General features: G+C 72.9%; 104 protein-coding genes (1 of these 104 cut by a window edge). 65 read left to right on the top strand and 39 right to left on the bottom strand.

Going from position 1 to position 113544, the window contains the following annotated elements; genetic code table 11:
* The first annotated feature begins 162 nt into the window (after positions 1-162).
* The 3 genes from thiE to ACIRQF_RS24485 all read left to right on the top strand — a co-directional run bounded on the left by thiE (position 163) and on the right by ACIRQF_RS24485 (position 2983).
* Complete coding sequence (thiE, locus tag ACIRQF_RS24475) at positions 163-813, top strand: thiamine phosphate synthase (RefSeq protein WP_404095015.1); 651 nt, start codon at positions 163-165, stop codon at positions 811-813.
* Positions 814-1222: 409 nt separating this feature from the next.
* Positions 1223-2140 carry a methylenetetrahydrofolate reductase [NAD(P)H] gene (gene metF / locus ACIRQF_RS24480; RefSeq protein WP_382484308.1) on the top strand — a complete coding sequence of 306 codons (918 nt, stop codon included), beginning with the start codon at positions 1223-1225 and terminating at the stop codon, positions 2138-2140.
* Positions 2141-2191: 51 nt separating this feature from the next.
* Positions 2192-2983 carry a hypothetical protein gene (locus ACIRQF_RS24485; RefSeq protein ID WP_404095018.1) on the top strand — a complete coding sequence of 264 codons (792 nt, stop codon included), beginning with the start codon at positions 2192-2194 and terminating at the stop codon, positions 2981-2983.
* A 42-nt stretch (positions 2984-3025) separates the two neighbouring features.
* On the opposite strand, the gene ACIRQF_RS24490 is transcribed toward ACIRQF_RS24485, so the two are convergent.
* The 5 genes from ACIRQF_RS24490 to ACIRQF_RS24510 all read right to left on the bottom strand — a co-directional run bounded on the left by ACIRQF_RS24490 (position 3026) and on the right by ACIRQF_RS24510 (position 9133).
* The gene (locus ACIRQF_RS24490) at positions 3026-4456 is read right to left on the bottom strand and encodes a phytoene desaturase family protein (RefSeq protein WP_404095020.1); all 1431 of its coding nucleotides are present in this window, start codon (positions 4454-4456) and stop codon (positions 3026-3028) included.
* 22 nt (positions 4457-4478) lie between these two features.
* Entirely contained in the window at positions 4479-5117 is a 639-nt protein-coding gene (locus ACIRQF_RS24495; RefSeq protein ID WP_404095022.1) for a DUF4126 domain-containing protein, read from the bottom strand.
* A 308-nt stretch (positions 5118-5425) separates the two neighbouring features.
* Positions 5426-6034, bottom strand: a complete 609-nt coding sequence (locus ACIRQF_RS24500; protein WP_376629346.1) for a TetR/AcrR family transcriptional regulator — start codon at positions 6032-6034, stop codon at positions 5426-5428.
* Positions 6035-6045: 11 nt separating this feature from the next.
* Positions 6046-8133 carry a YhgE/Pip family protein gene (locus ACIRQF_RS24505; protein WP_389751018.1) on the bottom strand — a complete coding sequence of 696 codons (2088 nt, stop codon included), beginning with the start codon at positions 8131-8133 and terminating at the stop codon, positions 6046-6048.
* Positions 8105-9133, bottom strand: coding sequence for an ATP-binding cassette domain-containing protein (locus ACIRQF_RS24510; RefSeq protein ID WP_404095025.1), 1029 nt, complete (start codon positions 9131-9133; stop codon positions 8105-8107). The genes ACIRQF_RS24505 and ACIRQF_RS24510 overlap by 29 nt, the downstream gene beginning before the upstream one ends.
* Positions 9134-9300: 167 nt before the next feature.
* Between ACIRQF_RS24510 and ACIRQF_RS24515 the strand changes: the two genes are divergently transcribed.
* From ACIRQF_RS24515 to ACIRQF_RS24525, 3 genes are all read left to right on the top strand, one after another.
* Positions 9301-9831, top strand: a complete 531-nt coding sequence (locus ACIRQF_RS24515) for an SAV_6107 family HEPN domain-containing protein (RefSeq protein ID WP_376629351.1) — start codon at positions 9301-9303, stop codon at positions 9829-9831.
* Between the two features lie 71 nt (positions 9832-9902).
* Positions 9903-10691 carry a methyltransferase gene (locus ACIRQF_RS24520; protein ID WP_376629353.1) on the top strand — a complete coding sequence of 263 codons (789 nt, stop codon included), beginning with the start codon at positions 9903-9905 and terminating at the stop codon, positions 10689-10691.
* Between the two features lie 320 nt (positions 10692-11011).
* Positions 11012-11410 (top strand): DUF3040 domain-containing protein, encoded by a 399-nt coding sequence (locus ACIRQF_RS24525; RefSeq protein WP_376629355.1) that lies wholly within the window; start codon positions 11012-11014, stop codon positions 11408-11410.
* 459 nt (positions 11411-11869) lie between these two features.
* Here the strand turns inward: ACIRQF_RS24525 and ACIRQF_RS24530 are convergent, their stop codons facing one another.
* From ACIRQF_RS24530 to ACIRQF_RS24545, 4 genes are all read right to left on the bottom strand, one after another.
* On the bottom strand, positions 11870-14272 hold the full coding sequence (locus ACIRQF_RS24530; RefSeq protein WP_404095029.1) for a DUF3488 and DUF4129 domain-containing transglutaminase family protein: 2403 nt from the start codon (positions 14270-14272) through the stop codon (positions 11870-11872).
* A complete protein-coding gene (locus tag ACIRQF_RS24535) occupies positions 14269-15630 on the bottom strand; it encodes a DUF58 domain-containing protein (RefSeq protein WP_404095032.1) in 1362 nt (453 codons plus the stop codon). Before ACIRQF_RS24535 ends, ACIRQF_RS24530 begins: the two co-directional genes overlap by 4 nt.
* Positions 15630-16658, bottom strand: a complete 1029-nt coding sequence (locus ACIRQF_RS24540; protein WP_376629361.1) for an AAA family ATPase — start codon at positions 16656-16658, stop codon at positions 15630-15632. The genes ACIRQF_RS24535 and ACIRQF_RS24540 overlap by 1 nt, the downstream gene beginning before the upstream one ends.
* A gap of 212 nt (positions 16659-16870) precedes the next feature.
* Positions 16871-17422 (bottom strand): beta-class carbonic anhydrase, encoded by a 552-nt coding sequence (locus tag ACIRQF_RS24545; protein ID WP_376629363.1) that lies wholly within the window; start codon positions 17420-17422, stop codon positions 16871-16873.
* Positions 17423-17749: 327 nt separating this feature from the next.
* Here ACIRQF_RS24545 and rsmH point away from each other — a divergent pair, with 327 nt between their 5' ends.
* The 16 genes from rsmH (at position 17750) to ACIRQF_RS24625 (ending at position 35471) form a co-directional block, all read left to right on the top strand.
* Positions 17750-18709, top strand: coding sequence for a 16S rRNA (cytosine(1402)-N(4))-methyltransferase RsmH (rsmH, locus tag ACIRQF_RS24550; protein ID WP_376629364.1), 960 nt, complete (start codon positions 17750-17752; stop codon positions 18707-18709).
* 88 nt (positions 18710-18797) lie between these two features.
* Entirely contained in the window at positions 18798-19328 is a 531-nt protein-coding gene (locus ACIRQF_RS24555; protein WP_404095036.1) for a septum formation initiator family protein, read from the top strand.
* Positions 19329-19331: 3 nt separating this feature from the next.
* Positions 19332-21284 (top strand): peptidoglycan D,D-transpeptidase FtsI family protein, encoded by a 1953-nt coding sequence (locus tag ACIRQF_RS24560; RefSeq protein WP_404095039.1) that lies wholly within the window; start codon positions 19332-19334, stop codon positions 21282-21284.
* 51 nt (positions 21285-21335) lie between these two features.
* Entirely contained in the window at positions 21336-23018 is a 1683-nt protein-coding gene (locus tag ACIRQF_RS24565; RefSeq protein ID WP_389751012.1) for a UDP-N-acetylmuramoyl-L-alanyl-D-glutamate--2,6-diaminopimelate ligase, read from the top strand.
* Positions 23019-23022: 4 nt separating this feature from the next.
* A complete protein-coding gene (gene murF / locus ACIRQF_RS24570; protein ID WP_376629371.1) occupies positions 23023-24450 on the top strand; it encodes a UDP-N-acetylmuramoyl-tripeptide--D-alanyl-D-alanine ligase in 1428 nt (475 codons plus the stop codon).
* Positions 24447-25517, top strand: a complete 1071-nt coding sequence (mraY, locus tag ACIRQF_RS24575; protein ID WP_376629373.1) for a phospho-N-acetylmuramoyl-pentapeptide-transferase — start codon at positions 24447-24449, stop codon at positions 25515-25517. Before murF ends, mraY begins: the two co-directional genes overlap by 4 nt.
* A complete protein-coding gene (murD, locus tag ACIRQF_RS24580; RefSeq protein WP_403523459.1) occupies positions 25499-26935 on the top strand; it encodes a UDP-N-acetylmuramoyl-L-alanine--D-glutamate ligase in 1437 nt (478 codons plus the stop codon). The genes mraY and murD overlap by 19 nt, the downstream gene beginning before the upstream one ends.
* A 55-nt stretch (positions 26936-26990) precedes the next feature.
* Positions 26991-28328: a putative lipid II flippase FtsW gene (ftsW, locus tag ACIRQF_RS24585; protein ID WP_382485632.1), complete on the top strand. Its 1338-nt coding sequence runs from the start codon at positions 26991-26993 to the stop codon at positions 28326-28328.
* A 6-nt stretch (positions 28329-28334) separates the two neighbouring features.
* Entirely contained in the window at positions 28335-29429 is a 1095-nt protein-coding gene (murG, locus tag ACIRQF_RS24590) for an undecaprenyldiphospho-muramoylpentapeptide beta-N-acetylglucosaminyltransferase (RefSeq protein ID WP_376629379.1), read from the top strand.
* 27 nt (positions 29430-29456) lie between these two features.
* Positions 29457-30254, top strand: a complete 798-nt coding sequence (locus ACIRQF_RS24595) for a cell division protein FtsQ/DivIB (protein WP_376629381.1) — start codon at positions 29457-29459, stop codon at positions 30252-30254.
* 279 nt (positions 30255-30533) lie between these two features.
* Positions 30534-31748: a cell division protein FtsZ gene (gene ftsZ, locus ACIRQF_RS24600; RefSeq protein WP_376629383.1), complete on the top strand. Its 1215-nt coding sequence runs from the start codon at positions 30534-30536 to the stop codon at positions 31746-31748.
* Positions 31745-32473 carry a peptidoglycan editing factor PgeF gene (gene pgeF / locus ACIRQF_RS24605; RefSeq protein ID WP_404095046.1) on the top strand — a complete coding sequence of 243 codons (729 nt, stop codon included), beginning with the start codon at positions 31745-31747 and terminating at the stop codon, positions 32471-32473. Before ftsZ ends, pgeF begins: the two co-directional genes overlap by 4 nt.
* An 8-nt stretch (positions 32474-32481) precedes the next feature.
* Positions 32482-33201, top strand: a complete 720-nt coding sequence (locus ACIRQF_RS24610; protein ID WP_404095049.1) for a YggS family pyridoxal phosphate-dependent enzyme — start codon at positions 32482-32484, stop codon at positions 33199-33201.
* 137 nt (positions 33202-33338) lie between these two features.
* Positions 33339-33962, top strand: a complete 624-nt coding sequence (locus ACIRQF_RS24615) for a cell division protein SepF (RefSeq protein WP_376629389.1) — start codon at positions 33339-33341, stop codon at positions 33960-33962.
* 83 nt (positions 33963-34045) lie between these two features.
* Complete coding sequence (locus ACIRQF_RS24620) at positions 34046-34336, top strand: YggT family protein (protein WP_376629391.1); 291 nt, start codon at positions 34046-34048, stop codon at positions 34334-34336.
* A 67-nt stretch (positions 34337-34403) separates the two neighbouring features.
* A complete protein-coding gene (locus tag ACIRQF_RS24625) occupies positions 34404-35471 on the top strand; it encodes a DivIVA domain-containing protein (RefSeq protein ID WP_376629393.1) in 1068 nt (355 codons plus the stop codon).
* A gap of 880 nt (positions 35472-36351) precedes the next feature.
* On the opposite strand, the gene ileS is transcribed toward ACIRQF_RS24625, so the two are convergent.
* Both ileS and ACIRQF_RS24635 read right to left on the bottom strand, forming a co-directional pair.
* Entirely contained in the window at positions 36352-39492 is a 3141-nt protein-coding gene (ileS, locus tag ACIRQF_RS24630) for an isoleucine--tRNA ligase (RefSeq protein ID WP_404095052.1), read from the bottom strand.
* 560 nt (positions 39493-40052) lie between these two features.
* Positions 40053-40484 carry a hypothetical protein gene (locus tag ACIRQF_RS24635; RefSeq protein WP_404095054.1) on the bottom strand — a complete coding sequence of 144 codons (432 nt, stop codon included), beginning with the start codon at positions 40482-40484 and terminating at the stop codon, positions 40053-40055.
* Between ACIRQF_RS24635 and ACIRQF_RS24640 the strand changes: the two genes are divergently transcribed.
* From ACIRQF_RS24640 to ACIRQF_RS24665, 6 genes are all read left to right on the top strand, one after another.
* A complete protein-coding gene (locus tag ACIRQF_RS24640) occupies positions 40453-40920 on the top strand; it encodes a TraR/DksA family transcriptional regulator (protein WP_376629399.1) in 468 nt (155 codons plus the stop codon). The genes ACIRQF_RS24635 and ACIRQF_RS24640 overlap by 32 nt on opposite strands.
* 222 nt (positions 40921-41142) lie before the next feature.
* Complete coding sequence (lspA, locus tag ACIRQF_RS24645; protein ID WP_376629400.1) at positions 41143-41724, top strand: signal peptidase II; 582 nt, start codon at positions 41143-41145, stop codon at positions 41722-41724.
* A gap of 73 nt (positions 41725-41797) precedes the next feature.
* Positions 41798-42739 carry an RluA family pseudouridine synthase gene (locus tag ACIRQF_RS24650; protein ID WP_376629402.1) on the top strand — a complete coding sequence of 314 codons (942 nt, stop codon included), beginning with the start codon at positions 41798-41800 and terminating at the stop codon, positions 42737-42739.
* Entirely contained in the window at positions 42736-43203 is a 468-nt protein-coding gene (locus ACIRQF_RS24655) for a GNAT family N-acetyltransferase (protein ID WP_404095058.1), read from the top strand. The genes ACIRQF_RS24650 and ACIRQF_RS24655 overlap by 4 nt, the downstream gene beginning before the upstream one ends.
* 88 nt (positions 43204-43291) lie before the next feature.
* Positions 43292-44878 (top strand): Na+/H+ antiporter, encoded by a 1587-nt coding sequence (locus ACIRQF_RS24660; RefSeq protein ID WP_404095060.1) that lies wholly within the window; start codon positions 43292-43294, stop codon positions 44876-44878.
* 37 nt (positions 44879-44915) lie between these two features.
* On the top strand, positions 44916-45485 hold the full coding sequence (locus tag ACIRQF_RS24665) for a dienelactone hydrolase family protein (protein ID WP_404095062.1): 570 nt from the start codon (positions 44916-44918) through the stop codon (positions 45483-45485).
* 72 nt (positions 45486-45557) lie between these two features.
* On the opposite strand, the gene ACIRQF_RS24670 is transcribed toward ACIRQF_RS24665, so the two are convergent.
* The 5 genes from ACIRQF_RS24670 to ACIRQF_RS24690 form a co-directional block, all read right to left on the bottom strand.
* A complete protein-coding gene (locus tag ACIRQF_RS24670) occupies positions 45558-46526 on the bottom strand; it encodes a zinc metalloprotease (protein WP_404095065.1) in 969 nt (322 codons plus the stop codon).
* Positions 46527-46863: 337 nt separating this feature from the next.
* Positions 46864-48513, bottom strand: a complete 1650-nt coding sequence (locus ACIRQF_RS24675) for an alkaline phosphatase D family protein (RefSeq protein WP_404095067.1) — start codon at positions 48511-48513, stop codon at positions 46864-46866.
* A 137-nt stretch (positions 48514-48650) separates the two neighbouring features.
* Positions 48651-49466 carry a DsbA family protein gene (locus ACIRQF_RS24680; protein WP_382485662.1) on the bottom strand — a complete coding sequence of 272 codons (816 nt, stop codon included), beginning with the start codon at positions 49464-49466 and terminating at the stop codon, positions 48651-48653.
* A 46-nt stretch (positions 49467-49512) separates the two neighbouring features.
* Positions 49513-50241: a hypothetical protein gene (locus ACIRQF_RS24685; RefSeq protein ID WP_404095070.1), complete on the bottom strand. Its 729-nt coding sequence runs from the start codon at positions 50239-50241 to the stop codon at positions 49513-49515.
* A 73-nt stretch (positions 50242-50314) separates the two neighbouring features.
* A complete protein-coding gene (locus ACIRQF_RS24690) occupies positions 50315-51640 on the bottom strand; it encodes a DUF2252 domain-containing protein (RefSeq protein WP_376629418.1) in 1326 nt (441 codons plus the stop codon).
* A gap of 275 nt (positions 51641-51915) precedes the next feature.
* Between ACIRQF_RS24690 and dnaE the strand changes: the two genes are divergently transcribed.
* Positions 51916-55455, top strand: a complete 3540-nt coding sequence (gene dnaE / locus ACIRQF_RS24695; protein WP_376629420.1) for a DNA polymerase III subunit alpha — start codon at positions 51916-51918, stop codon at positions 55453-55455.
* A gap of 66 nt (positions 55456-55521) precedes the next feature.
* Here the strand turns inward: dnaE and ACIRQF_RS24700 are convergent, their stop codons facing one another.
* Positions 55522-55698, bottom strand: a complete 177-nt coding sequence (locus tag ACIRQF_RS24700; protein WP_376629422.1) for a hypothetical protein — start codon at positions 55696-55698, stop codon at positions 55522-55524.
* Between the two features lie 229 nt (positions 55699-55927).
* Here ACIRQF_RS24700 and ACIRQF_RS24705 point away from each other — a divergent pair, with 229 nt between their 5' ends.
* The 4 genes from ACIRQF_RS24705 (at position 55928) to ACIRQF_RS24720 (ending at position 59822) form a co-directional block, all read left to right on the top strand.
* On the top strand, positions 55928-57235 hold the full coding sequence (locus tag ACIRQF_RS24705) for an NYN domain-containing protein (protein WP_376629423.1): 1308 nt from the start codon (positions 55928-55930) through the stop codon (positions 57233-57235).
* Positions 57236-57255: 20 nt separating this feature from the next.
* A complete protein-coding gene (locus ACIRQF_RS24710; RefSeq protein ID WP_404095477.1) occupies positions 57256-58227 on the top strand; it encodes an ABC transporter ATP-binding protein in 972 nt (323 codons plus the stop codon).
* 55 nt (positions 58228-58282) lie between these two features.
* A complete protein-coding gene (locus tag ACIRQF_RS24715) occupies positions 58283-59116 on the top strand; it encodes an ABC transporter permease (RefSeq protein WP_389750993.1) in 834 nt (277 codons plus the stop codon).
* Between the two features lie 73 nt (positions 59117-59189).
* On the top strand, positions 59190-59822 hold the full coding sequence (locus ACIRQF_RS24720) for a DUF2567 domain-containing protein (protein ID WP_404095074.1): 633 nt from the start codon (positions 59190-59192) through the stop codon (positions 59820-59822).
* Between the two features lie 140 nt (positions 59823-59962).
* On the opposite strand, the gene ybaK is transcribed toward ACIRQF_RS24720, so the two are convergent.
* The 4 genes from ybaK to ACIRQF_RS24740 form a co-directional block, all read right to left on the bottom strand.
* Complete coding sequence (gene ybaK, locus ACIRQF_RS24725) at positions 59963-60466, bottom strand: Cys-tRNA(Pro) deacylase (RefSeq protein WP_376629429.1); 504 nt, start codon at positions 60464-60466, stop codon at positions 59963-59965.
* A gap of 28 nt (positions 60467-60494) precedes the next feature.
* Entirely contained in the window at positions 60495-61232 is a 738-nt protein-coding gene (locus ACIRQF_RS24730; protein WP_389750992.1) for an LON peptidase substrate-binding domain-containing protein, read from the bottom strand.
* Between the two features lie 5 nt (positions 61233-61237).
* Positions 61238-62326 carry a hypothetical protein gene (locus ACIRQF_RS24735; RefSeq protein ID WP_389750991.1) on the bottom strand — a complete coding sequence of 363 codons (1089 nt, stop codon included), beginning with the start codon at positions 62324-62326 and terminating at the stop codon, positions 61238-61240.
* Positions 62327-62779: 453 nt separating this feature from the next.
* Positions 62780-64384 carry an oxidoreductase gene (locus tag ACIRQF_RS24740; protein ID WP_404095078.1) on the bottom strand — a complete coding sequence of 535 codons (1605 nt, stop codon included), beginning with the start codon at positions 64382-64384 and terminating at the stop codon, positions 62780-62782.
* 171 nt (positions 64385-64555) lie between these two features.
* On the opposite strand from ACIRQF_RS24740, the gene hisD reads away from it, so the two are divergent.
* From hisD to ACIRQF_RS24790, 10 genes are all read left to right on the top strand, one after another.
* Entirely contained in the window at positions 64556-65899 is a 1344-nt protein-coding gene (gene hisD, locus ACIRQF_RS24745; RefSeq protein ID WP_404095080.1) for a histidinol dehydrogenase, read from the top strand.
* Positions 65896-67029: a histidinol-phosphate transaminase gene (locus ACIRQF_RS24750; protein ID WP_382486832.1), complete on the top strand. Its 1134-nt coding sequence runs from the start codon at positions 65896-65898 to the stop codon at positions 67027-67029. Before hisD ends, ACIRQF_RS24750 begins: the two co-directional genes overlap by 4 nt.
* Positions 67026-67619 carry an imidazoleglycerol-phosphate dehydratase HisB gene (gene hisB / locus ACIRQF_RS24755; protein WP_362174402.1) on the top strand — a complete coding sequence of 198 codons (594 nt, stop codon included), beginning with the start codon at positions 67026-67028 and terminating at the stop codon, positions 67617-67619. The genes ACIRQF_RS24750 and hisB overlap by 4 nt, the downstream gene beginning before the upstream one ends.
* Positions 67620-67621: 2 nt before the next feature.
* Positions 67622-67786: a hypothetical protein gene (locus ACIRQF_RS24760; RefSeq protein ID WP_376629441.1), complete on the top strand. Its 165-nt coding sequence runs from the start codon at positions 67622-67624 to the stop codon at positions 67784-67786.
* Positions 67783-68430: an imidazole glycerol phosphate synthase subunit HisH gene (hisH, locus tag ACIRQF_RS24765; protein WP_389750988.1), complete on the top strand. Its 648-nt coding sequence runs from the start codon at positions 67783-67785 to the stop codon at positions 68428-68430. Before ACIRQF_RS24760 ends, hisH begins: the two co-directional genes overlap by 4 nt.
* Positions 68427-69161, top strand: coding sequence for a bifunctional 1-(5-phosphoribosyl)-5-((5-phosphoribosylamino)methylideneamino)imidazole-4-carboxamide isomerase/phosphoribosylanthranilate isomerase PriA (gene priA / locus ACIRQF_RS24770; RefSeq protein WP_376629445.1), 735 nt, complete (start codon positions 68427-68429; stop codon positions 69159-69161). The genes hisH and priA overlap by 4 nt, the downstream gene beginning before the upstream one ends.
* Positions 69158-69580, top strand: coding sequence for a RidA family protein (locus ACIRQF_RS24775; RefSeq protein ID WP_376629447.1), 423 nt, complete (start codon positions 69158-69160; stop codon positions 69578-69580). Before priA ends, ACIRQF_RS24775 begins: the two co-directional genes overlap by 4 nt.
* Positions 69580-70335, top strand: coding sequence for an imidazole glycerol phosphate synthase subunit HisF (gene hisF, locus ACIRQF_RS24780; protein ID WP_389750986.1), 756 nt, complete (start codon positions 69580-69582; stop codon positions 70333-70335). The genes ACIRQF_RS24775 and hisF overlap by 1 nt, the downstream gene beginning before the upstream one ends.
* A 129-nt stretch (positions 70336-70464) precedes the next feature.
* Complete coding sequence (locus tag ACIRQF_RS24785; protein WP_404095086.1) at positions 70465-71052, top strand: ArsR/SmtB family transcription factor; 588 nt, start codon at positions 70465-70467, stop codon at positions 71050-71052.
* Between the two features lie 4 nt (positions 71053-71056).
* Positions 71057-72307 carry an MFS transporter gene (locus ACIRQF_RS24790; RefSeq protein WP_404095088.1) on the top strand — a complete coding sequence of 417 codons (1251 nt, stop codon included), beginning with the start codon at positions 71057-71059 and terminating at the stop codon, positions 72305-72307.
* A 149-nt stretch (positions 72308-72456) separates the two neighbouring features.
* Here the strand turns inward: ACIRQF_RS24790 and ACIRQF_RS24795 are convergent, their stop codons facing one another.
* Positions 72457-73098: a TIGR03085 family metal-binding protein gene (locus tag ACIRQF_RS24795; protein WP_389750985.1), complete on the bottom strand. Its 642-nt coding sequence runs from the start codon at positions 73096-73098 to the stop codon at positions 72457-72459.
* Between the two features lie 132 nt (positions 73099-73230).
* Here ACIRQF_RS24795 and hisI point away from each other — a divergent pair, with 132 nt between their 5' ends.
* From hisI to lgt, 11 genes are all read left to right on the top strand, one after another.
* On the top strand, positions 73231-73599 hold the full coding sequence (gene hisI, locus ACIRQF_RS24800; RefSeq protein WP_376629456.1) for a phosphoribosyl-AMP cyclohydrolase: 369 nt from the start codon (positions 73231-73233) through the stop codon (positions 73597-73599).
* 11 nt (positions 73600-73610) lie between these two features.
* The gene (locus ACIRQF_RS24805; RefSeq protein ID WP_382486839.1) at positions 73611-75110 is read left to right on the top strand and encodes an anthranilate synthase component I; all 1500 of its coding nucleotides are present in this window, start codon (positions 73611-73613) and stop codon (positions 75108-75110) included.
* A gap of 64 nt (positions 75111-75174) precedes the next feature.
* Positions 75175-75831, top strand: a complete 657-nt coding sequence (locus ACIRQF_RS24810; RefSeq protein WP_404095093.1) for a TIGR02234 family membrane protein — start codon at positions 75175-75177, stop codon at positions 75829-75831.
* A gap of 115 nt (positions 75832-75946) precedes the next feature.
* The gene (locus ACIRQF_RS24815) at positions 75947-76207 is read left to right on the top strand and encodes an HGxxPAAW family protein (RefSeq protein WP_376629462.1); all 261 of its coding nucleotides are present in this window, start codon (positions 75947-75949) and stop codon (positions 76205-76207) included.
* Positions 76208-76530: 323 nt separating this feature from the next.
* Entirely contained in the window at positions 76531-77052 is a 522-nt protein-coding gene (locus tag ACIRQF_RS24820; RefSeq protein WP_404095480.1) for a DUF2752 domain-containing protein, read from the top strand.
* Between the two features lie 111 nt (positions 77053-77163).
* Positions 77164-77973: an indole-3-glycerol phosphate synthase TrpC gene (gene trpC, locus ACIRQF_RS24825; RefSeq protein ID WP_376629464.1), complete on the top strand. Its 810-nt coding sequence runs from the start codon at positions 77164-77166 to the stop codon at positions 77971-77973.
* 91 nt (positions 77974-78064) lie between these two features.
* Positions 78065-78271, top strand: coding sequence for a tryptophan biosynthesis modulator TrpM (gene trpM, locus ACIRQF_RS24830; protein WP_376629959.1), 207 nt, complete (start codon positions 78065-78067; stop codon positions 78269-78271).
* A gap of 339 nt (positions 78272-78610) precedes the next feature.
* The gene (trpB, locus tag ACIRQF_RS24835) at positions 78611-79894 is read left to right on the top strand and encodes a tryptophan synthase subunit beta (RefSeq protein WP_404095096.1); all 1284 of its coding nucleotides are present in this window, start codon (positions 78611-78613) and stop codon (positions 79892-79894) included.
* Complete coding sequence (gene trpA / locus ACIRQF_RS24840) at positions 79891-80709, top strand: tryptophan synthase subunit alpha (RefSeq protein ID WP_382486841.1); 819 nt, start codon at positions 79891-79893, stop codon at positions 80707-80709. Before trpB ends, trpA begins: the two co-directional genes overlap by 4 nt.
* Positions 80710-80773: 64 nt before the next feature.
* Entirely contained in the window at positions 80774-81610 is an 837-nt protein-coding gene (locus ACIRQF_RS24845; protein WP_376629470.1) for a DsbA family protein, read from the top strand.
* Positions 81611-81686: 76 nt separating this feature from the next.
* Positions 81687-82715, top strand: coding sequence for a prolipoprotein diacylglyceryl transferase (gene lgt, locus ACIRQF_RS24850; RefSeq protein WP_404095099.1), 1029 nt, complete (start codon positions 81687-81689; stop codon positions 82713-82715).
* A gap of 69 nt (positions 82716-82784) precedes the next feature.
* Here lgt and ACIRQF_RS24855 read toward each other — a convergent pair whose 3' ends face one another.
* From ACIRQF_RS24855 to ACIRQF_RS24885, 7 genes are read right to left on the bottom strand one after another with little or no spacing between them, the layout of a single operon-like run.
* Entirely contained in the window at positions 82785-83591 is an 807-nt protein-coding gene (locus tag ACIRQF_RS24855) for an HpcH/HpaI aldolase/citrate lyase family protein (RefSeq protein ID WP_376629474.1), read from the bottom strand.
* Positions 83588-84805: a CaiB/BaiF CoA transferase family protein gene (locus ACIRQF_RS24860; protein WP_404095102.1), complete on the bottom strand. Its 1218-nt coding sequence runs from the start codon at positions 84803-84805 to the stop codon at positions 83588-83590. Before ACIRQF_RS24860 ends, ACIRQF_RS24855 begins: the two co-directional genes overlap by 4 nt.
* A complete protein-coding gene (gene rbsK, locus ACIRQF_RS24865; protein ID WP_404095104.1) occupies positions 84802-85704 on the bottom strand; it encodes a ribokinase in 903 nt (300 codons plus the stop codon). Before rbsK ends, ACIRQF_RS24860 begins: the two co-directional genes overlap by 4 nt.
* On the bottom strand, positions 85701-87104 hold the full coding sequence (locus ACIRQF_RS24870) for an ADP-ribosylglycohydrolase family protein (protein WP_404095106.1): 1404 nt from the start codon (positions 87102-87104) through the stop codon (positions 85701-85703). The genes rbsK and ACIRQF_RS24870 overlap by 4 nt, the downstream gene beginning before the upstream one ends.
* Entirely contained in the window at positions 87101-88252 is a 1152-nt protein-coding gene (locus ACIRQF_RS24875; RefSeq protein ID WP_404095109.1) for an ADP-ribosylglycohydrolase family protein, read from the bottom strand. The genes ACIRQF_RS24870 and ACIRQF_RS24875 overlap by 4 nt, the downstream gene beginning before the upstream one ends.
* Positions 88233-89603: an ADP-ribosylglycohydrolase family protein gene (locus ACIRQF_RS24880; RefSeq protein WP_404095111.1), complete on the bottom strand. Its 1371-nt coding sequence runs from the start codon at positions 89601-89603 to the stop codon at positions 88233-88235. Before ACIRQF_RS24880 ends, ACIRQF_RS24875 begins: the two co-directional genes overlap by 20 nt.
* Positions 89600-90670, bottom strand: coding sequence for an ADP-ribosylglycohydrolase family protein (locus ACIRQF_RS24885; protein WP_376629486.1), 1071 nt, complete (start codon positions 90668-90670; stop codon positions 89600-89602). The genes ACIRQF_RS24880 and ACIRQF_RS24885 overlap by 4 nt, the downstream gene beginning before the upstream one ends.
* Before the next feature lie 229 nt (positions 90671-90899).
* On the opposite strand from ACIRQF_RS24885, the gene ACIRQF_RS24890 reads away from it, so the two are divergent.
* The 3 genes from ACIRQF_RS24890 (at position 90900) to ACIRQF_RS24900 (ending at position 98179) form a co-directional block, all read left to right on the top strand.
* On the top strand, positions 90900-91628 hold the full coding sequence (locus ACIRQF_RS24890) for a VIT1/CCC1 transporter family protein (protein ID WP_376629488.1): 729 nt from the start codon (positions 90900-90902) through the stop codon (positions 91626-91628).
* A gap of 526 nt (positions 91629-92154) precedes the next feature.
* The gene (gene gltB / locus ACIRQF_RS24895) at positions 92155-96726 is read left to right on the top strand and encodes a glutamate synthase large subunit (protein WP_404095115.1); all 4572 of its coding nucleotides are present in this window, start codon (positions 92155-92157) and stop codon (positions 96724-96726) included.
* Positions 96719-98179: a glutamate synthase subunit beta gene (locus ACIRQF_RS24900; protein WP_376629492.1), complete on the top strand. Its 1461-nt coding sequence runs from the start codon at positions 96719-96721 to the stop codon at positions 98177-98179. The genes gltB and ACIRQF_RS24900 overlap by 8 nt, the downstream gene beginning before the upstream one ends.
* Positions 98180-98400: 221 nt before the next feature.
* Here the strand turns inward: ACIRQF_RS24900 and ACIRQF_RS24905 are convergent, their stop codons facing one another.
* Genes ACIRQF_RS24905 through ACIRQF_RS24915 form a run of 3 tightly spaced genes read right to left on the bottom strand, consistent with a single transcriptional unit; the run spans position 98401 to position 101122 of the window.
* Positions 98401-99276 carry an alpha/beta hydrolase gene (locus ACIRQF_RS24905; RefSeq protein ID WP_404095118.1) on the bottom strand — a complete coding sequence of 292 codons (876 nt, stop codon included), beginning with the start codon at positions 99274-99276 and terminating at the stop codon, positions 98401-98403.
* Positions 99273-99998 (bottom strand): glucose 1-dehydrogenase, encoded by a 726-nt coding sequence (locus ACIRQF_RS24910; RefSeq protein ID WP_404095120.1) that lies wholly within the window; start codon positions 99996-99998, stop codon positions 99273-99275. The genes ACIRQF_RS24905 and ACIRQF_RS24910 overlap by 4 nt, the downstream gene beginning before the upstream one ends.
* A complete protein-coding gene (locus tag ACIRQF_RS24915; RefSeq protein ID WP_404095123.1) occupies positions 99995-101122 on the bottom strand; it encodes an LLM class flavin-dependent oxidoreductase in 1128 nt (375 codons plus the stop codon). The genes ACIRQF_RS24910 and ACIRQF_RS24915 overlap by 4 nt, the downstream gene beginning before the upstream one ends.
* A gap of 122 nt (positions 101123-101244) precedes the next feature.
* Between ACIRQF_RS24915 and ACIRQF_RS24920 the strand changes: the two genes are divergently transcribed.
* The 4 genes from ACIRQF_RS24920 to ACIRQF_RS24935 all read left to right on the top strand — a co-directional run bounded on the left by ACIRQF_RS24920 (position 101245) and on the right by ACIRQF_RS24935 (position 103893).
* Positions 101245-101871: a PadR family transcriptional regulator gene (locus tag ACIRQF_RS24920; protein WP_376629500.1), complete on the top strand. Its 627-nt coding sequence runs from the start codon at positions 101245-101247 to the stop codon at positions 101869-101871.
* A 266-nt stretch (positions 101872-102137) separates the two neighbouring features.
* Positions 102138-102875: a VWA domain-containing protein gene (locus tag ACIRQF_RS24925; protein WP_404095126.1), complete on the top strand. Its 738-nt coding sequence runs from the start codon at positions 102138-102140 to the stop codon at positions 102873-102875.
* An 86-nt stretch (positions 102876-102961) separates the two neighbouring features.
* Entirely contained in the window at positions 102962-103336 is a 375-nt protein-coding gene (locus ACIRQF_RS24930) for a VOC family protein (RefSeq protein ID WP_376629504.1), read from the top strand.
* 41 nt (positions 103337-103377) lie between these two features.
* A complete protein-coding gene (locus tag ACIRQF_RS24935) occupies positions 103378-103893 on the top strand; it encodes a pyridoxamine 5'-phosphate oxidase family protein (RefSeq protein WP_404095128.1) in 516 nt (171 codons plus the stop codon).
* On the opposite strand, the gene ACIRQF_RS24940 is transcribed toward ACIRQF_RS24935, so the two are convergent.
* The 3 genes from ACIRQF_RS24940 to ACIRQF_RS24950 are packed head-to-tail and all read right to left on the bottom strand — an operon-like array spanning position 103890 to position 106594.
* Positions 103890-104393, bottom strand: coding sequence for a lytic transglycosylase domain-containing protein (locus tag ACIRQF_RS24940; protein WP_404095131.1), 504 nt, complete (start codon positions 104391-104393; stop codon positions 103890-103892). The genes ACIRQF_RS24935 and ACIRQF_RS24940 overlap by 4 nt on opposite strands.
* A gap of 24 nt (positions 104394-104417) precedes the next feature.
* Complete coding sequence (locus ACIRQF_RS24945) at positions 104418-105437, bottom strand: acyl-CoA dehydrogenase family protein (RefSeq protein ID WP_404095134.1); 1020 nt, start codon at positions 105435-105437, stop codon at positions 104418-104420.
* On the bottom strand, positions 105437-106594 hold the full coding sequence (locus tag ACIRQF_RS24950; RefSeq protein WP_404095137.1) for an acyl-CoA dehydrogenase family protein: 1158 nt from the start codon (positions 106592-106594) through the stop codon (positions 105437-105439). Before ACIRQF_RS24950 ends, ACIRQF_RS24945 begins: the two co-directional genes overlap by 1 nt.
* A 141-nt stretch (positions 106595-106735) precedes the next feature.
* Here ACIRQF_RS24950 and ACIRQF_RS24955 point away from each other — a divergent pair, with 141 nt between their 5' ends.
* Genes ACIRQF_RS24955 through ACIRQF_RS24970 form a run of 4 tightly spaced genes read left to right on the top strand, consistent with a single transcriptional unit; the run spans position 106736 to position 110502 of the window.
* Positions 106736-107881, top strand: coding sequence for an acyl-CoA dehydrogenase family protein (locus tag ACIRQF_RS24955; RefSeq protein WP_404095140.1), 1146 nt, complete (start codon positions 106736-106738; stop codon positions 107879-107881).
* Positions 107878-108669 carry an SDR family oxidoreductase gene (locus ACIRQF_RS24960; RefSeq protein WP_404095143.1) on the top strand — a complete coding sequence of 264 codons (792 nt, stop codon included), beginning with the start codon at positions 107878-107880 and terminating at the stop codon, positions 108667-108669. The genes ACIRQF_RS24955 and ACIRQF_RS24960 overlap by 4 nt, the downstream gene beginning before the upstream one ends.
* Before the next feature lie 15 nt (positions 108670-108684).
* Positions 108685-109302, top strand: a complete 618-nt coding sequence (locus tag ACIRQF_RS24965) for a TetR/AcrR family transcriptional regulator (RefSeq protein ID WP_404095146.1) — start codon at positions 108685-108687, stop codon at positions 109300-109302.
* A 42-nt stretch (positions 109303-109344) separates the two neighbouring features.
* Positions 109345-110502: an acetyl-CoA C-acetyltransferase gene (locus ACIRQF_RS24970; RefSeq protein WP_376629520.1), complete on the top strand. Its 1158-nt coding sequence runs from the start codon at positions 109345-109347 to the stop codon at positions 110500-110502.
* Between the two features lie 149 nt (positions 110503-110651).
* On the opposite strand, the gene ACIRQF_RS24975 is transcribed toward ACIRQF_RS24970, so the two are convergent.
* The 4 genes in view from ACIRQF_RS24975 to ACIRQF_RS24990 are tightly spaced (at most 29 nt apart) and all read right to left on the bottom strand, a layout consistent with a single transcriptional unit that may run on beyond the window.
* Positions 110652-111548: a tyrosine-protein phosphatase gene (locus tag ACIRQF_RS24975; protein WP_376629522.1), complete on the bottom strand. Its 897-nt coding sequence runs from the start codon at positions 111546-111548 to the stop codon at positions 110652-110654.
* Between the two features lie 10 nt (positions 111549-111558).
* Entirely contained in the window at positions 111559-112605 is a 1047-nt protein-coding gene (locus tag ACIRQF_RS24980; RefSeq protein WP_376629961.1) for an NAD(P)H-dependent flavin oxidoreductase, read from the bottom strand.
* Positions 112606-112634: 29 nt separating this feature from the next.
* Positions 112635-113345: a CoA-transferase subunit beta gene (locus ACIRQF_RS24985; protein ID WP_376629963.1), complete on the bottom strand. Its 711-nt coding sequence runs from the start codon at positions 113343-113345 to the stop codon at positions 112635-112637.
* A gap of 8 nt (positions 113346-113353) precedes the next feature.
* Positions 113354-113544, bottom strand: the 3' end of a protein-coding gene (locus ACIRQF_RS24990; RefSeq protein WP_404095151.1) for a CoA transferase subunit A. It continues 667 nt past the right edge of the window; 191 of the gene's 858 nt are visible here — the last part of the coding sequence; its start codon lies beyond the right edge, outside the window — the gene reads right to left on this strand; its stop codon occupies positions 113354-113356.

Raw genomic sequence — 113544 nt, forward strand, 5'->3', positions numbered from 1 at the left:
TGGTCATAACTTCGCCCGGCGCTCGGTGGGGTACGGGCGGCGCCGGGGGCCCCCACATGGGCGCCCCGCCCCCCCCCCCCCCCCCCGCGGGGGGGGGGGGGGCCCCCCCCGGCCGGGGGCGGGCCCCCGCGACACCGGCGCACGAACGGGGGGAACCCACCCATGTCCACGCCTCGTGAGCGGCTCGCCGACGCCCGCCTCTACCTGTGCACCGACGCCCGGAAGCGCCAGGGCGACCTGCCGGCCTTCCTCGACGCCGTGCTCTCCTCCGGCGTGGACGTCGTGCAGCTCCGCGACAAGGGCATGGAGGCCGGCGAGGAGCTGGAGCACCTCGCCGTCTTCGCCGAGGCCGCCCGCCGGCACGGCAGGCTCCTCGCGGTGAACGACCGGGCCGACGTCGCCCACGCGATCGGCTCCGACGTGCTCCACCTCGGCCAGGGCGACCTGCCCGTGCCCGCGGCCCGCGCGATCCTCGGCGACGAGGTGCTGATCGGCCGTTCCTGCCACGCCGAGGAGGAGGCGGCCGCGGCCGCCGCCGAGCCGGGCGTGGACTACTTCTGCACCGGCCCCTGCTGGCCCACCCCCACCAAGCCGGGGCGGTACGCGCCGGGCCTCGACCTCGTCCGGTACGCGGCGGGCCTGGCCCAGGACCGTCCCTGGTTCGCCATCGGCGGCATCGACGAGACCAATCTGGACGAGGTCCTGGACGCCGGCGCGCGCCGGATCGTCGTGGTCCGCGCCATCACCGAGGCCGACGATCCGGCCGCCGCCACGGCCTCCCTCGCCAAGCGGGTGCGCGAGCGCCTCGCCTGAGAAGCGCCGCCGACCCACGCGCGCGGATCCTCCCGCCCGGTCGGAGGCCCTCGCGCCCGGTCCGGTCGGATGACCGGCTCGGGCCGGCACGAATGGTCGATCCGGCCGACACGGACGACCGTCCCCGGCCGACACGGACGACCGTCCCCGGCCGGCACGGATGGTCGACCCGCCCGGCACGGACGCCCCCCGGCCGGTACGGATGGTCGACCCGCCCGGCACGGACGACCGTCCCCGGCCGACACGGATGGTCGACCCGGCCGGATCGGAAGATCGTCCCGTGCCGGTCGGAAGATCGTCCTGGCCAGGGCGGAAGATCGTCCGGGGCCGGCCGTCCCGGTGTCCGGAAAGGTGTCCATTTCGCGGACACGGCTTCACCCTGCCCTTGGACCCCGTCTAACCTGCCCGTATGGCCCTTGGTACCGCTTCCGTCCGCTCGGACCGTGCTCGCACGGTCCGCGACATCCTCGCTGCCGGCCGGACCTCGTACTCCTTCGAGTTCTTCGCCCCCCGGACCGAGAAGAGCGAGCAGAGCCTCTGGAACGCCATGCGCCGCATCGAGGCGGTCGCGCCCAGCTTCGTCTCGGTGACCTACGGCGCAGGCGGCTCCACCCGGGGCGGCACCGTCAAGGCCACCCAGAAGATCGCCTCGGACACCACCCTCACGCCGGTCGCGCACCTCACCGCCGTCGACCACTCGATCGCCGAGCTCCGCAACATCCTGGGCCAGTACGCGGACGCCGGCATCAGGAACATGCTCGCCGTCCGCGGCGACCCGCCGGGCGACCCGCTCGGCGAGTGGGTCGCCCACCCCGAGGGAGTGCGCTACGCCGCCGACCTCGTCCGGCTGATCAAGGAGTCGGGCGACTTCTGCGTGGGCGTGGCGGCCTTCCCGGAGATGCACCCGCGGTCCACGGACTGGGACGCGGACGTCCGCCACTTCGTGGACAAGTGCCGGGCCGGCGCCGACTACGCGATCACCCAGATGTTCTTCGACCCGGAGGCGTATCTGCGTCTGCGCGACAGCGTCCAGGCGGCCGGCTGCGAGACCCCGATCATCCCCGAGGTCATGCCGGTGGTGAGCGCGCGGACCCTGGAGCGACTGCCCCAGCTGAGCAACGCGGCCTTCCCGGAGAATGTGAAAGAGCGCATCCTCGCCGTCAAGGACGATCCGGCCGCTGTACGCTCCATCGGTATCGACTTCGCGACGGAGTTCTGCGCGCGGCTGCTCTCCGAGGGTGTCCCCGGACTGCACTTCATCACGCTGAACAACTCCAAGGCGACGCTCGAGATCTACGAGAATCTCGGACTGCACCAGCAGTCGTAACCGGTCACACCCGCCCCGACCCGCGGCGGTGGCCGCAGGAGAGGGGCGGGCATGGGGTGGACGGTCCTCTACATCGCGTTCGGCGTCGTGGCGCTGTGGCTGCTGGGTGAGGTGCTGCTGCAGTACAAGGCGCGACTCCGCTGGCGGCTCCTCGCCTTCAGCGGCTTCCTCGGCGTGGTCGTCGGCGTGCTGCTGCCGTCGGTCCTCGTCATCGTGGTCGGCGCCGTGGCCTTCGCGGTCGGCCAGACCTATGTGACCCTCTCCTTCCGGCGCGGCTTCTCCACCGGCTGGGCCCTGGGCGGCAGCCCGGGCGCCAGCCGGCGCCGCAGGTCCGGCAACGCCGAGGCCAGGGCCGCCGGCCCCACCCTGGAGGTCAGCGACCTCTCGTACGAGCCGGTGGAGCACGCCGAGGAGGACGTCGACCCGATGGCCGCCGCCGACGCCACGGCGGTGTACGAGCCCCAGCCGCTGCCCGAGGACACCGGCCAGTACGCCGTCTACGGCACCTCGTACGAGCAGCAGCAGTACGCCGACCCCTACGCGACCGGCTACGAGCAGCAGCCCGCGTACGACTACGGCGCCGACGCGCAGCAGCAGTACGCGGCCTACTCGGACCCGTACATCGGGCAGCAGTACGCCGACCCGGGCCAGCAGTACACCGACGCCGGCCAGCAGTACGGCGTCTACCAGCAGCAGCCGTACGCCGACCCGTACGCGTCCTCGTACGCCTACGACACCCCGCCCGGCGGCGTTTGGGTGCCGCAGCAGCGGGACACCGACGAGCAGCACCAGCACCAGCACCAGCAGTACGGGTACGGCGAGGACCAGCAGTACCGCTACTGAGCCCGGCGCGGTGGCCGGGGTCCGGACGGGCCCCGGCCCCGCCTACTGCGAGCCGCGGAAGTCCGCGCCCTCCACGATCAGCCCGGCGACCAGCGCCCCCGACATCCCGGCGTGCGCGAGCCCGCCGCCGGGATGGGCCCAGCCGCCGGCGAAGTACAGGCCGGGCAGCAACGAGACGTTGCCCTCCGGGAGGTTGCTCCCCGCTCCCGCCAGGGCGGGCCCGGGTACCTCGGCGACGCCGGTCTCGTGGAGCGTGTGCTCCGGGGTCCGGACCTCCTGCCAGAGCAGCCGCCCCCGGAGCTCCGGCACGGCCGCCTCCGCCTGCCGCAGCATCGGCCCGGCGAGCGCGTTCCAGTCCTGGCCGGCCCCGGTCGGGACGGTCGCGGTGACGGTCGCCGACTCGTGGGCGCCGTCCGGGCGGAGGGCCGGGTCGTCCGGGCGCAGCACGGTCACCGTCGGCAGGTCGCCGGAGGCGTGCACGACCGTCCGGTGCACGGCGTCCGACTCCCGGGCCCCGCGCAGCGCCAGACAGACCGTCACCCGGCCGGTCCCGTGCGCGCCGGCCGGACGGACCGCCGTGCCTTCGGGCGCGATCAGCCGGTGCGCGGCGTGGTGCGTGGGCACCGGTGCGCCCGACACGACGTGGTCGGCCGCGACGCGCTCCCCGCCGGTCAGCTGGATCCCGCACGCCCGGCCGTCCTCCTCCAGGACGCGCTCGACCGACGCGTCGAAGACGAACTCCACCCGCCGCTCCAGGCAGCGCCCGTACACCGCGTCCGCGAGCGCGCGGATCCCGCCGGCCACGTACCAGCTGCCGAAGGTCTGCTCCAGATAGGGCAGGACGGCCGCGGCGGCGGGGGCGGCGGCCGGGTCGAAGCCGTAAGCCCACGCGTACGAGTCGAGCAGCGCGACCAGCCGCGGATCGCGCAGCTCGCGGGCGCCGACCTGGGCGAGCCGGGTCGTCGGGCGGCGCAACAGGCCCGCCTTGAGGGCCGGGTAGGGCTCACGGCCGAGCGGGGCCGGGTCCGCGGGCTGCGGCTCCTCCAGCAGCGGCCGGCGCGTACGGTCCCAGGCCTCACGGGCCCGCACCATGAAGTCGCCCCAGCGCTCGCCGGCGCCCGCGCCGAGCGCCGCGTCCAGGGCGGCGCCCGTGCCCGCGCGCGAGGCGTTCGGCAGGTCGACGCGGGTGCCGTCGGCGAAGACATGACGGCTCGCCGGGTCGACCTGGGTGAGCGTCACGCACTCCTCGAGCGGCTGCCTGCCGGTCTTCACGAACAGATCGCGGTACACGGCGGGCAGGTGCAGCAGTCCGGGGCCGGTGTCGAAGCCGAAGCCGTCCCGCTCGAAGCGGCGGACCGCACCTCCGTACGTCCCGCTCCGCTCGTACACCGTCACCCGGTGCCCCGCCACGGCCAGCCGGGCGGCTGCCGCCATGGCGCCGAGCCCCGCGCCGATCACCACAATCCGTGCCATGTGAGCGACCCTATCCGGCCGCTCAGAAATGCTCCGAACCGTCCGTCGGCACCGGATGCCGCACCCCGGGGCCGGTCGGCCGCCGCTCCGCGCGGCGCTGGGCCCGGCGGCGCCAGAAGCGCCGGATGCGCTGGGCGAGGAAGACCACGGCCGCCAGGCCGAGGGCGAGCAGCGTCCCCGCGATCACGGCGGCGGCGACCGGATGGAACAGGGCGAAGATGATGATCGCGGCGACGCCGAGGTCCTCCGCCGTGGACACGGCGATGTTGGAGAACGGCTCGGGCGAGGTGTTCACCGCCATCCGCGTCCCGGCCTTGACGAAGTGACTCATGAGGGCCGTGGTGCCGCCGACGGCGCCCGCCGCCAGCTCGGGCAGCGAACCGGACTGCCCGGCGAGCAGTGCGGCCACCACCGCCCCGGCGATCGGCCGGATCACCGTGTGGACCGAGTCCCAGACGGAGTCGACGTACGGGATCTTGTCCGCCACCGCCTCGCAGAGGAACAGCACCGCGGCGGCGATCAGGACGTCGGGGCGTTGCAGCACCTCGGGCACGTCGTCGGAGAGACCCGTCGCGCCGAAGACGCCGAGGAGCAGGACCACCGCGTACGCGTTGATCCCGCTCGCCCAGCCGCTCGTGAAGACCAAGGGGAGTACGGACACGTCCGCGATCGTAGCCAGCTCTGAGTACTCGTACCTAGAGGACGAGATGAGTAGGTACGCGGATGGGCTGTGACCTGCGCGGAAGAGAGAGTGGAGGCACGGAAGGGGCGCGGCTCCGGGACCGCCGGCACGGGGCGGCGGAACGGGGTCGCGCACCTGCCGGTACGGGGGAACGGGGGTGCCCCGGGGGCGCACCGAAAGGTGCGGGGCACGGAAACAAGCGCCGGTCCGGCGAGGCTCGGGGGGATCGAGCCTTGCCGGACCGGCGCGTTTCGTCGTGCGTACCGCCCGATCCCGTACGTCCCGCCTCAGCAGCCGCTCACGCGTCCGTGCAGCAGCCGGGAGAGCGCCGCGTGCACGTCCTCCAGGGAGCGCTCGCTCTGGAAGGCCTGCCAGTCGAGCGCGGCCACCAGCACCATGCCGACGAGGGCGGACGCCGTCAGCGGCACGTCGATCTCGTCGGTGAACTCACCGGCCGCCACGCCGTCGCGCAGCACGTTCTCGACCACCGCGACCGCCTCCTGACGCACCACCAGGAGCGTGGAGTTCCAGGCCCGTCCGGTGCGCCAGAGCTCGGCCACGTACAGCTGGGTGAAGGCCGGGTAGCGCTGGATGAAGACCAGGCCCGCCTTGATCATCGCGTCCAGCGCCTCGATCCGGGTCCCGCCGCGCTCGGCGGTCTCCTCGGCCGCCGCCCTCAGGGAGGCGGCGAGCAGCGAGACACCGTGCCGCAGCAGCTCCTCGAAGAGCTCGGTCTTGCTCTTGAAGTTGTAGTAGACCGTGCCCTTGGCCACCCCCGCCCGCTCCGCGATCTCGTCGACCGTCGTCGCCGAGAAGCCCTGCTCCGCGATGAGGGTGACGGCCGCTTCGTAGAGCTTGGCGCGGGTGGCCTGCCGTCTGGTGCTGCTGCTGTCCATGGGCTCGATTCTCACAGAGACAGTTCGGGGTGGAGCCGGTCCAGCGTCCACACCTGCTTCTTGCGGGCGGAGAGGGCGGTCAGGACCAGCGCGCCCACGGTGAAGGCGGTCAGGACGCCGACGGCCTGCCAGACCGGTCCGGTGCCGCCGCCGGTGATGAGCCGGCGCAGCGCCTCGACGACGTACGTCATCGGCAGGTACGGGTGGATGGCGTTGAAGAAGCCCGGGCTGGTCTCCACGGGGTACGTGCCGCCCGCCGAGGTCAGCTGGAGCATCAGGACCGCGAGCACCAGGATGCGGCCGGCCGCGCCGAACTTGGCGTTGAGCCACTGGATGATGGCGGCGAAGCAGCAGGTCACCAGGGCGAGGAAGCCGATCGTGCCGGCGGCCCGGGTCATCTGGAGGCCGAGGCCCCAGTGGAGCACGGACATCAGCGCGCCGACCTGGAGGACCCCGATCGCGGCGACCGGCAGCCAGCCCGCGAGCGCGATCCGCCAGGCGGAGGCGCCGGCGGCGAGGGCGCGCCGGTTGAGCGGCTGGATGATCATGTACGCGACCATCGCGCCGACCCAGAGGGAGAGCGGGATGAAGTACGGCGCGAAGCCGGTGCCGTAGTTGGGCGCCTTGTGCATCGACTGGGCGGCGAGCTTGACCGGGTCGGCCATCACCTCGGTGCGGCGGTCGCGGTCCTGCTTGTCGTAGTCGGGGATCTTCTTGACGCCGTCGTGGAGACCGGTGGCCAGCTCACCCGAGCCGTCGGCGAGCTTGAACATGCCGCCGTCGAGCTCGCCCGCGCCCTTCTTCAGCTTGCCGACGCCGGTGTCGAGGCTGCCGGCGCCGGTGCGGGCGCTGGTGAGACCCGTGTGCAGCCGGTCCGCGCCGTCGGCGACCTGGTGGGCGCCCTTGTTGAGCTCGTTGATCTTCTTGATCGCGCCCTCGATGTCCTCGTCGAGGTGCGGGGAGCGCCGGGCCAGCTCGTCGGCGTCCTTCTTGAGCTTGGCGAGCCGGGCGTCCAGGGTCTTCAGGTCGCCCTTGCTGTCCTTGGTCAGCTCGTTCAGGTCGTCGGCGATCTTCGCCACGTCGTGGGCCGAGACCGAGGCCTTCTTGAGGATCTCGCAGCCCTTGGTGTCGGGGAGCAGGTTGGTCACGCACTGCTTGCGGTAGTACGCGGACAGCTCCTCGTCGGCCACGTGTGCCGCGCTGCGGGCGATCGGGGCGCGGCGCACCAGGTCGTCCAGGTTGTGCCGGACGGCGGTGACCGAGTCCGAGACGAGCCGGGCGGAGTCGCGGATCGACTTGCCGTTGTTCGCCAGGTACGGACGGACCTTGTCCGCGGTGCCGTTCACCTTGTCGGCCAGCTGCTGGGTGCCGTTGGCGACCTTGCGGGAACCGACCTCCAGGTCCTTGGAGCCCGTGTCGAGCTTCTTGATGCCGGAGGACAGCTTGCCGCTGCCCTTCTTGGCGTCCTTCAGGCCGTCGGCCAGGCTCTTGGAGCCCGCCTTCGCCCTGTCGACGCCGTCCTTGAGGTCACCGGCGCCCTTCGCCGCCTCGGCGGTGGCGTCGTGCAGGTCGGAGAAGGAGATGAAGATCTTGTCGAGGAAGGTGCGCGAGGACTTCGTCGAGGCGGCGGTGCGCACCTCGGAGAAGACCGAGCGGGAGATCTGCCCGACGATGTAGTTGTTGGCGTCGTTCGTGCGCACCTTCAGGGCGCCGGTCTCGGGGGAGGCGCCGGAGCTGGAGGCGATCCGCTCGCTGAAGTCGGACGGCATGGTCAGGGACAGGTAGTACGTCCCCTCCTCGACGCCCTTGCGCGCCTCCTCGTCGCTCACCTCGTGCCACTCGAAGACGGCGCTCTCGCGCAGCTTCTCGGTGATGTCGGCACCCGCGGTGATCTTCTGGCCACCGGTGGTGGCGCCCCTGTCCTCGTTGACGAGGGCGACGGGGATCTTGTCGAGCCTGCCGTACGGGTCCCAGAAGGAGCACAGGTACAGCGCGCCGTACAGCAGCGGCAGCAGCAGGATCGCGACCATGGCGGCCGCCGGGAGCTTCCCCCTGCCGAACCGCTTCAGCTCAAGCGCGGCCAGCTTCGGCGAGCGCATCGGCCTCCCCCTTCTCGGTGTGCGCGGTCTTCTCGGTCTTGTCGGTGTGCGCGGTGTGCGCGGTCTTCTCGGTGGTCGCCGTCGTGGCGGTGTCGTCTCCGGCGGCGGGCTCGGGCTCGGTGGCCTCGGGCTCCGTGGCCTCGGCCCCGGTGGCCGCGGTGGCCGCGGTGGCCGCGGTGGCTTCGGGGGCCTCGGCCGCCTCGGCGGGACCCTTCCGGGCGGGGCTCTTCTCCGCCGGTGCGCCGTCCGCGGCCCGGGCCGCGGACGTGGCGGCCGTGCGGGCCACGGGTGTGCGGGTGGCGGTGGAGACGCGCAGGGCGTCCTCCGGGGCCTCGCTGCAGACGGCGAGGACGGTGATGCCGGAGGCGGCGACGGAGCGCAGCAGGGCCCAGGCCTCGGCGCGGTCGGCGTCCGACAGCTTGAGGTCGGTGTCGTCCAGGGCGAGAAGCCGGGGCCGGCCGATGAGGGCCAGCGCGATCGACAGGCGCAGCGCCTCCAGGCGCTCCAGGTCCCGTACGGAGGTCCGGTCGCCCTTCGGCAGCGTGGCCAGGTCGAGCCCGGCAGCCGCCAGGGCCTCGTCGATCCGGGCCCGTGCGTCGGCCGAGCGCTCGGCCGGGCGGCGCAGCAGGGCCTTGAGCGAACCGTCGAAACGGCGCTGCAGCAGGGCCCGCTCGCGCAGGTGCTCGGCGACGGTGAACGCCGGGTCGAGGTCGCTGACGCCCGGCACCGGGCCGAGCGCGCTGATCCGGCGGACGGCCGCCATCCTGCGGGGCAGCGGGAGCCCGGCCACCTCGGCGTGACCCTCCTGGGTCTTCATGCGGCCGGTGAGCGCGAGCAGCAGGCAGGTCCGGCCGGTGCCGGAGGGGCCCTCGATCGCGACGAGGCTGCCGGGCTCGGCCTCGAATCCGATGCCGCGGAACGCCCAGCCACGCGGGCCCTTCAGGCCGAATCCGTCCGCGACGACGGCGGCGCCGTGCGGCTCGTCCGGGTTCGTTTCCACGATCCCCCCTGGGAACTCTCGAACTTTTTGAACTGACCGGTCAGTTCAAAAAGTTACCCCTCAGTTGCCTTTCGCGCAAAACCCCAGGTCAGCTGGATTGTCAGTGGGGGCGTGCACGATGAACACATACGGCCACAGCGCCGTCACTCGACGACAGGAGGCTCGTCATGGCCGGCCACTCCGCCGCAGCCACGCCCCGGCGCCGCACCGGCGCGCGCCCCGCCCCCGCCCAGCTCGGACCCGCGTCCGACGTCCACCCGGTCCTGCGCCGCACCTCGGCACCGCCCGCCGCCCTCGACCTGCTCGCCAAGGCCAGGGCCGGACTCGACGAGGCCGCCGCGCACGACGTGCCCAACGAGGCCTACGCCACCGCCCACCTCGCCGCCCTCCGCACCGCGGCCGCCGTGCTCGCCGCGCGTGGCCGGCCCGAGCGGGACCCGCGCAAGCGGGCCCGCATCCGCAGCACCTGGGAGGTGCTGCCAGAGATAGCGCCCGAGCTCGCCGAATGGAGCGCCCTGTTCGCCTCCGGAGCCGAGCGCCGGGCCCGCGCCGAGGCCGGCATCACCGGCGCCGCCAGCCGCCGGGACGCCGACGACCTCCAGCGCGCCGCCGCGGTGTTCCTGCGCCTGGTCGAGCGGCTGCTCGTCCTCCAGCCGGTGCTGCCACGCCAGCCGGGCGTGGGGGAGGCCACGGGATGACCAGGGGATTCCGCACGAGGCCATAGGGTGGGGGCCGGACGTTCGTACCCGTCACCGAGGAGTCAGCAGCCGTGTCGGACCCTTCTCCCGTCTCCGGTCGAGAGGCGACCTCGCGCCCGTCGCGCGCCTCCCTGCGCACCGCCGTCGTCTGGGACGTCCTCCAAGACGCCCTCGACCGCCGGGTCGAGGCCACGGGGAAGAAGAGCCTCGACGTCCTCGACACGGGCGGCGGCGCCGGGAACTTCGCGGTGCCGGTGGCCCGGCTCGGCCACCGGGTCACCGTCGTCGACCCCAGCCCCAACGCGCTCTTCGCCCTGGAGCGGCGCGCCGCCGAGGCCGGCGTCGCCGACCTGGTCCAGGGCGTCCAGGGCGACATCCACGGCCTGTTCGACGTCGTCGACCGCGAGGGCTTCGACGCCGTGCTGTGCCACGGCGTCCTGGAGTACGTGGACGACCCGGCCGAGGGCGTGCGCAACGCGGCCGCCGCGCTGCGCGCCGGCGGCAGCCTCAGCGTGCTCGCCGCCGGGCTCGGCGGTGCCGTACTGGCCCGCGCCCTGGCCGGACACTTCACCGAGGCGCGGCACGCGCTGGGCGACCCGGCCGGCCGCTGGGGCGAGGGCGACCCCGTGCCGCGCCGCTTCACCGCCGAGCAGCTCACCGAGCTCGCCGCGGCCGCCGGACTCGACGTCGGCGCCGTCCACGGCGTCCGGGTCTTCGCCGACCTGGTGCCCGGCGTCCTCGTCGACACCGAGCCCGGAGCCGCCGAGGCCCTGCTGCGCCTGGAGGCCGCGGCGGCCGAGCTGGCGTCCTTCCACGCGATCGCGACCCAGCTGCACGTCCTGGGCGAGAAGCGGGCCTGAGGCCCCCGGTCCGGCCGTTCGCACGGCGGTGCCCCGGGGCCTCTCGCCCCGGGGCACGGTCCTGCGCGCTGAGCAGCGGCGCAGCCGCAGATGGAGTACGCCACAGACCGCCCGGACGGGGACTTGTCCCCGTATGATCGGGAGACACGATCCGGCATGACGGGCAGGGGGCTGGGGAATCAACGCCTCAGCATCCGAACCGCATGGCGGCCCGGATTGGCGATTTGGCATTGAGGGCGGGTTTCACGGGGGCGATTCCCTGCCTATCCTGAAAGGGCCGCAAACCGGTCGCCCCCGCGACCGACGACTAGGAGGACTCCGTGCCGCTCTCGGAGCACGAGCAGCGAATGCTCGAGCAGATGGAGCGAGCGCTGTACGCCGAAGATCCCAAGTTCGCGACAGCGCTCGAGGGAAGCGGACTGCGTACGTACACCCGGCGACGGGTCTACCAGGCAGTCGCCGGCTTCCTGGTGGGTATCGCGCTCCTCATGGCCGGAATGGTCGCTCAGCAGATCTGGATCAGCGTGGTGGGGTTCCTCGTCATGCTGGGCTGCGCGGTCCTGGCGGTCACCGGCTGGCGCAAGGCGCCCAAGCCGGGCGAGCACGTGCGGGGGGCGGCCGGAGGCGGCCGTCAGACCCGACAGCGACGCTCGATGATGAACCGCATCGAGGAGCGGTGGCAGCGCCGCCGCGACGAACAGCAGGGCGGCCCCCACTGACGGCCCCGCTCGGACGATGACCTGACATTCGTGGGCCCGCGCCTTGTGGCGCGGGCCCACGAGTCGCTTTCCGTACGAAGACGTCCCCGGGACGGGTCCTGCCCGGATCCCCGGTCCCGGGTCCGATCCGGCGCCCGCGTCCCTCGGGGAGCGGGTCCTGTCCCGCCCGCGTCCCCTTTCCCCGGGACCGGTCCGTTCTGGCGGAGCCCTGCCCCTCGGAGCGGGTCACAGGTCCGATCCGGCGCCCGTCCGTCGGGGAGCGGGTCCTTCCCGCCCGCGTCCCCTTCCCTGCGAGATCGGTCCGTTCTGCCGGGGTCTCGCCCCTCGGAGCGGGTCCCGTCCCGCCCGGCCCGGGCCGCCCCTCGGAGTGGATCCCGTCCTGCCGGCCCGGGCCGCCCCTTGGCAGGGGTCCCGTCCCGCCCGGGTCCCACCCTCCGGGGCGGGACCCAGGGCCGGGCGTCAGCTCGCGTCGCGGGCCGGGCGGCGGCGCCGGATCGCCTCGAACAGTGCGCCGGTCCTCGCGGACCAGGCGTCCCCGAAGGCGCTCGTGCGTTCCCGCGTCGCCCGGATCACCCGCGCGGCCGAGCGTGGTGCGAGCAGTGCGCGCAGCCGGGTGCCGCGGGACGACACCGTGCGGAATCCGCGGCGGATGACGGCCGCGTGCTCCGTCAGGCCCGTTGCCGGACGGGGGTTCGGGGCGTAGAGGGCCTCCTCGACGGCCCGGGCCACCCGGTGCACCGCGTCCGCGGCGTCCTGCGGCAGCTCGGCCTCGCGGACCAGACGCGCCGCCGTCCTGCGGGGCGTCCGTGACTCGTCCGGGGCCACACCGTGGTCCCAGGCCAGGTCGTTGATCTCCTGCCACACCGCCAGGACCCGCGTGACCGGGTCCGCCGCCGGGCCCAGGCGCCTGGCCCGCACCCGGGTGCGCCACAGCAGTGGCAGCAGCGGGAGGCCGAGGAGCAGCAGGATGCCGACGCAGATCAGGGCGATCTGGTACGGCGGCAGGCCGCCGTCGTCCGAGCCCGCGCCGCCCGCCGCCAGGTCCGGCCCGCACTCGCCCAGCCGCTTCAGCTGCGGCGGGCAGCTCTCCGAGCTGCTGGGCGTCGCCGACGGCTGGGCCGAGGCGCTGGTGGAGGGCTGCGCCGACGGGGTCGTCGCGCTGCCCGAGGACTGCTCGCGGGCGTAGTCGGGGACCGTGCCGCGCGAGGGCGTGGGCTCGAAACGGGTCCAGCCGGCGCCCTCGAAGTACAGCTCTGGCCACGCGTGCGCGTCCCGGATGCCGACCGAGACGGAGCCGTCGGACTGCGGGGTGCCCGGCATGAAGCCGACCGCGACCCGGGCCGGGATGCCCAGGGAGCGGGCCATCGCCGCCATCGAGAAGGAGAAGTGGACGCAGAAGCCCTCCTTGTCCTTCAGGAAGCGGGAGATCGCCTGGACCCCGGTGCCGGACTTGACCTCCACGTCGTAGCGGAAGCCGCCGTCCTCGGCGAACCAGTCCTGGAGCTTCACCGCCCGCTCGTAGTCGTTGCGCGCGCCCCGGGTGACCTCCAGGGCCGTCGACCGCACGTCGGCCGGGAGGGAGGCCGGGACCCGGGTGTACTCCCGGCGCAGTGCGTCCGGCGCGGCGGGGGCCGCCGACAGCTGCTCCGGGCTCGGCCGCACGTCCAGGCTGGTCACCGTGTAGCGGGCGCCCGCGGTGTTCTGCCCGCTGTCGCCGACGAGCATCCGGCCGGCCGGCTCGTAGCGCCAGCTGCCCTCGATGGACACCTTCGCCGCCGGGTACGGCATGGGCAGCCACTTCTGCTCGTACGCCGTGGAGGCGACGAGGTTGGTGGTGATCTGCGTGGTGCGGACGTCCTGCGAGAGGCCGTCCGGCCAGGGAAGTTCCTCCGGAAGCTCCTCGATGGGGCGGACCGAGGACTTCCACGCGGTGCCGTCGAACTGGTCGAGCGCGACCAGCCGCAGATACAGGTTCCGCGTGTCGGTGGCGTTGGTGCGGTAGCGCAGGACCTCGCGGTCCTCGGGCTGGCGCAGGTCGTTCTGCAGCGAGACCAGCGGATTGACCGCCGAGATCGTGCCGCCCTTGCCGCCGCTGCCCTCGCCCTTGCCCCCGCCGCCGAGGAAGCCGCCGCTGAGCCCGGGCAGCGCGAACGGCACCACGAGCGCGATGCCCATGGCGACCGCGCCGATCCGGCGCCCGGTGCGGGCCGGCGCGAACGCCGGGCCGCCCTCGACCGGCGCGGAGCCGGGTCGGCCCGGGCGCTGGGCGCCGCCGAAGACCCGGCCCCACTGGGAGAGCCGGTCCCGGCCCTCCGCCAGGAGGAGCAGCAGATAGCCGGCGGCGGCGAAGAGGAAGTACAGCCAGCCCGCGCCCCCACCGGACAGTCCCGCAGCCACCGAGTAGAGGGCGAGCAGCGGCAGACCCGCCGGGGCCGCGCTGCGGAAGGTCACCGCGAGCGTGTCCACGAGGAGCCCGATGACGGCCACGCCCGTGACCAGGAGCAGCCGGATGCCGGGCGTGTTCGGCGCCGGGATCGCGTACGTGCCGACGTCGTTCACGCCGGCCTCGAAGAGGGTCCCGAAGGCGGCGAAGACGTCCGGGCCCGGCAGCACGAGCAGGATCGCCTGCTCGCGGGCGAAGACCAGGGTCAGCACGAGCAGCGTGACGAGGGCCTGGGCGGCGATCGTCAGCGGCCGGGCGAGCGGCACCCGCCGGGTCACCGTGCCCACCGCGCTCTGCAGACCCAGCAGGAGCGCCGCGGTGAAGATCCAGGTCGCCGGCTTCACCAGCGGAACCAGGGCCGTCGAGGCCGCCAGCGTCGCGCCGAAGGCCGCGAGCGTCAGCCGCGCGCGCCCGCTCATGACCAACCTCCGTACGTGTCGGCCGCGGGGGCCTGGACGGCCGCCCCGCCGGCCTGCTGCCACAGATCGGCCAGCCGGACGCCGGGGGTCACCGGGAAGGCCTGCCACCCGGCCTCCCGCAGCTGCCGCAGCCGGTCCTCGACCGGTCCGGCGACGGCGCCGCCGGTCAGCCAGGTCCCGGAGTCGAGCACGAAGGCGACGGCCGCGCCGCCGCGCCGCGGCATCCGGGCCGTGAGCGCCGCCTGGTCCTCGTCGAGGTCGCCGAGGAAGGCGACGAGCAGCCCCTCGTGTCCTCCGCGCACCGCTTCGTACGCGCGGGAGAGCCCGGCCCCGTCGGAGTGGTCGACGACCGCGAGCGTGTCCATCATCAGACCGGCGGCGTCCGCCGAGTCGTGGCCGGAGCCGACGAAGCCCTCGGCCCCCTCGCCGGGCACGCTGCTGCCGGTGTCGGTGAGCAGCCGCACCGCGTAGCCGCGCTCCAGCATGTGCGTGAGCACGGAGGCCGCGCCGGAGACCGCCCACTCGAAGGCGGAGTCGGGCCCGGCGCCCTCGTAGGCGATGTCCCGGGTGTCCAGGAGCACCGTGCAGCGGGCGCGCTGCGGCTGCTCCTCACGGCGCACCATCAGCTCGCCGTAGCGCGCGGTGGAGCGCCAGTGGACCCGTCGCAGGTCGTCGCCGTGCCGGTAGGCGCGCGGAATGATGTCGTCGTCCCCGGCCAGCGCCAGGGACCGCTGCTGCCCGTCCCCGTACCCGGCGGACTCGCCCGCCAGCTTCACGTAGGGCAGCGGTTCGGTGCGCGGGATCACGGTCAGCGTGTCGTACGCGCGGAAGGAGCGGGTCAGCTCGCACATCCCGAAGGGGTCGTTGAGCCGCAGCTGGAGCGGGCCGAGCGGAAAGCGTCCGCGCAGGTCGGAGCGGACCCGGTAGGACACCTCGCGGCGCCCGCCCGCCTCGACGCGGTCGAGCACGAACCGCGGGCGCGCCCCGAGCATGTACGGCACGTGGTCCTGGAGCATCAGCAGGCCGGTGGGCATCCGCGACACGTTGTCCACGCGCAGGTGCACCCGGGCCTCCGCGCCGGTGGCGACCCGCTGCGGGGCGAGCCGGCGGCTGCCCGCGACCCGGTAGCGGGTGCGGTGCAGCGCGACGACGCAGATCAGCGGCAGCACGGCGAGCAGCAGCCCGACGCGCAGCAGATCGGCCTGGCCGAGCACGTAGGCGCAGACGGCGGCCGCGACCCCGGCGGCGAGGAAGGACCGGCCGCGGGTGGTGAGCCCGCCCAGGGCGGTCCGCAGGCTGCCCCGGTCGCCGTCGTCCGGACCCCCCTCGGCCCCGGGCGGAGCGTCGGCGGTGCCCATCACAGCCGCCGGGCGCCGGGCTGCTGCTGGCCGTAGAGCGGTCCGGGCTGCTGCACCGGGGGAGCGGCGGCCGGCACGGGGGTGCGCTGCAGGATGTCGTGGACGACCTGCTCGGCCGTGCGGCGGCTCAGCTGGGCCGTCGCGGTCGGCAGCAGCCGGTGGGCGAGCACCGGGGCGGCGAGCGCCTGGACGTCGTCCGGCAGCACGTACTCCCGGCCGCTCAGGGCGGCGGAGGCCTTCGCGGCCCGCAGCAGGTGCAGCGTGGCGCGCGGCGAGGCGCCGAGCCGCAGGTCGGGGTGGGTGCGGGTGGCGGCGACGAGGTCCACCGCGTAGCGCTTGACGGCGTCGGCGACGTGGACCGCGCGGACCGCCTCGATCAGCTTGAGGACGTCGTGGGCGTGGGCCACCGGCTGGAGGTCGTCCAGCGGGGAGGCGGAGCCGTGCACGTCGAGCATCTTGAGCTCGGCCTCGGCGTTCGGGTAGCCGATGGAGACCCGGGCCATGAAGCGGTCGCGCTGCGCCTCCGGCAGCGGATAGGTGCCCTCCATCTCCACCGGGTTCTGGGTGGCGACCACCATGAAGGGGCTGGGCAGCTCGTAGGTCTGGCCGTCGACCGTGACCTGACGCTCCTCCATGGACTCCAGGAGAGCGGACTGGGTCTTCGGCGAGGCCCGGTTGATCTCGTCGCCGATGACGATCTGCGCGAAGATCGCGCCCGGCTTGAACTCGAACTCGCGCCGCTGCTGGTCGAAGATCGACACACCCGTGACGTCCGACGGCAGCAGGTCGGGCGTGAACTGGATACGGCGCACCGAGCAGTCGATGGACCGCGCCAGCGTCTTGGCCAACATCGTCTTGCCCACGCCCGGGACGTCCTCGATGAGGAGATGTCCCTCGGCGAGCAGCACGGTCAGCGCAAGCCGTACGACCTCGGGCTTGCCCTCGATCACACCCTCCACCGACCTGCGGACCCGCTCCGCTGTGGTGGTCAGATCTGTGAGGCTCGCTCGATCGTCATAGGTCGTCACCCGGCCCTCCTCGGCCCTTTCCGCAGCTCCGACACCTGCCCCCGGCGGATGGGCCGGGGGGTGTCACCCGTGCATTCTTGTTGGCGTGACCGGGTCGTGTCACTTGCCTGCGGGAGGCCTGTGGATAACTCGGGGCGAATTGCCGGGGTTTGTGGCCTTGTGCCGGACCGATCCGATCCGAACGGGCGGCCCGGAGCAGGAGGGACGGCGGGTTATCCGGCCGCGGCGGCCGGGTCGATCTCGCGCAGCAGACCCGTCGTCACATCGAAGACGAAGCCCCGCACGTCGTCGGTGTGCAGCAGGAACGGGGAGGTGCGCACCCGCTGCATCGACTGGCGGACGTCCTGGTCGACGTCGCGGAAGGCCTCCACGGCCCAGGCCGGACGCTGGCCGACCTCGTCCTCCAGCTCGTGCCGGAAGTCCTCGGTGAGCGACTCCAGGCCGCAGCCGGTGTGGTGCACCAGCATCACGCTGCGGGTGCCGAGCGCCCGCTGGCTGATCGTGAGCGACCGGATCACGTCGTCCGTGACCACACCGCCGGCGTTGCGGATCGTGTGGCAGTCGCCGAGTTCGAGGCCGAGCGCCGCGTGCAGGTCGAGACGGGCGTCCATGCAGGCGACGACGGCGACCTGCAACACGGGCCGCGCGTCCATTCCCGGGTCGGCGAAGTCGTCGGCGTAACGGCGATTGGCCTGGACGAGACGGTCGGTGACCGCGCTCTCGGTGCGTATGGCGGCGGCTGAGGTGTGCGCAGGGGTCGACATGTCTCCGACGGTAATGGTCACGGGCTGTCCGAGCCTGCTGTGAGAGCGGACAAACAGCGTCATCGAACCTTGTTGTGAGCGACCCCACAGGCCGTCGAGAACGGGGCCGACCGGGTGAACGGCACGAATCGTCCGGCCCCTCCCGGCGGGGCGCGCGACGCGCCAGCCGGTTGGTTGACCGGCCGGTCCGGTGGACTAAAGTGGCGCGAAGTTCACGGAGACATCGCGCGATTTCCGCCGTTTCTCCCCGTTAAGTGCGGCGGTACCCACGGCTCGGCCCTCCCGCTCGCCGGTGGTGCCTTTCCCCGCCGGATCTGAGAGGGCGCATTGAGCAACGACCGACACGTCCCGGTGATGCTCCAGCGGTGCCTGGACATGCTGGCGCCCGCCCTGGAGCGGCCCGGCGCGGTCGTCGTCGACTGCACCCTGGGCCTCGGCGGACACAGCGAGGCGCTCCTGAGCCGATTCCCCGAGGTACGACTGGTCGCCCTCGACCGGGACAAGGAGGCCCTGCGCCTCTCCGGCGAGCGGCTCGCCCCGTACGGGGAGCGCGCCACCCTCGTGCACGCGGTCTACGACGAGCTGCCCGAGGTCCTGGACCGGCTCGGCATCCCGCGCGTCGACGGCGTCCTCTTCGACCTGGGCGTCTCCTCCATGCAGCTGGACGAGGCCGACCGCGGCTTCGCCTACGCGCAGGACGCCCCGCTCGACATGCGCATGGACCAGACGACCGGCATCAGCGCCGCCGAGGTGCTCAACACCTACCCGGCCGGCGAGCTCGTCCGCATCCTGCGCGCCTACGGCGAGGAGAAGCAGGCCAAGCGGATCGTCTCCGCGATCGTGCGCGAGCGCGAGAAGGAGCCCTTCACCAACAGCGCCCGCCTGGTCGAGCTGATCCGCGACTCCCTGCCCCAGGCCGCCAAGCGCACCGGCGGCAACCCGGCCAAGCGCACCTTCCAGGCGCTGCGCATCGAGGTCAACGGCGAGCTCTCGGTGCTGGAGGACGCGATCCCGGCGGCCGTGAAGGCCCTGGCCGTCGGCGGCCGCATCGCCGTCCTGTCGTACCACTCCCTGGAGGACCGGCTGGTGAAGCAGGTGTTCGCGGCCGGTGCCGCCAACACCGCCCCGCCCGGGCTCCCGGTCGTACCCGAGCAGTACCAGCCCCGCCTGAAGCTCCTCACTCGTGGCGCCGAACTCCCCACCGAGGAGGAGATCGCGGAGAACCGCCGGGCGGCCCCGGCGCGTCTGAGGGGTGCGGAGCGGATCAGGGAGGACGTACTCCCGTGAGCCGCGCACGCGAGGCCGCCGGGCCGCAGACGACCGACATGCCCGCACCGGTGCGCCTCGCGGGCGGAGAAGCGGACGAGGACGGGCGATGACGAAACAGGGGCCTCTCAAAGGGCGGGCCGCGCGGCTCGGGCGGCTCATGCCGTCCGGCCCCAGCACCGCGGCCCGCACCCCCTTCGTCCTGCTCGTCGTGCTCCTGCTCGGCGGCGGCCTGATCAGCCTGCTGCTGCTCAACTCCGCCCTCAACCAGGGCTCCTTCAAGCTCAGCGAGCTGAAGAAGAAGACCACCGAGCTCACCGACGAGGAGCAGGCCCTGCAGCGGGACGTGGACGACAGCGCCGCGCCCGACGCCCTGGAGCGCCGGGCCCGCGAGCTCGGCATGGTGCCCGGTGGCAGCCCCGCCTTCCTCGACCCCGACGGCAAGGTCCGCGGCGTCCCTTCCGAGGCGGTCTCCCCGACGCCCTCGCCGCGGCCCACCCCGGGCGCCGACCGCACGCCCTCGGCCCCCGGTGGCTCGGTGAAGCCCCCGGAGACGCCGGGGACCCCCGTGTCGAAGCCGCCGGCCACCCCCGACACGCCGAAGACCACCGCGACCGCCCCGACGACCTCCGGCAGGTGACCCGTGCCCTCCAAGGAGCCCCCGCCCCGCCGCGTCCCCGGCCCCGCGCGGCCCGCACGCCCCCGCCCCGCCGCCGGCCGGCCCGCCCCGCGGCCCGCCCAGGCCCGGCGCCCCGCCCCCCGTCCGCCCGCCAGGGCCCGCACGATCCGGCTCGGCAGGCCCAAGCCTCGGCTGCGCCTGGTCTCCCTCGGGCTGACCCTCGTCATGCTCGTCTTCGTCGTCCGGCTGCTCCAGGTCCAGGCCGTGGACGCCGCCGCCTACGCCGCCAAGGCCGAGAAGCACCGCTACCAGGAGTACACGCTCTCCGCCGACCGCGGTGAGATCACCGACCGCTCCGGGGTCGCCCTGGCCGCCAGCGTCGACGCGTACGACGTCACCGCCGACCCCAAGCTCTTCACGCCGGAGGAGTCCAAGCTCCGGGACGCCCCGGAGCAGGCGGCCGCGCTGCTCGCCCCGATCCTCGGCAAGCAGCCCGCCGAGCTCGCCAGGAAGCTGCGCACCCCCAAGTCCCGCTACACCCTGCTCGCCCGCAAGCAGACCCCCCAGGTCTGGAACCAGATCAAGGACCTGAAGAAGGTCTACGAGCAGAAGGCCAAGCCCGCCAACGGCGTCAATCTGCTCGGCGGCGTCCTCAGCGAGCCCAGCAAGAAGCGCGTGTACCCCAACCGGGAGCTCGCCGCCGGGATACTGGGCTACGTCAACGCCGAGGGCCGCGGCGCCGGCGGCGTGGAGTCGATGCTCGACACGGAACTCGCGGGCAAGGACGGGAAGATCCGCTTCGCCCAGTCCGGCGGCCGGCGGGTACCGACCGCCGGCTCCCAGGGCACCCCGGCGGTGCCCGGCTCCGACATCGAGCTGACCATCGACCGGGACATCCAGTGGGCCGCCCAGCAGGCCATCACCGAGCAGGTCCGCAAGTCCAAGGCCGACCGCGGCTACGTCGTCGTCCAGGACACCAGGACCGGCGAGGTGCTCGCCATGGCCAATGCCCCCGGCTTCGACCCCAACGACCTCTCCCAGGCCAACGCCACCGCCATGGGCAACGCGGCCCTCCAGGACGCCTACGAGCCCGGCTCGACCGCCAAGGTCATGTCCATGGCCGCCGTCCTGGAGGAGGGCGTGGCCACCCCCGACACCCGGGTCGTCGTCCCCAACCGGCTGCACCGCGGCGACCGGCTCTTCAAGGACGACATCGACCACCGGACCTGGTACCTGACGCTCAACGGCGTCCTCGCCAAGTCCAGCAACATCGGCACCATCCTCGCCACCGGCCAGCTCGGCAAGAACCAGGCCGAGTCCAATCGGGTGCTCCACGACTACCTGCGCAGGTTCGGCGTCGGCAGCCTCACCGGACTCGGCTACCCCGGCGAGACCCCCGGCATCCTCGCCCGACCGCAGGACTGGTCGACCTCGCAGCAGTACACGATCCCCTTCGGCCAGGGCCTCTCCCTCAACGCCATGCAGGCCGCCTCGGTCTACTCGACGATCGCCAACGGCGGCGTCCGGATCGAGCCGACCCTGGTGCGCGGCACCAGGGGCCCGGACGGGCGCTTCACCGCGGCGCCCGCGCCCAAGGAGTCCCGGGTGGTCAGCGAGAAGACCGCCAGGACCCTGGCACAGATGCTGGAGTCCGTCGTCGACGACGAGGAGGGCACCGGAAACAAGGCCGCCATCCCCGGCTACCGCGTCGCCGGCAAGACCGGCACCGCCAACCGGGTCGATCCCGAACTCGGCCGCTACAAGGGCTACACCGCGTCCTTCGCCGGCTTCGCCCCCGCCGACCAGCCCCGCGTGACCGTCTACTGCGCCATCCAGAACCCCACCAAGGGCCTCTACTTCGGAGGCCAGATCTGCGGACCCATCTACAAGAAGGTCATGGAGTTCGCCCTCAAGACCCTGCACGTCCCGCCGACCGGCAGCGGCCCCGCCCGACTCCCGGTGTCCTTCAAGCCGTGATCCCCCTGAAAGCCGTACGACCGTGACACCCGTGACACTCCGGGAGCTCCAGTGACAACGATCACCCCTCGTTCCGGGAACCGGAAATCGAACTCCGACGCCGACGCGGCCCGATTTAGCCCCCCGGCGGGTGAGCCCGGTACGCTCACCGCCGTGCCACACGCTGATCAGTACCGAACCACCCCGCCCCGACCGGAGCGGCTCCGCCCGACACCCCTGGGCGAGCTCGCCGCACGGCTGGGTGTCGGGACCGCCGGCGCCGGAACCGACGCCGAGGTCTCCGGCATCACGCACGACTCGCGGGCGGTCCGCCCCGGCGACGTGTACGCGGCGCTTCCCGGCGCCCGCGCGCACGGCGCCGACTTCGTCGCCCAGGCCGCCGGCCTCGGCGCCGCTGCCGTCCTGACCGACCCGGCCGGAGCCGAGCGCGCCGCCGCGACCGGTCTGCCGGTCCTCGTCGTCGAGGACCCGCGCGGACGGATGGGCGAGCTCGCCGCCGAGATCTACGGGCGGCCCGGCGAGGACCTCCTCCAGATCGGCATCACCGGCACCTCGGGCAAGACCACCACCGCCTACCTCGTCGAGGGCGGACTGCGCGGCGCGGAGAAGGCCACCGGCCTGGTCGGCACCGTCGAGATGCGCATCGGCGACGAGCGCATCAAGTCCGAGCGGACCACCCCCGAAGCCACCGACCTCCAGGCCCTGTTCGCGGTGATGCGCGAACGCGGCGTCGAGGCCGTCGCCATGGAGGTCTCCAGCCACGCCCTCGTGCTCGGCCGGGTCGACGGCTGCGTCTTCGACGTCGCCGTCTTCAACAACCTGAGCCCGGAGCACATGGAGTTCCACTCCGACATGGAGGACTACTTCCAGGCCAAGGCGCGGCTGTTCACCCCCCGGCGCAGCCGGCGCGGCGTGGTGAACCTCGACGACGAGTACGGCCGCCGGCTCGCGAAGGAGGCGTCCGTCCCGGTCGTCACCTTCTCCGCGGCGGGCGACCCGAACGCGGACTGGCGCGCCGAGGACGTCGTCAGCGGAGCCGCCGACTCCACCTTCACGGTCGTCGGTCCCGACGGCGCGCGGATCTCCGCCACCGCCCCGCTGCCCGGCCCGTTCAACGTCGCCAACACCCTCGCCGCGATCGTCACCCTCGCCGCCGCGGGCATCGACCCGCAGACCGCCGCCGACGGCATCGCCGCCGTCCCCGGCGTCCCCGGCCGCCTGGAGCGCGTCGACGCCGGCCAGCCGTACCTCGCGGTCGTCGACTACGCGCACAAGACCGACGCCGTCGAATCGGTCCTGCGCTCGCTGCGCGAGGTGACCCGCGGAAAGCTGCACGTCGTCATCGGCTGCGGCGGCGACCGCGACACCACCAAACGCGGCCCGATGGGCGCCGCCGCGGCCCGGCTCGCCGACACCGCCGTCCTCACGTCGGACAACCCGCGCTCCGAGGACCCGCTCGCGATCCTCACCGCGATGCTGGCCGGCGCCTCCGAGGTGCCGGCGTACCAGCGCGGCGAGGTCCTGGTCGACGCCGACCGGGCGGCCGCCATCGCCGCGGCCGTGGCCCGCGCGGAGCCGGGCGACACCGTCCTGGTCGCCGGCAAGGGCCACGAGCAGGGCCAGGAGACCGCCGGCGTGGTCCGCCCCTTCGACGACCGCCAGGTCCTGCGCGAGGCGATCCGCAGTCAGCAGAGCCAGCAGGACGCACACCGTCACCAGAACAGTCAGGGATGAAGCAGTGATCGCCCTCTCCCTCGCCGAGATCGCCGAAATCGTCGGCGGGCAGCCGCACGACATACCGGATCCGGCCGTCCAGGTCACCGGGCCCGTCGTGATCGACTCCCGCGAGGTGCGGCCCGGCAGCCTCTTCGCCGCCTTCGCGGGTGAGCGTGTCGACGGCCACGACTACGCCGAGCGGGCCGTCGCGGCGGGCGCCGTCGCCGTGCTCGCGGCCCGCCCCGTCGGCGTGCCCGCGCTCGTCGTGCCGGACGTCCAGGCAGCGCTCGGGGCCCTCGCCCGGGCGGTGGTCGAACGCCTCGGCACCGATGTCGTCGCCCTCACCGGCTCGGCCGGCAAGACCTCCACCAAGGACCTGATCGCCCAGGTCCTGGACCGCCACGCGCCCACCGTGTGGACGCCCGGCTCCCTCAACAACGAGATCGGCCTGCCGCTGACCGCGCTCAGGGCCGACGTCGGCACCCGGCACCTCGTCCTGGAGATGGGAGCGCGCGGAATCGGCCATATCCGCTACCTCACCGGCCTCACCCCGCCGCGCATCGGGCTCGTCCTCAACGTGGGCTCCGCGCACATCGGCGAGTTCGGCGGACGCGAGCAGATCGCCGAGGCCAAGGGCGAGCTGGTCGAGTCCCTGCCGACCGCCGAGGACGGCGGCATCGCCGTACTGAACGCCGACGACCCCCTCGTACGCGCCATGGCCAAGCGGACCGCGGCGCGCGTCGTCCTGTTCGGAGAGGCGGACGAAGCGGCCGTACGTGCCGAGAATGTCCGGCTCACAGAGAACGGACAGCCCTCTTTCAGGCTTCACACACCCACCGGGTGCAGCGACGTGACCTTGCGCCTGTACGGTGAGCACCACGTGTCGAACGCGCTCGCCGCGGCCGCCGTCGCCCATGAGCTGGGCATGCCCGTGGAGGAGATCGCCACCGCGCTCTCCGAGGCGGGCACCCTGTCGCGCTGGCGCATGGAGGTCACCGAGCGTCCGGACGGCGTGACGATCGTCAACGACGCCTACAACGCGAACCCCGAGTCCATGCGAGCCGCCCTGCGCGCGCTCGCGGCCATGGGCAGGCCCGCACAGGCCAGGGGGTGTCGTACGTGGGCGGTGCTCGGCAAGATGGCCGAGCTCGGAGACGAGTCGCTCGCCGAGCACGACGCGGTCGGACGGCTCGCCGTCCGGCTCAACGTCAGCAAGCTCGTCGCGGTCGGGGACAGGGAAGCGTCCTGGCTGCAACTGGGCGCCTATAACGAGGGTTCGTGGGGTGAGGAGTCGGTGCACGTGTCCGACGCGCAGGCGGCGGTCGACCTGTTGCGCAGTGAGCTGCGACCGGGGGACATCGTCCTGGTGAAGGCTTCCAGGTCGGTCGGTCTGGAGCGGGTCGCCCTGGCACTGCTCGAGGGCTCCGAGGGTGAGGTCGCCGGCCGATGAGGCAGATCCTCTTCGCGGGGGCCATCGGGCTCTTCCTGACCCTGATCGGCACCCCGCTGCTCATCAAGCTGCTCGCCCGCAAGGGATACGGACAGTTCATCCGCGACGACGGCCCGCGCGGCCACGCCGGGAAGAAGGGCACGCCCACCATGGGCGGTATCTCCTTCATCCTGGCCACCCTCATCGCGTACGCCCTGGCCAAGGTCATCACCGGCGAGGACCCGACGTACTCGGGCGTGCTGGTGCTGTTCCTCATGGCCGGCATGGGCCTGGTGGGCTTCCTCGACGACTACATCAAGATCGTCAAGCAGCGTTCGCTCGGTCTGCGGGCCAAGGCGAAGATGGCCGGTCAGCTGATCGTCGGCATCGCCTTCGCCGTGCTCTCGCTGCAGTTCGCCGACCTGCGCGGCAACACCCCGGCCTCCACGAAGCTCTCCTTCATCGCCGACTTCGGCTGGGCCATCGGCCCGGTGCTGTTCGTGGTCTGGGCGCTCTTCATGATCCTGGCCATGTCCAACGGCGTGAACCTGACGGACGGTCTGGACGGTCTGGCCACCGGCGCGTCGGTGATGGTCTTCGGCGCCTACACCTTCATCGGGCTCTGGCAGTTCCAGGAGTCGTGCGCCAACGCCATGACCCTGACCAACCCCAACGCCTGCTTCGAGGTACGCGATCCGCTCGACCTCGCGGTCGTCGCCTCCGCGCTGATGGGCGCCTGCTTCGGCTTCCTGTGGTGGAACACCTCGCCCGCCAAGATCTTCATGGGTGACACCGGCTCGCTGGCCCTCGGCGGCGCGCTGGCCGGTCTCGCCATCTGCTCCCGCACGGAGCTGCTGCTCGCCCTCCTCGGCGGCCTCTTCGTGATGATCACGATGTCCGTGGTCATCCAGGTCGGCTCGTTCAAGATGACGGGCAAGCGCGTCTTCCGGATGGCGCCCCTCCAGCACCACTTCGAACTCAAGGGGTGGTCCGAGGTCCTGGTCGTCGTCCGCTTCTGGATCATCCAGGGCATCTACGTGATCGTGGGCCTGGGCATCTTCTACGCGGGATGGGCGTCCGAAAAGTGAGCGAGCTGGACTGGCAGGGCAAGCACGTCACCGTCGCCGGGCTCGGCGTGAGCGGCATCCCCGCCGCGCGCGTCCTGCACGGCCTCGGAGCGGTCGTCACGGTCGTCAACGACGGCGACGACGAGCGCTCCCGGGCCCAGGCGGCCGAGCTGGAGGCGGAGGGCATCACCGTCCGCCTCGGCGACGGGGCCACCCTGCCGCCCGGCACCGAACTGATCGTCACCGCGCCGGGCTGGCAGCCCGACAAGCCCCTCTTCCAGGCCGCCCGGGCGGCCGGTGTGGAGATCTGGGGCGACGTCGAGCTGGCCTGGCGGCTGCGCGGCCCGGACGCGGCCCCGTGGCTCGCGGTCACCGGCACCAACGGCAAGACCACGACGGTGCGGATGCTCGCCTCCATCCTGGAGGCGGCCGGTCTGCGCACCGCCGCCGTCGGCAACATCGGTGTCTCGCTGCTCGACGCCGTCCTCGGCGAGGAGCGCTACGACGTGCTCGCCGTGGAGCTCTCCAGCTACCAGCTGCACTGGGCGCCCTCGCTGCGCGCCCACTCGGCCGCCGTGCTCAACCTGGCGCCCGACCACCTCGACTGGCACGGCTCCATGGAGGCGTACGCCGCCGACAAGGGCCGTGTCTACGAGGGCAATCGGATCGCCTGCGTCTACAACGTGGCCGACAAGGTCACCGAGGACCTGGTCCGGGAGGCCGACGTCGAGGAGGGCTGCCGGGCCATCGGCTTCACCCTCGGCACCCCCGGCCCCTCGCAGCTCGGAGTCGTCGAGGGCATCCTCGTCGACCGGGCCTTCGTCGAGAACCGGCAGAAGAACGCCCAGGAGCTGGCCGAGGTCTCCGACGTCCAGCCGCCGGCCCCGCACAACATCGCCAACGCGCTCGCCGCGGCCGCCCTCGCCCGCGCCTACGGTGTCGAGCCGAAGGCCGTACGGGACGGGCTGCGGGCCTTCCGGCCCGATCCGCACCGCATCGAACTGGTCGAGGAGATCCAGGGAGTCGTCTACGTCGACGACTCCAAGGCCACCAACACCCACGCCGCGGAAGCCTCGTTGGCGGCCTACGACCCGATCGTCTGGATCGCCGGCGGCCTCGCCAAGGGCGCGACCTTCGACGAGCTCGTGACGAACTCCGCGAAGCGGCTGCGCGGGGTCGTCCTGATCGGCCAGGACCGGGAGCTGATCCGCGAAGCCCTGGCGCGACACGCCCCGGAGGTCCCGGTGGTGGACCTCGACCGGACCGACACTGGGGCGATGTCCGCGGCGGTCCAGGAGGCGGCCGCGCTCGCCCGGCCGGGGGACACGGTCCTGCTGGCCCCCGCCTGTGCGTCGATGGACATGTTCGCCAATTACAACAAGCGGGGCGAGGCCTTCGCGGACGCCGTCCGCGCCCTCGCCGCCACCGGGCGCGCCTGACCTGACCAGCCAACAGGTCCGGCGCAGCCGGGCACGACTGGAGGGGACAGCGACCATGCCGAGCAGAACCGCCGGGCCGCGGAAGGCCGCCGCCGTTCGCGGCGGCCGCGCCCCCGCGGCGCCGAGGACCCGGCGCGCGGGGGGAGTGCGCGGGCTCTACGAGCGGGCCCGCCGGGCCTGGGACCGGCCGCTCACGGCGTACTACGTGATCGTCGGCGCGGGGCTGCTCATCACCGCGCTCGGCCTGGTGATGGTCTACTCCGCCTCGATGATCACGGCGCTCCGCTACGACCTGGTGCCCTCGTACTTCTTCCGCAAGCAGTTCTTCGCGGCGCTGCTGGGTGCCGGGCTGCTCTTCGTGGCATCCCGGATGCCGGTGCGGCTGCACCGGGCGCTGGCCTACCCGATCCTGGTCGGGGCGATCTTCCTGATGATCCTCGTGCAGGTGCCCGGGATAGGAGTCTCGGTCGGCGGCAACCAGAACTGGATCTCACTGGGCGGACCGTTCATGCTCCAGCCCAGCGAGTTCGGCAAGCTGGCGCTGATCCTGTGGGGGGCCGATCTGCTGGCCCGCAAACAGGACATGAGGCTGCTGACCCAGTGGAAGCACATGCTGGTGCCGCTGGTGCCCGGAACGTTTCTGCTGCTCGGTCTCATCATGCTGGGCGGTGACATGGGCACGGCGATCATTCTCACGGCGATCCTGTTCGGCCTGCTGTGGACCGCCGGCGCCCCCACCCGGCTCTTTGTGGGCGTGCTCGGCGTCGCCGGCGCGATCGGCATGCTGCTGATCAAGACCAGCCCGCACCGGATGGAGCGGCTGGGCTGCATCGGCGCGAGCGACCCCGGCGGCGCGGGCGACCCCTGCTGGCAGGCCGCGCACGGAATCTACGCGCTGGCCTCCGGCGGATGGTTCGGTTCCGGACTCGGGGCAAGTGTGGAAAAATGGGGCCAACTCCCCGAAGCCCACACCGACTTCATCTTCGCCGTCACCGGGGAGGAACTGGGTCTGGCGGGGACGCTGTCGGTGCTGGCCCTGTTCGCGGCTCTAGGCTATGCGGGTATCCGCGTGGCCGGAGGCACGGAGGACCCCTTCGTCAGGTTTGCCGCGGGAGGCGTGACCACCTGGATCACGGCGCAGGCCGTGATCAACATCGGTGCGGTGCTCGGTCTGCTGCCGATCGCCGGAGTCCCGCTCCCGTTGTTCTCCTACGGGGGGTCGGCCCTGCTGCCGACCATGTTCGCCGTCGGGCTCCTGATCGCCTTCGCGCGACAGGAACCCGCCGCGAAAGCGGCCCTGGCCATGCGCCGCCCCGGGTGGGGCAAGCGGGCCGGGGGGAGATGGAAGTCGATGCGACGGCGCGTCAAGAAGCGTCCGTCCGGAGAGCGGTGAATTTCGGTGCATGTCGTACTCGCCGGCGGAGGTACCGCCGGTCACATCGAGCCCGCGCTCGCCCTCGCGGACGCCCTGCGCAGGCAGGACCCCTCCGTGGGGATCACGGCGCTGGGCACGGAGAAGGGCCTGGAGACCCGGCTGGTCCCCGAGCGGGGCTACGAGCTGGCGCTCATCCCCGCCGTGCCGCTGCCCCGCAAGCCCACGCCCGAGCTGATCACCGTCCCCGGACGGCTGCGCGGCACCATCAAGGCCGCCGAGCAGGTCCTGGAACGCACCAAGGCGGACTGCGTGGTGGGCTTCGGCGGTTACGTGGCGCTGCCCGGCTACCTCGCCGCCAAGCGGCTCGGTGTGCCGATCGTGGTCCACGAGGCCAACGCCCGGCCCGGTCTCGCCAACAAGATCGGCTCGCGCTACGCGGCCGGGGTCGCCGTCGCCACCCCGGACTCCAAGCTGCGCAACGCCCGTTACATCGGCATCCCGCTGCGGCACACCATCGCCACCCTGGACCGCGCCCGCATGCGCCCCGAGGCGCGCGCCGCGTTCGGCCTCGACCCGAACCTGCCGACCCTGCTGGTCTCCGGCGGCTCCCAGGGCGCGCGCCGGCTCAACGAGGTCGTGCAGCAGATCGCCCCGGTGCTCCAGCGCTCCGGCATCCAGATCCTGCACGCGGTCGGCCCGAAGAACGAAATGCCGCGTGTCGACAACATGCCCGGAATGCCGCCGTACGTGCCGGTACCGTACGTGGACCGGATGGATCTCGCGTACGCCGCCGCCGACATGATGCTCTGCCGCGCGGGCGCGATGACCGTCGCCGAACTCTCCGCCGTCGGACTCCCGGCCGCCTACGTCCCGCTGCCCATCGGCAACGGCGAACAGCGGCTCAACGCCCAGCCGGTGGTGAAGGCCGGCGGTGGACTCCTCGTCGACGACGCGGAACTGTCGCCGCAGTGGGTGCAGGCCAACGTCCTGCCCGTACTGGCCGATCCGCACCGCCTGTACGAGATGTCCCGCGCCGCCTCCGAGTTCGGCCGCCGGGACGCCGACGACCTGCTCGTCGGCATGGTGTACGAGGCGATCGCCGCCCGCCGTCAGGCGTAGCGGCGCCGACGGGCAGGAGACGCCACTGTGGCAGCCGGACCGGCGACCCAGCAGAAGAGCGGAGCGAGCAGGTCCGAGGGCTCCCCGCAGCGGCCGTCCCGACCGGGCACCCGGAACCTCCGGGTGCCCGGCCCGCGTGCGCTCCTGATCGCCCTCGCCGCTTTTGTTCTCGTGGCCGGCGGCGTCTGGGCGCTCTACGGCTCCGGCTGGTTCCGGGTGGAGCAGGTCACCACCTCCGGCACCCGGGTGCTCACCCCGGCCGAGGTCGAGCGGGTGGCCGCCGTGCCCGTCGGCGCGCCGCTCGTGTCCGTCGACACCGACGCCATCGAGGCCCGGCTGCGGGAGCGGCTGCCGCGGATCGCGGACGTGGACGTCGTCCGCTCCTGGCCGCACGGAATCGGGCTGAAAGTGACGGAACGTCGGCCCGTCCTGCTCATCGAAAAGGGCGGAAAGTTCGACGAAGTGGACTCCGGCGCCGTCCGGTTCGCCACCGTGCCGACCCCGCCCGCCGGGGTGCCCCGGCTCGTCCTCGACGTCGCCGCCTCACCGAGCCTGCGCCGCTTCGACGGGGAGCGGCTGCTGCGGGCGGCGGTAGGCGTGACGGGCGAACTCCCGGAGAAAATCGCCCAGGACGTCCGTGTCGTCCGGATCATGTCCTTCGACTCCATCACTCTGGAGCTCGACGAGGGCCGCACCGTCTTCTGGGGCAGCGGCGAGGACGGGCCCGTGAAGGCCCGGGTTCTCACCGCGCTCATGAAGGCGACTCCCAAAGCGGGGCACTTCGATGTAAGTGCCCCCACCGCGCCCGCTTCGTCGGGAAGTTGACGCTCATCGGCCCTGGCCAGGACCCTGGTTGGCCAGCGCTACGGGTGATCACATAGGGTGAAAAGAAAAACGGGAGGTTCGGCGTGTTCGTTGAACGTGCGCCACTTGTCGACTTAGTGTCCTGTTCGGAAGAGTCCAGCGAACAGAGACACTGGTAACCCTAAACTTCAACGTTAGGGTTTGGGTCGGCGTTCGGACCGTCCCAATCGGCATCCGTCGTCGCGGCGCGCTTACCACCGCGAAGCGGCGACACGTAACTCGAGGCGAGAGGCCTTCGACGTGGCAGCACCGCAGAACTACCTCGCAGTCATCAAGGTCATCGGTGTCGGCGGCGGTGGTGTCAATGCCATCAACCGAATGATCGAGGTCGGTCTCAAGGGCGTCGAGTTCATCGCCATCAACACCGACGCGCAGGCGTTGTTGATGAGCGACGCCGACGTCAAGCTCGACGTCGGTCGTGAACTCACCCGTGGCCTCGGGGCCGGGGCGAACCCGGCCGTCGGTCGCAAGGCGGCAGAGGACCACCGTGAGGAGATCGAGGAGGTCCTCAAGGGGGCCGACATGGTCTTCGTCACCGCAGGCGAAGGCGGCGGCACCGGCACCGGCGGCGCACCCGTCGTCGCCAACATCGCGCGCTCGCTCGGCGCCCTCACGATCGGTGTGGTCACCCGGCCGTTCACCTTCGAGGGCCGTCGTCGCGCGAACCAGGCGGAGGACGGCATCGCCGAGCTCCGCGAAGAGGTCGACACCCTCATCGTCATCCCCAACGACCGGCTGCTGTCGATCTCGGACCGCCAGGTCTCCGTGCTCGACGCCTTCAAGTCGGCCGACCAGGTGCTCCTCAGCGGTGTCCAGGGCATCACCGACCTCATCACCACCCCGGGTCTGATCAACCTCGACTTCGCCGACGTGAAGTCGGTCATGTCCGAGGCCGGTTCGGCCCTCATGGGCATCGGCTCCGCCCGCGGCGACGACCGCGCGGTGGCCGCCGCCGAGATGGCGATCTCCTCGCCGCTCCTCGAGGCGTCCATCGACGGCGCCCGCGGCGTGCTGCTGTCCATCTCCGGCGGGAGCGACCTCGGTCTCTTCGAGATCAACGAGGCCGCCCAGCTGGTGAGCGAGGCGGCGCACCCCGAGGCGAACATCATCTTCGGCGCGGTCATCGACGACGCCCTCGGCGACGAGGTCCGGGTCACCGTCATCGCGGCCGGATTCGACGGCGGCCAGCCGCCCGCCCGGCGCGACAACATCATCGGCTCGGCCTCCGCCAAGCGCGAGGAGCCCGCCCCGGCGCCCCGCGCCACCGAGGCCTCCCGCCCGCTCGGCGGACTCGGCACGGTGACCCCGCGCGAGGAGCCGGCGCCGGCCGAGCCCGCGCCGGCGGCCGTCAGCGAGAGCGCGCTGCCGCCCGTCGCCCCGCCGGTGGTCCCGCCGGCCCGCCCGTACCCGGACACCCAGGCCGAAGAGCTGGATGTCCCGGACTTCTTGAAGTGATAGGGCAGCGTTACGACACGAGCGGCGCCCACTTCGCCTTCACCGACCGGTGGGGCGGAGTGAGCGCCGTTCCGTACGAGGAGCTCAACCTCGGCGGTGCCGTCGGCGACGACCCCGAGGCCGTGCGGAGCAACCGGGGGCGCGCCGCCGAGGCGCTCGGGCTCGACCCGGCGCGGGTGGTCTGGATGAACCAGGTGCACGGCGCCGACGTCGCCGAGGTCGAAGGGCCCTGGGGGGCCGGGGCGGTCCCGTCCGTCGACGCGATCGTCACCGCCCGCCGGGGGCTCGCCCTCGCGGTGCTCACCGCGGACTGCGTCCCGGTCCTGCTCGCCGACCCCGTCGCCGGGGTCGTCGGCGCCGCCCACGCCGGGCGGCCCGGGATGGTCGCCGGGGTCGTCCCGGCGGCCGTGGCGCGGATGACCGAACTCGGCGCCCGCCCCGAGCGGATCGTCGCCCGCACCGGCCCCGCCGTCTGCGGGCGCTGCTACGAGGTCCCGGAGGCGATGCGCGCCGAGGTGGCGGCGGTCGAACCGGCCGCGTACGCCGAGACCTCGTGGGGCACGCCCGCCGTGGACGTCACCGCGGGCGTGCTGGCCCAGCTCGCGCGGCTCGGCGTCACCGACGTCGAGGCGAGCGGGGCCTGCACCCTGGAGTCCGCCGACCACTACTCGTACCGCCGCGATCGCACCACCGGGCGACTCGCGGGATATGTCTGGTTGATCTGAGAAGAGATATGACGGACCGCAAGTCGGAACTCGCCGCGAACCTCGCCCAGGTGGAGGAGCGCATCGCCGCCGCGTGCGCCGCCGCCGGGCGGAAGCGGGAGGACGTGACCCTCGTCGTGGTCACCAAGACCTACCCCGCGAGCGACGTACGACTCCTTCACGAACTCGGCGTGCGTCACGTGGCGGAGAACCGGGACCAGGATGCGGCGCCCAAGGCCGAGGCCTGCGCGGATCTCGACCTGAGCTGGCACTTCGTGGGCCAGTTGCAGACGAACAAGGTCCGATCCGTGGTGGGTTATGCCGATGTGGTGCAGTCCGTCGACCGTTTGAAGCTCGTTTCCTCTCTTTCCACGGCCGCGGAGAACCAAGGGCGCGAGCTCGGCTGTCTGATCCAGGTGGCCCTCGACGCCGAGTCCGGCCACCGGGGCGAGCGCGGCGGGGTGGCGCCCGACGGGATCGAGGAGTTGGCGGCGGCCGTCGACGCCGCCCCCGGACTGCGGCTCGGCGGACTGATGACCGTCGCGCCCCTGGCCGGTCCGTACGCGGGCCGGCAACAGGCCGCCTTCGAGCGCCTGATGGATTTGTCGACTGCCCTGCGCGCGACCCGTCCGGCTGCGAACATGGTGTCAGCTGGGATGAGCGCGGACCTCGAGGAGGCCGTCGCGGCCGGAGCGACACACGTGCGCATCGGTACGGCGGTGCTCGGCGTCCGCCCGAAGCTCGGGTAACGTCGCGAAGCAAGTCGGACCACAGCAGAAAATATGGTCATTCCGCCGAGGGGCGGACGGACCCGTGGATCGCGGGCACTTGGTGACACTGCGACATTCGGTAAGGGCGATCCACCACAGAGCGGAGGATGCAGAGAATGGCCGGCGCGATGCGCAAGATGGCGGTCTACCTCGGCCTCGTGGAGGACGATGGTTACGACGGCCGGGGATTCGATCCCGACGACGACTTCGAACCCGAGCTGGAGCCGGAGCCGGAGCGTGACCGGCGCCACCACCAGCCTCCTCGCCAGCTGGAGCGGGAGGAACCGGTGCGTGTGGTGGCCCCGCCCGCACCCCGTGAGCCCGTGTCCCATTCTGTCCCGGTACCCGCCGAGAGTGGACGTCCGGCCCGAATTGCCCCCGTGGCATCCATCACACCCGAACGTCCCAGCCTGGAGAAGAACGCACCCGTGATCATGCCCAAGGTCGTGTCCGAGCGGGAGCCGTACCGCATCACCACGCTGCACCCGCGGACCTACAACGAGGCCCGTACCATCGGGGAACACTTCCGTGAGGGGACCCCGGTGATCATGAACCTCACGGAGATGGACGACACCGATGCAAAGCGACTTGTCGACTTTGCCGCCGGACTCGTCTTCGGGCTCCATGGCAGCATTGAGCGCGTGACGCAGAAGGTGTTCCTGTTGTCGCCTGCTAACGTCGATGTCACGGCGGAGGACAAGGCCCGGATCGCAGAGGGCGGATTCTTCAACCAGAGCTGAGAACACGAGACCGAGTACGGCCCGGCCGCAGAGGGCGGCCGGACAAGTGAGAGCAAGAGAGTCAGGGGAGAGGGAAGCGCGGGATGGGCGTCGCTTTGCAGGTGATCTACATCGCGCTGATGTGCTTCCTGGTCTTTCTGATCTTCCGGCTGGTCATGGACTATGTCTTCCAGTTCGCCCGTTCATGGCAACCCGGTAAGGCGATGGTGGTCGTACTGGAGGCCACCTACACTGTCACCGATCCACCGCTCAAGCTTCTTCGGCGGCTCATCCCGCCGTTGCGTCTCGGGGGCGTGGCACTCGACCTGTCCTTCTTCGTTCTGATGATCGTCGTTTACATCCTGATCTCCATCGTGAGCAACTTCGCGAGGTGATGGTGGAGGTGAATGTGGACGATACGGTCTTGCCGACTGCCGACGACTACGTAGAGGTGAAGAAGAGATGCCGCTGACCCCCGAGGACGTGCGGAACAAGCAGTTCACGACCGTCCGCCTTCGAGAAGGCTATGACGAGGACGAGGTCGATGCCTTCCTCGACGAGGTCGAAGGCGAACTGACCCGACTGCTCCGCGAGAACGAGGACCTGCGCGCCAAGCTGGCCGCCGCGACCCGTGCCGCCGCGCAGAACCAGCAGCAGGGCATGCGCAAGCCGCCGGAGCAGCAGGACCGTCCTGTCGGTCCCGGCGCTCCCGTGCCCGCCGCCATATCCGGACCGCCGGCTCAGCAGCAGCCCCCGCAGATGGGCCCGCCGCAGCTGCCGTCCGGTGCCCCCGCGCTTCCCGCCGGCCCGATGCAGGGTGGCCCCATGCAGGGCGGCCCCATGGGTCCCGGCCCGATGCAGGGCGGCCCGATGGGTCCCGGTCCGATGCAGGGCGGCCCCATGGGTCACCCGCAGCAGCAGATGCAGCAGATGCAGCCGGCCCAGGGCCCGGGTGGCGACAGCGCCGCGCGTGTCCTCTCGCTGGCCCAGCAGACCGCCGACCAGGCGATCGCGGAGGCCCGTTCCGAGGCCAACAAGATCGTCGGCGAGGCGCGCTCGCGCGCCGAGGGCCTGGAGCGGGACGCCCGCGCCAAGGCCGACGCCCTGGAGCGGGACGCGCAGGAGAAGCACCGCGTCGCGATGGGCTCCCTGGAGTCCGCCCGCGCCACCCTCGAGCGCAAGGTCGAGGACCTGCGGGGCTTCGAGCGTGAGTACCGGACCCGCCTGAAGTCGTACCTGGAGTCGCAGCTGCGTCAGCTGGAGACCCAGGCCGACGACTCGCTGGCCCCGCCGCGCACCCCGGCGACCGCGTCCCTGCCGCCGTCCCCGTCGATGGCCCCGGCCGGCGCCGGCGCCCCGTCCTTCGGTGGCAACGGCCCGATGGGCGGTGCCCCGTCCTACGGCGGCCAGCAGCAGATGTCCCCGGCGATGACCCAGCCGATGGCTCCGGTCCGCCCGCAGGCTCCCCAGCCGATGCAGCAGGCGCCCGCGCCGATGCGTGGCTTCCTGATCGACGAGGACGACAACTGACGGCCCCGCGGCTCTAGCCGTCGTCGGCAGTCTCAAAGGGCCGGGCCCTGGGAATCTCCCAGGGCCCGGCCCTTTGCGTTGCCGTCGAGCCCTCGTGCCCGGCTGCGCCCGCCTCGCGCCCGGGAGCACGTCGCGGCACCCTGGGCCGCCCCCTTGCCGGCGCCGATGCCACCGCCTGCGGTGGTGGGCCGTCGTGACGCGGGTCATGAGGGCGCGGCAGGGTGGTGGTGGGGGCCGGTGCGGAGGGGCGGACGCGCCGCCCATGGCGCGGTCCCGTGTGCCCACCCGTCCCGCCCCAGCGGGACGATTGCCCACACGGAGCGGGGGAGGCCCTCGCGGAATGGGGAGAGGCCCTCAGGTGAGAGGCCGGGATGGGGTGGGGCGAGGCCGGGGGTGGGGCGAGGCCCGGGCGGAGGGGGAGGCTGCCTGGGGTGATCGCACAGCGGGTGAGGTCCGGCCGAAGGGGGAGGCACGGGCGGCGTGCGGCGAGGCCAGGGCGGGAGGGTGGGGCCCGGACGAAGGGGGAGGCCGCCGGGGGTGACCGCACGGCGGGTGGGGTCCGCACGGTGGGTGAGGTCCGGGTGGGGCGGCCACAGGCGACAGGGAGGGCGGAGGGCGCAGGCGGCGGGTGGGAGCCTGGCGGGCAGGCGATGGCCCGCACGGAAGGGCGGAAGGCCGCGGCCCGGGGGTGGGCGCACACGGGGCTATGAGGTAGGGCCCGGTGCCCCAAGGGGCGACGCGTCCCGGGGGTGGGCGCACACGAGGCTATGAGGTCGGGCCCTGACCCCCCAGGGGCGCCGCGTCCCGAGGCCTGGCCCGCACAGAGGTATGACGAAGGGCCCGGCCGCCCCTGGGGGTGCCGGGCCCTTCCGTGGGGGTGTTACGCCTTGCGGAGGCGGAAGGTGAGGGACAGGCCCTCGTCCTCGAAGGAGGTGCCGTACGTGGTGTCGGCCTCGCCCTCCGCGTAGTCCGTGGACAGGACCTCGTCCGCGATCAGGGACGCGTGGGCCGTCAGGGCCTCCGTCGTCTCCGGCGACGTGGAGGTCCAGCGCAGGGCGATGCGGTCCGCGACGTCCAGGCCGCTGTTCTTGCGGGCCTCCTGGATCAGACGGATCGCGTCACGGGCGAGGCCCGCCTTGCGGAGCTCCGGGGTGATCTCCAGGTCGAGGGCGACCGTCGCGCCCGAGTCCGAGGCGACCGACCAGCCCTCGCGCGGGGTCTCGGTGATGATGACCTCCTCCGGCGTGAGGGTCACCTGCTCGCCGTCGACCTCGATGGTCGCCTCGCCGCCGCGGAGGGCGAGCGAGAGGGCCGCCGCGTCCGCCGCCGCCACGGCCTTCGCCACGTCCTGCACGCCCTTGCCGAAGCGCTTGCCGAGCGCCCGGAAGTTGGCCTTGGCCGTGGTGTCGACCAGGCTGCCGCCGACCTCCGAGAGGGAGGCCACCGTCGAGACGTTCAGCTCCTCGGTGATCTGGGCCTGGAGCTCCGGGGACAGGTCCGCGAAGCCCGCCGCGGCCACCAGCGCCCGCGAGAGCGGCTGGCGGGTCTTCACGCCCGACTCGGCGCGCGTGGCGCGGCCCAGCTCGACCAGGCGGCGCACCAGCAGCATCTGCTCGGAGAGGGAGGCGTCGATCAGCGCCCGGTCCGGCTCCGGCCAGGTCGCCAGGTGGACGGACTCCGGGGCGTCCGGGGTCACCGGGGCCACCAGGTCCTGCCACACGCGCTCCGTGATGAACGGCGTGAGCGGGGCCATCAGGCGGGTGACCGTCTCCACGACCTCGTGCAGCGTGCGGAGGGCCGCCTTGTCGCCCTGCCAGAAGCGGCGGCGCGAGCGGCGCACGTACCAGTTCGACAGGTCGTCGACGAAGGCCGACAGGAGCTTGCCCGTGCGCTGGGTGTCGTACGACTCCATCGCCTCGGTGGCCTCGGCCACCAGCGTGTTCAGCTCGGACAGCAGCCAGCGGTCCAGGACCGGACGCTCCTCCGGGGCCGGGTCCGCCGCCGACGGGGACCAGCCCGAGGTGCGGGCGTACAGGGCCTGGAAGGCGACCGTGTTCCAGTAGGTCAGGAGGGTCTTGCGGACGACCTCCTGGATGGTGCCGTGGCCCACCCGGCGGGCCGCCCACGGCGAGCCGCCGGCCGCCATGAACCAGCGGACCGCGTCGGCGCCGTGCTGGTCCATCAGCGGGATCGGCTGCAGGATGTTGCCCAGGTGCTTGGACATCTTGCGGCCGTCCTCGGCGAGGATGTGGCCCAGGCAGACCACGTTCTCGTACGACGACTTGTCGAAGACCAGCGTGCCGACCGCCATCAGCGTGTAGAACCAGCCGCGGGTCTGGTCGATGGCCTCGCTGATGAACTGCGCCGGGTAGCGGGACTCGAAGAGCTCCTTGTTCCGGTACGGGTAGCCGTACTGCGCGAAGGGCATCGAGCCCGAGTCGTACCAGGCGTCGATGACCTCCGGCACGCGCGTCGCGGTCCGGCCGCAGCCCTCCGCCGGGCAGGCGAAGGTCACGTCGTCGATGTACGGGCGGTGCGGGTCGAGGCCCGACTGGTCCGTGCCGGTCAGCTCGGACAGCTCCGCGCGCGAGCCCACGCAGGTCAGGTGGTCGTCCTCACAGCGCCAGATCGGCAGCGGGGTGCCCCAGTAGCGGTTGCGGGAGAGCGCCCAGTCGATGTTGTTGTTCAGCCAGTCGCCGAAGCGCCCGTGCTTGACCGACTCCGGGAACCAGTTGGTGTTCTCGTTCTCCTCCAGCAGGCGGTCCTTGACCGCCGTCGTGCGGATGTACCAGGACGGCTGCGCGTAGTAGAGCAGGGCCGTGTGGCAGCGCCAGCAGTGCGGGTAGCTGTGCTCGTAGGCGATGTGCTTGAAGAGCCTGCCGCGCGCGTCCAGGTCGGCGGTCAGCGCCTCGTCGGCCTTCTTGAAGAAGACGCCGCCGACGAGCGGCACGTCCTCCTCGAAGGTGCCGTCGGGGCGGACCGGGTTCACGACCGGCAGGCCGTAGGAGCGGCAGACCTTGAGGTCGTCCTCACCGAAGGCGGGGGACTGGTGGACCAGACCCGTACCGTCCTCGGTCGTCACGTACTCCGCGTTGACGACGTAGTGGGCCGGGGCGGGGAACTCGATCAGCTCGAACGGGCGCTCGTACGTCCAGCGCTCCATGTCCTTGCCGGTGAAGGACTCGCCGGTGGTCACCCAGCCCTCGCCGAGCGCCTTCTCCAGCAGCGGCTCGGCGACGACCAGCTGCTCGTCGCCGTCCGTGGCGACCACGTACGTGACCTCGGGGTGCGCGGCGACGGCCGTGTTGGACACCAGGGTCCACGGGGTGGTCGTCCAGACGAGGAGCGCGGCGCGGCCGGCGAGCGGGCCGGAGGTCAGCGGGAAGCGCACGTAGACCGAGGGGTCGACGACCGTCTCGTAGCCCTGCGCGAGCTCGTGGTCCGAGAGGCCGGTGCCACAGCGGGGGCACCAGGGGGCGACCCGGTGGTCCTGGACGAGCAGGTCCTTGTCGAAGATCTGCTTGAGCGACCACCAGACCGACTCGATGTACGAGGGGTCCATGGTGCGGTAGGCGTCGTCGAGGTCGACCCAGTAGCCCATCCGGGTGGTGAGCTCGGCGAAGGCGTCGGTGTGCCGGGTCACGGACTCGCGGCACTTGGCGTTGAACTCGGCGATGCCGTACGCCTCGATGTCCTTCTTGCCGGAGAACCCGAGCTCCTTCTCGACGGCGAGCTCGACCGGCAGGCCGTGGCAGTCCCAGCCGGCCTTGCGGGCCACGTGGTAGCCGCGCATGGTGCGGAAGCGGGGGAACACGTCCTTGAAGACGCGGGCCTCGATGTGGTGGGCGCCGGGCATGCCGTTGGCCGTCGGCGGACCCTCGTAGAAGACCCACTCCGGGCGTCCCTCGGACTGCTCCAGAGTCTTGGCGAAGACCTTGTTCTCGCGCCAGAAATCGAGCACGGCGTGCTCGAGCGCGGGCAGGTCTACCTGGGCGGGCACCTGGCGGTACTGCGAAGACATCGATCTTCCTCCGGCGGATGTTCCTCGTTCCGTCCGGAGGGACGAGAGCACGGGCTCCCGCGGTACCACCCTCCTTGGCCCCGGGCGCGGACGCCCTGAGCCCCCTCATTGGGGTCGCGACACCGGGTCTAGTCGCCGCGGTCGACCGCGGCTTTCTTCCGGCAGCTCCGGGGTGATGCTTCACATCGGGCTCGCCCCCGGGCTCTCACCGTCCCCGGGTCGCTCATGGCTGCGTACGACGCTACTCGTCCCCATCCAAGCCTTTCGCTCCTCCCCCCGACCCTCGGCTTCGCTCGGGCAAGGGGGCACGCCCACAGTGTACGGGCCCGCCGTGCGGTCGGCCGACCGTTTTCCGGGTGACCCGAATGGCCACACGGGCCCGGGCGGACTTCCGCTGCGGCCAAGTGGGGGAGGGAGGGCACGGATAACCGGCCGGTGAGCTGGGCACAACGGAGGCAGGTCCGCCCCGCAGGGCGCCGGGGGCGGACGATATGGGCGGCGTGCCCCGTTGCCGCGGGCCGTGGGCCGATTTATCGTCCCAGCACGGTTCGCGAGCAAGATCACAAAATGTGAAGGGGCCGCGACATGGTGGCGAAGAAGACCGCCGCGAAGAAGACGACGGCCACGAAGACGACGGCCGCGAAGGCACCGGCCGCGACGAAGTCCGCGCCCGCGAAGAAGTCGGCGGCCAAGAAGGCGCCGGCGAGGAAGACGACGGCCACGAAGGTCGCCGCCGAGAAGGCGGCCACGAAGAAGGCGGCGGCGAAGAAGGTGGCGACGAAGAGCACATCCGCGGGGACGACCGACGGTGCGACGGCCCCCGCGGCGGCGGACGGGACCCCGGTGAAGACGACGGCGGCCGGGGCGCCCGGGAGCACCCCGGCGAGGAAGACCGCCAAGGCAACGAAGGCCGCGAAAACGGCCAGGACCGCGACCGAGAAGAAGACAGGAGCCAGGACGGTGGCAGCGAAGAAGACGGCGGGTGGCGTCACGACGGCCGAGAGCGACGCCGCGGTGCCCCCGGCCCGCGCCGGTGAGCTCGCCGTACGCCCCGGGGAGGACCCGTGGACCCCCGAGGAGGTCGCCGAGGCCCGCAGCGAGCTGCAGGCGGAGGTGCTGCGGCTGCGCAGCGAGCTGGTCCACTCGCAGGAGGAGCTGACCGGCCTGATGCGCGACTCCGGCGACGGCGCGGGGGACGACCAGGCCGACACCGGGACCAAGAACATCACGCGCGAGCACGAGCTGGCCCTTGCCGCGAACGCCCGCGAGATGCTGGAGCAGACCGAGCACGCCCTGGAGCGGCTCGACGCGGGCACCTACGGCCTGTGCGAGGTCTGCGGGAAGCCCATCGGGAAGGCCAGGATGCAGGCCTTCCCGCGGGCCACGCTCTGTGTGGAGGACAAGCAGAAGCAGGAGCGTCGGGGCTGACGGCGCCGGACGCCCGTGTCGTACCCTCGGGGCACAGGCAGGCACCCAGGCCGTGTCTTTCGGATCATGTCGGGCCCGCGGTGTCCGGCACGCGCGTCTGCGGCGTCGTCGGTCGCCAGGGCTCCGCCATGGTTCCCTGCTCCGCCGTACAGCCGTACGCACCGGACACCGCTCCCTGATCCGGCCTGGCCCGAACGACACGACCTAGGTTGAGGGACTCACGTGGCAGAGGCGGAGCGCGTCATCGGTACGCCGGATTCAGCAGGGGCCGACGAGGCAGGGGCCGACGAGACGGCGGTCCCCGGGGAGCGGCCCAAGGGCAGGCGGAAGATCGTCGCGCTGTTCCTGGTCGCCGTGCTCGCCTACCTGCTCGACCTCGGCAGCAAGATGATCGTGGTGGAGAAGCTGGAGGGCCACGAGCCGATCAAGGTGATCGGTGACCTGCTGCGCTTCGAGGCCGTCCGCAACCCGGGTGCCGCGTTCGGCATGGGCGAGGCCTTCACGATCATCTTCACGGTGATCGCGGCCGCGGTGATCGTGGTGATCATCCGCCTGGCCCGCAAGCTCTACAGCCTCCCCTGGGCGATCGCGCTCGGACTGCTGCTCGGCGGTGCCCTGGGCAACCTGACCGACCGGATCTTCCGTTCGCCGGGCGTCTTCGAGGGCGCGGTGGTCGACTTCATCGCGCCCGCGCACTTCGCCGTCTTCAACCTGGCGGACTCGGCGATCGTCTGCGGCGGCATCCTGATCGTCCTGCTCTCGTTCCGCGGTCTGGACCCGGACGGAACCGTTCACAAGGACTGAAACCCCTGCGGCGGCCGCCCGCGCGCTCCCGGCGAGGACCGGGAGCGCCGCGCGGCAAGGCATACTCGTACGGGTGAGCACGAGTCCCGAGATCCGCACGCTGCCCGTTCCCGACGGCCTGGAGGGCGAGCGCGTCGACGCCGCCATCTCCCGGATGTTCGGGTTCTCCCGTACGAAGGCGGCCGAGCTGGCCGCCGCAGGCAAGGTCCTGGTCGACGGCTCCGTCGTCGGCAAGTCCGAGCGGGTCAGCGGCGGCGCGTGGCTCGAGGTCGAGATGCCCGGCGCGCCCGCCCCGGTGCAGGTCGTGGCCGAGCCCGTGGAGGGCATGGAGATCGTCCACGACGACGACGACATCGTCGTGATCATGAAGCCGGTCGGCGTCGCCGCCCACCCCAGCCCCGGCTGGACCGGCACCACCGTGATCGGCGGCCTGGCCGCCGCCGGCTACCGGATCTCCACCTCCGGCGCGGCCGAGCGCCAGGGCATCGTGCACCGCCTCGACGTCGGCACCTCCGGCCTGATGGTGGTGGCGAAGTCGGAGTACGCGTACACCTCGCTGAAGCGCCAGTTCAAGGAGCGCGTGGTCGACAAGCGCTACCACGCCCTGGTGCAGGGCCACCCGGACCCGCTGAGCGGCACCATCGACGCCCCCATCGGCCGGCACCCGAACCACGACTACAAGTGGGCCGTGACCGCCGAGGGCAAGGCGTCCGTGACCCACTACGACCTCATCGAGGCCTACCGGGCCGCCTCGCTGCTCGACATCAAGCTGGAGACGGGCCGCACCCACCAGATCCGGGTGCACATGTCCGCCCACCGCCACCCCTGCGTCGGCGACCTCACCTACGGCGCAGACCCGACGATGGCCAAGCGCCTCGGCCTGACCCGGCAGTGGCTGCACGCCGTCCGGCTCGGCTTCGAGCACCCCGGCGACGGGCAGTGGGTCGAGTTCGCGAGCACCTACCCGGCGGACCTGCAGACCGCCCTGGACCGGATCGCCTCGGAAAGCCGGTGACCGCCGCCTACTCCGTCCGGGAGGCCGTGGGCGCCGAGGACCGCGACGCCTGCTTCGAGGTGCGCCGTGAGGTCTTCGTCGGCGAGCAGGGCGTACCGCGCGAGCTGGAGTACGACACCTACGACGAGACCGCCGTGCACGTGCTCGCGGTCCGGACCGACGGCGTCCCGCTGGGCACCGGGCGGCTCCTGCACGGCGCGGACGCGACCGGCAAGACCGGCGCCGACGTCTCGGTGGGCTCCCTCGGGCGCCTCGCGGTGACCGGGGCGGCCCGTGGTCTCGGGATCGGCGCCGCGCTCGTGCGGGCCATCGAGGACGCGGCCCGCGAGCGCGGGCTCACCGCGGTCGACCTGCACGCGCAGACCCAGGCGCTGGGCTTCTACGAGCGGCTCGGGTACGTCGCGTACGGCCCCGAGTTCCCGGACGCGGGGATGCCGCACCGGGCCATGCGGAGGGCCCTGTAGCGGGGAGGCAGGCACGGCCTCCGTCGTGGGGGCCGTCCGTCGTCCGGCGCTCAGCCGCGACAACGGACATACGTGACAGGGTAGGGCCGTGGATCAATTGGCCCTCCTGTTCCTGCTGCTCCTCGGTGCCGTCCTGACCGTGCCCCTCGGGGGGCGGCTCGGGTTGCCGGCGCCGGTCCTGATGACCCTCGTCGGGATCGTGCTGGCCTTCCTGCCCTTCGTGCCGAACGTCGACATCCCGCCCGAGTTCATCCTCCCGCTGGTGCTGCCGCCGCTTCTCTACGCTTCGGTCCAGCGCACCTCCTGGCGGCAGTTCGCGGCCAACCGGCGCCCGATCTTCCTGCTCGCCGTGGCCCTGGTCTTCGTCACCACGGGCGCCGTCGGCGCGGTCGCCAACGCCCTCGTGCCGGGCATCCCGCTGGCCGCCGCCCTCGCCCTCGGCGCCCTGGTGGCGCCGCCCGACCCGGTCGCGGCCACCGCCGTGGCCGGCTCGCTGGGGCTGCCCCGGCGCCTCGTGTCGATCCTGGAGGGCGAGGGGCTCTTCAACGACGTCACCGCGATCGTGCTCTACCACGTGGCGATCACCGCGGTGGTGACCGGGAGGTTCTCCTGGCCCGAGGCGCTCGCCGAGCTGGTCCTGTCCGCCGTCGTCGCGGTCGTGGTCGGCTTCGTCCTCGGCTGGGCCACCAACAAGCTCATGGGCTCCCTCGGCGACGCCACCCTGCAGACCGGGCTCACCCTCCTCGTGCCGTTCGTCTCCTACGTCATCGCCGAGGAGCTGCACGGCTCCGGCGTGCTCGCCGTCCTGATCACCGCGCTCTTCCTCGCCGAGCACGCGACCGACGCCGACGACGTGATGGGGCGGCTCGCCGGGCAGACCTTCTGGGAGGTCGTCGACACCCTCGTCACGGGCATCGCCTTCGGCCTCATCGGTCTGGAGCTCGTCCACGTCTTCGGGGTGGCCGAGGGGCGCGGCGGCCGGATGCTCGGCTGGGGCGCGGCGGTCGTCGGGGTCGTGGTCGTGGTCCGGCTGCTGTGGCTGCTGCCGGCCACCTGGCTCGCGAAGCGGCTGCACGACCGGCGGGACGTCGCCGAGGAGATCCCGATGAGCTGGCGGGAGACCGTCGTCATGTGGTGGGCGGGGATGCGCGGGGTGGCCTCGGTGGCGCTGGCGCTCGCCATCCCGCTCCGCACGGACGACGGCGCGCCCTTCCCGGGCCGGGACGAGCTGATCTTCATCGCCTTCTGCGTGATCCTCGGGACGCTCGTCGTGCAGGGGCTCAGCCTGCCCTGGCTGGTGAGGAAGCTGGACGTGAAGGCGGACACGGACGCCGAGCGGGCCTTCGAGCGGGAGCTCGCGGCCCGGGCGGCGAAGGCGGCCAAGCACCGCCTGAAGGAGATCGAGGAGATGGAGGAGCTCCCCGAGGAGGTCGCCGAGCGGCTGCAGCGCGGCGCCTTCGACATCGGGGCGCGGATCAGCCCGGACATGGTGGACGAGGAGCGGCGGGCCGCGTTCCGGGAGCGGGTGGAGCGGGTGAAGAAGGTCCAGCAGATCCAGCGGGAGATGATGTCGGCGGCCCGGCACGCGGTCCTCTCGGCGCGCAGCGAGCCCGGGGCCGATCCCGAGGTGGTGGACCGGGTGCTGCGTCACCTGGACGTGCGCAGCATGCGCTGAGGCGGGTGCCCGGCGGCCGGGTGGGAGGATGGGCGGCATGGACATCATGCTTCTCCACTCGGTCTACGGGCTGACCCCCTCCGTCGAGGCCGCCGCCGAGCGGCTCCGGGCAGCCGGGCACCAGGTCTGGACCCCGGACCTCTTCGGCGGGCGGACGGTCGGGACCGTCGAGGAGGGCGTGGCGCTCCGGGACGAGATCGGCAAGGACGAGCTGCTCAAGCGCGCGGTCATGGCCGCCGCGCCCTACTCGGAGCGGGGCCTGGTCTACATGGGCCTCTCGCTCGGGGCCTCGATCGCGCAGACCCTGGCGCTCGGCGACGAGAAGGCGCGGGGGCTGCTGCTGTTCCACGGCACCTCGGACATCGCGGAGTCGGCCTCGGTCGACGACCTGCCGGTCCAGCTGCACGTGGCCGAGCCCGACCCGTTCGAGACGGACGACTGGCTGTCGTCCTGGTACCTGCAGATGCGCAAGGCCGGCGCGGACGTGGAGGTCTACCGCTACCGCGGCGCCGGGCACCTCTACACCGACCGGGAGCTCCCGGACTGGGACGAGGAGGCGGCGGAGCGCACGTGGACGGTGGCGCTGGGCTTCCTCGAAAGCCTGTAGGGCCGCCGGCGGAAAAGGGGTGTGGCCCCCGGGGAGTCCCCGGGGGCCACACCGCTGTGTCCGGACGGTGCGTCAGGCGCGGTACGCGGTCCAGGAGTCGTTCATGCGGGTCACCTGGCCCGACGTGAACTGGTACATGCAGGAGTCGTACGTGTAGTCCATGAAGTTGTGGATCGGGTCCACACCGGTCTTGGAGGTGCAGGAGTCACGGCCCGTCGGGCACTCGTACGCGGGGCTCTTCTCGGCCGGGGTGTCGGAGACGTAGTCGCCGTTTCCGGTGCAGCCGCCCTGGAAGGTGTGGTAGAGGCCCATCCAGTGGCCGACCTCGTGGGTGGCGGTGTCGCCCTCGTTGTAGTTGGCCGCGGAGCCGCCCGGCAGAGAGGCGTCGAGGATCACGACGCCGTCCATCTTCGGGCTGGAGTTGTAGGAGGACGGGAAGGTCGCCCAGCCGAGCAGGCCGCCGCCGAGGTTGGCGGTGTAGACGTTCAGCGCGTTGGCGCCGCCCTTGCGCAGGGTGTTCTTCATGTCCTTCTCGGCCTGGGAGCCGGAGGACAGGTTGTACCATGTGGCGTTGTCCGTGTAGTCGGTCGAGGCCAGCGAGAACTGGAAGCCCGTGTTCACGTTGCCGGTGCCCTGGCCCGCGTAGGCGGCGTTGAGGACGGCGATCTGGTTGCTGACGGCCGTGGCGCTGAGCTTGCCCGTGGTGCCGCTGTGGATGACGTGGAAGTACACGGGGATGGTGACCGTGGCGGCGGCGGCGGTGCCGGCGGCGGCGGTCGCGCGGCCGGCGACCCGGGCCTCCGAGACTCTCTTCTTGAGGTCCGCGTCCATGGCCTTGGCCTGGACGGCCGTGACCTCGTTCGGCTCCGCCTTGGTGGCGTTGCCCTTGGCCTTGCGGGCGCCCGAGAGGGCGGAGGCGTCGTCCGCGCACTTCTCGGCGGAGGCCAGGGTGGTCGTGGAGGGGGTGGCCGCCGGGGCGGACAGGGGGGCCAGGGCCAGGGTTCCGGCCATGACGGCGGTGCCGAGCATACGACGTGTCATACGCGGCGATATACGGACAAGAGCACGCACGGGTGACTCCTCGCGGGGGGTGGTGGAGAGGTACTTCCTCGCCACTGGCGGGGAGATTACGCGTCCATGTCATATGCGGTTGAGGATTGATCAAGCCCAATCATTCAGGGGGCAAATCGGTGCATCGGGAAGAAAAACTTGCGCCGATTCCGGAGTTTGAGACGTGGACGTAACAGAAAAGAAGCCAAAGGCGGGTGGTGTGTCCGGTTTCGATCTCCCGAACTCGCCACCCGCCGTAGCCATGTGATCTCCCGTTAACAAAGAAGATCATGGCTGAAAATCGCCGTCGGGATGTCCGACCGACGTGTCAGCGCACCGGCTGGTACACCCGCTCGACGCGCTGCGTTCCGTTGAGCGTGCGGTACGAACGCGCCCAGGACGCCGACGCGTCGCGGTCCGCGCGGTCGGAGAGGGTGTAGTAGTCCATCTGCGAGCGCTCGGCCGTCACGTCCAGCACGCCGTAGCCGTGGTGGTCCATGTCCACCCACTTCACGTGGCGGTTGGCGGCCTTGACCGCACCCGCCGCCACCACCGAGAGGGTGCCCGGCGCCACGTGCAGCATGTCGTCCAGGTTGTCCGAGGTCACCGAGGTCACCACGAACTCCGTCGCGGCCGAGGCGGACAGCGGGTACGTCGCCGCCTTCACCGGCACGTCGTTGGCCCAGGCCATGTGGATGTCGCCGGTCAGGAAGACCGTGTTGCGGATGCCCCGGTCCGTCAGGTGCTTCAGCAGCTCCTTGCGGTCGTCCGTGTAGCCGTCCCACTGGTCGACGTTCACGGCGAGGCCGCCCTGCGGCAGGCCCAGCAACTCGGCCAGCGGGCCGAGGAGATCGGCCGGCAGCGCGCCGAAGGCCACCGGCGAGATCATCACCGAGGTGCCCACCAGCTGCCAGGTCGCGTCCGAGGAGGCGAGCCCGGACTTCAGCCAGTCCAGCTGCGCCCGCCCGGTGATGCTGCGCTCCGGGTCGTCCACCTTGCCGCTGCCGACGCCCGCCTGCTGCGAGCGGAAGGAGCGCAGGTCCAGCAGGTGCAGATCGGCCAGGCGGCCGAACCGCAGCCTGCGGTAGACGGTCCCCTCGGTCGAGGTGCGCACCGGCATCCACTCGAAGTACGCCTGCTTGGCCGCCGCCACGCGCTCCGCCCAGACGCCCTCGGCGCCCGGGGTGTGGTTCTCCGCCCCGCCCGACCAGGCGTCGTTGGCGAACTCGTGGTCGTCCCAGATGGCGACGATCGGGTGCGCCGCGTGCAGCGCCTGGAGGTCGGCGTCGGTCTTGTACGTGGCGTGCCGCAGGCGGTAGTCGGCGAGCGCGACGATCTCGTGCGCGGGCTGGTGCTGCCGGACGGTGTACTTCGCCTCCGGGTAGGAGCCGGCCGCGTACTCGTAGATGTAGTCGCCGAGGTGGAGGATCGCGTCCAGGTCGGCACGGGCGGCCAGGTGCCGGTACGCGGAGAAGTAGCCGGCCTCCCAGTTGGCGCAGGAGACCACGCCGAAGCGGACCCCGGGCGCGGCCGAGTCGACGGCGGGCGCGGTGCGGGTGCGGCCGGTGGGGGAGACGGTGCCGCCCGAGGTGAAGCGGAACCAGTAGGACGTGGCGGGGCGCAGGCCGCGCACGTCCACCTTCACGGTGTGGTCGGAGGAGGCGGAGGCGACGACCGTGCCGCTCGCCACCGTACGGGCGAAGGAGCGGTCCTCGGCCAGCTCCCAGGCGACCGGGGTGTCGGCGCCCCGGCCGGAGCCGGGGGCGGCGTCGGGGGTGGGGGTGACGCGCGTCCAGAGCAGGACGCCGTCGGGCAGGGGGTCGCCGGAGGCGATTCCGTGGAGGAAGGCGGGTGCCCCGGCGTCCGCGAGTGCGGGCGAGGCGGTGGCCACCAGGGCCGGCGCGGCGACGGCGGTCACGGCGGCGGCCTTCACGACGGTGCGGCGGCTGGGAGTTGATATCAGGTCACGACTGGTCACGGACCGTCAGATTACTGACCAGTACCCGGAAAGGGCAGCCCCCTGAGCAAAGTTCGCCGAAGCTTCGTCGGGCGTTCGTGCGCCCGGGCCCCGCGCTCCCCGACCCCGGCGGGGGTCAGGGAGCGGGCGGGCGGGCGTCAGCCCTTGAGCGCCTTCGTCAGCGCGGTGGTGAAGGCGTCCACCGTCAGCGGCGGGTTCTTGCTGCCCTCGGCGGTCAGCGTCTCGCCGTCCATCTTCAGCGTCGGCGTGCCCGTGACACCGCTCTTGTCGAAGGCCTGCGACATCTTCATCGCCCAGGCGTCGAAGGTGCCGTCCTCGACGTTCTTCTTGAACTCGGCGTTCCCCTTCAGGGCCGGGACCGAGTCCGCCACCTCCAGGAGGTAGGAGTCCTTGGCGAACTTGTCCTGGCTCTCCTCGGGGTGGAACCGGGTGGAGTAGAGCGCCGCCTTGTACTTCAGGAAGGCCTCGGGGCTCACGTCGAGCGCCGCGCCCAGCGCCGAGAGGGCGTTCTTCGAGCCCTCGCCCTGGTCGGAGTTGTCGATGAAGGTGGCGCCCACGTACTTCAGCTTGTACTTGCCGTCGGCGACGTCCTTCTCGACCGTGGCGCCCACGCCCTGCTCGAAGGTCGCGCACACCGGGCAGCGCGAGTCCTCGAAGATCTCCAGGGTCTTCTTCGCCTCGGGCTTGCCGAGGACGACGGTGGTGCCGTCCTGGCCCTCGGTGTTCTTCGGGGCGGCGATGCTCTTCGCGTCGGCCGCCGCCTCCCACTGGGAGGGCTTGCCGGCCTGCACGACGGCGTAGCCGATGCCGCCGGCGACCGCGAGGACGGCGACCGCCGTGCCCGCCACGATCACCTGACGGCGGGCCTTCTCCTTCTTGGCCTGCTTCTCGCGCTCGATCCGCAGTCGCTCGCGGGCGGCTGCCTTGTTGGCCTGGCTGTTGCGCTTGCTCATGGGTGTGCACTCCGGGAAGGACGAGGAAAAGGGATACGCGTGCTGCTCAGACGAGGGCGAGCCCGGGCGCGACGGCCGGGGCCGAGCGCCGGGGGCTCGCGCAGCACGGCGGTCCCCGCCGTCCCACGGAGTGCACGAGCAGCCGGGCATGCGACCGGCGCGGCCGGTCGGCGAGCTGCCCGGCGCGCGGCGGGAGGAACCCCGCGGCGCGGAAGAACGCCGCCACGAGCAGCAGCGGACGGAAGGCGAGGGCCACGGCCGCCCGCAGCAGCCGGGCCAGCGCCCGCTCCCCGCCCCGCAGCCAGGAGGCCGCCGAGAGCCCGACCGCCACATGGGCGGCGAGCAGCAGCCAGGGCACGGCCGGGTCGGGGGAGGACAGCAGGGCCGCGGCGGTCCCGGTCCCGGGAGTCGCCACACCCGGCAGCGGGGTGCCGACCGCGCCGCCGCACAGGGCGTCCATGTCGAGACCCACCGCGCGCAGCGAACCGGCGACCGGGCCGCCCGCGGGGCCGTAGCAGGCCGCCTGACCGCTGGTGAAGAGCGTGTCGGCGGCCAGTTCCAGCGGGACGAGCAGTCCGGCGATGGGGCCGAAACCGCGCTCGCGGCCGGCCAGGGCGTACGCCACCGCGAAGACGGCCACCGCGACCGGGACGACCGTCCCGAGCGGCAGCGGCACGCCGGACAGCAGGACATGCGAGGCCACGGACAGCGTCACGGCCAGTGCCGTGAAGAACGCCGCCCGGAGGGCTCTCAGCTGGGTGCCTGCCATGTCCATCGCCGTGGAAGTGTCCCACGCCCGGCCGTAAGGCGTCCCTAAGGCCCAGCTGTGAGACCGCTTCCGGCCCCGCCTACAGGCCCGGGATGCGCCCGTTGCGGAACAGGTCCACGAAGATCTGGTGGTCGGCCCGCGCGCGTGCGCCGTAGGCGTGCGCGAAGCCCACCAGCAGCTCCGTGAAGCCCTCCTCGTCGGCCGCGATCGCCGCGTCGATGGCCCGCTCGGTGGAGAACGGCACCAGGGAGTGGCCGCTGGAGTCGTCCGCCGCCGCGTGCATCGCCGCGGTCGCCCGGCCGAGGTCCGCGACGGTCGCCGCGATCTCCTCCGGGTCGTCGATGTCCGACCAGTCCAGGTCCACCGCGTAGGGCGAGACCTCGGCGACCAGCTGCCCGGACCCGTCCAGCTCCGTCCAGCCCAGCCAGGGGTCGGCGTGCGCCTGCAGCGCCCGCTGCGAGATCACCGTCCGGTGGCCCTCGTGCCGGAAGTAGTCCCGCACCGCCGCGTCCGTCACATGGCGCGACACGGCCGGCGTCTGCGCCTGCTTCATGTAGATGACGACGTCGTTCTCCAGGGCGTCGCTGTTGCCCTCCAGGAGGATGTTGTACGAGGGGAGGCCGGCCGAGCCGATGCCGATCCCGCGCCGGCCGACGACGTCCTTCACCCGGTAGGAGTCCGGGCGGGCCAGGCTCGACTCCGGCAGCGTCTCCAGATAGCCGTCGAACGCGGCGAGGACCTTGTAGCGGGTGGCCGCGTCCAGCTCGACGGAGCCGCCGCCCCCGGCGAAGCGGCGCTCGAAGTCGCGGATCTCGGTCATCGACTCGAGCAGGCCGAAGCGGGTCAGCGAGCGCGCCTCGCGCAGCGCGCCGAGCAGCGGGCCCTGGGCCGTGTCCAGCGTGAAGGGCGGGATCTCGTCGTTCTTCGCGCCGGTGGCGAGGGCGTGGATCCGCTCCCGGTAGGCGGCCGCGTAGACCGTCACGAGCTCGGTGATCTGCTCGTCGCTGAGCGCCTTGGCGTAGCCGATCAGGGCGAGCGAGGCGGCGAGCCGCTTGAGGTCCCAGGTGAAGGGGCCGACGTACGCCTCGTCGAAGTCGTTGACGTTGAAGATCAGCCGCCCGTTGGCGTCCATGTAGGTGCCGAAGTTCTCGGCGTGCAGATCGCCGTGGATCCACACCCGGCCGGTGCGCTCGTCCAGGAACGGGCCGCCGTGCGCCTCGCGCTCCAGGTCCCGGTAGAAGAGGCAGGCGGTGCCGCGGTAGAAGGCGAAGGCGGAGCCGGCCATCTTCCGGAACTTGACCTTGAAGGCGGCCGGGTCGGCCGCGAGCAGCTCGCCGAAGGCGGTGTCGAAGACGGCGAGGATCTGCTCACCGCGCTCGGCGGCGGTGGGCTGGGGGACCGACATCGAAGGTGCCTCCTGGTGGGCGACCCGGCACGGGGAGTGGCCGGAACTGGTGCATGACAAATGGGACGGGTGTTCCCTGTGTCCCAACGCGCGACGGTACCGCCGAGTGCCCGCCCGCCGCCCGGTCACCACCCCTCGTCGAGGGCCTCCGCCCCGCTGTGTTCGGCGCCGCGCTGTCAGTCGGTCGACGTAGACTTCCACGCTGTCCCCCCGGAAATTCATCGGGGGCCCGGGGTCGCTCCCCGGAAGGATCGCAGCATCGGAGGCTCCCCACCGTGACCAGGCCGCCCTTCACGCACCTCCACGTCCACACCCAGTACTCCCTGCTGGACGGTGCCGCGCGGCTGAAGGACATGTTCAACGCGTGCAACGAGATGGGCATGACCCATATCGCCATGTCCGACCACGGCAATCTGCACGGTGCCTACGACTTCTTCCACTCGGCCAAGAAGGCCGGGGTGACGCCGATCATCGGCATCGAGGCCTACGTCGCCCCCGAGTCCCGCCGCAACAAGCGGAAGATCCAGTGGGGCCAGCCGCACCAGAAGAAGGACGACGTCTCCGGTTCCGGCGGCTACACCCACAAGACCATCTGGGCGGCGAACGCCACCGGTCTGCACAACCTCTTCCGGCTCTCCTCCGACGCCTACGCCGAGGGCTGGCTGCAGAAGTGGCCGCGCATGGACAAGGAGACCATCTCCCAGTGGTCGGAGGGTCTGATCGCCTCCACCGGCTGCCCCTCCGGCGAGCTCCAGACCCGGCTGCGTCTCGGCCAGTTCGACGAGGCCCTGAAGTCCGCCTCCGAGTACCAGGACATCTTCGGCAAGGACCGCTACTTCCTGGAGCTGATGGACCACGGCATCGAGATCGAGCGCCGGGTCCGCGACGGCCTCCTGGAGATCGGCAAGAAGCTCGGCATCCCGCCGCTGGTCACCAACGACTCGCACTACACCTACGCGCACGAGGCCACCGCCCACGACGCCCTCCTGTGCATCCAGACCGGCAAGAACCTCTCGGACCCGGACCGCTTCAAGTTCGACGGCACCGGCTACTACCTGAAGTCCACGGACGAGATGTACGCCATCGACTCCTCGGACGCCTGGCAGGAGGGCTGCGCCAACACGCAGCTCGTCGCCGACCAGATCGACGTCACCGGCATGTTCGAGGCCCGGAACCTCATGCCGAAGTTCGACATCCCCGAGGGCTACACCGAGGTCACCTGGTTCCGCGAGGAGACCATGAAGGGCATGCACCGGCGCTTCCCCGGCGGCATCCCCGAGGACCGCATGAAGCAGGTCGAGTACGAGATGGACACCATCATCTCGATGGGCTTCCCGGGCTACTTCCTCGTCGTCGCCGACTTCATCATGTGGGCGAAGAGCCAGGGCATCGCCGTGGGCCCGGGCCGAGGCTCCGCGGCCGGCTCGATCGTCGCGTACGCCATGGGCATCACCGACCTCGACCCCATCCCGCACGGCCTGATCTTCGAGCGCTTCCTCAACCCCGAGCGCATCTCGATGCCCGATGTCGACATCGACTTCGACGAGCGCCGGCGCGTCGAGGTGATCCGGTACGTGACCGAGAAGTACGGCGCCGACAAGGTCGCCATGATCGGCACCTACGGCAAGATCAAGGCCAAGAACGCGATCAAGGACTCCGCGCGCGTCCTCGGCTATCCGTACGCGATGGGCGACCGGCTCACCAAGGCCATGCCCGCCGACGTCCTCGGCAAGGGCATCGACCTCGACGGCATCACCAATCCCGCCCACCCGCGCTACAGCGAGGCGGGCGAGATCCGGGCCATGTACGAGAACGAGCCCGACGTGAAGAAGGTGATCGACACCGCCAAGGGCGTCGAGGGCCTCGTCCGGCAGATGGGCGTCCACGCCGCCGGCGTGATCATGTCCAGCGAGCCGATCGTCGACCACGCCCCGATCTGGGTGCGGCACACGGACGGCGTGACCATCACGCAGTGGGACTACCCGCAGTGCGAGTCGCTCGGCCTGCTGAAGATGGACTTCCTGGGCCTGCGGAACCTGACCATCATGGACGACGCCGTCAAGATGGTGAAGGCCAACAAGGGCGTCGAGCTCGACCTCCTGGCCCTGCCGCTGGACGACCCGAAGACCTTCGAACTGCTCCAGCGCGGTGACACCCTCGGCGTCTTCCAGTTCGACGGCGGCCCGATGCGGTCCCTGCTGCGGCTGATGAAGCCCGACAACTTCGAAGACATCTCCGCCGTGTCCGCGCTCTACCGCCCGGGCCCGATGGGCATGAACTCGCACACGAACTACGCCCTGCGCAAGAACAAGCAGCAGGAGATCACTCCGATCCACCCGGAGCTGGAGGAGCCTCTCAGGGAGGTCCTCGACGTCACCTACGGCCTGATCGTGTACCAGGAGCAGGTGCAGAAGGCCGCCCAGATCATCGCCGGCTACTCGCTCGGCGAGGCCGACATCCTCCGCCGCGTCATGGGCAAGAAGAAGCCCGACGAGCTGGCGAAGAACTTCACCATCTTCCAGGCCGGCGCCAAGAAGAACGGCTACAGCGACGAGGCCATCCAGAGTCTGTGGGACGTCCTGGTCCCCTTCGCCGGCTACGCCTTCAACAAGGCGCACTCCGCCGCGTACGGCCTGGTCTCCTACTGGACCGCCTACCTGAAGGCGAACTACCCCGCCGAGTACATGGCGGGCCTGCTGACCTCGGTCAAGGACGACAAGGACAAGTCCGCCGTCTACCTGAACGAGTGCCGCCGCATGGGCATCAAGGTGCTCCCGCCCAACGTCAACGAGTCCGAGTCGAACTTCGCCGCCCAGGGCGACGACGTGATCCTCTTCGGCCTCACCGCCGTCCGCAACGTCGGCTCCAACGTCGTCGAGTCGATCATCAAGACCCGCAAGAGCAAGGGGAAGTACAGCTCCTTCCCCGACTTCCTCGACAAGGTCGAGGCCGTGGTCTGCAACAAGCGCACCATCGAGTCGCTGATCAAGGCCGGCGCCTTCGACACCATGGGCCACACCCGCAAGGGCCTGGTCGCCCAGCACGAGCCCATGATCGACACCGTCGTGGCGGTCAAGCGCAAGGAGGCCGAGGGACAGTTCGACCTCTTCGGCGGCATGGGTGACGACGACAGCAGCGAGCCCGGCTTCGGCCTGGACGTCGAGTTCTCCGACGTCGAGTGGGAGAAGTCCTACCTGCTCGCCCAGGAGCGCGAGATGCTCGGCCTCTACGTCTCCGACCACCCGCTCTTCGGCCTGGAGCACGTCCTCTCCGACAAGACGGACGCCGGCATCTCCCAGCTCACCGGCGGCGAACACGCGGACGGCGCGGTCGTCACCATCGGCGGCATCATCTCCGGACTCCAGCGGAAGATGACCAAGCAGGGCAACGCCTGGGCCATCGCCACCGTCGAGGACCTGGCCGGTTCCATCGAGTGCATGTTCTTCCCCGCCACCTACCAGCTGGTCTCCACCCAGCTGGTCGAGGACGCGGTCGTCTTCGTCAAGGGCCGGCTGGACAAGCGCGAGGACGTCCCGCGCCTGGTCGCCATGGAGCTGATGGTCCCGGACCTGTCCAACGCGGGCACGAACGCGCCGGTCGTCCTCACCATCCCGACCGTCAAGGTGACCCCGCCGATGATCAGCCGGCTCGGCGAGATCCTGAAGCACCACAAGGGCAACACCGAGGTACGAATCAAGCTCCAGGGCCCCCGCTCGACCACCGTGCTGCGCCTCGACCGGCACCGGGTGCAGGCCGACCCGGCCCTCTTCGGCGACCTGAAGGTGCTGCTCGGCCCGTCCTGCCTGGCCGGCTGAGCACCCGGACCCCACGCGCAAGGGGCGCGCCCGTCGTCACGGGCGCGCCCCTTTGCCGTCGGCTCGTCAGTTGTGGCCGAAACGCTTCTGCCGGCCCTTGCGGGCCATGTCGCCAGGCGTGACCTGGCTCATGCGCTGCTCGGACTGGGCCTCCATCGACGAGCGCTCGGCCTGCTGCTGGCCGCGCTCGGCCGGCGAGGTGCGCTGCTGCTGACTGCGATCCTGCTTGCGGTTCTTGGCCATGGGGATGATGCCTCCTCAAGGGGGTGTGGGGGCCAGGGCCGCTGTCAGACTCACATACGCCAAGAAACACCGCATGTTGGATCATTACGGACAGTGAGTGCCCTCGGGGAGTGAGATCCGCCACGCCGATGATCCAGTTCCCGACGTCAACCCCATCCTGGTCGGGCAGACTCGGAGGAACCCGGAGCACTTCCGATCCCGAGGTTCCCGAAGAGCGACCCGAAAGAGGGTGGAACACGTGGACCGATGCGTCGTCCTGGTGGACGCCGGCTATCTGCTGGGCGCCGCCGCCAGCCTCCTCGCCGGGGAACCGGCCCGCTCACGGATCACCGTCGACCACGCCGCCCTGATCCAGCAGCTGCGCGAACGCGCCGAGGCCGACACCCGGCTGCCGCTGCTGCGGATCTACTGGTTCGACGGCGCACCCGACCGGGTGCCACAGCCCGAACACCGCAGGCTGAGGGTCATGCCTCGGGTCACCGTCCGGCTCGGCGCCCTGACCCGCAGCGACGGCCGCTGGGCCCAGAAGGGCGTCGACGCGGCCATGCACACCGAGCTCACCGAGCTCTCCCGGAACCGCGCCTGCTCCGACATCGTGCTCGTCACCGGTGACGGCGACCTGCTGCCCGGGCTCATGTCCGCCAAGGAGCACGGCGTCGCCGTGCACCTCTGGGCCGTCCAGGCCGCCGACGGCGACTACAACCAGTCCGAGGACCTCGTCGCCGAGGCCGACGAACGCAGCGTCCTCGACCGGGCCTGGATCACCCGCGCGGTGCGCGCCAAGGACCTCACCGGACTGTGCGCCCCGCCGCCCGCGCCGCGCCCCGAGATCGCCGCCATCCTGTCCGCGCCGCTGCCCGAGTCCGCGCTCGCCGCCTCCGCCGAACGGGCCGCCGCCGCGGCGGCGGCCGCCGCACACAACAGCGCCGCCGGCCCCGCCGCGGTACCGTCCGCCGACGCCACCGGGCCGGCCGAGCGTGCCGGGGAGCCCGGCGGCGCCGGGCTCCCCGCGCCCGCCGGGAGCCGCGGCGTGCCCACCCCCAAGGACCTCGCCGGACTGCGTGGCCCGTCCTCCGCCGCCCCGCACCCCAGCGGCGCCACCCTCCGCTGGTCCTCCGACAAGGGCTGGATCGACCGCCCGCCGGCCGCGCTCGGCGAGCCCGCCGAGACCGCCTCGCTGCCCACCCTCGCCCAGCTCACGAGCGCCGAGCAGCGCTGGGCCGACCGTGAGGAGGACATCACCACAGTGGGCGGCGACCCCTACGAGGTCGGGCAGGTCTTCGCCCGCCGCTGGCTCGACCGGCTCCCCGAAGCCGGCCACGTCCCCAAGCTCGCCACCATGTACCCGCGCATCCCGCACCGCATCGACGGCGAACTCCTCCGCTACGCCGCCCGCTTCGGCCTGCTCGCCCACAAGGACGACCAGATCGACGAGCACGACCGCTATGCGATCCGGGCCGGTTTCTGGCGCGAGATCGACGTCCACGCCGCCGTCCAACACGCCCCCGCGCCCGAGGAAGCCCGCGGGACCCCGTAGGCTCATCCCTCGTGAGTACGGTGTGCGTGGTGCGGGATCTGGTCAAGACGTACCCCGCCACACGCGGCAGACGCGGAGCACCCGCGACCCCCGAGGTACGGGCCACCGACGGGATCAGCCTCGATGTGCGCGGCGGCGAGATCTTCGGCCTGCTCGGCCCCAACGGCGCCGGCAAGTCCACCCTGGTCCGCCAGCTGACCGGACTCATGCGCCCCGACTCCGGCAGCGTCCGGATGCTCGGCCACGACCTCGTGCGCCACCCCGAGCGCGCCGCCCGGCTCCTCGCTTACCTCGGCCAGGAGTCCACCGCCCTCGACGAGCTGACCGTCGCCCTCGCCGCCGAGACCACCGGGCGGCTGCGCGGGCTCGGCACCCGCGAGGCCCGCGCCGCGCGGGACGCCGTCCTCGACGAACTCGGCCTCGGCGAGATCGCCGGCCGGCCCCTGAAGAAGCTCTCCGGCGGACAGCGCCGGCTCGCCTGCGTCGCCGCCGCACTGGTCGGCGAGCGGCCCGTGCTCGTCCTCGACGAACCCACCACCGGCATGGACCCCGTGGCCCGCCGCGCCGTGTGGGCCGCCGTCGACCGGCGGCGCGCCGAGCACGGCGCCACCGTGCTGCTCGTCACCCACAACGTCATCGAGGCCGAGACCGTCCTCGACCGGGTCGCCGTCATCGACCGCGGCCGGGTCATCGCCTGCGACACGCCCGCCGGGCTCAAGCAGCGCGTCGCCGGAGAGGTGCGGGTCGAGCTCGTCTGGCGCGAGCGGGCTCCGCTGGAGGTCCCCGAGGTGGCCGCGCTGCGCGCCTCCGCCCAGGAAGCCGGCCGCCGCTGGGTGCTCCGGCTGGCCCCGGACGAGGCCCGGGCGGCGGTCGCCGCGGTGACCGGCGGAGCCGCCTTCGCGGCCCTGGACGACTTCACCCTGGCGACGCCGAGCCTGGAGGACGTCTATCTGGCGCTCGGCGGCGAGTCGCGGGGGCTGGTGAAGGCATGACGTACGGCGTGACGTACGACGTGAGCGACGAGTCGACCGTCAGGAGCTGGACCAGTTGAGCACCCTGCCCGCCGAGGCCCTGACGACCGACGCCCGCGTCGGCCGGGACCAGGCAACCGAGATCACGGCCGGCGCCGCGCCGCTCGCTCCGCGCGCCCGGCTGCTGCCCGCGCTCGGCGCGGTCTACACGGCCCAGCTCAGCCGGGCCCGGGTCGCCCGCATCCCGCTGCTCTTCGTCGCGACCTTCCAGTCGATCGGGATCATGGTCCTGATGCGGGGTGTCGTGGACGGCGGTGCGGAGGCGCGGGCCGTGGTGGCCGGCTCCGCCGTGCTCGTCGTCGCCTTCGTCGCGCTGAACCTGCTCGCCCAGTACTTCGGGCAGCTGCGGGCGGGCGGCGGGCTCGACCACTACGCCACCCTGCCGGTCCCGCCGGCCGCGGTGGTGCTCGGCGCGGCCGGCGCGTACGCCTCCTTCACCGTGCCCGGCACCGTGGTGACCGCGGTCGCGGGCTCCCTGCTGTTCGGGCTGCCGCTCACCCATCTGTGGATCCTCGTGGCGGTCGTACCGCTGTCCGGGGCCGCGCTCGCCGGGCTCGGCGCCGCCCTCGGGCTGCTGGCGCCGCGCCAGGAGCTGGCCACCCTGCTCGGACAGCTGGGCATGTCGGCGGCGCTGCTGCTCGGCGTGCTGCCGGCCGAACGGCTGCCCGGCCCGATCGGCTGGGCGCGGGACCTGCTGCCCTCCACCTACGGGGTCGAGGCCCTGGCCCGCACCTTCGACGCGCACCCCGACTGGACGGCGGTCGCGCTCGACCTCGCGGTGTGCGGTGCGGTGGGTGTCGTGTCGCTCGCGGTGGCGACCTGGGCGTACCGGAGGGCGGCGGTCCGCTGACCGGCCGACTGACCGGCCCGCCCGGGCCCGGTCCGCTGAGGCGGCACACAGCCGCACCTGGCACGATGGCGTCGTGACCGCACCTCTGACTCCGCCCCATCAGCCGCCCCCGCACGACGCCTGGTCCGCGCCCTATCCGGCGCAACCCGAGCCGGACGGCGTTCCCAGCACGGCCACCGAGCTGCGGCAGGCCGCCGTGGTGGCGTCCGTCTCCGCGGTCGCCGGTGCCCTGCTCGGACTGCTGTGGCTGTGGCTCGCGCCCCGCGTCCAGCTGGTCTCGGATGGCAAGGCGGTCTTCCTCAAGGACGGCGAGGGGGAGTCGGCGATCGGCATGGACGGCACGTTCGTCCTGCTGGCCCTCGGCTTCGGCGCGCTGGCCGCCGCCCTGGTCTTCCTGATCCACCGGCACGGCGGCATCGCCCTGGTCCTGGGCCTCGCCCTCGGCGGCGTGCTCGGCTCGCTGCTCGCCTGGGGAACGGGCGTCTGGCTCGGGCCCGAGCGCGACGTGGTCGCCCACGCCAAGCGCGTCGGCCCCGAGGTCTTCTTCGAGGCACCCCTCGAACTCAACATGGCGGCCGCGGCGATGCTCGCCTGGCCGATCGCCGCGATGATCGTCCACCTCGCCCTGACCGCGCTCTTCGGCCCGCGCGACCCGGAGCCCGACGACGGCCCCTGGCCGCCGGTGCCGAGCGGCAAGCAGGGCTGAGACGCCCCGGGGCGTGGACGCCCGGTCGTGGAGCCCAGGAGTGCGGCTCCGCGCCGGCGCCCCGCTGTCCGGCGGTCGGAGGGCTCCTCCCTGTCAGGCCCCGGCCGGGGAACCCCGGAACGGGGCGCCCCGGGCATCGGTCAGGCGCGCCCGATCGGGGCCACGACCGCCGCGGTGAGGGTCGCCAGGTCCGCGGGGGAGAGCTCGACCTCCAGGCCGCGGCGGCCCGCCGAGATGCAGATGGTGGCGTGCCCGGAGGCCGAGGAGTCCAGGACGGTCCGCAGCCGCTTGCGCTGGCCCAGCGGCGAGATGCCGCCGCGGACGTAGCCGGTGGTGCGCTCGGCCGCCGCCGGGTCCGCCATCGCCGCCTTCTTTCCGCCGACCGCCGAGGCGAGCGCCTTCAGGTCGAGCTGGCCGGCGACCGGCACCACGGCGACCGTCAGCTCGCCGTCCACGTCCGCGACCAGCGTCTTGAACACCCGGTCGGGGGAGACGCCCAGGGCCTCCGCCGCCTCCTCGCCGTACGACGGGGTCGCCGGGTCGTGCTCGTACGCGTGCAGTGTGTACGGCGTGCCCGCGGCCGTCAGCGCCACCGTCGCCGGCGTGCCGCCGCTCCCGCCGTTCTTCTTCTGCTTCTTCGCCACGAAGGGCTCTCCTCGGTCCGGACTTCGCTCAGTTCGGGCTGGTCGGGGCGCGGGTCAGGTCCACCGCCGGGAGCGACGGCAGGTGGCGCAGGACCGCGGTCTCGGAGCGCAGCAGCGTCAGTTCCTCGCGCAGCCGGGTCGCCGTGTCCGGTGCCTGCAGCAGCCGCTGCTTGGCCGGGGTGTCGAGGACCGCGGCAGCGGCGACCAGGTACGAGACGACCGAGGGGTCGTCCGGCAGCTCACTGGTGGTCAGCGAGCGCTCGCGGGCACCCGCGAGGCGCTTCTGGTACGAGCGGAAGGCCCGCAGCACGCCCTCCGCGAGCGTTCCGGCCTCGTCGCCCTGCTCCTCCGGGATCTCCTCGATCTCGGCGGTCAGGTACGGGCCGCTCGCGTCCACCGAGAGCAGCTTCACGCGGGTCGTGCCGGTGGCCATCACCTCGAAGCCGCCGTCCGCGCGCTCCCGGATCGACGCCGCGTCGGCCACACAGCCGACCCGGTGGAAGGCCTGGATCGGGTCGGGGCCGAATCCGGCCGCCGGACCCTTCTCGGGCAGTGCCGTCTGGTCCGGCAGGCCCTGCGCGGTCGGCGCGACCTCGCGGCCGTCGCGGATCGCCACGACGGCGAAGCGCCGCGGCTCGGAGTCGTCCGTCTTGAGCAGCTCGCGCATCATGGCGCGATAACGCTCCTCGAAGACGTTCAGGGGCAGCACGAGGCCCGGGAACAGCACCGTGTTCAGCGGGAAGAGGGGCAGACGGGCGGTGGTCACAGCGGTCAAGCGTAATGGCCGCCGGGACCGCCCCGACCGGGCCGTCCCCCGTCGTCCGTCCGGTCCCTTCCGGAGGCGATCGCGGGACCCGGCGCGGCCCCGCGTAACGGAGTGCGCCGCGCCACCTCGCGCACGGTCGCCGCCCGCGCCTCCAGGAAGCCCCGCAGCGGGTCCTCGGAGACCAGCGCCCAGGGGAACGTGGCGGCCTGCGGGCCGATGCGCCCGAACTCCGCGAGGGCGTCGTGCCGGCGGCCCCGCTCCACCAGGACGTGCACCAGCAGGTTCCGCACCTCGGCCGGCCACAGGTCACCCGCCGGGTACTCCGCCGACAGCGCGAGTGCCCGGTCGAGCGCCGCGTCGATCCGGTGCACGCCGACGCCGTGCCCCGGTCCCGGTCCGGCGAGCAGCTGCGCGAAGGCGGCCCGCACCGGGAGCGCCTGGACCAGCGAGCCGGGCAGCGCGTCCTCGGCGGCCTGCTCGGCGAAGTCGAAGCACTCGCGGTGCGAGCCGTACCACTGGGCCGACAGGTACTTGAGCGCGGCGACGTGGCTGCCGTAGTGGTGCGGGGCCCGGCGCACGGCCTGCTCCCACAGCGCCTCGAAGACCGTGTGCCCGGCGTGCGTGCCGCGCGCGTGGTCCAGGGCGAGTCGCCAGGGCACCGGGTCGCGCGGCGCGGCCTCGGCCGCCGCCTGGATCAGCGGCCCCAGTTCGCGCAGCCGCTCGGCCCTGGCCGGCGAGCCCCAGGCCCGGCGGACCGCGAGCTGCGCCTTGACGAGGAGGGCGTCCGGGTCGCGCGGAGCGACCGCGAGCCAGTGCTCCAGCCAGCCGTCCCGGCTGTAGGCGAAGGCGCTCAGCCGGGAGACGTAGCGGTCCCGGTCCTCCCACTCGGCGGCGTCCCGGGTGGTGGCGAGGAGTTTGGCGGCCGGCTCCGGGTCGGCGAGCGCGGCGGCGACCAGGGCCGGCGCCATCCGCTCGTCCGGCGCGTCGAGCAGCACGTCGTCGTCCGGCGCGAGCCCGGCGGTGAGCCGGGGGGCGTGCCGGACCAGGCGGGTGGTGCCGATCAGGGCGCGGAGCAGTGACATGGTGCGAAACATTGAAAACCGCAGGTGAGGGCCGCGCCAGTGGCGGACTGTGAAGCTTTGGTAGCGGCGGGAAGGTTGTGCTGGCAGGGGTCAAGACAGCGTAAAGAAAGGGGTGGAGTGGTGCAGACACACCCCGTCCCTTCACCTCGTCCGCCCCCGGACGCGCCCTCGACACGCCCGGCCGGAGCGCTCGTGCCGCCCTCGCTCTCGCATCCGCTCCCCGACACGCCCGGCCGGCGCGCCCCCGCCCCCGCGTCCCGACACGCCGGGCCGACACGAGGAACCGACCCGGCCGACCGGCCCAGCCGACCCGCCCCCGCCCCGCTCACCCGCCCCGCCGGCCGACCCGCCGGGCCGTCGGCCGACCGGCCAACCGACACCGCCGGCCGACCCGCTGGACCGTCGGCCGACCGGCCAACCCGACCCGCCCCCCCGGACCCGCCCCGCCCTTCCGGCGGTCCGGGGTCACCCCCGGCGCAGCGTCCGCGAGGCCCCCGCCGCCACCGTCGTCGCGAGCACCCAGCCGAGCAGGATCAGGGCCGTCGACGCCCACTGCCAGAAGCCCTCCAGGCGCCAGAAACCCACCTGGCCCAGATCTATCACCGGCAGCAGCAGGTCGAGCGCGTACAGCGTGGCGCTCCAGTGCGGCGCCTCGCCCGGCTTCAGCGGCACCGCGTCGTAGTGCGAGAAGGCCAGCGTGCCCGCCGCCCACAGGACCGCCATCCACAGCGCCGCCCGGCCCGGCCGGTAGCCGTAGGCCACGGTCCAGTCCTGGAGGTAGCCCCACAGCTTGCCGGCCACCGGCAGGGTCTCCCGGCGGCGCCGCTGCTTGGCCAGCAGCACCTCCCGGGCGTCCGCGTCCTCGCCGCTGCCGCGCAGCACCGTCGCCAGCCGCTCGTACGGCTCCGGCGCGTACTCCGGGGTGGCCGCCGCGACCCACTCCAGGCGCCGGGCCAGCGGGAAGTGCCCGTACGGCACGAGGTTCTCGTAGACGAAGCCGCCCATCGCGAGGCCGCCCGGGCCGGGCCAGCTGCTCGACATGTCGATGAGGGTCACCACCTTCGCCCCGTTGAGCACCACCCGGCCCTCCTCGGGGCGTTCCCCGTTGAAGCGCAGCTCCGGGGTCACGATCCGGCGCAGCGACAGCTCCTCCCGGCGCGAGCCGTCGAGCAGGAAGCGGGCGTAGTGCAGGTCCACCGAGTCGCCGAAGCGCCCGTCGTCGAGCCGCACCCCGCCGTGGCACTCGACCGGCTTGCGCCGCGCGCCCTGGGCAGGCGTCACCCCGTACGGCGGGGTGGCCGTCGTGGAACGGCCCGAGGTCTCGTACACCCAGGCCGCGTTCAGATAGAGCGTGCGCTCCACCGTCAGCTGCGGGGCGTTCAGGGCCCGGCGCTGCTGGGCGCCGCGCAGCACACTGCCCCGGAGGCTGAGCGACACGCCGACCTTCGCGCCGCGCAGGCTCAGCTCCCCGTACGTCTCGATCAGCTCGGCCTGCAGGTCCTGGGCCACCACCAGGCCGTCCGCCGTGATGGCGCGGCCGCGCCGGTCCGGCCACACCCGGATCTGGTTGATCAGCAGGTCCGTACCGATCTGCGCGTCCGTCAGCCGGATGCCCCGCTCCACCCGGCAGCGAGGCAGGTGCAGATCGCCCGCCGTGTGCAGCCGCGCCGCCTCCAGTCGGGGTATCGCGCACTCGACCATCCGCAAGGTGCCGAAGTGGGCCTCGGGCAGCACCACCTCGCCGTCGAAGCGGCAGCCGTTCAGCTCCACGTACGGCCCTATCGAGCCGCCCGCGAGATTGAGCACACCGGTGATCCGCACCCCGCGCAGCTTCAGCGCCGCGACCCGCCCGGACCTGGCCGGCGGTCCGGCGAGCAGCAGCAGCGCCACGACCTCCGCGCGCACGCTGCGCTCCTCGCCCCACTCCACGTGCACGGCGAACGGATCGTCCCGCTCGGCGTCCCCCTCCCTCAGATCACAGCTCCGGCCGACCCGGAACGCCCGCCACATCACCCGCTCGGGCCCGGTCAGGCCCTCCGGCATCCCGTCGTCCTCGCGCGGCTCGGTCAACGCCGCCCCCTCGCTTCCCACGATTCCGTTCCCGGATTCGTACAGCCGTTCTTCCCGCTGTGTGACGGACTGAACGCTAACGGTCAGGAGTGGCGACAAGACGCCAGAGTGGCCCGTATCAGCCAGTGATACGGACGACGGGCGTTCTTGGGCGTCTGCGAGAATTGACCCGTGATCTCTCGAATCGATCTGCGCGGCGACGCCCTCCCCGAGGGTTCCGCCCTGCGCGACCTGCTGCCCCGTGCCGAGTTCGACGTGGAAGCCGCCCTGGAGACGGTGCGGCCGATCTGCGAGGACGTCCGGCATCATGGCGCGGCAGCGGTGATCGACTACGGGGAGAAGTTCGACGGCGTCCGCGTGGCGAGCCTGCGCGTTCCGGCCGAGGCCGTCACCCGCGCCCTCGACGAGCTCGACCCGGCCGTCCGCGCCGCCCTCGAGGAGTCCATCCGCCGGACCCGCCTGGTCCACCGCGACCAGCGCCGCACCACCCACACCACCCAGGTCGTGCCCGGCGGCACGGTCACCGAGAAGTGGATCCCCGTCGAGCGCGTCGGCCTCTACGTGCCCGGCGGGCGCTCCGTCTACCCGTCCTCCGTCGTGATGAACGTCGTCCCGGCCCAGGAGGCCGGCGTCGAGGGGGTGGCCGTGGCCTCCCCGCCGCAGAAGGAGTTCGGCGGTCTGCCGCACCCCACCATCCTCGCCGCCTGCGCCCTGCTCGGCGTCGACGAGGTGTACGCCGCCGGCGGCGCCCAGGCGATCGCCATGTTCGCGTACGGCACCGAGAGCGCCGACGGCACGCCCGGCTGCGCCCCGGTCAACCTGGTCACCGGCCCCGGCAACATCTACGTCGCCGCCGCCAAGCGCCTCCTCAAGGGCCGCATCGGCATCGACGCCGAGGCCGGCCCGACCGAGATCGCGATCCTCGCGGACTCCACCGCCGACCCGGTGCACGTGGCCGCCGACCTGATCAGCCAGGCCGAGCACGACCCGATGGCCGCCTCCGTGCTCGTCACGGACTCCGAGGAGCTCGCCGAGGCCACCGAGGCCGAGCTGAAGACCCAGGTCGCCGCCTCCAAGCACGTCGACGACCGGATCGTCCCCGCCCTGGCCGGCCGGCAGTCCGCGATCGTCCTCGTGCGCGACCTGGCCGACGGCCTCAAGGTCGTCGACGCCTACGGCGCCGAGCACCTGGAGATCCAGACCGCGGACGCCGCCGCCCTCGCCGACCGGGTCCGCAACGCGGGCGCGATCTTCGTCGGCGCCTGGGCGCCGGTCTCCCTCGGCGACTACTGCGCCGGCTCCAACCACGTGCTGCCCACCGGCGGCTGTGCCTGCCACTCCTCCGGCCTGTCCGTGCAGTCCTTCCTGCGCGGCGTGCACGTCGTGGACTACACGCGCGACGCGCTCGCCGAGGTGGCCCACCACGTGGTCACCCTCGCCGAGGCGGAGGACCTGCCCGCGCACGGCGCCGCGATCAAGGCCCGGTTCGGCTGGAAGGTGCCCGAGAGCAAGTGAGCGACACGAACGACACCATCGGGATCGACGACCTTCCGATCCGTGACGAGCTGAAGGGCAAGTCCCCGTACGGCGCGCCGCAGCTCGACGTGCCCGTCCAGCTGAACACCAACGAGAACCCGTACCCGCTGCCGGAGCCCCTGGTGGCCCGCATCGCGGAGCGGGTCGCCGAGGCCGCCCGCGGGCTCAACCGCTACCCCGACCGGGACGCGGTCGAGCTGCGCACCGAGCTGGCCCGCTATCTGACCCGTACGGCCGGACACCCGGTCGCGCGGGAGAACGTGTGGGCCGCCAACGGCTCCAACGAGGTCCTCCAGCAGCTGCTGCAGACCTTCGGCGGGCCCGGCCGCACCGCGATCGGCTTCGAGCCCTCGTACTCGATGCACGCCCTGATCGCCCGCGGCACCGGCACCGGCTGGATCTCCGGCCCGCGCCACGAGGACTTCACCATCGACCTCGCGGCGGCCGAGCAGGCCATCGCGGAGAACGCGCCGGACGTCGTCTTCGTCACCTCGCCCAACAACCCCACGGGGACGGCGGTCGAGGCGGGGACGGTCCTCGCGCTGTACGAGGCCGCCCAGGCCGCCAAGCCCTCACTGGTGGTCGTGGACGAGGCGTACGTGGAGTTCAGCCACCGGGACTCGCTGCTGCCCCTCATCGAGGGCCGCCCGAACCTGGTGGTCTCCCGGACCATGTCCAAGGCCTTCGGTGCCGCCGGACTGCGCCTGGGCTACCTGGCCGCCCACCCCGCCGTGGTCGATGCCGTCCAGCTGGTGAGACTGCCGTATCACCTCTCGGCCGTCACCCAGGCCACCGCGCTGGCCGCCCTGGAGCACACCGACACCCTCCTCGGGTACGTCGAGCAGCTCAAGGCCGAGCGCGACCGCCTGGTCGACGAGCTGCGGGCCATCGGCTACGAGGTCACCGAGTCCGACGCCAACTTCGTCCAGTTCGGGCACTTCGGCGGAGCCGAGGGCTCCCACGAGGCCTGGCAGAAGATCCTCGACCGGGGCGTCCTGGTCCGGGACAACGGCGTACCGGGCTGGCTGAGGGTCACCGCCGGCACCCCCGAAGAGAACGACGCGTTCCTCGACGCGGTTCGTGAGTTGAAGAAGGAGCAGAACGCATGAGCCGCGTAGGCCGCGTTGAGCGCACCACCAAGGAGACCTCCGTCGTCGTCGAGATCGACCTCGACGGAACCGGAAAGGTCGACGTGTCGACCGGGGTCGGCTTCTACGACCACATGCTCGACCAGCTCGGCCGGCACGGTCTGTTCGACCTGACCGTGAAGACCGACGGCGACCTGCACATCGACTCGCACCACACCATCGAGGACACCGCCCTCGCCCTCGGCGCGGCCTTCAAGCAGGCCCTCGGCGACAAGGTCGGCATCTACCGCTTCGGCAACTGCACCGTCCCGCTGGACGAGTCGCTCGCCCAGGTCACCGTCGACCTCTCCGGCCGCCCCTACCTGGTGCACACCGAGCCGGAGAACCTGGCGCCGATGATCGGCTCCTACGACACCACGATGACCCGGCACATCCTGGAGTCCTTCGTCGCCCAGGCGCAGATCGCGCTGCACGTGCACGTCCCGTACGGCCGCAACGCGCACCACATCGTCGAGTGCCAGTTCAAGGCGCTCGCCCGGGCCCTGCGCTACGCCTCCGAGCGCGACCCGCGCGCCGCCGGCATCCTCCCGTCGACGAAGGGCGCCCTCTAACCGTGAACGGCCTCGCCACCGTCCTCATCGTCGTCGGGCTGTTCCTCCTCGGCGGCATCTACTCCTTCGTCAAGCAGCAGATGCCCAAGGGCCTGATCGTGCTGCTCTCCATCGGTGCCGTGATGTGCCTCTCGGCCGGCGTCCTGCGTCTGGACGTGTGGTCATGACGGCGGCCGCTCCCAAGAAGGTCGTCGTCTTCGACTACGGCTTCGGCAACGTGCGCTCCGCCGAGCGCGCCCTCGCCCGGGTCGGCGCGGACGTCGAGATCACCCGCGACTACGACAGGGCCATGAACGCCGACGGGCTTCTCGTCCCCGGTGTCGGCGCCTTCTCCGCCTGCATGCAGGGCCTCAAGGAGGCCCGCGGCGACTGGATCGTCGGCCGCCGGCTCTCCGGCGGGCGGCCCGTCATGGGCATCTGCGTCGGCATGCAGATCCTCTTCGCCCGCGGCATCGAGCACGGCGTCGAGACCGACGGCCTCGACGAGTGGCCCGGCACGGTCGAGCCGCTCGACGCCCCGGTCGTGCCCCACATGGGCTGGAACACCGTCGACGCGCCCGCCGGCAGCGAGCTGTTCGCGGGCCTGGACGCCGACGCCCGGTTCTACTTCGTGCACTCCTACGCGGTGCGCGCCTGGGACCTGGAGGTCGGCAACCCCAACATCCGCGCCCCGAAGGTCACCTGGGCCACCCACGGCGAACCCTTCGTCGCGGCCGTCGAGAACGGCGCCCTCTGGGCGACCCAGTTCCACCCCGAGAAGTCCGGCGACGCCGGCGCCCAGCTCCTCACCAACTGGATCGGAACCCTGTGACTGCGTCGACCCTCGAACTCCTCCCCGCCGTCGACGTCCGCGACGGCCAGGCGGTCCGCCTCGTCCACGGCGAGTCCGGCACCGAGACCTCCTACGGCTCCCCGCTGGAAGCCGCCCTCGCCTGGCAGCGCTCCGGCGCCGAGTGGCTGCACCTGGTCGACCTGGACGCCGCCTTCGGGACCGGCGACAACCGTGCCCTGGTCGCCGAGGTGACCCGGGCCATGGACATCAAGGTCGAGCTGTCCGGCGGCATCCGGGACGACGCCACGCTGGCCGCCGCCCTCGCCACCGGCTGCACCCGGGTCAATCTGGGCACCGCGGCGCTGGAGACCCCCGAGTGGGTCGCCAAGGTCATCGCCGAGCACGGCGACAAGATCGCCGTCGGCCTGGACGTGCGCGGCACCACCCTGCGCGGCCGCGGCTGGACCCGCGACGGCGGCGACCTGTACGAGACGCTCGCCCGCCTCGACGCCGAGGGCTGCGCGCGCTACGTCGTCACCGACATCGCCAAGGACGGCACCCTGCAGGGCCCCAACCTGGAGCTGCTGCGGAACGTCTGCGCCGCGACCGACCGGCCCGTCGTCGCCTCCGGCGGCGTGTCCTCCGTCGACGACCTGCGGGCCCTGGCCGGCCTCGTCCCGCTGGGCGTCGAGGGCGCGATCGTCGGCAAGGCGCTCTACGCGAAGGCCTTCACGCTGGAGGAGGCCCTGGAGGCGGTGGCGTCCGTATGACCGGATCTGCCGACCGCTCCGTCCGCAAGGTGGTGACGGGCGCTCCCTGGGAGGAGCTGTTCGGCTACTCGCGCGCGGTGGAGCTGCCCAACGGCACCGTCCTGGTGTCCGGCTGCACGTCGGTCGTCGACGGTGCCATCGCCGACGGCGGTCCGCACGAGCAGACCGTCAACTCCTTCAACGTGGCCTTCGGCGCCCTCCAGCAGCTGGGTCTCGGCCCCGAGGACGTCGTCCGGACCCGTATGTACATCACCCACGCACGGGACGTGGAGGAGGTCGGCCGTGCCCACAAGGAGCTGTTCGACGCCATCCGCCCGGCCGCCTCGATGATCATCGTCTCCGGCTTCGTCGACCCGCGCCTCGTGGTCGAGGTCGAGGTCGAGGCGTTCCGCCCGGGCGGCGAGAGGGAGGGATCCTGATGGGTCTTGCCGTACGTGTGATCCCCTGCCTGGACGTCGACAACGGCCGGGTCGTCAAGGGTGTCAACTTCCGGAACCTGCGCGACGCGGGCGACCCCGTCGAGATGGCGAAGCTGTACGACGCCGAGGGCGCCGACGAGCTGACCTTCCTCGACATCACCGCCTCCTCCGGCAACCGGGAGACCACCTACGACGTGGTGCGCCGCACCGCCGAGCAGGTCTTCATCCCGCTGACCGTGGGCGGCGGCGTGCGCTCGGCGGAGGACGTCGACAAGCTGCTGAGGGCCGGCGCCGACAAGGTGGGCGTGAACACGGCCGCCATCGCCCGTCCCGAGCTGATCCAGGAGATCGCCGAGCGCTTCGGGCGCCAGGTGCTGGTCCTGTCGGTGGACGCCCGGCGCACCCCGTCCGGCTCCTTCGAGGTGACGACGCACGGCGGCCGCAAGGGCACCGGCATCGACGCCGTCGAGTGGGCGCACCGGGCCGCCGAGCTGGGCGCGGGAGAGATCCTGCTCAACTCGATGGACGCCGACGGCACCAAGGACGGCTACGACACCGAGATGATCGCGGCCGTGCGCAAGCACGTGACCGTGCCGGTGATCGCCTCCGGCGGCGCCGGGAAGCTGTCCGACTTCCCGCCGGCGGTCGCGGCGGGCGCGGACGCGGTGCTCGCGGCCTCGGTCTTCCACTTCGGCGATCTGCGGATCGGCGAGGTCAAGCAGACGCTGCGGGAAGCGGGCCACGAGGTCCGCTGAGCCGTCCGGCCCGGAAAGCTCCGACGCGAAGGCCCCCGCTCCTGCGGGGGCCTTCGCGTTCCCCAGAAGCACAGGATTATTTGTGCAAATTCAATTGCGCAAGTTTTCTTTCGCATCTATGGTCGCGTCATGACCTCGCAGGAGAACCGTCGGATCACCGACCTCGGCACCCTCAAAGCCATCTCGCACCCGCTGCGGATGCGCCTCTACCGCGCCCTCTTCGTGGCTCGTACCGCCACCGCCTCCCAGCTCGCCGAGCAGGTCGACGAGGCCGTCTCCCTCGTCAGCTACCACCTGCGCAAGCTCGCCGAGCACGGCTTGATCGAGGAGACCGAGGCCCAGTCCGCCGACGGCCGGGAGCGCTGGTGGCAGCCCAGCTCGTACGGCTTCACCATCCGCGAGGAGGACATCCGCGACGCCCCCGAGCTCGTCGCCGCGAGCGACGCCCTCGGCCGCACCCTCAACGAACAGCGCGCCGCCCTGCACCAGCGCTTCCTCGACGAGCGGCTCACCTGGTCCGAAGCCTGGCGCGCCGCCGCCGTCAGCTCCGAGTGGCTGCCCCGCTTCACCGCCGCCGAACTCGCCGCACTCGGCAAGGAGCTCGACGCCGTCCTGCGCAAGCACGACCAGAAGGCCCGCGCCGCCGAGGCCGCCGGCGACACCGAAGGCCGCGAGAACGTCGCCGTCCACCTCCACGCCTTCCCCTACCGAGGCTGACCCGATGACCACGACCACGCCCCCCGCCGCCGCCGCGCCCGCCCGGCCCGCCCACCATGACCCCAACGTGCTGCGCTGGGTCGGCGCCTACACCGCCTCCACCCTCGGCGACAGCGTCTACTACCTCGCGCTGTCCTGGTCCGCCGTCAGCAGCGGCACCCCCGCCCAGGCCGGACTCGTCATGGCCGTCAGCGCCGTGCCCCGCGCCCTGCTCATGCTCGGCGGGGGAGTGGTCGCCGACCGCCTCGGCCCCCGCCGTGTCGTCATCGGCTCCGACACCGTCCGGGCCCTGGTCGTCCTCGGGCTCGCCGCCACCCTGTTCGCGGCCTCGCCCGGACTGTGGCTGCTCGCCGTCGTCGGCGTGGTCTTCGGCATCGTCGACGCCCTGTTCCTGCCCGCCGTCGGCGCCCTGCCGCCGCGGATCGCCCCGCACGACCAGCTCGCCCGGATCCAGGGGTTGCGCGGACTCGCGTACCGCTGCGGAGCCGTCCTCGGTGCCCCGCTCGGCGGCCTCGCGGTCGCCCTCGGCGGACCCACCGCCGCCTTCGGGGCCGCCGGACTGCTCTTCGCCCTCTCCGTCCCGCTGCTCTCCGCGCTCCGGCTCGGCCCGCTGCCCGCCACCGACGGGGCGGGTGGCGGCACGGCCCTGAGCGACCTCGTCGACGGGCTGCGCTACCTGCGTCGTCACCGCGTCCTCGGCCCGCTCATGGTCGTCGTGCTCCTCAGCGACCTCGGCTTCGTCGGCCCGCTCAACGTCGGCCTCGCCGTCCTGGCCGAGCAGCGCGGCTGGGGCGCCTCCGGCATGGGCTGGATCCTCGCCGGCTTCGGTGCGGGCGCGGCGGGCGCCTCGCTCCTGCTGGCCGTGTGGGGGCGCGTCCCGCGCGCCGGAGCCGTCAGCGGCTGCACCATGGTCCTCGGCGCCGCCTCGATCGGCGCCCTCGCCTTCACCGCCAGCCTGCCCGTCGCGGTCGGCGTCGGCCTGTCCATCGGCCTGCTCGCCGGGCTCTCGGGCGCGCTGTGCAACGCCCTTGTCCAGACCGCTTGCGACCCCGCGTACCTCGGCCGGGTCTCCGCCGTGTCGAGTCTGTGCTCGCTCGGCCTCGCTCCACTCTGCTTCCCGCTCACGGGCGCCGCGATAGGGATGTGGGGCGCCGGCCCGGTGTACGTGGTGAGCGCTGCCGTCTGCGCCCTCTCGGGCGTCTACGGGCTGCTCGTACCGGCCGTACGGAAGGCCGAGCTGCCCGGCAGGCCCTGACGGGGCGGGCACGACCGCGACGGCGCGGGACACGACCCTGACGGCGCGGGCGGCCCGGCGGCCGTGCCGGCGGTCAGGCCCGTGCCGGCGGTCAGGCCCGGCCGACGATCAGGCCCGGTCGGCGGTCGGGCCCGGTGTCCGCGCAGGCCTCAGATGCCCAGCTGCTTCGTCGTGTGCAGCCGCTCCACGGCCTCCTGCTCGCCGTCCAGGTCCACCTTGGCCGCGTCCTGCCGTCCGAACAGGAACATCGTCAGCTCGCCCGGCTCCCCGGAGACCGTCACCACCGGCGTTCCGCGGTGCGCCACCACCGTCTGCCCGTTCGGCCGGCGGAGCACCAGCCCCACCGGGACCTTGCGGCCCAACAGCCGGGCCGACTTCTCCAGCCGCGTCCACAGGGCGTCGGCGAACACCGGGTCCAGCTCGCGCGGCGACCAGTCGGGCTGGGCTCGCCGCACGTCCTCGGCGTGGACGTAGAACTCGACGATGTTCGCCCCCTCGTCCACCTGCTTGATCGTGAACGGGGACAGCTTCGGCGGCCCCGTACGGATGAGCTGGACCAGCTCCTCGTACGGCTTCTCCGTGAACTCCGCCTGCACCCGCTCGAGGCGCGCCTTCAGCGCCGGCACCGGCACGACGGCTCCGGCCGCCGCGTCCGGGCGGCGCTCCCGCACCACCACGTGCGCCGCCAGATCCCGGGTCCGCCACCCCTCGCAGAGCGTCGGGGCGTCCGGACCGGCCGCCTCCAACAGGTCGGCGAGCAGAAGGCGTTCACGCTTCGCATGGGTCGACATGAGCGCCAGCGTACGGCGGCGGCCGCCACTCCGCCCAGGGGACGCACCGCCGGCCGTCCACCGACCGGGCGCACCGGTCCGCCCAGTGGACGCACGACCGGGCGACACCGCCCGTCACGGCACAATGGCGGCATGAGCAGCACGCCCCGGACCCCCAGTGGACTCGACCCGGCCATCGCCGCCCGCCTCAAGCGCAGCGAGGACGGTCTGGTTCCCGCCATCGCCCAGCAGTACGACACCGGCGAGGTGCTGATGCTCGGCTGGATGGACGACGAGGCGCTCCACCGCACCCTCACCACCGGCCGCTGCACCTACTGGTCCCGCAGCCGCCAGGAGTACTGGGTCAAGGGCGACACCTCCGGGCACGTCCAGCACGTCAGGTCCGTCGCCCTCGACTGCGACGCCGACACCCTGCTCGTGAAGGTCGACCAGGTCGGCGCCGCCTGCCACACCGGGGCCCGCACCTGCTTCGACGCCGACGTCCTCCTCGCGGCCGAGTAGGGTCTGGCGCCATGGATCTCGAGACCTTCCGCAAGCTGGCGGCCGACCGCCGCGTCATCCCCGTCAGCCGCAGGCTCCTCGCGGACGGCGACACCCCGGTCGGGCTCTACCGCAAGCTCGCCGCCGAACGCCCCGGCACCTTCCTCCTCGAATCCGCGGAGAACGGGCGCAGCTGGTCCCGCTACTCCTTCATCGGCGTGCGCAGCGACGCGACCCTGACGGTGCGCGACGGCCAGGCCCACTGGCTCGGCACCCCGCCGGTCGGCGTCCCCGTCGACGGCGACCCGCTCGCCGCCCTGCGCGCCACCGTCGAGACCCTGCACACCCCGCGCGACCTCGCCTCCGGCATGCCCCCCTTCACCGGCGGCATGGTCGGCTACCTGGGCTACGACATCGTCCGCCGCCTGGAGCGCATCGGCGAGCACGGCGGCGACGACCTGCAGCTGCCCGAGCTCACGATGCTGCTCACCAGCGACCTCGCCGTCCTCGACCACTGGGACGGCTCGGTGCTCCTGATCGCCAACGCGATCAACCACAACGACCTGGAGACCGGCGTCGACGAGGCGTACGCGCACGCCGTCGCCCGGCTCGACGCGATGGAGGCCGACCTGGCCCGCCCCGTCGAGACCGTGCCCGTCGCCCTGCCGGCCTCCGAGCTGCCCGAGTTCTCCGCCCTCTGGGGCGGCGCGGCCTACCAGGAGGCCGTCGAGGACATCAAGGAGCGCATCCGGGCCGGCGAGGCCTTCCAGGTGGTGCCCTCGCAGCGCTTCGAGACGCCCTGCGGCGCCTCCGCCCTCGACGTCTACCGGGTGCTGCGGGCCACCAACCCGTCCCCGTACATGTACCTCTTCCGCTTCGAGAACGGCTTCGACGTCGTCGGCTCCTCGCCCGAGGCGCTGGTCAAGGTCGAGGACGGGCACGCGATGGTCCACCCGATCGCCGGCACCCGGCACCGGGGCGCCACCCCGCAGGAGGACCACGACCTCGCCGAGGAGCTGCTTGCCGACCCCAAGGAGCGCGCCGAGCACCTCATGCTCGTCGACCTCGGCCGCAACGACCTCGGCCGGGTCTGCGAACCGGGCTCCGTCGAGGTCGTCGACTTCATGTCGATCGAGCGCTACTCGCACGTCATGCACATCGTCTCCACCGTGACCGGCAAGGTCGCCGAGGGGAGGACAGCCTTCGACGTCCTCACCGCCTGCTTCCCGGCCGGCACCCTCTCCGGCGCGCCGAAGCCGCGCGCGATGCAGATCATCGAGGAACTGGAGCCCTCGCGCCGCGGTCTGTACGGCGGCTGCGTCGGCTACCTCGACTTCGCCGGCGACTCCGACACCGCCATCGCGATCCGCACCGCCCTGCTGCGCGACGGCACCGCGTACGTGCAGGCCGGAGCGGGGGTCGTCGCCGACTCCGACCCGGTCGCCGAGGACAACGAGTGCCGCAACAAGGCCGCGGCCGTCCTCCGGGCCGTGCACACCGCCAACCGGATGACCCGCGCGAGCGGGCGTTGACGGCGCCGGTGTGACCGAAGGCATGACACGACCGGATGAACGGTTCCCGAGCCGGTAGGGGATAGTGGGGTACGTGAGTGCTGTACCCGTACCCCAGCCCCGAGCCGCCCGAACGGGCGGCGCCGCCTCCTCCGGCGCCCGCCGCAGCCTCGCCGCGGCGCTGCTGCTCGGTGCCCTCGGAGCCACCGTCGTACTGCTCTCCGCGGGCCAGATCTGGGCCGAGGGCACCGCGGCCGTCGGCGGCGGCACCGTACCCGTCGAGGCGGACGGCGGAGCCGTCACCGGAGTGCCGACCGCGCTCGCGATCGTCGGCCTCGCCGCGCTCGTCGCCGTCTTCGCCGTCCGCCGCGCCGGCCGCACCATGGTCGCCGCGCTGCTCGCCCTGAGCGGTGCGGGAGCGGCCCTGGCAGCCGTGCTCGGCGCGTCCGACAGCGCCGCCCTGGACGCCGAGGCCGCCCGCATCAGCGGCAACACCGCCGCGGTCGTCGGCGGCCTCAGCCACACCGTCTGGCCCTACGTGACCGCCGTCGGCGCCGTCCTCATCCTGGCCGCCGGCCTCTTCGCGCTCCGCTTCGGCAAGTCCTGGCCGGCCATGGGCGGACGCTACGAGCGCTCCGGGGCGCCCCGCGCCGCGCGGCGCCCCGCGGCCACCGACCCCGACCGCCCCGAGGACCTCTGGAAGGCCCTCGACCGCGGCGAGGACCCGACCCACGGCGACTGAGCCCGGTCGCGGCGGGCGCGACGCGTGATCGTTCGGGCACCCCGATGCATCACGGCGCCCGCATGTACGGAAGAATGAGGCGTCACCACCGAGCAACACCAACGAGGAGCAACTCATGGCGGGCAGCGCCCACGGACACACCCCGGCCGCCTGGACCGGTGTCATCATCTCCTTCATCGGCTTCTGCATCGCCGGAGTCTTCATGGTGGCGGCCAACGTGCCCGGTTTCTGGGCCGGCATCGGCGTCATCCTCCTCGGCGGTGTGGTCGGCGGCGCGATGAAGGTCGCGGGCATGGGCATGCCGAAGGAGTCGGCCGCCGTCGTGGCCGCTCGCGAGGCCGCCACGGCGACCGCCCTCGAGAAGTCCCACGCCTGACCCCTCCGCTTCACCCCGAAGGCGCAGCCCGGCACGACCGGGCTGCGCCTTCGCGCACGAACGGCGAGAATCACCGCGTGGACGACAAGCCGACGGCGGGAGCCGTGAGGGAAGCGGGCGCGGCGGCGCCAACGGGCACGCGGGACGGGCAGGACGCCTCGCCCGTACCGGACGGGCCCGACGCGCCGGACCCCTCGCGCGTGGAGCACGCGCCGGACGGGCCCGACGCTCGGGACCCCTCGCGCGTGGAGCACGCGTCGGGCGTGCCGGAGGCGCCGGACGTGTCGGGCGTGACGGCCGGCGGGGCGGGTGCGCCCGAGGCCGTGAGGGCGCCCGGAGCGCCTCCCGGGCCCTGGGGGCCGGAAGCCGCGTCCGCGCCCTGGGGGGCCGGAGCCGCGCCCGTGGGCGGGCCCTGGGGGCCGCCGGTGCCCGCGCCGCGCCCGCCGCGCCCGCTCGCCGTGCGGCTGCTCGCCCCGCTCGGCACGCTCGCCGGGGTCGCCGCCGCCTTCGCGTACGTCGGGAGCGTCGATCCCAACGAACCCGGTCACTACCCCGTCTGCCCGCTGCTCCGCTTCACCGGCGTCTTCTGCCCCGGCTGCGGCGGACTGCGCAGCGCCCACGCCGTCGCGCACGGCGAGTTCGGGGCCGCCGTCGGCTTCAACGCGGCGGCCGTCGTCGGCTACGCGGTCTTCGCCGTCGTCATGGTCCTGTGGCTGGTTCGCGCCTTCCGCGGACTGCCGATGCGGCTCGCGATCTCCCCGGCCTGGTGGTGGGGGATCGGCGCTGTTCTGGCCCTTTTCACCCTCGTACGGAACCTTCCGTTCGGCTCCGCGCTCGCCCCCTGAAGTCCCACGAAGTGGGACGCGACTCCCACCGATGCGATTCCAGGGGTCACCTGCGGATACCATCGACGTGGCTGAACAAGACCGTCACCGTCCCGGAAGGGGGCCTCTCGCGTGAGTGTGCTCGACGAGATCATCGAAGGCGTGCGCGCCGACCTCGCAGAGCGGCAGGCGCGGGTCTCCCTCGAGGAGCTCAAGGAGCGCGCCGCCAAGGCGCCGCAGGCCAAGGACGGCGTCGCCGCACTGCGCGGGGACGGCGTCAAGGTGATCTGCGAAGTCAAGCGCTCCAGCCCCTCCAAGGGCGCGCTCGCCGCCATCGCCGACCCGGCCGGCCTCGCCGCCGACTACGAGGCGGGCGGCGCCGCCGTCATCTCCGTCCTGACCGAGCAGCGCCGCTTCGGCGGTTCGCTCGCCGACCTGGAGGCCGTGCGCGCCCGGGTCGACATCCCGGTCCTGCGCAAGGACTTCATCGTCACGGCGTACCAGCTCTGGGAGGCCAGGGCCTACGGCGCGGACCTCGCGCTGCTCATCGTCGCGGCCCTGGAGCAGGAGGCCCTCGTCTCCCTCATCGAGCGCGCCGAGTCCATCGGACTCACCCCGCTCGTCGAGGTCCACGACGAGGAGGAGGTCGAGCGGGCCGTCGACGCGGGCGCTCGGATCATCGGCGTCAACGCGCGCAATCTGAAGACCCTCAAGGTCGACCGCTCCACCTTCGACCGGGTCGCCCCGGAGATCCCGGCCCACATCGTCAAGGTCGCCGAGTCCGGCGTCCGCGGCCCGCACGACCTGATCGCGTACGCCAACGCCGGCGCCGACGCGGTCCTGGTCGGCGAGTCCCTGGTCACCGGCCGTGACCCGAAGGCCGCCGTCGCCGACCTGGTCGCCGCCGGCGCCCACCCGGCCCTGCGTCACGGCCGGAGCTGACCCGGTCATGACCCTCCGCCACGACACGTCGCCGTACGTCCCGGGCCTCATCGCCCGGGGCGCGGTCGGCGCGCCGTCGGCGGTCGGTGCGGTGCCCGGGCGCCGCACCCTGCTCCGTACGGCCTCCGTGCCGGCCCACGCCCCGCTCGCCCGCGGCTGCCGCCCTCGTGGCTGCCGTGCGCCGGCGCGGCGGGTGCACGGACGGCGGGTGCGCTACGTCATCGGCGACGAGCCGGGTCAGGTCAACGGGATGCGATGGCGCCCGCGCCTCGCGCGCACTTCCCCGTACGACACCTAGCCACCACGCCCCCCGGGGCCGGCTCGGCCCCGCTGTCCGTGCTCCGTCGGCTCCGTGCCGGCTTCCTCCGCCCCACTCCGTGTGGGCCGTCGTCCCGCCCCGTACGGCGCCGCGCCCTCGTGGCGCGCGTCAGGGCGGGAGGAGTCCGGGCGCGGCAAGGCGCCGCGTTCCGTCGTGCCCACCCGTTCCGCCCCGCGGAACGACTGCCCACGAAGGGGGCGGGACGGCGGCCGCGCCCGCGCTCGCGACGGCGCGGTGACGTACGTGGACGGCTCGCGCGCATAACGTGACCCATCGACCGCACGTTTTCGGGGCGATCGCCCCGCGAGGAGCAACCGCATGTCCAGCGAGTTCTTCATTCCCGACCCGGAGGGTCAGGTCCCGTCCGCCGAGGGCTACTTCGGCGCCTACGGCGGCAAGTTCATTCCGGAGGCCCTCGTCGCCGCCGTCGACGAGGTCGCCGTCGAGTACGAGAAGGCCAAGAGCGACCCCGAGTTCGCGCGCGAGCTCAACGACCTGATGGTCAACTACACGGGCCGGCCCAGCGCCCTCACCGAGGTCCCGCGGTTCGCCGAGCACGCCGGCGGCGCCCGGGTCTTCCTCAAGCGCGAGGACCTCAACCACACCGGCTCGCACAAGATCAACAACGTGCTCGGCCAGGCCCTGCTCACCAAGCGCATGGGCAAGACCCGCGTCATCGCGGAGACCGGCGCCGGTCAGCACGGCGTCGCCACGGCCACCGCCTGCGCCCTGTTCGGCCTCGAGTGCACCATCTACATGGGCGAGATCGACACCCAGCGCCAGGCCCTGAACGTCGCCCGCATGCGCATGCTCGGCGCCGAGGTCGTCGCGGTGCAGTCCGGCAGCCGCACCCTCAAGGACGCCATCAACGAGGCCTTCCGCGACTGGGTCGCCAACGTCGACCGGACGCACTACCTCTTCGGCACGGTCGCCGGCCCGCACCCCTTCCCGGCCATGGTCCGCGACTTCCACCGGGTCATCGGCGTGGAGGCGCGACGCCAGATCCTGGAGCGCGCGGGACGCCTGCCCGACGCGGCCGTCGCCTGCGTGGGCGGCGGCTCGAACGCCATCGGTCTCTTCCACGCCTTCATCCCGGACGCCTCCGTCCGGCTGATCGGCTGCGAGCCGGCGGGCCACGGCGTCGAGACCGGCGAGCACGCGGCCACCCTCACCGCCGGCGAGCCCGGCATCCTGCACGGGTCCCGCTCCTACGTCCTCCAGGACGAGGAGGGCCAGATCACCGAGCCCTACTCGATCTCGGCGGGCCTGGACTACCCCGGCATCGGCCCCGAGCACGCCTTCCTCAAGGACAGCGGCCGCGGCGAGTACCGGGCCGTCACCGACGACGCCGCCATGCAGGCGCTCCGGCTGCTGTCCCGCACCGAGGGCATCATCCCGGCGATCGAGTCGGCGCACGCCCTCGCCGGGGCCCTGGAGGTCGGCAAGGAGCTCGGCGAGGACGGGCTGATCGTCGTCAACCTCTCCGGGCGGGGCGACAAGGACATGGACACGGCCGCCCGCTACTTCGGCCTGTACGACACCGATGCGGCGGTGGCCGCCGACGCGGCCGACATCGCGGAGATCGAGGGGGACGCCAAGTGACCGGGAACATCCAGCTGCTCGGCGACACCCTCGCCAAGGCGAAGGCCGAGGACCGGGCCGCGCTCATCGCCTACCTCCCGGCCGGCTTCCCGACCGTGGACGGCGGCATCGCGGCGATCAAGGCCGTCTTCGACGGCGGCGCGGACATCGTCGAGGTCGGCCTGCCGCACAGCGACCCGGTGCTCGACGGGCCGGTCATCCAGACCGCCGACGACATCGCCCTGCGCGGCGGCGTCAAGATCGCCGACGTCATGCGCACGGTGAAGGAGGCGTACGAGGCCACCGGCAAGCCGGTCCTCGTGATGACCTACTGGAACCCCATCGACCGCTACGGCATCGAGCGCTTCACCGAGGAGCTCGCCGCGGCCGGCGGCGCGGGCTGCATCCTGCCCGACCTGCCGGTCCAGGAGTCGGCGGTCTGGAGGGAGCACGCCACGAAGCACGGCCTCGCGACCGTCTTCGTCGTCGCCCCCAGCAGCAAGGACGAGCGGCTGGCCACGATCACCGCGGCCGGTTCCGGCTTCGTCTACGCGGCCTCCCTCATGGGGGTCACCGGCACCCGGGAGTCGGTCGGCGAGCAGGCCGCCGACCTGGTCCGCCGCACCCGCGCCGCCGGCGGCCTGCCGGTCTGCGTCGGCCTGGGCGTCTCCAACGCCGCTCAGGCCAAGGAGGTCGCCGCCTTCGCCGACGGCGTCATCGTGGGCTCCGCCTTCGTGAAGCGGATCCTCGACGCCGACGGCGACGAGCAGGCCGGGCTCGGCGCCGTAAGGGAACTGGCGGCCGAACTCGCCGAGGGCGTGCGCCGCAGCTCGTAACCCGTACGGGTGGATTCGTCACTGGGGAGGCACGCGCGTGCCTCCCCGGTTCGTTGCTGTGGGCGTGAGCGAGAAGAACCGAGACGGTAGTAACCGGAGCGCGCGGGAGCGCCTCCAGCAGCAGCGCGAGCGCGAGAAGGCCCGCGAGAAGCAGCGGCGCGTCCTCATCGTGTCGGCCGCGGTCGTGGGCGTCCTCGCCCTGGCCGCGGTCGTCGGCGTGATCGCCGCCAACAGCGGCGGGAAGGACAGTTCCGACAAGGCAGGGCCGGTCGTCGAGCCCAGCGGCTCCGTCGGCGGCGCCGAGCCCGCCATCCCCCAGGGCAAGCCGGACGCCCCGTCCACGCTCACGATCTGGGAGGACTTCCGCTGCCCCGCGTGCGCCCAGTTCGAGACGTACTTCCGGGACACCGTCCACGAGCTGGAGGCGGCGGGCGCGGTCAAGGCCGAGTACCACCTCGTCACCATCATCGACGGCAACCTGGGCGGCAGCGGCTCTCTGCGTGCCGCCAACGCGGCCGCGTGCGCCCAGGACGCCGGCAAGTTCACGGCGTACCACGACGTGCTCTACACCAACCAGCCCCAGGAGACGGACGACGCCTACGCGAGCAACGCCAAGCTCATCGAGCTCGCCGCGAAGGTTCCGGGCCTCGACACGCCCGCCTTCCGCAGCTGCGTCGAGGACGGCACGCACGACAGCTGGGTGAAGAAGTCGAACGACGCCTTCCGCGCCGGCGAGTTCAGCGGCACGCCCACCGTCCTGCTCAACGGCGAGCCGGTCTTCCCCTCGAAGGGGAACGAGCAGATCTCCCCGGAGAACCTGAAGAAGTGGGTCGCCGAGGCCAACAAGGGCAAGAAGGCGGGCACCGCCTCCCCGGCCGCGGGAAGCCCCGCGGGCCGCTGAGACCGGGTGGCGTTACGGAGACGTTGCCGGGCCGGGCGCCGCACGGCCCGCCCGGCAGGGTAGCGTCGGACCTGCCATGGACCTTGCCTACATTCCCAGCCCGTCGACCGGCGTGATCCACCTCGGACCGATCCCGCTGCGCGGCTATGCCTTCTGCATCATCATCGGTGTCTTCGTCGCCGTCTGGCTCGGCAACAAGCGCTGGATCGCCCGGGGCGGCACCGCCGGCACCGTGGCCGACATCGCCGTCTGGGCGGTGCCCTTCGGCCTCGTCGGCGGCCGGCTCTACCACGTGATCACCGACTACCAGCTGTACTTCAGCGAGGGTGAGAACTGGGTCGACGCCTTCAAGATCTGGGAGGGCGGCCTCGGTATCTGGGGCGCCATCGCGCTCGGTGCCGTCGGCGCCTGGATCGGCTGCCGCCGCCGCGGCATCCCGCTCCCGGCGTACGCGGACGCCATCGCGCCCGGGATCGTCCTCGCCCAGGCCGTCGGCCGCTGGGGCAACTGGTTCAACCAGGAGCTCTACGGCAAGCCGACCGACCTGCCGTGGGCGCTGAAGATCACCGCGGGCGCCAACCGCGAGGCCGGCCTCTACCACCCGACCTTCCTCTACGAGTCGCTCTGGTGCGTCGGCGTCGCGCTCCTCGTCATCTGGGCCGACCGCCGCTTCACGCTGGGCCACGGCCGCGCCTTCGCGCTGTACGTCGCCGCCTACTGCGCCGGCCGCGGCTGGATCGAGTACATGCGCGTCGACGAGGCGCACCACGTGCTGGGCCTGCGTCTGAACGTGTGGACCGCGATCGTCGTCGGCCTGCTGGCCGTCGTCTACATGGTGATCTCGGCGAAGGTGCGCCCGGGCCGCGAGGAGATCGTGGAGCCGAAGAAGGACGCCGACGAGAAGGCCGCGAAGAGCGCCGACGAGGCCGAGGGCACGTCCACCGACACGCCCGAGGGCGGCGCCGACGAGGCCGCGGACGAGGACGCGGCGGTCTCCGCCGCCCCGGGTCGGAAGACGGACACCGACGGGGACGCCCCGGCGGACGACGCCCCCGACTCCGCGAAGGACGCCGCCGACAACGGCGCCGGCACGGGCGGCCGCTGACCCCGAACGACGAGCGGCGGAGGGCCGCCGGGACCACGGGTCCCGGCGGCCCTCCGCCGTTTCCGCGTGTCAGGCCCGGCGCGCGGCGAGGGCGAGGACGCGGCGGGCGCCGGTCACGACGGCCGCGTCCACGAAGCGTCCGTCGGGCAGGGCGAGCGCCCCCGTCCGGGCCTCCGCCGCCTTCACGACCTCCTCCGCCGCGGCGATCTCGTCGGCGGTGGGGAGATAGGCCCGCTCGATCACCGGGAGCTGTCGGGGATGGACGGCGGCCCGGCCGAGGAAGCCCATCGCCCGGCCCCGGGCGCAGCCGGCGGCGAGGGCGTCGAGGTCGCGGACGTCCGCGTGGACCGACTGGACCGGTGGCGGCAGGGCGGCGGCGCGGGCGGCGACCACGATCCGGCTGCGCGGCCAGTCCAGGCCGCTGTCCTCCCGTACCCCCAGGTCGGCGGCGAGGTCCGCCTCGCCGAGGGCGATGCCGTGGACCGAGGGGTGGGCGGTGGCGATGGCGTACGCGTGCTCCACGGCGAGCGCGGTCTCCAGCAGCGGGTAGAGCGGGAGGCCCCGCGCGAGCTCGACGATCCGGCCGATGTCAGTGGGGTGTGTCACCTTGGGGACACGGAGAGCGACGAGACCGGGGAGGGATGCCAGGCGTGGGATGTCGCTGGGTGCGTGGATGCGGACGTGGACCGGTACGGGCTGGGGGTCGGAGAGCAGTTCGGCGGTGGCGGCCAGGGCGTAGGACCGGCGGTCCGGGGCCACCGCGTCCTCCAGGTCGACGATGACGACGTCGGCGCCGGAGACGAGTGCCTTCCGGACGACGGCGGGGCGGTCGCCCGGGGCGTACAGCCAGGTGAGGGGAGCGGCGGAAGTGTTCATACGGCTCCTTCGGCGCGGAGGGCGGCGATCTCGGCACCCGTGAGGCCGAGTTCGGCGAGGAGATCGGCGGTGTCCGCGCCGTGCGGGCGGCCGGCCCAGCGGATCGCGCCGGGTGTCTCGGAGAGCCGGAAGAGGACGTTCTGCATCCGGAGGGGGCCGAGTTCGGGGTCGGGGACCTCGGTGACGGTGCCGAGGGCCTGGAACTGTGGGTCGTCGAGGACGTCGCGGACGTCGTAAACCGGGGCGATCGCGGCCTCCGCCTTCTCGAACGCGGCCATGGCCTCGTCGCGGGTGTGGCGGGCGATCCAGGAGCCCACCGCCTGGTCGAGGACGTCCGCGTGCGCGGCCCGGCCGGTGCCGTCGGCGAACCACGGTTCGTCGACGAGCTCGGGCCGGCCGACCAGCCGCAGCACCCGCTCGGCGATCGACTGGGCGGAGGTGGAGACGGCGACCCAGGAGCCGTCGGAGGTCCGGTAGGTGTTGCGCGGGGCGTTGTTGCGGGAGCGGTTGCCGGTGCGGGGCTGGACGTAGCCGAGCTGGTCGTACCAGAGGGGATGGGGTCCGATGACGGCGAGCATCGGTTCGATGATGGCCATGTCGACGACCTGGCCGCGGCCGGTGGTGGTCCTCGCGGTGAGCGCGGTCATCACGGCGTACGCGGTGGCGAGGGCGGCGACCGAGTCGGCGAGGCCGAAGGGCGGGAGGGTCGGGGGGCCGTCCGGTTCGCCGGTGATGGCGGCGAAGCCGCTCATCGCCTCGGCGAGGGTGCCGAAGCCGGGGCGGTGGGCGTACGGGCCGAACTGCCCGAAGCCGGTGACCCGGGCGAGCACCAGGCGCGGGTTGACCGTCGACAGCTCCTCCCAGCCGAGCCCCCAGCGCTCCAGGGTGCCCGGCCGGAAGTTCTCCACGATCACGTCGGCCTCGGCGGCGAGTCGCAGCAGCGTGGCGCGTCCGCCGCGCGTGGACAGGTCCAGCGTCATCGTGCGCTTGTTGCGCCCGAGGACCTTCCACCACAGTCCGACCCCGTCCTTGGCCGGGCCGTGGCCGCGGGAGGGGTCGGGCTTGCGGGGATGCTCGATCTTGACGACGTCGGCGCCGAAGTCGCCGAGCAGGGTCGCGGCGAGCGGACCGGCGAAGAGGGTGGCGAGGTCCAGGACGCGGAGTCCGCGCAGCGGAGCGCCGGCGGGGGCGGTGGGGGAGACGGTGGCGGTCATGCGAGGGCCGCCTCGATCGCGACGCGGTACGGCATCGAGGTCGACGCGCCCTCGTGCTGGACGGAGAGCGCCGCGGCCGCCGAGGCCCACGACAGGGCCTCCGGCATGGGCCTGCCCTCGGTGAGGGCGACGGTCAGGACGCCGGCGAAGGTGTCGCCGGCGGCGGTGGTGTCGACGGCGTGGACGCGCGGAGCCGGCACGGTGAGCGGTTCGGCGCTGTCGCGCGCGACGTACAGACAGCCGGCGGCGCCGAGGGTGACGACCACCTGGGGCACGACGTCAAGGAGGGCCCGGGCGGCCTCGTGCGGGTCGGTGAGACCGGTGAGGGCGGTGGCCTCGTGTTCGTTGGGCACCAACAGGTCGGTGGCGTCGAGGAGTTCCGGGGGGAGGGAGCGTGCGGGGGCCGGGGTGAGGACGGTGCGCACGCCGCGCTCGCGGGCGGCGCCGGCCCCCTCCACGACCACGGAGAGGGGGAGTTCGAGCTGGAGGAGCAGGGCGTCGGCGGTGTCGATCAGGGCCTCGTCGCCGTGGGTGAGGGAGGTGACGGTGCCGTTGGCGCCGGGGACCACGACGATCGCGTTGCCGCCCTCGTCGTCGACGACGATGTGCGCGGTGCCGGAGGGGCCCTCGACGGTGCGCAGCAGATCGGTGTCGACGCCGCTGTGGTCGAGCGCCCCGCGCAGCCGCAGGCCGAACTCGTCGGCGCCGACCGCGCCGATCATCGACACCTCGGCGCCGGCGCGCGCAGCGGCGACGGCCTGGTTGGCGCCCTTGCCGCCGGGCACGGTGCGGAACTCCCGTCCGGTGACGGTCTCGCCGCGGGCGGGGGCCTTGGCCACGTAGGCCACGAGATCCATGTTCGTGCTGCCGAGCACGACGATGCTGGTCGGGCTGGTCATGGGCGTACTGCCTCCGTGTGCGTCAGGGCGGCCAGGGTGTCGAAGCCGATGCCGTCGAAGGACGCCACCGAGGTCGCGAGCCGGTTCTTGAGGGGGGAGGTCCACCGGTTGGGCAGCCGGTCGGGGTGCCCGGCCAGCAGGCCGGCGACCGATCCGGCCGTGGCGCCGTTGGAGTCGGTGTCCCAGCCGCCGGACACGGCCGCGCAGACGGACCGGGTGAAGTCGCCGTCGGCGTGGGTGAGCGCGGCGGCGAGGAGGGCGGCGTTGGGGACGGCATGGACCCAGTGATACCCGCCGAGCTCGGCGTGGAGCCGGTCCACGACGACGTCGAAGTCCCGGTGCTCCCGTGCCGCGGCGATGCCGAGGCGCACGGCCGCGGCCAGTCGTGACCGGGGCGGCACGACGGAGAGTCCGGCCGCCAGCGCCTGGTGGACGTCGGTCCCGCCGCCCGCCGCGGCGGCGAGGGCGGCGGCGACGAACATGGCGCCGTGGACCCCGTTGCCGGTGTGCGTGAGCACCGCGTCCCGATGGGCCTGCCGGGCGGCGCCGGCCGGGTCCCCCGGGTGGGTCCAGCCGTGCACGTCGGCGCGGATCTGGGCGCCGATCCACTCGCGGAAGGGGTTGCGGCGGACGGCGGTGAGCGGGGGTTCGACCCCGTCGAGCAGATTGCGGTAGGCGATTCGCTCGGCGGTGAACGTGCGCCCGGCGGGCAGCTCGTCGAGCCACAGCCGGGCGACGTCGGCGGTGCTGAACGCGCGGCCGTGGCGGCGCAGGAGCAGCAGGGCGAGGAGGGGGTAGTTGAGGTCGTCGTCCTCGGGCATCCCGTCGATGTTCTCGGCGAGGGAGGTGGCGGCGGAGCGCCGGTTCCAGGGATACGCGGCGAGCAGTGGCGCGGGTACGCCGCGGGCCGTGAACCAGTCGTCCAGCGGCCAGTTGCCGGTGACGCGTGCCAGCGCGCGGATGCCGTCCAGCGGCAGCTTCTCGACGGGCTTGCCGAGCAGACACCCGACGGCCCGCCCGAGCCAGGCGGCGTGCAGCCGGTCGAGCAGGTCGCCGTCCCGCACCGCCTCGCCCTCGCGGGGCCGAGGGGCGGGGGAGGCCGGCCAGTCGGGGCAGGCGGCGGTGATCGCGTCCAGGCGCGTCGGTTCGTGGGCGGCCAGCGGGGAGGGGAGTTCGGACAGGGCGTCGAGGAGCTGCTCGGCCAGGGGGCGCAGCGCGGGGAGGGCCGCGGGCGAGGCTCCCGCGGTGGCCGGGGCCGGGGGGCCGCCGGCGGCGTGCCACCGGGCGGCGAGGGGTGCGGCGTCGCGGCCGTCCTCCGCGGCCTGGCGGAGTTCGTGGCCCACCAGGTCCTCGGGCTGGACCCAGGTGAGGCGCAGGAGACCGGTGGCGGCGGGGCTCATCGGGGGTGGTCCGTCAGGGTCGCGTACGCCGCCTCGTGGGCGCGCCGGCGGGTCGTGTCACGGCTGAAGATCTCGTGGGCCACCGCGGTCAGGGCGGCCGCCGGGGCGTGGAGGTCCAGACGGCTGGCCTCCGAGACCCGCTTCGCCCACTCGGCGGGAACGGCCGGCTCGCCGTGGAGGGCGCCCGACAGCGCGCCCGCCATCGTCGCGATCGAGTCGCAGTCGCGGCCGTAGTTGACCGCGCCCAGGACCGTGCGGCGGTAGTCGCCCTCGCCGACGAGGAGCATGCCGAGGGCGATGGGCAGTTCCTCGATCGCGTGCAGGCGGGAGGGGCGGCGGGCGTCCAGGGACGGGGCGCGGTAGTCCGGGCCCACCGAGTCGAAGGGCGCGACCGCCGCGCGCAGCGGCGCGAGCGCGGTCTCGAAGTCGCGGTGGTTCTCCGCGACTTCGGCGACCGCCTCGATCGCGGCCCGGGTGCCGTCCTTGGCCAGGGCGAGGGCCGTCTCGGTGACCGAACGCGGCGTCGCGCCGGGCGCGCAGGCCGCCGCCACGGCCGCCGCGAAGACGCCCGCCGCCTCGCGGCCGTACGAGGACTGGTGGGCGCCCGCGACGTCGAGGGCCTCCGCGTAGGCGGCCGCCGGGTTGCCCGCGTTGACCAGACCGACCGGGGCCATGTACATCGCCGCACCGCAGTTGACGATGTTCCCGGTGCCGGCCTCGCGCGGGTCGGCGTGCCCGTAGTGGAGGCGCGTGACGATCCACTTCTCCGCGAGGAAGACGCGCTGGAGCGGCAGCGCCTCCGCCTCCAGCTCCGGGATCCAGACCCTCCGGCCCATGAGTTCGGGGACGAGGTACTCGGCGACCGCGTACGCGTCGAGGTGGTCGCGGACCTGCTCGTACACCCGGATCAGGGCGTGGGTCATCAAGGTGTCGTCGGTGACGTGCCCGTCGCCCTTGTGGTACGGGGCGATCGGGCGCGCCGTGCGCCAGGCGTCGCCGTTCCACGGGCCGACGATGCCGGTGACGCGGCCGCCGTGGCGTTCCAGGATCTGCTCGGGGGTGTAGCCCTCGACGGGGCCGCCGAGGGCGTCGCCCACGGCCGCCCCGACGAGACTGCCGGTGATGCGGTCATCCAGTTGGGGTGTCATGTCGGAATTGTCCACCCGGGGTGGCCAGTTCCGTGGCTGCGAGCAGTTCGGCGAGTTCGACGAGGTCCGTGCCGGCGAGGCGGGGCAGCGCGCAGCCCGCGAGCGTCCGGCACGCCTCGCGCCAGGTCGTCGGGACCGAACCCCCGCCGCCCAGCGCGCCGGTGAGCGCGCCCGCCAGGGCCGGGGCGGAGTCCGCGACCCGGGACAGGCAGGCCGCGGCCGGTACCGCCGCGGCCACCTGGCCCTGGGACGCGAGCGTCAGGGCGAGGGCGACCGGGACGGTCTCGGCGGCGGCGATGCCGTAGCTGTAGACGTGGTCCACGATCTGGTGCTCCAGGAGGGGGACCAGTTCGAAGGAGGAGCCCACGGCGCGGGCCAGTCCGACGGCGTGCCGGGCGTTCCGGCCGATCTCCGTCGCGGGCGGGAGCTGCGCGAGCGCCGCCTCCACGGCCTCGGCCGGTGTGGCGCCGCCCAGGGCCGCGGCGATCGCCGCCGACACCGCGCGGGCGCCGTGGACGCCGTCGCCGTCCTGCGTGTACCGCGCGTCGAACTCGGCGAGCTCGGCCGCGGCAGCCGGATCGCCGGGGTGGACGAGGGCGAGGACGGCGGCGCGGACGCACGCGGCGTCGTCGAAGTAGTGGGGGTTGTCGTGACCGGTGGCGGGCGGGCGCAGACCGGTGGCGAGGTTGCCGAGCCCGGCCCGTACGGAGATCCGGGCGCGGAGGGGCAGGACCGCGGACTCCACCTCGGGGGCGCGGTCGGCGGCGGCGGCGATCTGGCCGGCCAGGGAGTTCCAGGCGAGGTCGACGGAGGCGCGGAGGCGGCGCTCGGGTGCGAGGGTGCCAAAGAGCGGGCCGGCCGAGGCGAGGAGGGCCTCGGCGGTGAACACCGCCCACTCCGCGTCGTCGGAGGGGCCGAGGCGGAGCGGCTCGGGCGGCTGGTTGAGGGCGATGGGGACGGGGAGGGTGGTCGTCGCGTTCTGCTCGGCGAAGGTGTCGAGTTCGCGGGTGAGCCGGCGGGTCCACTCCGGCATGCGGGCGGCGCGGTGCCTGGCCGCGGGCCAGCCCGCGGCGTCGCCCGCGGCGAGGCCGAGCAGGAGTCCTTCGATCGCGTCGCGGGAGGTGCGGGGGGTGTGCCGCTCTCCCGCGGAGCGCGCTGTCTTGCCGGCGCGGGTCGTGGTACCCAGCACCGGTGCGCGGCGGGGGGCGGGGCGGCCCGCGGCCGGGGCGTCGGCACCGCTCCCACCGTCCGGGAGCGCGCCGTCACCCCCGGCGGGCGCTGTCTCGGGGCTGGTGCCGACGTATCCCGTGTCCCTCGTCGAGTCCAGCGTCGTCGTGATGTCCGCGCTCATGGCGTCTCCTCCTCCGGGGTCAGCAGGTCGGCGATGTCCAGGACGTGGTAGCCGCGCATCGAGGGGAGGCAGCTGCCGGCGACCGGGGGGATGGCGGAGGCCCAGGGCTCGGGGATCGCGGTGGCGCCGCCGAGAGCGCCGGCCAGGGCGCCGGCGACCGCCGCCGTCGTGTCGGCGTCGCGGCCCATGTTGACGGCGGTCAGGACCGAGGTGCGGAAGTCGCCGCGGGCCGCGGCGAAGGCGCCGAAGGCCAGGCCGACGGCCTCGGGGGCGAGGTCCGTCCACGGGTAGCCGCCGATGACGACCGCCGAGCGGACCGCGCGTTCGCGTTCCAGGGGGTCGGGCCGGAGCCGTTGCGCGGCGACCACCGCGCGCCGCAGCGAGCGGGCGGTCCAGGAGTCCATCGGGATCACCGACAGGGCCGCCGCGATGACGGACGTGACCGTGGCGCCGGTCATCGCCGCCGCCACGCCCGCGGCCACCGCCTGGCCGCCGTAGATGCCCTCGCCCTCGTGGCTGACGGTGCCGTCGATGGCGACCAGCCGCGCCGCCTCGGCGGGGCGGCCGGCCGCGAAGACGCCGAACGGGGCGGCCCGCATCGCGAGGCCGTCGCTCCAGGCGTGCCGGTGCTGCGCCGAGATGGGGGCCGCCAGCCCCCGGCGGAGGTTCTCCAGGGTGCCGCGTTCGGAGAAGCCGGCGCCCCGGAACGGGCCCTCGTCGAGGTCGGCGATCCAGTGGTGCCAGGCCCGTTCGACGTGGGCCACGGTGAGGGCCGAGCCGTGCCGGGCCAGCAGCAGACCGGAGAAGATCGCGTACTCGGTGTCGTCCGTGCCCGCCGGACGGTCCGTCACGAAGCCCTCGATCCTGCCCCATCGGGCGCGGATCTCCGAGGGCCGCAGGTTCTCGGCGGGTGCGCCCAGCGCGTCACCCACCGCCAGGCCCAGGAGGGCGCCCCTCGCGCGGTCCCTCACCTTCCCCGCATCGCGCGGATGCCCTCCGTCCGGTGCCCCCGCCGGATCCTCTGCCTCCCCTGCCGCCCGTACCGCGACTCGCTTCGTACCGGCCATCTCTTCTCCCCTTTCGCGCTCTGCAGATGCCTGCCACGCGACCGGGCCCGACCCCTCACCGAAACGTTTCTGTCACCCGGGTGACAGCAGGTCAGAGAGGCTTGCCTCAGTAAAGCGAGCCTTACTAAGTACGGCCTGCCTTGCTGGCGCGCCCCTTACATCGGGCGTATTTTCGATGCTGTCGAGGGGTGCGGGCGTGCCGAACCCGCAAGAAAGACAGGGGAGAAGCATGTCCATCATCGAAGCCGTCGCACCGCTCCACGAGGCCCACCGCGACAACCACACGCACCGCGACGTCAACGGCGGCTGGCTGCGCCCCGCCGTCTTCGGCGCGATGGACGGACTCGTCTCCAACCTCGCCCTCATGACCGGTGTGGCCGGCGGTGCGGTCTCCTCGCAGACCGTCGTCATCACGGGCCTCGCCGGGCTCGCGGCCGGAGCCTTCTCGATGGCCGCCGGCGAGTACACCTCCGTCGCCTCCCAGCGCGAGCTGGTCCAGGCCGAACTGGACGTCGAGCGCGTCCAGTTGCGCAAGCACCCGGTGGACGAGATGGAGGAGCTCGCCGCGCTCTACGTCTCCCGCGGCGTCGAGCCCGCGCTCGCCCGCGAGGTCGCCATGCAGCTGTCCCGCGACCCCGAGCAGGCCCTGGAGATCCACGCCCGCGAGGAGCTGGGCATCGACCCCGAGGACCTGCCGTCGCCCATGGTCGCCGCGGTGTCGTCCTTCGGCTCCTTCGCACTCGGCGCCCTGCTGCCCCTGCTGCCGTACCTGCTCGGTGCGACCGCGCTGTGGCCCGCCGTGCTGCTCGCGCTGTTCGGGCTCTTCGGGTGCGGCGCGCTCGTGGCCCGGGTGACCGCCCGCAGCTGGTGGTTCAGCGGACTGCGCCAGCTCGTCCTCGGCGGTGCCGCCGCGGCCGTCACGTACGGGCTCGGCATGCTCCTCGGGGCCACGCTGTAGCCGGTCCCCGCGCGGTGTGCCCACACGCCCGCGCGGGCCCTCGGTGCGGCCGCCCGGCCGCGTCCGCGCCCTCGCGTTCCCCGCAAGGCCCCTGGTCATCGCGACCGGGGGCCTTCGTGCGCCATAGGGGTCACCGACGGCCGTGTCTCTGTGACGTATATCCCTGGGCGGATCCGTCGGCCCGGTGAGACACTATGCGGAGCGCCACATATCTAGCCGGTTACCTGCCGGTTTCGAATCCTCGGCCACCGGGCATGAGGCACAAGCGCCGCGGGCAATGAGGCCCGCTCCTGCGACGGGTCACCGGTGACCACCGGAATCCTCGATCCGTCCCCATGGGAACGCCGTGGTTCCCGTGCCCCACAGCTGAACCACCCGCCACCGCCCGTATCGGCGGTGTCCGCATGCTGGAATGAGCTATCCACTTCGCGAGAAGCCAGCCATCATGTAACCTGCACGAAATTTCGCGGAGGGCCAACGTCGTCCCTCGGCTGTTGCATATGCCACGACGACGACGGGAGAGCCGATGCGTTCCGACGCCTGGTCGCCCATGGACGGTCGCCCCGCCCCCCAGGGGCTGTACGACCCCCGTAACGAACACGACGCCTGTGGTGTCGGGTTCGTGGCCACCCTCACCGGTGTAGCCAGCCATGCGCTGGTCGAGCAGGCGCTGACCGTACTGCGCAACCTCGAGCACCGCGGCGCCACCGGCTCCGAGCCCGACTCCGGTGACGGTGCCGGAATCCTGCTCCAGGTCCCCGACGCCTTCCTTCGTGAGGTCACGGACTTCGAGCTTCCCGCGGCCGGCTCCTACGCCGTCGGCATCGCCTTCCTTCCCGCAGACGGCTCCGCACAGGCCGTCTCGCAGATCGAGGCGATCGCCGCCGAAGAGGGCCTGGACGTGCTCGGCTGGCGCGAGGTCCCCGTCGCCCCCGAGCTGCTCGGTGCCTCCGCCCGCTCCACCATGCCGGTCTTCCGCCAGCTCTTCGTCGCCGACGGCGAGAACAGCGGCCTCGCGCTGGACCGCAAGGCCTTCGTCCTGCGCAAGCGCGCCGAGCGTGAGGCCGGGACCTACTTCCCGTCGCTCTCCGCCCGCACCATCGTCTACAAGGGCATGCTGACCACCGGCCAGCTGGAGCCCTTCTTCCCGGACCTGTCGGACCGCCGCTGTGCCACCGCCGTGGCCCTGGTCCACTCCCGGTTCTCGACCAACACCTTCCCGAGCTGGCCGCTCGCCCACCCGTACCGCTTCGTCGCGCACAACGGCGAGATCAACACGGTCAAGGGCAACCGCAACTGGATGACCGCCCGCGAGGCCCAGCTGGCCGGCGACGTCTTCGGCCAGAGCCAGGACGGCCGCGGCATCGAGCGGCTCTTCCCGATCTGCACCCCGGACGCCTCCGACTCCGCCTCCTTCGACGAGGTCCTGGAGCTGCTCCACCTCGGCGGGCGTTCGCTGCCGCACGCGGTCCTGATGATGGTCCCCGAGGCGTGGGAGAACCACGCGTCCATGGACCCGGCCCGCCGCGCCTTCTACCAGTACCACTCCACCCTGATGGAGCCCTGGGACGGACCCGCCTGCGTCACCTTCACCGACGGCGTCCAGGTCGGCGCGGTCCTCGACCGCAACGGTCTGCGCCCCGGCCGCTACTGGGTCACCGACGAGGGCCTCGTCGTGCTCTCCTCCGAGGTCGGCGTCCTCGACATCGACCCGGCCAAGGTCGTCCGCAAGGGACGCCTGCAGCCCGGCAAGATGTTCCTCGTCGACACGGCCGAGCACCGCATCATCGAGGACGACGAGATCAAGGCCGCCCTCGCCGCCGAGCAGCCGTACGCGGAGTGGCTCGAGACCGGCGAGATCGAGCTCTCCGACCTCCCCGAGCGCGAGCACATCGTGCACACCCACGCCTCGGTCACCCGCCGCCAGCAGACCTTCGGCTACACCGAGGAAGAACTCCGCGTCATCCTCGCGCCGATGGCCCGCACCGGCGCCGAGCCGATCGGCTCCATGGGCACGGACTCGCCGATCGCGGCCCTGTCCGAGCGCCCCCGGCTGCTCTTCGACTACTTCACCCAGCTGTTCGCGCAGGTCACCAACCCGCCGCTGGACGCCATCCGCGAGGAGCTCGTGACCTCGCTGCTCTCCTCGCTCGGCCCCGGCAGCAACCTGCTCGACCCGACCTCCGCGTCGTGTCGCAGCGTCACGCTGCCCTTCCCGGTGATCGACAACGACGAGCTGGCCAAGCTCATCCACATCAACGCCGACGGCGACATGCCCGGCATGAAGGCCGTGACCCTGTCCGGCCTGTACCGGGTCTCCGGCGCCGGCGACGCGCTCGCCGCCCGCATCGAGGAGATCTGCGCCGAGGCCGACGCGGCGATCGAGGGCGGCGCCCGTCTGATCGTCCTGTCCGACCGGCACTCCGACGCCGAGCACGCACCGATCCCGTCGCTGCTGCTCACCGCGGCCGTCCACCACCACCTCATCCGCACCAAGCAGCGCACCAAGGTGGGTCTGCTCGTCGAGGCCGGTGACGTCCGCGAGGTCCACCACGTCGCCCTGCTCATCGGCTACGGCGCCGCCGCGGTCAACCCGTACCTGGCCATGGAGTCCGTCGAGGACCTCGTCCGGGCCGGCACCTTCATCACGGACGTCGAGCCCGAGACGGCCATCCGCAACCTGATCTACGCCCTCGGCAAGGGCGTCCTCAAGGTCATGTCGAAGATGGGCATCTCGACCGTCGCCTCCTACCGCGGCGCCCAGGTCTTCGAGGCCGTCGGCCTCGACACCGCCTTCGTCGAGAAGTACTTCAACGGCACCGCCACCAAGATCGGCGGCGCCGGCCTCGACGTCGTCGCCAAGGAGGTCGCCGCCCGTCACGCCAAGGCGTACCCCGCAACCGGCATCCCCTCGGCGCACCGCGCCCTGGACATCGGCGGCGAGTACCAGTGGCGCCGCGAGGGCGAGCCGCACCTCTTCGACCCGGAGACCGTCTTCCGCCTGCAGCACGCCACGCGCTCCAAGCGGTACGACATCTTCAAGAAGTACACGGAGCGGGTGAACGAGCAGTCCGAGCGCCTCATGACGCTCCGCGGCCTGTTCGGCTTCACCTCCGACCGCGCCCCGGTCCCGCTCGACGAGGTCGAGCCGGTCTCCGAGATCGTCAAGCGCTTCTCCACCGGCGCCATGTCGTACGGCTCCATCTCGCGCGAGGCCCACGAGACCCTCGCGATCGCCATGAACCAGCTGGGCGGCAAGTCCAACACCGGTGAGGGCGGCGAGGACCCGGACCGCCTCTACGACCCGGCGCGCCGCTCCGCGATCAAGCAGGTCGCCTCCGGCCGCTTCGGCGTCACGAGCGAGTACCTGGTCAACGCGGACGACATCCAGATCAAGATGGCCCAGGGCGCCAAGCCCGGCGAGGGCGGCCAGCTGCCCGGCCACAAGGTCTACCCGTGGGTCGCCAAGACGCGTCACTCGACGCCGGGCGTGGGCCTGATCTCCCCGCCGCCGCACCACGACATCTACTCCATCGAGGACCTGGCCCAGCTGATCCACGACCTCAAGAACGCCAACCCGGCCGCCCGCATCCACGTGAAGCTGGTCTCCGAGGTCGGCGTCGGCACGGTCGCGGCCGGTGTGTCCAAGGCCCACGCGGACGTCGTGCTCATCTCCGGCCACGACGGCGGTACGGGCGCCAGCCCGCTCACCTCGCTGAAGCACGCGGGCGGCCCCTGGGAGCTCGGTCTCGCCGAGACCCAGCAGACCCTGCTGCTCAACGGCCTGCGCGACCGCATCGTGGTGCAGACCGACGGCCAGCTCAAGACCGGCCGTGACGTCGTCATCGCCGCGCTGCTCGGCGCCGAGGAGTTCGGCTTCGCGACCGCGCCGCTCGTCGTCTCCGGCTGCGTCATGATGCGCGTCTGCCACCTGGACACCTGCCCGGTCGGCATCGCCACCCAGAACCCGGTGCTCCGCGACCGCTTCTCCGGCAAGGCCGAGTACATCGTCAACTTCTTCCGGTTCATCGCCGAAGAGGTCCGCGAGCTCCTCGCCGAGCTGGGCTTCCGCTCGATCGAGGAGGCCGTCGGCCACGCCGAGTTCCTCGACACCAGCCGCGCCGTCTCGCACTGGAAGGCCCAGGGCCTCGACCTGGCGCCGCTGTTCCACGTGCCGGCGCTGCCCGACGGCGCGGTCCGCCACGCCCTCATCGAGCAGGACCACGGACTGGAGAAGGCCCTCGACAACGAGCTGATCCAGCTCGCCGCCGAGGCCCTCGGCGCCGACTCCGCCGAGACCGCCCAGCCGGTCCGCGCCCAGGTCGGCATCCGCAACATCAACCGGACCGTCGGCACCATGCTCGGCCACCACGTGACGAAGAAGTTCGGTGGCGCGGGTCTGCCCGCCGACACCATCGACATCACGTTCACCGGTTCCGCGGGCCAGTCCTTCGGCGCCTTCCTGCCGGCCGGTGTCACCCTCCGCCTGGAGGGCGACGCCAACGACTACGTCGGCAAGGGCCTCTCCGGCGGCCGCGTGATCGTCCGCCCGGACCGCGGCGCCGACCACCTGGCCGAGTACTCCACCATCGCGGGCAACACGATCGGCTACGGCGCCACCGGCGGCGAGCTGTTCCTGCGCGGCCGCACCGGCGAGCGCTTCTGCGTCCGCAACTCCGGCGCCCTGGTCGTCTCCGAGGGCGTGGGCGACCACGGCTGCGAGTACATGACCGGCGGCTCGGCGGTCGTCCTCGGCGAGACGGGCCGCAACTTCGCGGCCGGCATGTCCGGCGGCGTGGCCTACGTGATCGACCTCGACCGGGACAACGTCAACCCCGGCAACCTGGAGGCGGTCGAGGCCCTGTCGGACACCGACAAGGCGTGGCTGCACGACGTCGTGCGCCGCCACCACGAGGAGACCGGCTCGACGGTCGCCGAGAAGCTGCTCGCCGACTGGGACGCCGCCGCGGCCCGGTTCAGCAAGATCATCCCCACCACGTACAAGGCAGTGCTCGCCGCCAAGGACGCCGCTGAGCTCGCCGGTCTCTCCGAGGCCGAGACCACCGAGAAGATGATGGAGGCGGCGACCCATGGCTGACCCGAAGGGCTTCCTGACCACCGGGCGTGAGGTCGCCAAGACCCGGCCCGTGGGCGAGCGCGTGAAGGACTGGAACGAGGTCTACGTTCCCGGCTCCCTGCTGCCGATCATCAGCAAGCAGGCCGGCCGCTGCATGGACTGCGGCATCCCGTTCTGCCACAACGGCTGTCCGCTGGGGAACCTCATCCCCGAGTGGAACGACTACGCCTACCGCGAGGACTGGTCGGCCGCGTCCGAGCGCCTCCACGCCACGAACAACTTCCCGGAGTTCACCGGCCGCCTGTGCCCGGCTCCGTGCGAGGCGGCGTGCGTGCTGGGCATCAACCAGCCGGCCGTGACCATCAAGAACGTCGAGGTCTCGATCATCGACAAGGCGTGGGACACCAACGACGTCCGGCCGCAGGCGCCCGAGCGCCTGTCCGGCAAGACCGTCGCGGTGATCGGCTCGGGCCCCGCGGGACTCGCCGCCGCCCAGCAGCTGACCCGGGCCGGCCACACCGTGGTCGTGTACGAGCGGGCCGACCGCATCGGCGGTCTGCTGCGCTACGGCATCCCCGAGTTCAAGATGGAGAAGCGGCACATCAACCGCCGCATCGAGCAGATGCGCGCGGAGGGCACCAAGTTCCGCACCGGCATCGAGATCGGCCGGGACCTCACCTCGACGGACCTGCGCAAGCGGTTCGACGCGGTCGTCGTCGCCGCCGGTGCCACCACCGCCCGCGACCTGCCCGTCCCGGGCCGGGAGCTCAAGGGCGTCTACCAGGCGATGGAGTACCTGCCGCTCGCCAACAAGGTCGTCGAGGGCGACTTCGTGGCCTCGCCGATCACCGCCGAGGGCAAGCACGTCGTGGTCATCGGCGGCGGCGACACCGGCGCGGACTGCGTCGGCACCGCGCACCGCCAGGGCGCGGCCTCCGTCACGCAGCTGGAGATCATGCCCCGCCCGGGCGAGGACCGGAACGGCAACCAGCCGTGGCCGACCTTCCCGATGCTCTACAAGGTCACCTCGGCGCACGAGGAGGGCGGCGAGCGGGTCTACTCCGTCTCCACCACCCACTTCGAGGGCGACGAGGAGGGTAACGTCCAGTTCCTGCACCTGGCCGAGGTCGAGTTCGTCGACGGCAAGCTGACCCAGAAGCCGGGCACCGAGCGCAAGATCCCCGCCCAGCTGGTCACCCTCGCCATGGGCTTCACCGGCACGGACGTGGAGAACGGCCTGGTCGCCCAGTTCGGTCTGGCCCTGGACGAGCGGGGTAACATCGCGCGTGACGCGGACTTCGCCACCAACGTCGATGGCGTCTTCGTCGCCGGTGACGCCGGTCGCGGTCAGTCCCTGATCGTGTGGGCCATCGCGGAGGGCCGCTCGGCCGCCCGCGGCGTGGACCGCTACCTCACGGGCGCCAGCTCCCTGCCCGCCCCGATCCGCCCGACGGACCGTGCCCTGACGGTCTGATCCGCCGGATCACCCCTGGATGTCCCGTACAACGACGTACGGAACTGAGCGCGGCGCTCGCCCCACTGTCCCCGACCTGGACGACTGGGCGAGCGCCGACGCGCGTCGTGCGGACGGCGCGGGGGCCCGCTGCGCCCGAGGGGGCCCGACCCGCCGCGTACGGTCGCGGCACGCGCCCGGTGCGGGGCGGGGCGGGGGCCGGTGATTCCCGGCGGTGCGGCCTACTCCGCCAGGGCCCTCAGCCAGGCCGCCGCGCCCTCCAGCGCTCCGTCCGCCTCCGGGAGCAGGCCGAGGCCGCCCAGGAAGCCGTGGAACACGCCCGTGTGGAGCTGGACGTGGGCCCGGACGCCGGAGGCCGAGAGGCGGCGGGCGTAGGCGAGGGCCTCGTCGCGGAGGGGGTCGCAGTCGGCGAGGACGACCAGGGCCGGCGGGAGGCCGGAGACGTCGTCCGCCAGACCGGGGGAGGCCGCGACCGGGTCGCCGCCGGGGCCCAGGTACTGCTCCCAGTACCAGCGCATATGGGCGGTGGTGTGGAAGAAGCCCTCCGCGTACGCCTCCGCCGAGACGCCGTCCAGCCGGTGGTCGAGCACCGGGTAGAGGAGCAGCTGCCCGGCCAGGGGCGGGCCGCCGTGGTCGCGGGCGCGCAGGGCCGTCGCGGCGGCGAGGCAGCCGCCGGCCGAGTCGCCGGCCAGGACCAGCGGGCGGCCGGGGTACCGCTCCGCCGCCCACTCCAGGGCCGCGTACACGTCGTCCTCGGCGGCCGGGAAGCGGTGCTCGGGGGCGCGGCGGTAGTCGACGGAGACGACCGTCGCGCCGGTGCGGGCGGCCAGCCCGCGGCACAGCCGGTCATGGGTGTCGAGGTCGCACAGGACCCAGCCGCCGCCGTGCGCGAAGACGACGACCGGGTCGGCCCGCCCCGGGTACACGCGGACCGGGACGCCGTTCGCCGCGGTGTCCACGGCGCCCGGCGGAAGCTCGCCCAGCCACTCCCGGGCCGCGGCCCGCAGCGCCGCGGCGCCGTCCTCGGGGCGCGGGAAGCCGGCCGCCATCGCGTCGCACAGCGCGCGGGCCGCCGGGGTCAGGGGATCCGACGTCATGCGGTGAGCCCTCCGTCCACGGTGAACTCGGCGCCGGTCACGTACGAGGAGGCGTCCGAGAGGAGGAACGCGATCAGCTCGCCGACCTCCTGAGGCCGGCCCATCCGGCCGAGCGGCACGTGCGACCAGTCCTTGTCCGCGACCGCCGCCGTCATCGGGGTGTCGACGGCGCCCGGATGGACCGAGTTGACGCGGATGCCGTACGGGGCGAGGTCCCGGGCCGCCGAGCGGCTGAGCCCGCGCAGCCCGAACTTGCCCGCTCCGTACGCCGCGTGACCGCGGATGCCGACGAGTCCGGCCGTCGACGACACGTTCACGATCGAGCCCCCGCCGGCCGCGCGCAGCGCCGGCAGGACCGCCCGCATGCCGAGGAAGGGGCCCAGCAGGTTGACCCTGAGGAGGAGCTCGAAGTTCTCGTACGTCTCCGACTCCACCGGCGCGGTCCGCCAGAGGGCCGCGTTGTTGACCAGTCCGTCCAGCCGGCCGTACGTACGCACGGCCGTCTCGGCGACCGCCCCCCAGTCCTCCGGGGACGTCACGTCGTGGCGCACGAACACGCCCGCCGCCGGGCCGAGTTCGGCCGCCACCGCCCGTCCCTCCTCCTCCCGTACGTCGGTGAGGACGACCCGCGCGCCGGCCGCCGCGAGGAGTCGCGCCTCCGCGGCCCCCTGCCCGCGGGCCGCGCCCGTCACGATCACGGTCCTGCCGTCCAGCCCGCTCACGCGGCGGTCTCCGGCGCGCGGAAGTGCGGGATGACCTTCTCGCCCCACTGGCGGATGGTCTCCAGGCAGACCTCCTGCGGCACCGTGCCCATCTGGATCAGGCACATCACCTCGTCGACGCCGATCTCCCGCAGCCGCTCGACATAGCCGATGGCGGTCTCCGCGTCCCCGTAGGCGTGGTCGGTGTTGTACGTGCCGGTGTCGACCGGCCGGGCCGGGATGTTCGCCTCGTGCAGCCGGGCCACCAGCTCCTCGCGTTCGCGGGCGAGCGCGCCGGTGTGGTCCTCGTCCTCGGCGTAGCCGGTGGGCGCCGGCGCGTCGCCGTACCAGTGCGCGATCGACTCGGCGAAGAAGCGCTGGCCGCGGGTGCCGAGCCGCATGGCGCGGGCCGCGTCGTCCAGGACGACCGTCGGGCAGAGGGCCGAGAAGTGGTCGTTGGTCTCGGTGGAGACGAGCCGTGAGCCGTCCCGTACGGCGATGGCCTCGTCGTACACCTCGCGCATCGCGCGCACGTCGTCGGCGCCCGCGAAGCCCATCACCAGGGCCCCGATGCCGAGTTCGGCGGCGAGCCTGAGGGTGTCGTGCTTCGAGCAGGCCATGAAGAGCGGCGGGTGCGGGTCCTGCACGGGGCGGGGGAGGACCGCGCCGGGGCCGATGTCGAGCGAGCCGTGCCACTCGAACTCCGGCTCCCGCCAGGCCGCGGAGAAGATCCGCAGCGCCTCCTCCGTCTGCGGACAGGTGTCCTCGGGCCGCACCCCGAACATCCGCATCTCCTGCTTGGTCGCGCCGCGTCCGGCGCCGATGTCGACCCGGCCGCCGGACAGCACGTCGAGCATGGCGGCGCGTTCCGCGACCCGGACCGGGTGCTGGTAGCCGAAGGGCATGGTGACGACGCCGTGGCCGATGCGGATGCTCTTCGTGCGGGCGGCGACCCAGGTCAGGAAGATCTCGGAGGCGCTCATGTGGGCGTACTGGGTGAGGGAGTGGTGCTCGACCGCCCAGATCCGGTCGAAGCCCATCTCCTCGGCGAACACGGCCTGTTCGACGCAGTCGTGGATGACCTGGCGTTCGCGTTCGGGGGTGGGGTCGACCAGCTGGGCCTCGAAGATCATCGAGAACTTCACGCTGAGCTCCTTCGCTCCGGGGCCGCCCCGGAGGTTCTCCGGAAACCCCGGCCGCTATTTCGAATAGGAATACTTCTAGCAGGCATAGGTGGGGTCGGGAAGGGGGTCGTAGACTTCGCCCCGTGGCAGACGACAGGACAGGCGAACGCGCGGAACCGCCCGGTCTCCCGGCGACCGGCTGGGCGGTGCTCGGGCTGCTCTCCTTCGGGCGGGAGCTGTCCGGCTACGACCTGAAGAAGTGGTCGGACCGGTCGCTGCGGTTCTTCTACTGGAGCCCGTCGTTCAGCCAGATCTACAGCGAACTCAGGCGCCTGGAGAAGGCCGGCTACGCGACCTCGCGCCTGGTCGCGCCCGAGGTCGGCACCCGGGACAAGCGGGTCTACCGCATCACCGACGAGGGCATGGCCGCCGTGCGGACCTGGGCCCGCACCGCGCCCCTCGACCCGCCCGTCCTCAAGCACGGGCCGATGCTGCGGCTCTGGCTCGGCCATCTCCTCGAACCCGAGCAGATGCGGGAGATCCTGGCCGGTCACCGGGAGCACGCCGAGGGCATGCGGCTGCGCGCAGGGGCGGACATCGAGGGCGCCCGGGCGGACGAGGCCTGGGCCTACCCCTCGCTCACCCTCAAGTGGGCCGAGCGGTACTACGCCTCCGAGCGCGACCTGGCCGACGCGATGCTGGCCGACATCGAGGAGCTGGAGGCCGGGCGGCGCCGTGACGCCGAGGCCCCCGACGACAAGCGGCCGTAGCCGCGACGGAGGGAGAGCAGCGGGCCGGCCCCGGGCCGTATCGCGGTCAGGGCGCGCCGACCCGGCCGAGCGCGACGGCGTGATCACCGCCGTCCACGACGTCACGGCCACGCCCAAGGTCTCCGATCCGCCGGGCCGGTGCCCGCCGCGGCACGACCCGGCCCAGCCGCTCGCGCCACGGCGCGGCCGCTGGGGGCGCCGTCCGTGTGCCGGAGCCGTATCGCCGCCGGAGTCGGCCTTCCCGTACCCTCGGCAGCCGGTACGCGATGAGGGAGGGGGCGCCCGTGGCCCTGAGTCTGCGCAAGGTCGAGGAGTCCGCGCCCGGGCTGGTCGACCTCTACAAGACGGCCGGGGATTCGCTCCGGCGGCGCGGGATCGACGGGCAGCGCGTCGCCGTGTACCTCGTCGTCGACTACTCGGGCTCGATGAAGCCGTACTACGCGAACGGCACCGTCCAGGCCCTGGCCGACCGGGTGCTCGGGCTCTCGGCGCAGCTCGACGACGACGGCAGGGTGCCGGTCGTCTTCTTCTCCACGGACGTGGACGCCGAGACCGACATCGTGCTCGGCGCGCACGAGGGGCGGATCGACCGGATCGTCGCCGGGCTCGGGCACATGGGCAAGACCAGCTACCACCTGGCCATGGACGCGGTCATCGACCACTACCTCGACAGCGGGACGAACGCGCCCGCCCTGGTGGTCTTCCAGACCGACGGCGGGCCGGTCAACAAGCTCGCGGCCGAGCGCTACGTCTGCAAGGCGGCCCGGCTGCCGATCTTCTGGCAGTTCGTCGGCTTCGGCGACCCGGGCAGCCGGCAGTTCGAGTTCCTGCGCCGGCTGGACGAGCTGGCGGTACCGGCGAAGCGGCCGGTCGACAACTGCGGCTTCTTCCACGCCGGGCAGGACCCGCGGCGGGTCGGGGACGCGGAGCTGTACGACCGGCTCGTGGCCGACTTCCCCGCCTGGCTCGCCGCGGCCCGGGCCCAGGGCATCGTCCGCGGCTGACCCGCTCGGACCGCACCTTCCGGGCCGTCGACCGCTCGCCGGGAAAGGGATGGTCAGGGGCGTTCGCGGCGGGCGATAGTGACGGCATGACTTCTCTTGTGCGCCACATCACGATCGACTGTTCCGACGCCTACGCCCTGGCCGGCTTCTGGGCCCAGGTCCTGGACTCCAAGGTCTCCGACGACGACCGGCCCGGCGACCCCGAGGCCCTGGTCGAGTCGGCGGGCGCGGGCCTGCTCTTCATCCAGGTCCCGGAGAAGAAGTCGGTGAAGAACCGCGTCCACCTCGACCTGCAGCCGCAGGACCGCACGCGCGACGAGGAGGTCGAGCGGGTGCTCGCGCTCGGTGCCTCCCTCGTCGACGACCGGCGCCGGCCGGACGGCACGGGCTGGGTGGTGCTCGCCGATCCGGAGGGCAACGAGTTCTGCGTCGAGCGCAGCACGGCCGAGCGCACGGAGTAATCCGGACGGAGGTTGTCGGGTATCCGGTGTCTCCTGGAACCATGGGAGACACCGGAACCACCGCCTGGGCCGCCTTCGAGGCCGCCGAACCCGAGCTCGCCGGCACCGTGCGCGAGCGCTTCGGGCAGTACACCCACCACGCCCTCGCCACCCTGCGCAAGGACGGCTCACCGCGGCTCAGCGGCATCGAGGCGGACTTCCGGGCCGGCGAGCTGTGGCTCGGCATGATGCCGAACTCGCTGAAGGCCCGCGACGTCCGCCGCGACCCCCGCTTCTCGCTGCTCGCCAACCCCGGCGAGGGCACCTCCATGGGAGGCGGCGACGTCCGGGTCTCGGGCCGGGCCGTCGAGGTCACCGACCCGGGGACGGTCTCCTGGTACGCGAAGGAGGCCGGCGCGCCGCAGCCCTTCCACCTCTTCCGGGTCGAGCTGACCGAGGTCGTGCGGACCACGGTGGAGGGCGAGGAGGTCGTCTTCCGGGTCTGGGCCCCGGGCCGGCCGGTGCGCACGATCCGGCGCGGCAACGACGAGAGCCCGCCCCGCGAGGACCGCGGCTAACCGACCAGGCGCCGGTAGTCCGCGGTCGCCGATGCGACGAAATCCCGTGTCTCCCTGAACGGCGGGACCCCGTGGTACCTCTTGACCGCCCCGACGCCCGCGTTCCACGCCGCGAGCTGGTGGTCGAGCCGGGAGCCCACCTGCCGCTTGATGGACGCGAGGCTCTTGGCCGCCGACGTGGTCTGCGTCGCCGGGGTGCGCAGGTCCGCGCCCGAGGCAGGAAGCATCTGGAAGAGTCCGCGAGCCCCGACCCGGCTGACCGCCGAGGGGTCGCAGCCGGACTCCTTCTTCGCGAGGACGGCGAGCAGCGGGGCCGGGACACCGTAGGCGGAAGCGGCCGCGTTGAACTGGGGCACGTACCGGCGGCATTCCGGCGAGAGGCGGGTCGTCCACGAGGCCGCCGAGGCGGTCCCGGACTGCGTCGCGCCGACGGCGGCGAGGGCCAGCGCGACGGCCGCCGTCCGGGCGGCGCGGCGCGTACCGAGGGAGGAGTGGGGCACGAAGAGCCCTTCGTCGGGAACAGGTCACCCCTGAGGATGCCCATCCGGCCCGCCCGGTTCCTGGCGGCCCGTCAGAACGCGTGCCCGGCACCAGGAGGGACCGCCCCAGGCGTCGCGCAGCGGGCGGGCCTTGCGGAGCCACAGGGAGAGGTCCAGTTCCTCGGTGTAGCCGACGGCGCCGTGGACCTGCAGGGCGGTGGCGGCCGCCGCGTGGGCCGCCTCGCCCGCGGTGACCTTGGCGGCGGCGAGGTCGGCCTCCGTGAACGTGACGGCCGCCCCGAAGAGCAGGGGACGGGCGAACTCCAGGCCGATCAGGGTGTCGGCCAGACGGTGCTTGACCGCCTGGAAGGAGCCGATCGGCGTGCCGAACTGCGTGCGCTGTCCGGCGTACGCCACCGTCCGGTCGAGGAGCGCCAGGCCCACGCCGAGTGCCTGCGCGGCCGTCGCGAGCAGGGCCCACCGCCGGGCCGTCCGTGCGGCGGCGGTCACCGCGGGGCCGGCGGCCAGGAGCTCCCCGCCCGGCGCCGGGCGCGCCAGCCGGCGTACCGGGTCGGCGGACACGCGTACCTCCCCGTGCCCGGGCGCGAGGCGCAGCTCCTCGCCCTCGACGGCGAACACGAGGTCGGCGGCGTCGGCGTCCAGGGCGTACGGCGAGGCGTCGGCCAGGGCGAGGGTCGCCACCGTCGTGCCCGCCGCCAGGCCCGGCAGGAAGCGTTTGGCCGGGGCGGTCTCGCCCCGATCGGCGAGCTCCGCGAGCAGGGCCGTCACCGCGACCGTCTCCACCAGGGGGCCCGGGACCGCGTGGCGGCCCGACTCCAGCACCGCGTGGGCGAGCTCGACGGGGAGCGGACCCACGCCCTCGAACGCCTCGGGCGCCGCGAGGGCGAACATCCCCGCCTCCCCGAGCCGGGCCCACAGGGCGCGTCCGGGCCCGGGGTCGCCCGCGGCCCAGGCCCGGATCGCCGCCGGCGGGCGGGCGGCCGTCAGCATCGCGTCCAGGGAGCGCGCGAAGTCGCGTTGTTCGGCGGTCGGCAGGAAGCGCATCAGCGGCGGCCCTTCGGCAGGCCGAGCAGGCGCTCGGCGATGATGTCGCGCTGGATCTCGTTGGTGCCCGCGTAGATCGGCCCGGCGAGCGAGAAGACATGCCCCTCCGCCCACTCGGTGTCCGCCAGCTCGCCGTCCGCGCCGAGGAGGTCGAGCGCCGTCTCGTGCAGGGCGATGTCGTACGTCGACCAGAACACCTTGTTGAGGCTGGACTCGGCCCCGACCGCCCCCTCACCGGCCGCGAAGCGCGAGGCGCCCGCCGCCGTGAACAGCTGGTAGGCCCGCGCGCCGATCACCGCGTCCGCCACCCGGTCGCGCAGCGCCGTGTCCGACGGGTCGCCGTGCTCCCGCCACCGCCGGACGAGACGGTCCGCGGCGGCCAGGAAACGACCTGGGGAGCGGAGGGTGAGTCCGCGCTCGTTGCCGGTGGTGGACATGGCGATCCGCCAGCCCTGTCCCGGTTCGCCGATGACGTCCTCGTCGGGCACGAACACCCCGTCCAGGAAAAGCTCGGCGAAGGCCGGCTTCCCGTCGAGCCGCCCGATGGGCCGTACGGTCACGCCGGGCGCCCGGAGGTCGAACATCAGATACGTCAGGCCCCGGTGCGGACGCCCCTCCGCCGCCGGCGCCGGGTCGGTGCGGAAGATGCCGAAGGCCCGGTCGGCGAAGGCCGCCCGCGAGGACCAGGTCTTCTGCCCGGACAACAGCCAGCCGCCCTCGGTGCGCACCGCCCGGGAGGTGAGCGAGGCGAGGTCGGAGCCGGCCTCCGGCTCGGACCAGGCCTGCGCCCAGATCGTCTCGCCGGTCGCCATGGACGGCAGGACGCGGGCCCGCTGCTCCTCGGTGGCGTGGTCGAAGAGCGTGGGCGCGAGCAGGTTGATGCCGTTCTGCGAGACCCGGCCGGGCGCTCCCGCCGCGTAGTACTCCTCCTCGAAGGCCAGCCAGCGGAAGATGTCGGCGCCGCGGCCGCCGTACGCCTCGGGCCAGGAGACCACCGACCAGCGGCCGGAGGCGAGTTCGGCCTCCCAGGCGCGGTGGGCGGCGAAGCCCTCCTCGGTCTCCAGGGACGGCAGCGGTGCGGTCGGGACGTGGCTGCGCAGCCAGGCGCGGGCCTCGGCCCGGAACTCCTCCTCGGCTGCCGAACGGGACAGGTCCATCAGCGCATCGCCTCCTTCATCGCCGTGACGTCCGTCCCGCCGAGGGGGTTCCCCTGCTCGAAACGACGTCGAGAGCTCACGGGATCGTCGGACAACGTCTCATCCTTCCCTAACAAGTGTTTGGTAGGTTACCGTGCAGCCATGAGCAGCGTCGAGGAGTTCCGCACCGAGATACGCGACTGGCTCAGGGCCCGGCTCGACGGCGAGTTCGCCGGGTTGAAGGGCCTGGGCGGCCCCGGCCGCGAGCACGAGGCGTTCGCCGAACGGCTCGCCTGGGAACGCCACATGGCCGCCCACGGCTGGACCTGCGTCGGCTGGCCGAAGGAGTACGGCGGGCGCGGGGCGAGCCTCGAAGAGCAGATCGCCTTCCACGAGGAGTACGCCCTCGCCGACGCCCCCGCCCGTGTCAACCACATCGGCGAACAGCTCCTCGGCCCCACCCTCATCGACCACGGCACCGAGGAGCAGAAGGCCCGCTTCCTGCCCGCGGTCCGCGCCGTCGAGGAGCTGTGGTGCCAGGGCTACAGCGAACCCGAGGCCGGATCCGACCTGGCCGCCGTCCGCACCCGCGCCGTCCGCGACGGCGACGAGTGGGTCCTGCACGGCCAGAAGACCTGGACCTCCCTCGCCCACGAGTCCCAGTGGTGCTTCGTCATCGCCCGCACCGAGCCCCGCGCGCCCGGCGCCCGCCCGCACGCCGGACTCTCGTACCTCCTCGTCCCGCTCGACCAGCCCGGCGTCGAGATCCGCCCCATCGTGCAGCTCACCGGCACCAGCGAGTTCAACGAGGTCTTCTTCGACGGCGCCCGCACCCCCGTCGGCCACGTCGTCGGCGCCCCCGGCGACGGCTGGCGCATCGCGATGGCCACCCTCGGCTACGAACGCGGCGTCTCCACCCTCGGCCAGCAGGTCGGCTTCCGCCGCGAACTGGAGGCCCTCGTCGAGCTCGCCCGGACCAACGGCGCCGCCGACGACCCCCTGATCCGCGACCGGCTCGTCCGCGCCTGGACCGGCCTGCGCACCCTGCGCGCCAACGCCCTGTCCGGCGCCGAACCCTCCATGGCCAAGCTCTCCTGGTCCCACTGGCACCGCGACCTGGGCGAACTCGCCATGGACATCCGCGGCGCCGCCGGGACCCTCGCCGCCGGAGAACCGTACGAACTCGACGACTGGCAGCGCCTGTTCCTCTTCTCGCGCGCCGACACCATCTACGCCGGATCGAGCGAGATCCAGCGGAACATCATCGCCGAGCGGGTGCTCGGCCTCCCGAAGGAGCCCCGCGCATGAGCCCGACGCCCGCTCCCGACTACGTGCCCGGGCACGGCCTGCTCGCCGGCCGCACCGCCGTCGTCACCGCCGCCGCGGGCGCCGGCATCGGCGGCGCCACCGCCCGCCGGCTCCTGGAGGAGGGGGCCAGGGTCCTGGTCAGCGACACCCACACCCGCCGGCTCAAGGAGACCGAGCAGGCGCTCGCCGCCGAGTTCGGCACCGACCGGATCTCCTCCCAGCCCTGCGACGTCACCGACGAGAGCCAGGTCCAGGCACTCCACGACACCGCCGTACGGCTCCACGGCGGCCTCGACATCCTGGTGAACAACGCCGGACTCGGCGGCACCGCCGAACTCGCCGACATGACCGACGAGCAGTGGACCCGCGTCCTCGACGTCACCCTCAACGGCACCTTCCGCTGCACCCGCGCCGCCCTGCGCCACTTCCGTGACAGCGGGACCCAGGGGGTCGTCGTCAACAACGCCTCCGTCGTCGGCTGGCGCGCCCAGGCCGGACAGGCCCACTACGCCGCCGCCAAGGCCGGGGTCATGGCCCTCACCCGCTGCGCCGCGGTCGAGGCCGCCGCCTACGGCGTCCGCGTCAACGCCGTCGCCCCCTCCCTCGCCATGCACCCCCACCTCGTCAAGGTCACCTCCGCCGAACTCCTGGAGGAGCTGACCGCGCGCGAGGCCTTCGGGCGGTACGCCGAGCCCTGGGAGATCGCCAACGTCATCGTCTTCCTGGCCAGCGGCTACTCCTCGTACATGACCGGGGAGACGGTCTCCGTCAGCAGCCGCCATCCCTAGGACCAGAATGGAAGCGTGCCAACGACCAAGAAGAAGACGCAGGTGACCGCCTCGCCCGAGCGGCGCAGGGAACTCCTCGACACGGCGGCCGAGGTGTTCGCCGCGCAGGGGTACAACGCCACCACCGTCCGCAAGATCGCGGACGAGGCCGGCATGCTCGCGGGCAGCCTCTACTACCACTTCGATTCCAAGGAATCGATGCTCGACGAGATCCTCTCCACCTTCCTCGACGAGCTCTGGGACGGCTACGACGCCGTGCTCGCCGCCGGGCTCGGCCCCCGCGAGACCATCGAGGCCCTCGTCACCGAGTCCTTCCGGGAGATCGACCGGCACCGCGCCGCCGTCGCGATCTACCAGAAGGAGGCCCGTCACCTCGTCGACCAGCCCCGCTTCCACTACCTCGCCGATTCGCAGGTCAAGTTCGAGAAGGCCTGGCTCGGCACCCTGGAGCGCGGAGTCGGGTCCGGCGCCTTCCGCGCCGACCTCGACATCCGGCTCACCTACCGGTTCGTGCGCGACACCGTCTGGGTCGCCGCGTCCTGGTACCGCCCCGGCGGACAGCACAGCCCCGAGGAGATCGCCCGCCAGTACCTGTCGATGGTGCTCGACGGGATCGCCGTACGCGCCGCATAGCCCCTCGCGCGGACATCGCGCGGACATCCAGGAGGAGTCGTCATGGCCGAGGCCTACATCGTCGAAGCGGTCCGCACCCCGGTGGGCCGCCGCAGGGGCGGACTCGGCGCCGTCCATCCGGCGGACCTCGGCGCCCACGTCCTGAAGGCGCTCGTGGAGCGGACCGGCGTCGACCCCGCCGCCGTCGAGGACGTCGTCTTCGGCTGCCTCGACACCGTCGGACCGCAGGCCGGCGACATCGCCCGCACCTGCTGGCTCGCGGCCGGACTGCCCGAGGAGGTCCCCGGCGTCACCGTCGACCGCCAGTGCGGCTCCTCCCAGCAGGCCGTCCACTTCGCCGCCCAGGGCGTGCTCTCCGGCACCCAGGACCTGGTCGTCGCCGGCGGCACCCAGAACATGACCATGATCCCGATCGCCTTCGCCTCGCGGCAGGCCGCCGAACCCCTCGGCCTGACCCAGGGCCCGTACGCCGGGTCGGAGGGCTGGCGGGCCCGCTACGGGGACGCGCCGGTCAACCAGTTCCACGGCGCCGAGCTCATCGCCGCCAAGTGGGGCATCACCCGGCGCGACCAGGAGGAGTTCGCCCTCCGCTCGCATCTGCGGGCGCTCCACGCCATCGACGAGGGCCGCTTCGCGCGCGAGACCGTCCCCTACGGCGACGTCACCGTCGACGAGGGTCCGCGCCGTGACACCAGCCTGGAGCGGATGGCCGGACTCGCGCCCGTCGTCGAGGGCGGCACCATCACCGCCGCCTGCTCCTCCCAGGTCTCCGACGGCGCCGCGGCGATGCTGATCGCGAGCGAGCGGGCCGTACGCGAGCACGGGCTCACCCCGCGGGCCCGCATCCACCACCTGTCGGTGCGCGGCGAGGACCCGATCCGCATGCTGTCGGCGCCGATACCGGCGACCGCGCACGCCCTGAAGAAGACCGGGATGACCATCGACGACATCGACCTGGTCGAGATCAACGAGGCCTTCGCCCCGGTCGTGCTGGCCTGGCTCAAGGAGACCGGCGCCGATCCGGAGCGCGTCAACGTCAACGGCGGCGCGATCGCCCTCGGCCACCCGCTCGGCGCGACCGGCGTGAAACTGATGACGACCCTCCTGCACGAACTGGAGCGCACCGGCGGCCGCTACGGGCTGCAGACGATGTGCGAGGGCGGCGGTCAGGCGAACGTGACGATCATCGAGCGGCTGTAGCCCCGCTCGTACCGCCCGCTCGTACCGCCCGCTCGCACCTCCCGCTCGCACCTCCCGCTCGTACCTCCCGCTCGTACCTCCCCCTGTACGGACACGAGCGCGGCCCGCACCCCGGAAGGGGCGCGGGCCGTTCCCGCGTACGGGGGACGTCAGCCGACGAGCCGCTCCCGCAGGCCCGCCAGGGTGCGCAGGTCCAGGCCCAGGCCGTCGGTGACGTAGCGGTAGAGGCTGCCGTAGCCGGCGCGGACCTCCGCGAGGGCCGCGTCCAGGTACTCCTGGCGCACCTCCTGGAACGGGATGATCAGATCCGGGTTCTGCATGAGCCCGCCCTGCCGCAGGCCCTCCCGCACCCGGGCGTCGTACGCGGCCCGGAAGGTGTTGGAGGCCAGGTAGTCCTCGGTGGCGGAGCGCTCCGGCACACCGACGAGGGTGAGCAGCAGCCAGCTCGCCCAGCCCGTACGGTCCTTGCCCGAGGTGCAGTGGAAGAGCGTCCGGCCGGCGCCGGGGGCGGCGAGCTCGCGCAGGGTGCTGCCGAACTGCTGCCGGTTGGCCGCGCTGGTGACGAAGGTGCGGTACACCTCGGTCATGAACGCCGCGGCCCGGCCGCCGCCCAGCATCTCCTCCTGCCGGACCGGGTCGCGCGAGCCGATCGCGGCCAGCAGCCGCCCGTACAGACCGTTGTCGGTGACGGCGCGGGACACGGCCACGACCCCGGCCGGCAGCCGGTCCGCGCCGTCGGACCCCACCTCCAGCGGGATCCGGAAGTCGATCGCGCGGGCGAGGCCCAGCCCGCCCAGCGTCGCCAGGTCGGCGTCGGTCAGCTTGCCCAGGTGGTCGCCCCGGTAGACCAGGCCGTGGCGGACCCGAGCCCCGTCGTACGTGGGATATCCGCCCAGGTCGCGGACGTTGACCGCGCCCTGGAGCGGGACCGGCCGGGGGACGTCCGCCGCGGGGACGCGCGGCCGGGCCAGGACGGGTGGGGCGGCGACCGCCAGCAGAGCGGTGGCACCGGCGGTGCTCAGCAGTGCGCGTCTCGACAGAGACATGGCTGACTCCCTACGTGGATGGAAGGGTACGGAGCACGTGCGCGGCCTCCGACATGATCCGGGTGACGAGTTCCCCGCAGCTGGGCAGGTCCTCGATCACCCCCGCGACCTGTCCGGAGGCCATGACGCCGAGGTCGGTGCGGCCCTCGACCATGGAAGCCTTCAGGAGCATCGGGGTGTTGGCGGCGAGCAGGACCTGACTCCAGGACAGGTCCTTTCCGTGGCGCATCGCCAGACCGTCGCGGACCATCGCCGCCCAGGACAGGCCGGAGAGCCTGCGGAAGCCGGCGGCCCGGCGCACGGCCTGTGCCAGCCCCCTGACCCGTCCCGCCCGCTCCAGCGCGGCGACCATCTCGGTGCGCAGCATCCGGTGCGGCAGGCCGTCGACGGCGGTCGTGACGGTGACGTCCCTGACCGTGGCCGCCAGGTACTTCGCCTTGACGGCGTCGGGGACGGTCGAGTCGGAGGTGAGCAGGAAGCGGGTGCCCATCGCGATGCCCGCCGCCCCGTAGGACAGCGCGGCGACCAGGCCGCGCCCGTCGTGGAAGCCGCCGGCCGCGATCACCGGGATGTCGACCGCGTCGACCACCTGCGGCAGGAGCACGGTGGTCGCCACCTCGCCGGTGTGCCCGCCGCCCTCGCCGCCCTGCACGACCACCGCGTCGGCGCCCCAGGCGGCGACCTTCTCGGCATGCCGGCGCGCCCCGATGGACGGGATGACGACGACACCGGCGTCCTTGAGCTCGGCGATCAGCTCGCGGGAGGGCGCGAGGGCGAACGAGGCGACCCTGACGCCCTCGTCGACGATGATCCGCACCCGCTCGCGGGCGTCGCCCGCGTCGGCCCGGAGGTTCACCCCGAAGGGGCGGTCGGTGCGGGACTTGACCTCGCGGACGGCGGACCGCAGCTCGTCGACGGTCATCGTGGCGGAGGCGAGGACGCCGAGCGCGCCGGCGTTCGCGGTGGCCGAGACGAGCCGGGGCCCGGCCACCCAGCCCATGCCGGTCTGCACGATCGGGTGCGCGACGCCGACGAGCCTCGTGAGCGCGGTCTCCAGGACGGGGGGCCGGGTCACCGGGGTCTCCGTCACGCCCTGACCTCGCGGTCGCGCAGCCGCCGCGGGTCGAGGACCTCCCGGATCAGCCGCAGTTCCCCGGCGGTGGGCTCCCGGGTGGTGGGCACCTCGCCGTCGGTCACGAGCGGGAAGCCGGTGGCGGCCCGCACGTCCTCGACGGTGACGCCCGGGTGTACGGACGCCAGGCGCATCGTCCGGTCGGGGGTCGCGAAGTCGAGGACGGCGAGGTCGGTCACCACCCGGGGGAGTCGGTGGTACGGGCCGACGGCGTGGTCGTAGCCCACCCCGCTGATCATGTCGACCCGCTCGACGAAGACCCGCGGCGAGTGCTTGGGGATCCAGTAACTGACCGGGTTGTTCAGGGTGTTCACGGGGGCGCCACGGACCCCGAGGAGCTGGCGGGCGGGCCGTTCCCAGTCGCCGATGCAGGAGATGTTCTGGTTGCCGTACCGGTCGATCTGGCCGGCCCCCATCATCACGTGCCGCTTGCCGCCGGTGACCATGGTCAGGTGCCTGCGGTACGGCAGCCAGCCCTCGGGCCGCCCGTCGAGGCCGACGAGTAGCGCCTCGCCGTCCGTGAGCAGCAGGTCGGGGGAGAAGGTGCGCTTGGCGAGACGGGCGCCGAAGGCGGGGATCAGGCCCATCGGGCTGGCCAGGACCTCGCCGTTGTCCCGCCACGCCTCGGCGCAGGCGACCACGCAGTACTCGGCTCGGGTGATCACGTCGGTGGTCACTTCTGCTCCTCCGTCCGCTCGTCGTGCCAGGCCCGTACGGCGGCCTGGTAGTCGTCCTCGCTCTTGCCGGACAGGAAGCGTGCGGCGAACTCCGGCCAGGGGGTGGTCGCGTAGAGCTTCTGGAAGGGCTCGTCGCGGTCGTGGTCGGGGACGCAGGAGGTGAAGTGCGCCCCGTTCGGCGTCTCGA

Origin of the sequence: Streptomyces sp. NPDC101191, assembly GCF_044767915.1 — a bacterium.
Classification (GTDB): domain Bacteria; phylum Actinomycetota; class Actinomycetes; order Streptomycetales; family Streptomycetaceae; genus Streptomyces.

What these genes read in the sequence shown, in the direction of transcription:
- thiE (WP_404095015.1), top strand. Translation starts at nt 163, where the DNA reads ATGTCCACGCCTCGTGAGCGGCTCGCCGACGCCCGCCTCTACCTGTGC.
- metF (WP_382484308.1), top strand. Translation starts at nt 1,223, where the DNA reads ATGGCCCTTGGTACCGCTTCCGTCCGCTCGGACCGTGCTCGCACGGTC.
- ACIRQF_RS24485 (WP_404095018.1), top strand. Translation starts at nt 2,192, where the DNA reads ATGGGGTGGACGGTCCTCTACATCGCGTTCGGCGTCGTGGCGCTGTGG.
- ACIRQF_RS24490 (WP_404095020.1), bottom strand. Translation starts at nt 4,456, where the DNA reads ATGGCACGGATTGTGGTGATCGGCGCGGGGCTCGGCGCCATGGCGGCA.
- ACIRQF_RS24500 (WP_376629346.1), bottom strand. Translation starts at nt 6,034, where the DNA reads ATGGACAGCAGCAGCACCAGACGGCAGGCCACCCGCGCCAAGCTCTAC.
- ACIRQF_RS24505 (WP_389751018.1), bottom strand. Translation starts at nt 8,133, where the DNA reads ATGCGCTCGCCGAAGCTGGCCGCGCTTGAGCTGAAGCGGTTCGGCAGG.
- ACIRQF_RS24515 (WP_376629351.1), top strand. Translation starts at nt 9,301, where the DNA reads ATGGCCGGCCACTCCGCCGCAGCCACGCCCCGGCGCCGCACCGGCGCG.
- ACIRQF_RS24530 (WP_404095029.1), bottom strand. Translation starts at nt 14,272, where the DNA reads ATGAGCGGGCGCGCGCGGCTGACGCTCGCGGCCTTCGGCGCGACGCTG.
- ACIRQF_RS24535 (WP_404095032.1), bottom strand. Translation starts at nt 15,630, where the DNA reads ATGGGCACCGCCGACGCTCCGCCCGGGGCCGAGGGGGGTCCGGACGAC.
- ACIRQF_RS24545 (WP_376629363.1), bottom strand. Translation starts at nt 17,422, where the DNA reads ATGTCGACCCCTGCGCACACCTCAGCCGCCGCCATACGCACCGAGAGC.
- ACIRQF_RS24555 (WP_404095036.1), top strand. Translation starts at nt 18,798, where the DNA reads ATGACGAAACAGGGGCCTCTCAAAGGGCGGGCCGCGCGGCTCGGGCGG.
- mraY (WP_376629373.1), top strand. Translation starts at nt 24,447, where the DNA reads ATGAGGCAGATCCTCTTCGCGGGGGCCATCGGGCTCTTCCTGACCCTG.
- murD (WP_403523459.1), top strand. Translation starts at nt 25,499, where the DNA reads ATGGGCGTCCGAAAAGTGAGCGAGCTGGACTGGCAGGGCAAGCACGTC.
- ftsW (WP_382485632.1), top strand. Translation starts at nt 26,991, where the DNA reads ATGCCGAGCAGAACCGCCGGGCCGCGGAAGGCCGCCGCCGTTCGCGGC.
- ACIRQF_RS24610 (WP_404095049.1), top strand. Translation starts at nt 32,482, where the DNA reads ATGACGGACCGCAAGTCGGAACTCGCCGCGAACCTCGCCCAGGTGGAG.
- ACIRQF_RS24615 (WP_376629389.1), top strand. Translation starts at nt 33,339, where the DNA reads ATGGCCGGCGCGATGCGCAAGATGGCGGTCTACCTCGGCCTCGTGGAG.
- ACIRQF_RS24620 (WP_376629391.1), top strand. Translation starts at nt 34,046, where the DNA reads ATGGGCGTCGCTTTGCAGGTGATCTACATCGCGCTGATGTGCTTCCTG.
- ACIRQF_RS24625 (WP_376629393.1), top strand. Translation starts at nt 34,404, where the DNA reads ATGCCGCTGACCCCCGAGGACGTGCGGAACAAGCAGTTCACGACCGTC.
- ileS (WP_404095052.1), bottom strand. Translation starts at nt 39,492, where the DNA reads ATGTCTTCGCAGTACCGCCAGGTGCCCGCCCAGGTAGACCTGCCCGCG.
- ACIRQF_RS24665 (WP_404095062.1), top strand. Translation starts at nt 44,916, where the DNA reads ATGGACATCATGCTTCTCCACTCGGTCTACGGGCTGACCCCCTCCGTC.
- ACIRQF_RS24670 (WP_404095065.1), bottom strand. Translation starts at nt 46,526, where the DNA reads ATGACACGTCGTATGCTCGGCACCGCCGTCATGGCCGGAACCCTGGCC.
- ACIRQF_RS24680 (WP_382485662.1), bottom strand. Translation starts at nt 49,466, where the DNA reads ATGAGCAAGCGCAACAGCCAGGCCAACAAGGCAGCCGCCCGCGAGCGA.
- ACIRQF_RS24685 (WP_404095070.1), bottom strand. Translation starts at nt 50,241, where the DNA reads ATGGACATGGCAGGCACCCAGCTGAGAGCCCTCCGGGCGGCGTTCTTC.
- ACIRQF_RS24690 (WP_376629418.1), bottom strand. Translation starts at nt 51,640, where the DNA reads ATGTCGGTCCCCCAGCCCACCGCCGCCGAGCGCGGTGAGCAGATCCTC.
- ACIRQF_RS24700 (WP_376629422.1), bottom strand. Translation starts at nt 55,698, where the DNA reads ATGGCCAAGAACCGCAAGCAGGATCGCAGTCAGCAGCAGCGCACCTCG.
- ACIRQF_RS24735 (WP_389750991.1), bottom strand. Translation starts at nt 62,326, where the DNA reads ATGTTTCGCACCATGTCACTGCTCCGCGCCCTGATCGGCACCACCCGC.
- hisB (WP_362174402.1), top strand. Translation starts at nt 67,026, where the DNA reads ATGAGCCGCGTAGGCCGCGTTGAGCGCACCACCAAGGAGACCTCCGTC.
- hisH (WP_389750988.1), top strand. Translation starts at nt 67,783, where the DNA reads ATGACGGCGGCCGCTCCCAAGAAGGTCGTCGTCTTCGACTACGGCTTC.
- ACIRQF_RS24775 (WP_376629447.1), top strand. Translation starts at nt 69,158, where the DNA reads ATGACCGGATCTGCCGACCGCTCCGTCCGCAAGGTGGTGACGGGCGCT.
- hisF (WP_389750986.1), top strand. Translation starts at nt 69,580, where the DNA reads ATGGGTCTTGCCGTACGTGTGATCCCCTGCCTGGACGTCGACAACGGC.
- ACIRQF_RS24785 (WP_404095086.1), top strand. Translation starts at nt 70,465, where the DNA reads ATGACCTCGCAGGAGAACCGTCGGATCACCGACCTCGGCACCCTCAAA.
- ACIRQF_RS24790 (WP_404095088.1), top strand. Translation starts at nt 71,057, where the DNA reads ATGACCACGACCACGCCCCCCGCCGCCGCCGCGCCCGCCCGGCCCGCC.
- ACIRQF_RS24795 (WP_389750985.1), bottom strand. Translation starts at nt 73,098, where the DNA reads ATGTCGACCCATGCGAAGCGTGAACGCCTTCTGCTCGCCGACCTGTTG.
- hisI (WP_376629456.1), top strand. Translation starts at nt 73,231, where the DNA reads ATGAGCAGCACGCCCCGGACCCCCAGTGGACTCGACCCGGCCATCGCC.
- ACIRQF_RS24805 (WP_382486839.1), top strand. Translation starts at nt 73,611, where the DNA reads ATGGATCTCGAGACCTTCCGCAAGCTGGCGGCCGACCGCCGCGTCATC.
- ACIRQF_RS24815 (WP_376629462.1), top strand. Translation starts at nt 75,947, where the DNA reads ATGGCGGGCAGCGCCCACGGACACACCCCGGCCGCCTGGACCGGTGTC.
- trpB (WP_404095096.1), top strand. Translation starts at nt 78,611, where the DNA reads ATGTCCAGCGAGTTCTTCATTCCCGACCCGGAGGGTCAGGTCCCGTCC.
- lgt (WP_404095099.1), top strand. Translation starts at nt 81,687, where the DNA reads ATGGACCTTGCCTACATTCCCAGCCCGTCGACCGGCGTGATCCACCTC.
- ACIRQF_RS24855 (WP_376629474.1), bottom strand. Translation starts at nt 83,591, where the DNA reads ATGAACACTTCCGCCGCTCCCCTCACCTGGCTGTACGCCCCGGGCGAC.
- ACIRQF_RS24860 (WP_404095102.1), bottom strand. Translation starts at nt 84,805, where the DNA reads ATGACCGCCACCGTCTCCCCCACCGCCCCCGCCGGCGCTCCGCTGCGC.
- rbsK (WP_404095104.1), bottom strand. Translation starts at nt 85,704, where the DNA reads ATGACCAGCCCGACCAGCATCGTCGTGCTCGGCAGCACGAACATGGAT.
- ACIRQF_RS24870 (WP_404095106.1), bottom strand. Translation starts at nt 87,104, where the DNA reads ATGAGCCCCGCCGCCACCGGTCTCCTGCGCCTCACCTGGGTCCAGCCC.
- ACIRQF_RS24875 (WP_404095109.1), bottom strand. Translation starts at nt 88,252, where the DNA reads ATGACACCCCAACTGGATGACCGCATCACCGGCAGTCTCGTCGGGGCG.
- ACIRQF_RS24880 (WP_404095111.1), bottom strand. Translation starts at nt 89,603, where the DNA reads ATGAGCGCGGACATCACGACGACGCTGGACTCGACGAGGGACACGGGA.
- ACIRQF_RS24885 (WP_376629486.1), bottom strand. Translation starts at nt 90,670, where the DNA reads ATGGCCGGTACGAAGCGAGTCGCGGTACGGGCGGCAGGGGAGGCAGAG.
- ACIRQF_RS24890 (WP_376629488.1), top strand. Translation starts at nt 90,900, where the DNA reads ATGTCCATCATCGAAGCCGTCGCACCGCTCCACGAGGCCCACCGCGAC.
- gltB (WP_404095115.1), top strand. Translation starts at nt 92,155, where the DNA reads ATGCGTTCCGACGCCTGGTCGCCCATGGACGGTCGCCCCGCCCCCCAG.
- ACIRQF_RS24900 (WP_376629492.1), top strand. Translation starts at nt 96,719, where the DNA reads ATGGCTGACCCGAAGGGCTTCCTGACCACCGGGCGTGAGGTCGCCAAG.
- ACIRQF_RS24905 (WP_404095118.1), bottom strand. Translation starts at nt 99,276, where the DNA reads ATGACGTCGGATCCCCTGACCCCGGCGGCCCGCGCGCTGTGCGACGCG.
- ACIRQF_RS24925 (WP_404095126.1), top strand. Translation starts at nt 102,138, where the DNA reads ATGAGGGAGGGGGCGCCCGTGGCCCTGAGTCTGCGCAAGGTCGAGGAG.
- ACIRQF_RS24930 (WP_376629504.1), top strand. Translation starts at nt 102,962, where the DNA reads ATGACTTCTCTTGTGCGCCACATCACGATCGACTGTTCCGACGCCTAC.
- ACIRQF_RS24935 (WP_404095128.1), top strand. Translation starts at nt 103,378, where the DNA reads ATGGGAGACACCGGAACCACCGCCTGGGCCGCCTTCGAGGCCGCCGAA.
- ACIRQF_RS24945 (WP_404095134.1), bottom strand. Translation starts at nt 105,437, where the DNA reads ATGCGCTTCCTGCCGACCGCCGAACAACGCGACTTCGCGCGCTCCCTG.
- ACIRQF_RS24950 (WP_404095137.1), bottom strand. Translation starts at nt 106,594, where the DNA reads ATGGACCTGTCCCGTTCGGCAGCCGAGGAGGAGTTCCGGGCCGAGGCC.
- ACIRQF_RS24955 (WP_404095140.1), top strand. Translation starts at nt 106,736, where the DNA reads ATGAGCAGCGTCGAGGAGTTCCGCACCGAGATACGCGACTGGCTCAGG.
- ACIRQF_RS24960 (WP_404095143.1), top strand. Translation starts at nt 107,878, where the DNA reads ATGAGCCCGACGCCCGCTCCCGACTACGTGCCCGGGCACGGCCTGCTC.
- ACIRQF_RS24970 (WP_376629520.1), top strand. Translation starts at nt 109,345, where the DNA reads ATGGCCGAGGCCTACATCGTCGAAGCGGTCCGCACCCCGGTGGGCCGC.
- ACIRQF_RS24975 (WP_376629522.1), bottom strand. Translation starts at nt 111,548, where the DNA reads ATGTCTCTGTCGAGACGCGCACTGCTGAGCACCGCCGGTGCCACCGCT.